General features: G+C 72.8%; 104 protein-coding genes and 1 riboswitch (1 of these 105 only partly in view). Of the genes, 53 read left to right on the forward strand and 51 right to left on the reverse strand.

Annotated features, from left to right (window positions below):
- Positions 1-575: 575 nt before the first annotated feature.
- Positions 576-1,682: a serine hydrolase domain-containing protein gene (locus tag ACWEFJ_RS05235; RefSeq protein WP_449712992.1), complete on the reverse strand. Its 1,107-nt coding sequence runs from the start codon at positions 1,680-1,682 to the stop codon at positions 576-578.
- Between the two features lie 254 nt (positions 1,683-1,936).
- Here ACWEFJ_RS05235 and ACWEFJ_RS05240 point away from each other — a divergent pair, with 254 nt between their 5' ends.
- Positions 1,937-3,559 carry a glycosyl hydrolase family 18 protein gene (locus tag ACWEFJ_RS05240; protein ID WP_449712993.1) on the forward strand — a complete coding sequence of 541 codons (1,623 nt, stop codon included), beginning with the start codon at positions 1,937-1,939 and terminating at the stop codon, positions 3,557-3,559.
- 87 nt (positions 3,560-3,646) lie between these two features.
- Positions 3,647-3,877, forward strand: a complete 231-nt coding sequence (locus tag ACWEFJ_RS05245) for a hypothetical protein (protein WP_449712994.1) — start codon at positions 3,647-3,649, stop codon at positions 3,875-3,877.
- Positions 3,878-3,937: 60 nt separating this feature from the next.
- On the opposite strand, the gene ACWEFJ_RS05250 is transcribed toward ACWEFJ_RS05245, so the two are convergent.
- On the reverse strand, positions 3,938-5,707 hold the full coding sequence (locus ACWEFJ_RS05250) for a M14 family zinc carboxypeptidase (protein ID WP_449712995.1): 1,770 nt from the start codon (positions 5,705-5,707) through the stop codon (positions 3,938-3,940).
- A 153-nt stretch (positions 5,708-5,860) separates the two neighbouring features.
- Here ACWEFJ_RS05250 and ACWEFJ_RS05255 point away from each other — a divergent pair, with 153 nt between their 5' ends.
- Entirely contained in the window at positions 5,861-6,103 is a 243-nt protein-coding gene (locus tag ACWEFJ_RS05255) for a DUF2630 family protein (RefSeq protein ID WP_378083555.1), read from the forward strand.
- A gap of 139 nt (positions 6,104-6,242) precedes the next feature.
- The gene (locus ACWEFJ_RS05260) at positions 6,243-7,055 is read left to right on the forward strand and encodes a MerR family transcriptional regulator (protein ID WP_449712996.1); all 813 of its coding nucleotides are present in this window, start codon (positions 6,243-6,245) and stop codon (positions 7,053-7,055) included.
- Between the two features lie 146 nt (positions 7,056-7,201).
- On the opposite strand, the gene recD2 is transcribed toward ACWEFJ_RS05260, so the two are convergent.
- Positions 7,202-9,367 carry an SF1B family DNA helicase RecD2 gene (recD2, locus tag ACWEFJ_RS05265; protein ID WP_449712997.1) on the reverse strand — a complete coding sequence of 722 codons (2,166 nt, stop codon included), beginning with the start codon at positions 9,365-9,367 and terminating at the stop codon, positions 7,202-7,204.
- A 284-nt stretch (positions 9,368-9,651) separates the two neighbouring features.
- On the opposite strand from recD2, the gene ACWEFJ_RS05270 reads away from it, so the two are divergent.
- From ACWEFJ_RS05270 to ACWEFJ_RS05280, 3 genes are all read left to right on the forward strand, one after another.
- Positions 9,652-10,326 (forward strand): response regulator transcription factor, encoded by a 675-nt coding sequence (locus ACWEFJ_RS05270; protein ID WP_378083548.1) that lies wholly within the window; start codon positions 9,652-9,654, stop codon positions 10,324-10,326.
- A gap of 20 nt (positions 10,327-10,346) precedes the next feature.
- Positions 10,347-11,333 (forward strand): HAMP domain-containing sensor histidine kinase, encoded by a 987-nt coding sequence (locus ACWEFJ_RS05275; protein ID WP_378083597.1) that lies wholly within the window; start codon positions 10,347-10,349, stop codon positions 11,331-11,333.
- Between the two features lie 285 nt (positions 11,334-11,618).
- The gene (locus ACWEFJ_RS05280; RefSeq protein ID WP_449712998.1) at positions 11,619-12,950 is read left to right on the forward strand and encodes a DUF4153 domain-containing protein; all 1,332 of its coding nucleotides are present in this window, start codon (positions 11,619-11,621) and stop codon (positions 12,948-12,950) included.
- Here ACWEFJ_RS05280 and ACWEFJ_RS05285 read toward each other — a convergent pair.
- Positions 12,925-13,767, reverse strand: coding sequence for an alpha/beta fold hydrolase (locus ACWEFJ_RS05285; RefSeq protein WP_378083544.1), 843 nt, complete (start codon positions 13,765-13,767; stop codon positions 12,925-12,927). The two genes, ACWEFJ_RS05280 and ACWEFJ_RS05285, sit on opposite strands and share 26 nt — an antisense overlap.
- A gap of 183 nt (positions 13,768-13,950) precedes the next feature.
- On the opposite strand from ACWEFJ_RS05285, the gene ACWEFJ_RS05290 reads away from it, so the two are divergent.
- Both ACWEFJ_RS05290 and ACWEFJ_RS05295 read left to right on the forward strand, forming a co-directional pair.
- A complete protein-coding gene (locus ACWEFJ_RS05290) occupies positions 13,951-15,096 on the forward strand; it encodes a mechanosensitive ion channel family protein (protein ID WP_378083542.1) in 1,146 nt (381 codons plus the stop codon).
- Between the two features lie 44 nt (positions 15,097-15,140).
- Positions 15,141-15,557, forward strand: a complete 417-nt coding sequence (locus tag ACWEFJ_RS05295; RefSeq protein WP_378083540.1) for a hypothetical protein — start codon at positions 15,141-15,143, stop codon at positions 15,555-15,557.
- Between the two features lie 62 nt (positions 15,558-15,619).
- On the opposite strand, the gene ACWEFJ_RS05300 is transcribed toward ACWEFJ_RS05295, so the two are convergent.
- Positions 15,620-18,862, reverse strand: a complete 3,243-nt coding sequence (locus tag ACWEFJ_RS05300) for a S8 family serine peptidase (RefSeq protein WP_449712999.1) — start codon at positions 18,860-18,862, stop codon at positions 15,620-15,622.
- Between the two features lie 256 nt (positions 18,863-19,118).
- Between ACWEFJ_RS05300 and ACWEFJ_RS05305 the strand changes: the two genes are divergently transcribed.
- Positions 19,119-19,949: a hypothetical protein gene (locus ACWEFJ_RS05305; RefSeq protein ID WP_449713000.1), complete on the forward strand. Its 831-nt coding sequence runs from the start codon at positions 19,119-19,121 to the stop codon at positions 19,947-19,949.
- Positions 19,950-20,227: 278 nt separating this feature from the next.
- Here the strand turns inward: ACWEFJ_RS05305 and ACWEFJ_RS05310 are convergent, their stop codons facing one another.
- Complete coding sequence (locus ACWEFJ_RS05310; RefSeq protein ID WP_449713001.1) at positions 20,228-20,701, reverse strand: cupin domain-containing protein; 474 nt, start codon at positions 20,699-20,701, stop codon at positions 20,228-20,230.
- Between the two features lie 73 nt (positions 20,702-20,774).
- Here ACWEFJ_RS05310 and ACWEFJ_RS05315 point away from each other — a divergent pair, with 73 nt between their 5' ends.
- On the forward strand, positions 20,775-22,430 hold the full coding sequence (locus ACWEFJ_RS05315; RefSeq protein WP_449713002.1) for an FAD-binding dehydrogenase: 1,656 nt from the start codon (positions 20,775-20,777) through the stop codon (positions 22,428-22,430).
- A 99-nt stretch (positions 22,431-22,529) separates the two neighbouring features.
- Here ACWEFJ_RS05315 and ACWEFJ_RS05320 read toward each other — a convergent pair whose 3' ends face one another.
- On the reverse strand, positions 22,530-25,253 hold the full coding sequence (locus ACWEFJ_RS05320) for a BTAD domain-containing putative transcriptional regulator (protein ID WP_449713003.1): 2,724 nt from the start codon (positions 25,251-25,253) through the stop codon (positions 22,530-22,532).
- A gap of 156 nt (positions 25,254-25,409) precedes the next feature.
- On the opposite strand from ACWEFJ_RS05320, the gene ACWEFJ_RS05325 reads away from it, so the two are divergent.
- From ACWEFJ_RS05325 to ACWEFJ_RS05345, 5 genes are all read left to right on the forward strand, one after another.
- Positions 25,410-25,826 (forward strand): hypothetical protein, encoded by a 417-nt coding sequence (locus tag ACWEFJ_RS05325; protein WP_378083526.1) that lies wholly within the window; start codon positions 25,410-25,412, stop codon positions 25,824-25,826.
- Between the two features lie 14 nt (positions 25,827-25,840).
- Entirely contained in the window at positions 25,841-27,499 is a 1,659-nt protein-coding gene (locus tag ACWEFJ_RS05330; RefSeq protein WP_449713004.1) for a PPE domain-containing protein, read from the forward strand.
- Entirely contained in the window at positions 27,496-28,263 is a 768-nt protein-coding gene (locus ACWEFJ_RS05335; RefSeq protein WP_378083523.1) for an ESX secretion-associated protein EspG, read from the forward strand. Before ACWEFJ_RS05330 ends, ACWEFJ_RS05335 begins: the two co-directional genes overlap by 4 nt.
- A gap of 469 nt (positions 28,264-28,732) precedes the next feature.
- Positions 28,733-30,772, forward strand: a complete 2,040-nt coding sequence (locus ACWEFJ_RS05340) for a putative bifunctional diguanylate cyclase/phosphodiesterase (RefSeq protein ID WP_378083520.1) — start codon at positions 28,733-28,735, stop codon at positions 30,770-30,772.
- A 45-nt stretch (positions 30,773-30,817) separates the two neighbouring features.
- The gene (locus ACWEFJ_RS05345) at positions 30,818-31,651 is read left to right on the forward strand and encodes a S1C family serine protease (protein ID WP_378083518.1); all 834 of its coding nucleotides are present in this window, start codon (positions 30,818-30,820) and stop codon (positions 31,649-31,651) included.
- Between the two features lie 147 nt (positions 31,652-31,798).
- Here ACWEFJ_RS05345 and ACWEFJ_RS05350 read toward each other — a convergent pair whose 3' ends face one another.
- Positions 31,799-33,034, reverse strand: coding sequence for a class I SAM-dependent methyltransferase (locus ACWEFJ_RS05350; RefSeq protein ID WP_378083517.1), 1,236 nt, complete (start codon positions 33,032-33,034; stop codon positions 31,799-31,801).
- A 14-nt stretch (positions 33,035-33,048) separates the two neighbouring features.
- A complete protein-coding gene (locus ACWEFJ_RS05355) occupies positions 33,049-34,407 on the reverse strand; it encodes an FAD-binding oxidoreductase (protein WP_449713005.1) in 1,359 nt (452 codons plus the stop codon).
- Between the two features lie 88 nt (positions 34,408-34,495).
- Here ACWEFJ_RS05355 and ACWEFJ_RS05360 point away from each other — a divergent pair, with 88 nt between their 5' ends.
- Both ACWEFJ_RS05360 and ACWEFJ_RS05365 read left to right on the forward strand, forming a co-directional pair.
- Positions 34,496-36,088 carry an acyl-CoA dehydrogenase family protein gene (locus tag ACWEFJ_RS05360; protein ID WP_378083513.1) on the forward strand — a complete coding sequence of 531 codons (1,593 nt, stop codon included), beginning with the start codon at positions 34,496-34,498 and terminating at the stop codon, positions 36,086-36,088.
- Entirely contained in the window at positions 36,085-36,840 is a 756-nt protein-coding gene (locus ACWEFJ_RS05365) for a crotonase/enoyl-CoA hydratase family protein (protein WP_449713006.1), read from the forward strand. The genes ACWEFJ_RS05360 and ACWEFJ_RS05365 overlap by 4 nt, the downstream gene beginning before the upstream one ends.
- Before the next feature lie 144 nt (positions 36,841-36,984).
- Here the strand turns inward: ACWEFJ_RS05365 and ACWEFJ_RS05370 are convergent, their stop codons facing one another.
- The 4 genes from ACWEFJ_RS05370 to ACWEFJ_RS05385 all read right to left on the reverse strand — a co-directional run bounded on the left by ACWEFJ_RS05370 (position 36,985) and on the right by ACWEFJ_RS05385 (position 42,587).
- A complete protein-coding gene (locus tag ACWEFJ_RS05370; RefSeq protein WP_378083510.1) occupies positions 36,985-38,139 on the reverse strand; it encodes an acyl-CoA dehydrogenase family protein in 1,155 nt (384 codons plus the stop codon).
- A 3-nt stretch (positions 38,140-38,142) separates the two neighbouring features.
- Positions 38,143-40,059 carry an ATP-binding protein gene (locus tag ACWEFJ_RS05375; RefSeq protein WP_449713007.1) on the reverse strand — a complete coding sequence of 639 codons (1,917 nt, stop codon included), beginning with the start codon at positions 40,057-40,059 and terminating at the stop codon, positions 38,143-38,145.
- Between the two features lie 20 nt (positions 40,060-40,079).
- Positions 40,080-41,684 carry a carboxyl transferase domain-containing protein gene (locus ACWEFJ_RS05380; protein WP_378083507.1) on the reverse strand — a complete coding sequence of 535 codons (1,605 nt, stop codon included), beginning with the start codon at positions 41,682-41,684 and terminating at the stop codon, positions 40,080-40,082.
- A 114-nt stretch (positions 41,685-41,798) separates the two neighbouring features.
- Positions 41,799-42,587 carry an SGNH/GDSL hydrolase family protein gene (locus ACWEFJ_RS05385; protein ID WP_449713008.1) on the reverse strand — a complete coding sequence of 263 codons (789 nt, stop codon included), beginning with the start codon at positions 42,585-42,587 and terminating at the stop codon, positions 41,799-41,801.
- 191 nt (positions 42,588-42,778) lie between these two features.
- Here ACWEFJ_RS05385 and ACWEFJ_RS05390 point away from each other — a divergent pair, with 191 nt between their 5' ends.
- From ACWEFJ_RS05390 to ACWEFJ_RS05410, 5 genes are all read left to right on the forward strand, one after another.
- Positions 42,779-43,360 carry an SACE_7040 family transcriptional regulator gene (locus tag ACWEFJ_RS05390; RefSeq protein ID WP_378083505.1) on the forward strand — a complete coding sequence of 194 codons (582 nt, stop codon included), beginning with the start codon at positions 42,779-42,781 and terminating at the stop codon, positions 43,358-43,360.
- 148 nt (positions 43,361-43,508) lie between these two features.
- Entirely contained in the window at positions 43,509-45,671 is a 2,163-nt protein-coding gene (locus ACWEFJ_RS05395; protein ID WP_378083503.1) for a phospholipase A2, read from the forward strand.
- 380 nt (positions 45,672-46,051) lie between these two features.
- Complete coding sequence (locus ACWEFJ_RS05400; protein ID WP_449713009.1) at positions 46,052-46,198, forward strand: hypothetical protein; 147 nt, start codon at positions 46,052-46,054, stop codon at positions 46,196-46,198.
- Between the two features lie 278 nt (positions 46,199-46,476).
- The gene (locus tag ACWEFJ_RS05405; protein WP_378083501.1) at positions 46,477-46,977 is read left to right on the forward strand and encodes a hypothetical protein; all 501 of its coding nucleotides are present in this window, start codon (positions 46,477-46,479) and stop codon (positions 46,975-46,977) included.
- A 132-nt stretch (positions 46,978-47,109) separates the two neighbouring features.
- Entirely contained in the window at positions 47,110-48,672 is a 1,563-nt protein-coding gene (locus ACWEFJ_RS05410) for a cellulose binding domain-containing protein (RefSeq protein WP_449713010.1), read from the forward strand.
- Here ACWEFJ_RS05410 and metX read toward each other — a convergent pair.
- Positions 48,669-49,748 carry a homoserine O-acetyltransferase MetX gene (metX, locus tag ACWEFJ_RS05415; protein WP_378083496.1) on the reverse strand — a complete coding sequence of 360 codons (1,080 nt, stop codon included), beginning with the start codon at positions 49,746-49,748 and terminating at the stop codon, positions 48,669-48,671. The genes ACWEFJ_RS05410 and metX overlap by 4 nt on opposite strands.
- Positions 49,745-51,034, reverse strand: a complete 1,290-nt coding sequence (locus ACWEFJ_RS05420) for a bifunctional o-acetylhomoserine/o-acetylserine sulfhydrylase (RefSeq protein WP_378083495.1) — start codon at positions 51,032-51,034, stop codon at positions 49,745-49,747. Before ACWEFJ_RS05420 ends, metX begins: the two co-directional genes overlap by 4 nt.
- Positions 51,035-51,260: 226 nt before the next feature.
- On the opposite strand from ACWEFJ_RS05420, the gene ACWEFJ_RS05425 reads away from it, so the two are divergent.
- On the forward strand, positions 51,261-52,277 hold the full coding sequence (locus ACWEFJ_RS05425) for a Gfo/Idh/MocA family protein (protein WP_449713011.1): 1,017 nt from the start codon (positions 51,261-51,263) through the stop codon (positions 52,275-52,277).
- Positions 52,278-52,358: 81 nt separating this feature from the next.
- Here the strand turns inward: ACWEFJ_RS05425 and ACWEFJ_RS05430 are convergent, their stop codons facing one another.
- On the reverse strand, positions 52,359-53,636 hold the full coding sequence (locus ACWEFJ_RS05430) for an MFS transporter (protein WP_378083492.1): 1,278 nt from the start codon (positions 53,634-53,636) through the stop codon (positions 52,359-52,361).
- A 182-nt stretch (positions 53,637-53,818) separates the two neighbouring features.
- Between ACWEFJ_RS05430 and ACWEFJ_RS05435 the strand changes: the two genes are divergently transcribed.
- From ACWEFJ_RS05435 to ACWEFJ_RS05450, 4 genes are all read left to right on the forward strand, one after another.
- Positions 53,819-54,172, forward strand: coding sequence for an SSI family serine proteinase inhibitor (locus ACWEFJ_RS05435; RefSeq protein WP_449713012.1), 354 nt, complete (start codon positions 53,819-53,821; stop codon positions 54,170-54,172).
- Positions 54,173-54,464: 292 nt separating this feature from the next.
- Complete coding sequence (locus tag ACWEFJ_RS05440) at positions 54,465-55,238, forward strand: hypothetical protein (RefSeq protein ID WP_449713013.1); 774 nt, start codon at positions 54,465-54,467, stop codon at positions 55,236-55,238.
- Entirely contained in the window at positions 55,231-55,545 is a 315-nt protein-coding gene (locus ACWEFJ_RS05445) for a transcriptional regulator (protein ID WP_378083488.1), read from the forward strand. The genes ACWEFJ_RS05440 and ACWEFJ_RS05445 overlap by 8 nt, the downstream gene beginning before the upstream one ends.
- Positions 55,542-56,027, forward strand: a complete 486-nt coding sequence (locus ACWEFJ_RS05450; protein WP_449713014.1) for a glutathione peroxidase — start codon at positions 55,542-55,544, stop codon at positions 56,025-56,027. Before ACWEFJ_RS05445 ends, ACWEFJ_RS05450 begins: the two co-directional genes overlap by 4 nt.
- Before the next feature lie 181 nt (positions 56,028-56,208).
- Here the strand turns inward: ACWEFJ_RS05450 and ACWEFJ_RS05455 are convergent, their stop codons facing one another.
- Both ACWEFJ_RS05455 and gcvH read right to left on the reverse strand, forming a co-directional pair.
- The gene (locus ACWEFJ_RS05455; protein WP_449713015.1) at positions 56,209-57,573 is read right to left on the reverse strand and encodes an L-serine ammonia-lyase; all 1,365 of its coding nucleotides are present in this window, start codon (positions 57,571-57,573) and stop codon (positions 56,209-56,211) included.
- A 4-nt stretch (positions 57,574-57,577) separates the two neighbouring features.
- Entirely contained in the window at positions 57,578-57,958 is a 381-nt protein-coding gene (gene gcvH, locus ACWEFJ_RS05460) for a glycine cleavage system protein GcvH (protein WP_378083482.1), read from the reverse strand.
- Positions 57,959-58,078: 120 nt separating this feature from the next.
- A riboswitch (glycine riboswitch) is annotated at positions 58,079-58,173 on the reverse strand.
- Between the two features lie 195 nt (positions 58,174-58,368).
- Here gcvH and ald point away from each other — a divergent pair.
- The 6 genes from ald (at position 58,369) to ACWEFJ_RS05490 (ending at position 66,401) form a co-directional block, all read left to right on the forward strand.
- Positions 58,369-59,475, forward strand: coding sequence for an alanine dehydrogenase (ald, locus tag ACWEFJ_RS05465; protein WP_378083481.1), 1,107 nt, complete (start codon positions 58,369-58,371; stop codon positions 59,473-59,475).
- A gap of 340 nt (positions 59,476-59,815) precedes the next feature.
- A complete protein-coding gene (locus tag ACWEFJ_RS05470; RefSeq protein WP_123745591.1) occupies positions 59,816-59,998 on the forward strand; it encodes a hypothetical protein in 183 nt (60 codons plus the stop codon).
- A gap of 5 nt (positions 59,999-60,003) precedes the next feature.
- Positions 60,004-60,378 carry a hypothetical protein gene (locus ACWEFJ_RS05475; protein ID WP_378083477.1) on the forward strand — a complete coding sequence of 125 codons (375 nt, stop codon included), beginning with the start codon at positions 60,004-60,006 and terminating at the stop codon, positions 60,376-60,378.
- Between the two features lie 48 nt (positions 60,379-60,426).
- Positions 60,427-61,662, forward strand: coding sequence for an ATP-binding cassette domain-containing protein (locus ACWEFJ_RS05480; RefSeq protein ID WP_449713016.1), 1,236 nt, complete (start codon positions 60,427-60,429; stop codon positions 61,660-61,662).
- Complete coding sequence (locus tag ACWEFJ_RS05485; RefSeq protein ID WP_378083473.1) at positions 61,662-62,534, forward strand: ABC-2 transporter permease; 873 nt, start codon at positions 61,662-61,664, stop codon at positions 62,532-62,534. Before ACWEFJ_RS05480 ends, ACWEFJ_RS05485 begins: the two co-directional genes overlap by 1 nt.
- Positions 62,535-62,630: 96 nt before the next feature.
- A complete protein-coding gene (locus ACWEFJ_RS05490) occupies positions 62,631-66,401 on the forward strand; it encodes an ABC transporter ATP-binding protein (protein ID WP_449713017.1) in 3,771 nt (1,256 codons plus the stop codon).
- A gap of 112 nt (positions 66,402-66,513) precedes the next feature.
- Here ACWEFJ_RS05490 and ACWEFJ_RS05495 read toward each other — a convergent pair whose 3' ends face one another.
- Both ACWEFJ_RS05495 and ACWEFJ_RS05500 read right to left on the reverse strand, forming a co-directional pair.
- A complete protein-coding gene (locus tag ACWEFJ_RS05495; RefSeq protein WP_449713018.1) occupies positions 66,514-66,999 on the reverse strand; it encodes an SRPBCC family protein in 486 nt (161 codons plus the stop codon).
- Positions 66,996-67,361 carry an ArsR/SmtB family transcription factor gene (locus ACWEFJ_RS05500; protein WP_449713019.1) on the reverse strand — a complete coding sequence of 122 codons (366 nt, stop codon included), beginning with the start codon at positions 67,359-67,361 and terminating at the stop codon, positions 66,996-66,998. The genes ACWEFJ_RS05495 and ACWEFJ_RS05500 overlap by 4 nt, the downstream gene beginning before the upstream one ends.
- Before the next feature lie 371 nt (positions 67,362-67,732).
- On the opposite strand from ACWEFJ_RS05500, the gene ACWEFJ_RS05505 reads away from it, so the two are divergent.
- The gene (locus tag ACWEFJ_RS05505) at positions 67,733-71,452 is read left to right on the forward strand and encodes a multifunctional oxoglutarate decarboxylase/oxoglutarate dehydrogenase thiamine pyrophosphate-binding subunit/dihydrolipoyllysine-residue succinyltransferase subunit (RefSeq protein WP_378083464.1); all 3,720 of its coding nucleotides are present in this window, start codon (positions 67,733-67,735) and stop codon (positions 71,450-71,452) included.
- 87 nt (positions 71,453-71,539) lie between these two features.
- The gene (locus ACWEFJ_RS05510) at positions 71,540-71,719 is read left to right on the forward strand and encodes a DUF6104 family protein (protein WP_360788852.1); all 180 of its coding nucleotides are present in this window, start codon (positions 71,540-71,542) and stop codon (positions 71,717-71,719) included.
- On the opposite strand, the gene ACWEFJ_RS05515 is transcribed toward ACWEFJ_RS05510, so the two are convergent.
- Both ACWEFJ_RS05515 and ACWEFJ_RS05520 read right to left on the reverse strand, forming a co-directional pair.
- Positions 71,683-72,360, reverse strand: coding sequence for a class I SAM-dependent methyltransferase (locus ACWEFJ_RS05515; protein WP_449713020.1), 678 nt, complete (start codon positions 72,358-72,360; stop codon positions 71,683-71,685). The two genes, ACWEFJ_RS05510 and ACWEFJ_RS05515, sit on opposite strands and share 37 nt — an antisense overlap.
- A gap of 28 nt (positions 72,361-72,388) precedes the next feature.
- Positions 72,389-73,381, reverse strand: a complete 993-nt coding sequence (locus tag ACWEFJ_RS05520; protein WP_378083459.1) for an aldo/keto reductase — start codon at positions 73,379-73,381, stop codon at positions 72,389-72,391.
- A gap of 62 nt (positions 73,382-73,443) precedes the next feature.
- Between ACWEFJ_RS05520 and ACWEFJ_RS05525 the strand changes: the two genes are divergently transcribed.
- Entirely contained in the window at positions 73,444-73,608 is a 165-nt protein-coding gene (locus ACWEFJ_RS05525) for a hypothetical protein (RefSeq protein ID WP_449713021.1), read from the forward strand.
- Positions 73,609-73,622: 14 nt separating this feature from the next.
- Here ACWEFJ_RS05525 and ACWEFJ_RS05530 read toward each other — a convergent pair whose 3' ends face one another.
- Positions 73,623-74,525: a LysR family transcriptional regulator gene (locus tag ACWEFJ_RS05530; protein ID WP_378083457.1), complete on the reverse strand. Its 903-nt coding sequence runs from the start codon at positions 74,523-74,525 to the stop codon at positions 73,623-73,625.
- Positions 74,526-74,595: 70 nt separating this feature from the next.
- Between ACWEFJ_RS05530 and ACWEFJ_RS05535 the strand changes: the two genes are divergently transcribed.
- Entirely contained in the window at positions 74,596-75,477 is an 882-nt protein-coding gene (locus ACWEFJ_RS05535) for a dihydrodipicolinate synthase family protein (RefSeq protein WP_378083455.1), read from the forward strand.
- Here ACWEFJ_RS05535 and hutI read toward each other — a convergent pair.
- Genes hutI through hutH form a run of 5 tightly spaced genes read right to left on the reverse strand, consistent with a single transcriptional unit; the run spans position 75,437 to position 82,160 of the window.
- On the reverse strand, positions 75,437-76,582 hold the full coding sequence (gene hutI / locus ACWEFJ_RS05540) for an imidazolonepropionase (RefSeq protein ID WP_449713022.1): 1,146 nt from the start codon (positions 76,580-76,582) through the stop codon (positions 75,437-75,439). The genes ACWEFJ_RS05535 and hutI overlap by 41 nt on opposite strands.
- A complete protein-coding gene (locus tag ACWEFJ_RS05545) occupies positions 76,579-77,844 on the reverse strand; it encodes a formimidoylglutamate deiminase (RefSeq protein WP_449713023.1) in 1,266 nt (421 codons plus the stop codon). Before ACWEFJ_RS05545 ends, hutI begins: the two co-directional genes overlap by 4 nt.
- Entirely contained in the window at positions 77,841-79,019 is a 1,179-nt protein-coding gene (locus ACWEFJ_RS05550) for an allantoate amidohydrolase (protein WP_449713024.1), read from the reverse strand. The genes ACWEFJ_RS05545 and ACWEFJ_RS05550 overlap by 4 nt, the downstream gene beginning before the upstream one ends.
- Complete coding sequence (hutU, locus tag ACWEFJ_RS05555) at positions 79,012-80,655, reverse strand: urocanate hydratase (RefSeq protein WP_449713025.1); 1,644 nt, start codon at positions 80,653-80,655, stop codon at positions 79,012-79,014. The genes ACWEFJ_RS05550 and hutU overlap by 8 nt, the downstream gene beginning before the upstream one ends.
- Positions 80,655-82,160, reverse strand: coding sequence for a histidine ammonia-lyase (gene hutH, locus ACWEFJ_RS05560; RefSeq protein WP_449713026.1), 1,506 nt, complete (start codon positions 82,158-82,160; stop codon positions 80,655-80,657). The genes hutU and hutH overlap by 1 nt, the downstream gene beginning before the upstream one ends.
- 149 nt (positions 82,161-82,309) lie before the next feature.
- Here hutH and ACWEFJ_RS05565 point away from each other — a divergent pair, with 149 nt between their 5' ends.
- From ACWEFJ_RS05565 to ACWEFJ_RS05575, 3 genes are read left to right on the forward strand one after another with little or no spacing between them, the layout of a single operon-like run.
- Positions 82,310-83,248 (forward strand): ABC transporter ATP-binding protein, encoded by a 939-nt coding sequence (locus ACWEFJ_RS05565; RefSeq protein ID WP_378083445.1) that lies wholly within the window; start codon positions 82,310-82,312, stop codon positions 83,246-83,248.
- A gap of 2 nt (positions 83,249-83,250) precedes the next feature.
- Positions 83,251-84,018, forward strand: coding sequence for an ABC transporter permease (locus tag ACWEFJ_RS05570; protein WP_378083442.1), 768 nt, complete (start codon positions 83,251-83,253; stop codon positions 84,016-84,018).
- A complete protein-coding gene (locus ACWEFJ_RS05575; protein ID WP_378083440.1) occupies positions 84,011-84,805 on the forward strand; it encodes an ABC transporter permease in 795 nt (264 codons plus the stop codon). The genes ACWEFJ_RS05570 and ACWEFJ_RS05575 overlap by 8 nt, the downstream gene beginning before the upstream one ends.
- 40 nt (positions 84,806-84,845) lie before the next feature.
- Here the strand turns inward: ACWEFJ_RS05575 and ACWEFJ_RS05580 are convergent, their stop codons facing one another.
- Together ACWEFJ_RS05580 and ACWEFJ_RS05585 are read right to left on the reverse strand one after the other, a co-directional pair.
- Complete coding sequence (locus ACWEFJ_RS05580; protein WP_449713027.1) at positions 84,846-85,859, reverse strand: hypothetical protein; 1,014 nt, start codon at positions 85,857-85,859, stop codon at positions 84,846-84,848.
- Positions 85,856-86,335, reverse strand: a complete 480-nt coding sequence (locus ACWEFJ_RS05585; RefSeq protein ID WP_378083437.1) for a SigE family RNA polymerase sigma factor — start codon at positions 86,333-86,335, stop codon at positions 85,856-85,858. The genes ACWEFJ_RS05580 and ACWEFJ_RS05585 overlap by 4 nt, the downstream gene beginning before the upstream one ends.
- A 45-nt stretch (positions 86,336-86,380) precedes the next feature.
- Between ACWEFJ_RS05585 and ACWEFJ_RS05590 the strand changes: the two genes are divergently transcribed.
- Positions 86,381-87,151 carry an IclR family transcriptional regulator gene (locus ACWEFJ_RS05590; RefSeq protein WP_378083435.1) on the forward strand — a complete coding sequence of 257 codons (771 nt, stop codon included), beginning with the start codon at positions 86,381-86,383 and terminating at the stop codon, positions 87,149-87,151.
- Positions 87,152-87,436: 285 nt separating this feature from the next.
- On the opposite strand, the gene ACWEFJ_RS05595 is transcribed toward ACWEFJ_RS05590, so the two are convergent.
- The 6 genes from ACWEFJ_RS05595 to ACWEFJ_RS05620 all read right to left on the reverse strand — a co-directional run bounded on the left by ACWEFJ_RS05595 (position 87,437) and on the right by ACWEFJ_RS05620 (position 92,110).
- The gene (locus ACWEFJ_RS05595) at positions 87,437-87,646 is read right to left on the reverse strand and encodes a hypothetical protein (protein ID WP_378083433.1); all 210 of its coding nucleotides are present in this window, start codon (positions 87,644-87,646) and stop codon (positions 87,437-87,439) included.
- Entirely contained in the window at positions 87,612-88,649 is a 1,038-nt protein-coding gene (locus ACWEFJ_RS05600) for a type IV toxin-antitoxin system AbiEi family antitoxin (protein ID WP_449713028.1), read from the reverse strand. Before ACWEFJ_RS05600 ends, ACWEFJ_RS05595 begins: the two co-directional genes overlap by 35 nt.
- Positions 88,650-88,766: 117 nt before the next feature.
- Positions 88,767-89,651, reverse strand: a complete 885-nt coding sequence (locus tag ACWEFJ_RS05605; RefSeq protein ID WP_378083430.1) for an ABC transporter substrate-binding protein — start codon at positions 89,649-89,651, stop codon at positions 88,767-88,769.
- Positions 89,648-90,409, reverse strand: a complete 762-nt coding sequence (locus ACWEFJ_RS05610; RefSeq protein ID WP_449713050.1) for an ABC transporter permease — start codon at positions 90,407-90,409, stop codon at positions 89,648-89,650. The genes ACWEFJ_RS05605 and ACWEFJ_RS05610 overlap by 4 nt, the downstream gene beginning before the upstream one ends.
- Complete coding sequence (locus tag ACWEFJ_RS05615) at positions 90,409-91,068, reverse strand: ABC transporter permease (protein WP_378083428.1); 660 nt, start codon at positions 91,066-91,068, stop codon at positions 90,409-90,411. Before ACWEFJ_RS05615 ends, ACWEFJ_RS05610 begins: the two co-directional genes overlap by 1 nt.
- Positions 91,061-92,110: an ABC transporter ATP-binding protein gene (locus ACWEFJ_RS05620; RefSeq protein WP_378083425.1), complete on the reverse strand. Its 1,050-nt coding sequence runs from the start codon at positions 92,108-92,110 to the stop codon at positions 91,061-91,063. The genes ACWEFJ_RS05615 and ACWEFJ_RS05620 overlap by 8 nt, the downstream gene beginning before the upstream one ends.
- Positions 92,111-92,213: 103 nt before the next feature.
- Here ACWEFJ_RS05620 and ACWEFJ_RS05625 point away from each other — a divergent pair, with 103 nt between their 5' ends.
- Together ACWEFJ_RS05625 and ACWEFJ_RS05630 are read left to right on the forward strand one after the other, a co-directional pair.
- Complete coding sequence (locus tag ACWEFJ_RS05625; RefSeq protein WP_449713029.1) at positions 92,214-93,770, forward strand: bis-aminopropyl spermidine synthase family protein; 1,557 nt, start codon at positions 92,214-92,216, stop codon at positions 93,768-93,770.
- 84 nt (positions 93,771-93,854) lie between these two features.
- Complete coding sequence (locus ACWEFJ_RS05630; RefSeq protein WP_449713030.1) at positions 93,855-94,628, forward strand: hypothetical protein; 774 nt, start codon at positions 93,855-93,857, stop codon at positions 94,626-94,628.
- A 9-nt stretch (positions 94,629-94,637) separates the two neighbouring features.
- Here ACWEFJ_RS05630 and ACWEFJ_RS05635 read toward each other — a convergent pair whose 3' ends face one another.
- The 4 genes from ACWEFJ_RS05635 to ACWEFJ_RS05650 form a co-directional block, all read right to left on the reverse strand.
- Entirely contained in the window at positions 94,638-95,228 is a 591-nt protein-coding gene (locus tag ACWEFJ_RS05635; protein ID WP_449713031.1) for a hypothetical protein, read from the reverse strand.
- Positions 95,225-95,818, reverse strand: coding sequence for a YbaB/EbfC family nucleoid-associated protein (locus ACWEFJ_RS05640; protein ID WP_449713032.1), 594 nt, complete (start codon positions 95,816-95,818; stop codon positions 95,225-95,227). The genes ACWEFJ_RS05635 and ACWEFJ_RS05640 overlap by 4 nt, the downstream gene beginning before the upstream one ends.
- A gap of 49 nt (positions 95,819-95,867) precedes the next feature.
- Entirely contained in the window at positions 95,868-99,062 is a 3,195-nt protein-coding gene (locus ACWEFJ_RS05645; RefSeq protein WP_378083415.1) for a bifunctional diguanylate cyclase/phosphodiesterase, read from the reverse strand.
- 222 nt (positions 99,063-99,284) lie between these two features.
- The gene (locus ACWEFJ_RS05650) at positions 99,285-100,472 is read right to left on the reverse strand and encodes an NAD(P)-dependent malic enzyme (protein WP_378083413.1); all 1,188 of its coding nucleotides are present in this window, start codon (positions 100,470-100,472) and stop codon (positions 99,285-99,287) included.
- A 286-nt stretch (positions 100,473-100,758) separates the two neighbouring features.
- Here ACWEFJ_RS05650 and ACWEFJ_RS05655 point away from each other — a divergent pair, with 286 nt between their 5' ends.
- Complete coding sequence (locus ACWEFJ_RS05655) at positions 100,759-101,352, forward strand: dTDP-4-dehydrorhamnose 3,5-epimerase family protein (RefSeq protein WP_449713033.1); 594 nt, start codon at positions 100,759-100,761, stop codon at positions 101,350-101,352.
- Positions 101,353-101,385: 33 nt separating this feature from the next.
- Here ACWEFJ_RS05655 and ACWEFJ_RS05660 read toward each other — a convergent pair whose 3' ends face one another.
- Positions 101,386-101,721: a S24/S26 family peptidase gene (locus ACWEFJ_RS05660; protein ID WP_378083410.1), complete on the reverse strand. Its 336-nt coding sequence runs from the start codon at positions 101,719-101,721 to the stop codon at positions 101,386-101,388.
- Positions 101,722-101,799: 78 nt separating this feature from the next.
- On the opposite strand from ACWEFJ_RS05660, the gene sodN reads away from it, so the two are divergent.
- From sodN to ACWEFJ_RS05675, 3 genes are all read left to right on the forward strand, one after another.
- A complete protein-coding gene (gene sodN, locus ACWEFJ_RS05665) occupies positions 101,800-102,219 on the forward strand; it encodes a superoxide dismutase, Ni (RefSeq protein WP_378083408.1) in 420 nt (139 codons plus the stop codon).
- 120 nt (positions 102,220-102,339) lie between these two features.
- A complete protein-coding gene (locus ACWEFJ_RS05670) occupies positions 102,340-102,945 on the forward strand; it encodes a histidine phosphatase family protein (RefSeq protein ID WP_378083406.1) in 606 nt (201 codons plus the stop codon).
- Positions 102,938-103,423 (forward strand): N-acetyltransferase family protein, encoded by a 486-nt coding sequence (locus tag ACWEFJ_RS05675; protein ID WP_449713034.1) that lies wholly within the window; start codon positions 102,938-102,940, stop codon positions 103,421-103,423. Before ACWEFJ_RS05670 ends, ACWEFJ_RS05675 begins: the two co-directional genes overlap by 8 nt.
- On the opposite strand, the gene ACWEFJ_RS05680 is transcribed toward ACWEFJ_RS05675, so the two are convergent.
- Entirely contained in the window at positions 103,398-103,889 is a 492-nt protein-coding gene (locus tag ACWEFJ_RS05680; RefSeq protein WP_449713035.1) for a hypothetical protein, read from the reverse strand. The two genes, ACWEFJ_RS05675 and ACWEFJ_RS05680, sit on opposite strands and share 26 nt — an antisense overlap.
- Before the next feature lie 69 nt (positions 103,890-103,958).
- On the opposite strand from ACWEFJ_RS05680, the gene ACWEFJ_RS05685 reads away from it, so the two are divergent.
- Positions 103,959-104,390, forward strand: coding sequence for a MarR family transcriptional regulator (locus tag ACWEFJ_RS05685; RefSeq protein WP_449713036.1), 432 nt, complete (start codon positions 103,959-103,961; stop codon positions 104,388-104,390).
- A gap of 12 nt (positions 104,391-104,402) precedes the next feature.
- On the opposite strand, the gene ACWEFJ_RS05690 is transcribed toward ACWEFJ_RS05685, so the two are convergent.
- The 3 genes from ACWEFJ_RS05690 to ACWEFJ_RS05700 all read right to left on the reverse strand — a co-directional run bounded on the left by ACWEFJ_RS05690 (position 104,403) and on the right by ACWEFJ_RS05700 (position 106,686).
- Positions 104,403-105,188 carry an SAM-dependent methyltransferase gene (locus ACWEFJ_RS05690; protein ID WP_449713037.1) on the reverse strand — a complete coding sequence of 262 codons (786 nt, stop codon included), beginning with the start codon at positions 105,186-105,188 and terminating at the stop codon, positions 104,403-104,405.
- Positions 105,189-105,411: 223 nt separating this feature from the next.
- The gene (locus ACWEFJ_RS05695) at positions 105,412-106,158 is read right to left on the reverse strand and encodes a S1 family peptidase (RefSeq protein WP_378083397.1); all 747 of its coding nucleotides are present in this window, start codon (positions 106,156-106,158) and stop codon (positions 105,412-105,414) included.
- Positions 106,159-106,284: 126 nt separating this feature from the next.
- Positions 106,285-106,686, reverse strand: a complete 402-nt coding sequence (locus ACWEFJ_RS05700; RefSeq protein WP_378083394.1) for a hypothetical protein — start codon at positions 106,684-106,686, stop codon at positions 106,285-106,287.
- A 310-nt stretch (positions 106,687-106,996) separates the two neighbouring features.
- On the opposite strand from ACWEFJ_RS05700, the gene ACWEFJ_RS05705 reads away from it, so the two are divergent.
- Positions 106,997-107,941, forward strand: a complete 945-nt coding sequence (locus tag ACWEFJ_RS05705) for a diacylglycerol/lipid kinase family protein (RefSeq protein WP_449713038.1) — start codon at positions 106,997-106,999, stop codon at positions 107,939-107,941.
- Positions 107,942-108,167: 226 nt separating this feature from the next.
- Positions 108,168-108,422, forward strand: coding sequence for a WhiB family transcriptional regulator (locus tag ACWEFJ_RS05710; RefSeq protein ID WP_015104912.1), 255 nt, complete (start codon positions 108,168-108,170; stop codon positions 108,420-108,422).
- Positions 108,423-108,560: 138 nt separating this feature from the next.
- Here the strand turns inward: ACWEFJ_RS05710 and ACWEFJ_RS05715 are convergent, their stop codons facing one another.
- Entirely contained in the window at positions 108,561-110,039 is a 1,479-nt protein-coding gene (locus ACWEFJ_RS05715) for a histidine kinase N-terminal domain-containing protein (protein WP_449713051.1), read from the reverse strand.
- Positions 110,040-110,255: a biotin/lipoyl-binding carrier protein gene (locus tag ACWEFJ_RS05720; RefSeq protein WP_378083388.1), complete on the reverse strand. Its 216-nt coding sequence runs from the start codon at positions 110,253-110,255 to the stop codon at positions 110,040-110,042. It lies immediately after the preceding gene.
- 107 nt (positions 110,256-110,362) lie between these two features.
- On the opposite strand from ACWEFJ_RS05720, the gene ACWEFJ_RS05725 reads away from it, so the two are divergent.
- The gene (locus tag ACWEFJ_RS05725; protein ID WP_096498094.1) at positions 110,363-110,437 is read left to right on the forward strand and encodes a 50S ribosomal protein bL37; all 75 of its coding nucleotides are present in this window, start codon (positions 110,363-110,365) and stop codon (positions 110,435-110,437) included.
- A gap of 60 nt (positions 110,438-110,497) precedes the next feature.
- Here ACWEFJ_RS05725 and rsrA read toward each other — a convergent pair whose 3' ends face one another.
- On the reverse strand, positions 110,498-110,815 hold the full coding sequence (gene rsrA / locus ACWEFJ_RS05730) for a mycothiol system anti-sigma-R factor (protein WP_378088536.1): 318 nt from the start codon (positions 110,813-110,815) through the stop codon (positions 110,498-110,500).
- Complete coding sequence (locus tag ACWEFJ_RS05735) at positions 110,812-111,438, reverse strand: sigma-70 family RNA polymerase sigma factor (RefSeq protein ID WP_378088534.1); 627 nt, start codon at positions 111,436-111,438, stop codon at positions 110,812-110,814. Before ACWEFJ_RS05735 ends, rsrA begins: the two co-directional genes overlap by 4 nt.
- A 215-nt stretch (positions 111,439-111,653) precedes the next feature.
- On the opposite strand from ACWEFJ_RS05735, the gene ybaK reads away from it, so the two are divergent.
- Entirely contained in the window at positions 111,654-112,130 is a 477-nt protein-coding gene (ybaK, locus tag ACWEFJ_RS05740; protein ID WP_449713039.1) for a Cys-tRNA(Pro) deacylase, read from the forward strand.
- Positions 112,131-112,134: 4 nt separating this feature from the next.
- Here the strand turns inward: ybaK and ACWEFJ_RS05745 are convergent, their stop codons facing one another.
- A complete protein-coding gene (locus ACWEFJ_RS05745; RefSeq protein ID WP_378088530.1) occupies positions 112,135-112,749 on the reverse strand; it encodes an alpha/beta hydrolase family protein in 615 nt (204 codons plus the stop codon).
- A protein-coding gene (locus ACWEFJ_RS05750) for an SOS response-associated peptidase (RefSeq protein WP_378088528.1) crosses the window boundary here: on the reverse strand, positions 112,746-112,859 show its final stretch. The gene runs 648 nt beyond the window's last position; the window shows 114 of its 762 coding nt (coding positions 649-762); its start codon lies off the right edge, out of view; its stop codon occupies positions 112,746-112,748. The genes ACWEFJ_RS05745 and ACWEFJ_RS05750 overlap by 4 nt, the downstream gene beginning before the upstream one ends.

Below are 112,859 nucleotides of genomic sequence, written 5' to 3' on the forward strand. Positions count from 1 at the left end.
AGGGGCTGCCTCACACCCCCAGTGGCAGCCCTTCACCGCCTTGGCGCGCCCCCGGTCCGCTCGGCCCTCTGGCGCACCCCCGGTCCGCTCCCCTGGCTGACGCTTGCCGACGACCGCAGTGGCCGGTGGCGGCGGTGGCCGACGACCGCAGTGGCGGAGGGCGGCGGTGGCCGAGGACTGATGCTTGCCGGCGGCCGCGCCTGCGCCGGCCAGTGGTCGCGTCGGCTGGCAGCTACCGCGGTTGGTGGCGGCGGAGGCGGGCCGCTCCAGCCGGTGGTCGCGGCGGTTGGCGGCTGAGGCGGTTCGTGGCCGAGGCGGTTGGTGGCTGAGAGGCGGCCGGTAGCCGGGTGGCCGAGGCGGCCGGTAGCCGGGTGGCTGGCGGTCGCGGTAGCCAGGGTGGTCCGGTGGCACCTTGTGGGGCGCGCTGGAACCCGGCCTCGCCCGGAGCGGTGCGGGTTGAGCCCGAGCCCGCACCGCTCCGGGCAGGCCATGCCCATGTCAGGCCACGTCCACGTCAGGCCATGTTCACGTCAAGCCATGGCACCTCACGCCCTGGAGGTCGCGCCCGGGTCAGGTCAGCAGAACACCTCGTTCAGCAGTTCCTCGAGACCCGCCACGGCACCGGGATCCGGGGCCGAGGTCACTGACGCCGTCAGCCTGGTCTTCGTGTCCAGCGTGCTGATCATCAGGCTCGAGTACCCCGGGATGCCCCCGCCGTGCCCCCGCACCTTCACCCCGCACGGCAGATCGGTGTCCTCGATGCCCAACCCGTAACCGGGCGTGATCGGCGGCATCGTGGTCAGCTCCGCCTGCTGCGCCGGCCGGAGCAGGCGGCCGTCCAGCAGCGCGTCCACGAACCGGTCCAGGTCCGCCGTCGTGGAGATCATCTCGCCCGCCGCGTACGCGACCGACGGGTTGATCTCCGTGATGTCGACGACCTGCCCGCCCGCCCGCACATACCCGTGCGCGTGCGGGCCCGGGATCTCGCTGCGCGTGCCCGGCACGGACGTCCCCCGCAGGCCCAGCGGACGCAGGATGCGCTGCTCCACCGCCACCCCGTACGGCCGGCCCGTGACCTTCTCCACCAGCATCCCGGCCACGACGTAGTTCGTGTTCGAGTAGTTCCAGGACGTGCCCGGCTCGAAGTCGAGCGGCCGGGCCGTGGACAGGGCGACCAGCTCGGCCGGCGTCCACGTCTTGTCCCGGATCGTCACGAACCCGTCCGGGTCGAGCGGCAGGGCCGCCGTGTAGTTGAACAGGCCGCTGGTGTGCTGCAACACGTGCCGGACGGTGATCCGGTCGCCGTCCGGCAGCAGCCCGGGCAGGTACCGCCCGACCGGCGCGTCCAACTCCACCCTGCCCTCGCCGACCAGCTGCAGCACCACGGTCGACACGAACGTCTTGGTGATGCTGCCGACCCGGAACCGGCCGTCGGTCGGCACGGGCCGCGGCGAGTCGACCCGGGCCGTGCCGCTGCGGGCGGTGAACTCCTGCCGCCCGTCGACCACCCGCACCTGCACCCCTTGCGCCCCCGTGCGCGCCATCTCGTCCAGCGCCCGCTGCACCACCTGCCGGTCGATCCGGCCACCCCGGTCGGCCGACGGTTCGGCCACCGCCGGCCCGGCGACGCCCACGACCGCCAACCCCACGGCCGCCGCCAGGGCGATTCCCCTCTTGCCCATCAACGTTGCTCCCTTCAGACGTTGAGGGCTTCGAGTTTGTCCTGGTGTCGTGGGGGCGTCATCGGACCGTGGTCTGGGAGGTGATCAGACTTTCGGCTGGGCCACCCCTAGTGGCGCCCTGCCCTTCGGAACCGGTTCCGAGGGAATCTCCACTAGTCCGTTCGAGTGACGCCAATGGTCTAGACCTTGACCGTGAAGTGGTCTGAACCACATGGTGACGTCAACCCTGCACTCCTTTCCTGACAAGGAGCACGATGTCCAAGATCCGATGGCATGTCACAGCGTTGTTCGTGGCGGTCGCCACGTTGGTGGTGGGACTGGTGGTCGCCCCCGCGGCCAGCGGTGCGGGCGGCGTCTCGGCCACCTTCAGCAAGGGCTCGGACTGGGGCACGGGCTACGAGGGCAAGTACACGATCAAGAACGGCGGCACGTCCGCCCTGACGTCGTGGACGGTCGAGTTCGACCTGCCCGCGGGCCACAAGGTCAGCTCCCTGTGGGACGGCTCCTACACCACCAGCGGCCAGCACGTGACCGTCAAGAACACGTGGAACGGCAACGTGGGCGTGGGCGCGTCGGTGAGCTTCGGCTTCAACGTGACCTACTCCGGCGCGTTCAGCGGCCCGGCCAACTGCAAGCTGAACGGCGCGTCGTGTGAGGCGGGCGGGGTCGACCCGACGACGACCACGTCCACGACGACCACCACCACGACGACCACGACGACGACCACCACGACCACGACCACGTCCAACCCGCCGGTCGGCTCGCGGAAGAACCTCGGCTACTTCACCCAGTGGGGCGTCTACGGCCGCCAGTACTTCGTGAAGAACATCCACACCTCCGGCTCGGCCGCGAAGCTCACGCACATCAACTACGCGTTCGGCAACGTGCAGAACGGCCAGTGCACCATCGGTGACGCCTACGCCGACTACGACATGGCCTACACCGCGGCGAACTCCGTCGACGGCGTCGCCGACACGTGGGACACCGGCGCGCTGCGCGGCTCGTTCAACCAGCTGCGCAAGCTGAAGAAGATGTACCCGCACATCAAGGTGCTGTGGTCGTTCGGCGGTTGGACCTGGTCCGGCGGCTTCGGCCAGGCGGCGCAGAACCCGGCCGCATTCGCCGAGTCCTGCTACCGGCTCGTCGAGGACCCGCGCTGGGCGGACGTGTTCGACGGCATCGACATCGACTGGGAGTACCCCAACGCCTGCGGTCTGACCTGCGACACCAGCGGCTTCGGCTCGTTCAAGACGCTGTCGCAGGCCCTGCGCAACCGGTTCGGCGCGAACTACCTGGTCACGGCCGCCATCACGGCGGACGGCTCCAACGGCGGCAAGATCGACGCGGCCGACTACGGCGGCGCGGCGCAGTACCTCGACTGGTACAACGTCATGACCTACGACTACTTCGGCGCGTGGGCGGCCCAGGGCCCGACGGCCCCGCACTCGCCGCTGACGTCCTGGTCCGGCATCCCGACGCCCGGGTTCTACTCCGACGCGGCGATCCAGAAGCTGAAGAGCAAGGGCGTGCCGTCGGCCAAGCTGCTGCTGGGCATCGGCTTCTACGGCCGCGGCTGGACGGGCGTGACCCAGTCCGCGCCGGGCGGCACGGCGACCGGCGCGGCCCCCGGCACGTACGAGGCGGGCATCGAGGACTACAAGGTCCTCAAGACCAAGTGCCCGGCCACCGGCACGGTCGCGGGCACGGCGTACGCGCACTGCGGCAACCAGTGGTGGAGCTACGACACCCCGGCCACCATCGGCGGCAAGATGACCTACGCCAAGAACCAGGGTCTCGGCGGCGCGTTCTTCTGGGCGCTCGACGGTGACACCTCCAACGGCGAGCTGATCACCGCGATCGGCAACGGCCTGAAGTAACACCCGGCACCACCCGAAGGGCCCTGCGGGCGTCTCCCCGCAGGGCCCTTTCGGCGTCCTGGGTGGTGAATTCGGGGTACCTGAGCGTTGGACACACGGGCGCTGGACGTCGGACGCCCCGAGCACGTCGAGGTCGAGTGGCGGCTGGAGCTGGACTGGACGACGTCGGACGGGCGTCGGGGCACCGTCACGATCGACGACGGCGGCCGGCCGTTCCACAGCTACCCGCACTTCCACGCGTGCGACGGGCCGCCGCCCGCGCACCCGCACGCGTTCCTGGCGTTCAGGAGCAGGCCGAAGCGCTCGGCCTGCTCCTGAACGCTCAACTCGGGGTGCGCGAACGTAGGACACGCGCGTTCCGGAGGTAGGACACGCGGGTTAGAGGGTCAGGCTCCAGGAGTCGAGGCGCCCGGTGTCGGCGGAGTAGACGTCCTGCACCTTCAGCTGCCACGTGCCGTTGCGGGACTCGGACGAGAGGTCCGCCGTGTACGTGGTGTCGATGTTGTCGCCGGAGTCGTTGTTCGACGCCTTCAGCCGGTAGGACGAGCCGTCCGGCGCGACCAGGTCGATCACCAGGTCACCCCGGTAGGTGTGCACGATGTGCACCTCGACCTGCGACGACGCCGAAGCGGTCCCCTCGCAGCCGGCGATGGTGACGGCGCTGGTGACGGCCGCGCCGTTGTCCGGGATGGCGACGTCGGTGTCGTTGGTCTGCCGCGCGCAGCCGACCGGCGGGTTGCCGCCGCCGCCGTACGGGTTGGCCGCCTTCTTCGCCGCGTACATCAGCATCGACTTCGTCTTCGGCCAGAACGTGGACGTCTGGCACGAGTACGCCGGGAAGAACCCGGAGCACGAGCCCGACGACGGCCCGATCTCCCACACGAACGACGCCACGCCCAGGTCGTCGTACACCCAGTCGTCGGTCGCCCCGGCCGCGTTGTAGAGCACCTCGCCCGGCTGCCCGTACTGCCACCCGCCGGCCAGCGCCGCCATGTCCTTGGCCATGGCGCGCATCGGCGCGTCGTTGCCCGTCTTGTACGCCGTCGTCCAGCCCCACGGGAACAGCACCAGGTTCGAGTAGCTGTGCATGGAGATCACGACACCGGTGGTGTCGGCGGGCGCGGCGTCGGTGTTGCCGGTGCCGCGCCGGTCGCGGTAGAGGCTGCGCCACAACGCCTGCAACGCCCGCGTCTCCACCTCGGAGTTCGCCGACGGGCCCTTGTAGGTCTGGTCGCACGGGTTGGTCGACGTGCCGGCGCCGCCCCAGTGCGAGTCGGTGTTGCGGTTGAGGTCGATGCCGATCTGCGACGACGACGAGCCCGAGCAGTTCGACCCGTTGGTGTTGTTGGCGTTCTTGCGCTGGTAGCGCGGCGAGTTGCCGCCCTGCTGCACGATGTTCACGCCGTCCGGGTTGGCGATCGGCACGACCCACACCTCGGTGGTGTCGAGCAGCGCGGTGACCTCCGCGTCCACCCCGTACCCGGCGGTGAGGTGGTCGATCCAGCGCCACGCCACGTCGCCGGTGGTGATCTCGCGGGCGTGCAGCTGGCCCATCACGAAGAACCGGGGCTTCGGCGCGGTCGGGTTCAGCGCGCAGTCGCCCGCGTTCTTCTTGGTGATGCAGACGGCGCGCAGGTCGTAGCCGCCCGCGCCCTGGGTCTTGCGCCACGAGTCGCCGTAGTCCACCAGCGTGGCCAGGCCCGGGTACTGCTGCGCGACCAGATCGAGGTGCGACCAGTGCGCGTTGATCGTGCGGTAGCCGCCGTAGTAGGTCTCGTTGACGTCTGCCGCGTCGAACGTGGGCGACTGGGACTTCTTCGCGGGCGGCTGCCACTGCGGCGCGGGCAGCACCTCGTCGACGAAGGCCGTGAAGCCGGCCTCCTTCAGGCTCCGGCCGGTGGTCTCGTCACCGAGCACGAACAGGTAGTCGCCGTCCCGGTCCTCCAGCACGTCGAAGCCGCGCCCGAGCAGGTTCTGGGCGGCGGCCCCGAGGGGTGCGTGGACCTTGTAGACGTAGGTGGGGCCGGCCTGCACGACGGCGACCTCGGGCGCGGGACCGGCGGCGCCGGGGCTGCCCCCGGTGACCACCGCCGCCGCCGCGACACCGGCCACGGCCAGCGCCAGCAGTGAACGTCTGGTCGACTTCACGGTTGTTCCTCCTAGGCAGGGGTGAGTCGGAGGATGGGGGACGGAACGGCTCCTTGCACACCCGCCATCCGGCCATTGCTCTGCGTCATGACCGGGGGTTTTGCTCGGTTCGGGTGAGGTACCCCGGCTCTTGGCCCGGATGGAGGAGGAGTCGTGACGGACGAAGAACTAGTCGAGCGCATCACCCGCCTGGTGGAGGAAGAACACCGGTTGGAGGGATCACGCATCGGCGAGGGCCTCAGCGACGGTGACGCCCGACGCCTGCGGGACCTCGAAGTCGCCCTCGACCAGACCTGGGACCTCCTGCGGCAACGCCGGGCCCGCCGGGCCGCCGGCATGGACCCCGACGCCGCCGAGCCGCGTGACCCCGGAACGGTGGAGAACTACCGGCAGTAGTCGGACACGCCTCGTCACCGGTCACCCGGCAGGACAAGGGTGCCGGTCGCCGATTTCACCCGATCGGAACCGCGGCCCGGCCTTCCTTGACCTGTCCCCTGGGGCAGCCCGCAGGGTCGTCGCCATGGAGGATGCGGGGGTGGCACGGCTACTGGGCACCGGCGAGTTCGCCCGCCGGTCGCGGCTGTCGGTGAAGGCGCTGCGGCTGTACGAGCGGCTGGGCCTGCTGCGGCCGGCCGAGGTCGACCCGGGCAACGGCTACCGGCGTTACCGGGAGGAGCAGCTGGCCGACGCGCGCCTGGTGGCGTCGCTGCGCCGGCTGGACATGCCGCTCGCCGAGGTGGCCCGGATCGTCGCCGCGCCCGAGGGCGCGCGGGCCGACCTGCTCGGCGACTACTGGGCCGGGGTCGAGCACCGGATGGCCGTGCGACGCGGCCTGGCCGCCCACCTCCGCGTCGTGTTGTCCGGAGGGAAGGGACTGGTGGACATGTACCGGGTCGAACAGCGGGACGTGCCGGAGCAGGTGGTGCTGACCGAGCAGCGGCACCTGTTGCAGCCCGCGCTGGTGGACTGGATCGACGGCTCGATGGGCCGGCTCGTGAAGGCCGCGGGTGAGCACGGCGGCGTGGCGGCGTCGCCGTTCATCGTCTACCACGGCGAGGTCAACGAGGACAGCGACGGGCCGGTCGAGGCGTGCGTGCCGATCCCGGTGGACGCGCCGCCGGACGGGGTCGCGGCCCGGGTCGAGCCCGCGCACCGGGAGGCGTACGTGCGGCTGACCAAGGCGCAGGTCGACTTCCCGCAGATCCTGTCCGCCTACGACGCCGTCGCGATGTGGATCAAGGAGAACGGGTTCGCGATCCACGACGCGCCCCGCGAGGTGTACTTCGCCGACTTCGACGCCGCGGGGCCGGACGACGAGGTCTGCGACGTCGCCTTCCCGATGCGCTAACGCGCCGCGATCGAGGACTTGGCGACTTCCTTCGGCTCGACGTCGTCCTCAGCCGTGCCTCGCGCATGCGGATCGAGAAGACTCGAGCCGGACCGTGGGTGTCGGCGGCATGGTCGTCATCCGATCGAGTCAGCTGCTCGGCTTCGTCAGACGAGCTGAGCGAGCCGGTGGTCCAGCGCCGTGTGCCGACGCCCCGCGCCCATGGTGCGGACCGCCTGCCCGATCGCCTTGCGCGAGCCGACGAGCACGACCAGCTTCTTCGCCCGCGTCACCGCCGTGTAGAGCAGGTTGCGCTGCAACATCATCCACGCGCTGGTCGTGATTGGGATGACGACGCACGGGTACTCACTGCCCTGTGAGCGGTGAATCGTCATGGCGTAGGCGTGGGTCAGCTCGTCCAGCTCGCCGAACTCGTAGTCCACGTCCTCTTCCTCGTCGGTCCGAACGGTCAGCTTCTGCTCCACGACGTCAATCGCCGTGACCACGCCGAGCGTGCCGTTGAAGACGTTCTTCTCGTAGTTGTTGCGCATCTGGGTCACCTTGTCGCCGACCCGGAACACCCGGCCGCCGAAGCGCCGCTCCGGCAGGTCGGGCCTGGCCGGCGTCAAAGCCTCCTGCAGCAACGAGTTGAGCCCGCCCGCGCCCGCCGGACCCCGGTGCATCGGCGCGAGCACCTGCACGTCCGTGCGCGGCTTGAGGCCGAACTTGCGCGGGATGCGGTTGGCGACCACGTCGACCACCGTCGTCGCCGCCTCCTCGGCCTCCTCGACCGGGAACAGGAAGAAGTCCGGCAGGCCCTGCACGACGGGGTAGTCGCCGTTGTTGATCCGGTGGGCGTTGGTCACCACGCCGGACTGCTGCGCCTGCCGGAAGATGTGCGTGAGCCGGACGTTCGGGATGGGGCTGCGCTCGGACAGCACGTCGCGCAGCACCTCGCCCGCGCCGACGGAGGGCAGCTGGTCCACGTCGCCGACCAGCAGCAGGTGCGCTCCGGGCGCGACCGCCTTCACGAGCTTGTTGGCCAGCAACAGATCCAGCATCGACGCCTCGTCCACCACGACGAGATCGGCGTCGAGCGGCCGGTCGCGGTCGTAGGCGGCGTCACCGCCCGGCTTCAGCTCCAGCAGCCGGTGCACGGTGCGGGCCTCGTGCCCGGTCAGCTCGGTCAGCCGCTTGGCCGCCCGCCCGGTGGGCGCGGCCAGCACGACCTTCGCGCCCTTGGCCGCGGCCAGCTTCACGATCGACCGCACGGTGAAGCTCTTGCCGCAGCCGGGACCACCGGTCAACACCGCCACCTTGCGGGTCAGCGCGAGCCGGACCGCGTCGCGCTGCTTCTCCTCCAGCGACGCGCCCAGCCACGCGAACGCCCGTTCCCACTCCACTTGCCGGAAGGCGGGCATCCGCTCCTCCTCGGTCCTGAGCAGCCGCAACAGCTGGTTCGCCAGCGAGATCTCCGCCCGGTGGAACGCGAGCAGGTAGATGGCGGGGTCGCCGTCCGGCATCACCTCGCGCACCACGCCCTCCTCCGCGACCAGCTCGGCCAGGCACTCGATCACCAGGCCCGCGTCGACCTGGAGGATCTTGATCGCGTCGCCGATCAGCTCGTTCTCGGGCAGGTAGCAGTTGCCGTCGTTGGTGGCCTCGGACAGGGTGAACTGGAGCCCGGCCTTGACCCGTTGCGGGCTGTCGTGCGGGATGCCGACGGCCTTCGCGATCACGTCGGCGGTGCGGAAGCCGATGCCCCACACGTCGTTGGCCAGCCGGTAGGGCTCCTCGCGGACGACCTCGATGGCCTTGTCCCCGTACTGCTTGTAGATGCGCACGGCCAACGACGTGGACACGCCGACGCCCTGGAGGAAGACCATGACCTCCTTGATGGCCTTCTGCTCCTCCCACGCGGCGGCGATCAGCCTGGTGCGCTTCGGGCCGAGCTTGGGCACCTCGATCAGCCGGTGCGGCTCGTGCTCGATGACGTCCAGCGCGCCCACGCCGAAGTGCGTGACGATCCGGTCCGCCAGCACCGGCCCGATGCCCTTGATCAGGCCGGAGCCGAGGTAGCGGCGGATGCCCTGGATGGTGGCGGGCAGCACGGTCGTGTAGTCGTCCACGTGGAACTGCTTGCCGTACTGGGGGTGCGAGCCCCAGCGCCCGCGCATCCGGATCGACTCGCCGGGCTGCGCCCCGAGCAGCGAGCCGACCACCGTGACCAGGTCGCCGCCGCGGCCGGGGTCGACGCGGGCGACCGTGTAGCCGGTCTCCTCGTTGGCGAACGTGATCCGCTCCAACACCGCTTCCAGGACCGCGTCAGCCACGCGGTCACCCTAGGACGTGCCGCCGACACCGGGGCACACCGGTCACGGGGCACACCGGTCACGGCCACAGCAGCGGCCGGCCCCCGTACCCGCCCACGACCACGCCGTGATCGTGGACGCCCTGCGCGAAGCCGTAGGTCCCGCCCGCGACCCAGCCACGCAGAGGTTGTCTGGGAGCGCTCCCAGGCTCGCCCGTTCGGCTTCGGGGCGAGGGTGGCGCTCCTCCACGGGAAGTTCACAAATCACGCCGACCGCCTCCACGGCCCCGACATAGGGTCGAGCGCATGACACGCCGCGTTCTGGTGGTCGAGGACGACCTGACCATCGCCGACTCCGTGGCCGCCCGGCTGCGGGCGGAGGGGTTCGAGGTGGACCTCGCGCACGACGGGCCGTCCGCCGTCGCGCGGGCCCGTGACGGGCGGCCCGACCTGGTCGTGCTGGACGTGATGCTGCCCGGGTTCGACGGGCTGGAGGTGTGCCGGCGCATCCAGGCGGACCGGCCCGTGCCGGTGCTCATGCTGACCGCCCGGGGTGACGAGACCGACCTGCTGGTGGGTCTCGCGGTCGGCGCGGACGACTACCTGACCAAGCCGTTCTCGATCCGCGAGCTGGCCGCCAGGGTGCACGCCCTGCTGCGGCGGGTGGAGCGGGCGGCGTCGGCGGCGGCGTCCCGGATCACCGTCGCGGACCTGGAGATCGACCTGGCCGAGCGGCGGGTGACGCGGGGCGGCGCGGAGGCGCACCTGACGCCGACCGAGTTCGAGCTGCTGGTGCACCTCGCCGAGCGGCCGCGGGCCGTGCAGTCGCGGGAGCGGTTGCTGAGCGAGGTGTGGGGGTGGGGCGACGGGACGGGGACGCGGACGGTGGACAGCCACATCAAGGCGTTGCGGCGCAAGCTGGGCACGGACCTGATCCGGACCGTGCACGGCATCGGCTACGCGTTGGAGGTGCCGCGGTGAGCCTGCGGTCGGCGGTCCGGATGACGGTGGAACTGCTGCCGCGCCCGCTGGACCCCGTGCGGTCGATCAAGGTGAAGCTCGGGATCCTGCTGGTGTCGGCGATGTCGGCGGGGTTCGCGTTCTTCCGGTGGCGGATCGGGTGGCTCGCGCCCGGGACGACGTTCGGCGCGGTGGCGATCGTGCTGGTGACGTCGCAGGTCCTCGCGCACGGGATGACCAGGCCGTTGCGGGAGATGACCGCGGCGGTGCGGGCGATGCGGGCCGGTGACTACAGCCGCCGGGTGCGGGCGACGGCGCGGGACGAGGTCGGCGAGCTGGCCGGGGCGTTCAACCAGATGGCGGCCGACCTCGGCGCGGCGGACCAGCAGCGGCGGGAGTTGATCGCGAACGTGTCGCACGAGCTGCGGACGCCGATCACGGCGCTGCAGAACGTGCTGGAGAACGTCGTGGACGGGGTCGCGCAGCCCGACGCGGCGACCCTGCGGACGGCGTTGGCGCAGACCGAGCGGCTCGGCCGGCTCGTGACCGAGCTGCTGGACCTGTCGCGGATCGACGCCGGGGCGCACCGGCTGGACCTGGCCGAGTTCCCGCTCGCGGAGCTGTTGGAGGAGGTCGTGGCGGAAGCCGCGGTGGCCGCCCGGGGGGTGCGGTTCACCGTGGACGTCTCACCGCCGTCGGCGACCGTCCGCGCCGACGAGGCCCGGTTGGCGCAGGTCGTGGCGAACCTGCTGGACAACGCGGTCCGGCACGGTCCGGCGGGCGGCGAGGTGCGGGTGTCGGCGGTGGTGGGTGCGGAGCTGGTGCTGGAGGTGGCGGACGACGGGCCGGGCATCGCGCCGCAGGACCGCGAGCGCGTCTTCGAGCGCTTCACGCGGGGGGAACGGGCCGGCGGCGGGGGCACCGGGCTGGGGCTGAACATCGCCCGGTGGGTGGTCGACCTGCACGGCGGCACCATCGCCGTGGTGGACGGCCCGGGCTGCCGGATCCGGGTCACCCTGCCCGCCTGAACCAACGCCGAGGCACCGCCAAGGCGTTGCTCCGCAAGCGTCCCCGCCCAGGGGAACCCTGAACTCAATTCAACCAGACACCACCGACAATTCCGCGTTTCGAGCCCTTCCCGGTCGTGCCCGAGGCCCGACCGGAGCCCACCCGAGGCCCGGTCGGAGCAGGCCGGAGCGCCCGACCGAACCCCTGTCAACCCGCCGCCGTGCCCACGGCGGTCGATCACGCATGCCCACGGAGTCCCGATGACCACGACCACCGCAGAAACGCCGGAAACCGCGGAACCGACCATGACACCCCACCGCGCACTCCTCACGGGCGCGGCCGCCGGGCTCGCCGCCGCGGTCCTCCTCCCCTTCGACGAACCGGGCCTCGGCTGGTCGCTCACCGCGGTCGTCGTCTTCGCCCTCCTGCGCCGGGTCAGGCCGGGCTGGGCGGTGCTGTCCACCGCGCTGTTCGCGGTCGGCGCGTTCGTCGCCGCCGAGTGGCTGTTCGCGCTGTGCGCCATCGCGGGCTGCGCCGCCGGCTCGCTCGCGGTCGCCGGGGGGCGGACCGCGCGCGGCCTGGTGTTCGGCGCGGGAGCGGTGCCGTTCGCGGCGGTCCGGGCCGTGCCGTGGGTGGCGCGGGGCGTGAAGGACAGCGGCACGCCGGCGCTCGTCCGGCCCGTCCTGGTGACCGCCGCCCTGCTGGTGGTGTTCGTGCCCCTGCTCGCCGGCGCGGACGCCGCGTTCGCGGGCCTCCTCGGCCACATCACGCCCGACGAAGCGGCCGGCGGCCCCATCACCCTGTTCCTGGTCGTGGGCCTGGGCACGATCGGCGCGGCCTTCCTGCTCGCCGCACCGCGCCGGGTGGACGAGACCGGCGACCTGCCCCGCACGGTCGCCCGGCGCGACTGGGTGCTGCCGGTGGGCGCGCTGGTGGTGCTCTTCGCCGCGTTCGTGGCCGTCCAGGTCACCACGCTGTTCGCGGGCGACGAGCACGTCCTCACCACCCCCGACCTCACCTACGCCGACTACGCGCGCAGCGGGTTCTGGCAACTCCTCGCCGTCACCGTGCTGACCCTCGGCGTGATCGCGGTCGTCGCGCGCCTCGCCCGCCTCGACTCCCCCACCGACCGCCGCTGGCTGCGCGGCCTGCTCGGCGCGCTCTGCGCGCTCACCCTGGTGATCGTCGCGTCCGCCATCACGCGCATGTGGCTGTACCAGCAGGCGTACGGCTTCACCGTGCTGCGCGTCGTGGTCACGGCCTGCGAGCTGTGGCTGGGCGTGGTCTACGTGCTGGTCCTGGCGGCGGGCGTGCGGTTGCGGGCGCGGTGGTTGGCCCGCGCCGTCGTCGGCACCGGGTTCGCCGCGCTCGTCGGGCTCGCCGCGCTGAACCCGGACCGGCTCATCGCGGAGCGCAACATCGAGCGCTACGAGGCCACGGGCAAGATCGACATCTGGTACCTGGCCGGGTTGTCCGACGACGCGGTGCCCGCCCTCGCCACGCTCCCGCCCGGCCTGCGCGCGTGCGCGCTGGAGTTCCGCCGCGTCGGCCCGGACGACTGGACGTCGTTCAACCTCGGCCGCCACCGGGCCGGGGACGTGCTCGCCGGGGTCACCCGCGGCGACTGTGCGCGGTGACATGGTCGGCGACGAGGAGCGCCACCTCGCGCGGGTGCGTGAGCTGCGCCCAGTGCCCGGCGTCGAGCACGCGCCGCCGCACGTCGGACGCCCACCGCTCCACGCCCTCCAGCACGCCGTCGGTCACGTACCGGTCCCGCGCCGGCCGCACCAGCTGCACCGGCACGTCGGTCCGCCGCTCCCGCGGCGAGCGCAACCGGGGGATGAAGTTCGCGCGGTACAACGCCATCCCGTGCACGCCGTCGCGCACGACGGTCGGCGAGGCGGGCGGCGTGAAGCCTTCGGCCCGGCGCACGACCGACCGCCAGCGCGGTCCGACGACGTGCCGCCACACCAGGGGCGCGACGACCGGCACGTGGAACGCGACGATGTACCACGAGTGCAGCAACTGCCGGAGGCGTTGCGCGGTGGGCGCGCGGCGCGTCCAGTGGCCGATGTGGTCCAGGCACGGCCCGGAGATCGAGGTGTACGACGCGATCGGCGCGCCCGGCGTGGTGACCGCCTCCCACGCCTGGATGGAGCCCCAGTCGTGCGCGACCACGTGCGCGGGCGCGTCCGGGCTGACCGCCGCGATCACCGCGAACAGGTCCCGCGCCAGCACCGGCAGCCGGTAGGCGGCCAGCCCGCGCGGCGCGGAGGACGCGCCGGCCCCGCGCACGTCGTAGGTGACGACGTGGAACTCCTCGGCCAGCAACGGCACGACGGCGTCCCACACGTGGTGCGTGTCCGGGTAGCCGTGCACCAGCACGACGGTCGGCGCGGACCGGTCGCCCTGCTCGAACACGGCCAGCCGCACGCCCTCGGACTCCACGAACACCGCTGCCTCCGGGACGCCGGGTGCTACTCCTGGGTAACTTGATGAACGCTACCCCACCGCGGGCCCGGACCGGCCGACCGCCCGTGGGGAATCTCGCAATCCGGCCGCACGGGGGCGCGGAAGGGCTGAACCGCCCGGTCCGTGGGTACGGCCCACGAGGAAGTACCCGTGCGGAGGAGGTTCATGCCCGTGTTCACCGCCGTGATCACGTTCGCCGGCTCGCTGCTGGTCGCCCTGGTGGCCGTCACGCTCGTGCACCGGGTGGTGCGCCGCATCGGGCGGCGCTCCGACCTGTTCGCCGGGCTGGCCCGGCACGCGCACCGGCCCGCGCTGGCGGTGGCCGTGCTGGTGGCCGTGCAGTTCTCCCTCGGCGTGGTCGCGCACGGCGACTGGCGGCCGGTCGCGCTGCACGTCACCGGGATAGCGCTGATCCTCGCCGGCGCCTGGCTGCTGGCCGCGCTGCTCGTGGTGATCGAGGACGCGACGCTCGCGCGCATCCGGGTCGACGTGTCGGACAACCGGCACGCCCGCCGCGTGCACACGCAGATCACGCTGGTCCGCCGGGTCACCGTGGTGGTGGTCAGCGTGCTCGCCGCCGCAGCGGTGCTGATGACGTTCCCGGGTGCCCGCGCGGCCGGCACCTCGATCCTGGCCTCCGCCGGTGTGATCGGCGCGATCGCCGCCCTGGCGGCGCAGTCCCTGCTGGGCAACGTGTTCGCGGGCGTGCAGATCGCGTTCAGCGACGCGTTGCGGCTGGACGACGTGGTGGTCGTGGAGAAGCAGTGGGGCCGCATCGAGGACATCACCCTCACCTACGTGGTCGTGCACCTGTGGGACGACCGGCGGCTGATCCTGCCCACCTCCTACTTCCTCAAGACGCCGTTCGAGAACTGGACCCGGACCCAGTCGGCGCTGCTGGGCACGGTCGAGCTGGACGTCGACTGGACCGTGCCGGTGGAGGACCTGCGGCAGGAGCTGCGGCACGCGCTGGAGCGCAGCGACCTGTGGGACGGCCGGGTGTGCGTGGTGCAGGTGACCGACGCGGTCGGCTCGTTCGTGCGGGTCCGCGCGCTGGTCAGCGCCTCGGACGCGGGGCGGCTGTGGGACCTGCGGTGCGTGGCGCGCGAGCACCTGGTCGGCTGGCTGCGGTCGCGGCACCCCGGCGCGCTGCCGCAGGTGCGGGTGCGCGACCTGCCCCGCGGCAACGGCCAGGCCCCGGCGCCGGCGGCGAACGGGTCGTCGGACAACCGGGTGTTCGGCGACAGCGCGGACGGCCAGGAGCGGGTGCAGGCGTTCAGCGGCCCGGAGCAGCCCGTGCAACCGCGTTGAGCCGCCGTTCCGTCCTGGTGGCAGCATTCGGCACGGGAGGACGCATGCGCGGGGTCGTCGTGGGTGTGCTGGCGGGGCTCGTGCTGGCGGGCTGCGCCGCCAGGCCGCCGGACACCGCCTCGGGCGGCCCGCTCACCGCCACGGTGCCGTCGGTGGTCACGGAGGTCACGGAGGTCACGGTGCCGGTCCAGCTCAGCCCCCGGGCCAGGGAACTGCTGGCCGAGGCGGCGCGGGACGGGCAGCGGTCCGTCGGGCTCACCGTCTCCGCCGAGCCGGGCGCGACCGGGCAGGTGGTCGAGCGGCTGCGGCGGGCGGGCGCGGCGGTGGAGGCGTCCGACGCGACGATCGGCTACGTCCGGGTGACCGTCCCGGTCGAGCTGGCCGAGCGGGTCGTCGCCGTCGAGGGCGTCAGCCGCGTCGACGTGGACGAACCCCTGTCCAACGCGGACCCCACCCCCTAGCGACAAGGCTCGGGGCCACCCCCGCGTGCGGCGGGAGTGGCCCCGAGGTCTGCCCGGTGGCGTCAGGCCACGTTCTGCACGATCACCGCGCCGCGGCCGACGACCGCGCCGTCCGCGGTCTGCACGGTCAGCTCACCGCGCAGCACCCGGCCCGCGCCGGCCTGGCCCGCGGCGGTCACCGTGCCGGGGACGGTCCAGGTCGCGCCGGCGGTGCGGTCGGCGTTCGCGTCGGTCACGGCGACCGAGCCGAGGCCCGGCGCGGCGAACACGTCGATGTAGTCGTACTCCGTGGTGCCCGCGGGCACCTCGTAGCCGTCCACCTGCACCCGCCACGCGCCCGCGGCCGGGTTCGGGATCGTCACCGACTCCTCCGAGTCGCCGTCCGCCGACTGGCCGGCGAGCACGCACGTGCCGCTGGTGCAGTTGTAGACGAACAGGTCGAGGTCGGCCGACACGTCGCTGGTCTTGCCGATCGTCGCGCGCAGCGACGTGGAGCCCGGCGCCACGACCAGGTCGTACGCCTGCACCGTCGCGTCGGCGATGGACGGGCGCGCGATCCGGGCGCTGGCCAGCGCACCGCCGACGACCCTGCCGTTGAACGCGCCCAGCGAGTTCGTCACGGTGTACTCGCGGGCGATCGGCGTGCCGATCACGGCCGAGGCGATCGTGTCCGGGTTCGGGCTGATCGCGGTGCCCAGGACGGACGCGGTCACCGAGTACGGCGCGGTGTCGGCGTCGGACGTGCGCCGCGCCTCGACCACGATCTCCCACACGCCCGGCACCGGGTTGCTGACCGTGCGGCTGGTGGGCGAGCCACCGGCGCAGCCCGCGCCCGCGTCGGGGTTGTAGCAGTTGGTGGACGTGGTGGTGTCGAACGGCACGCCGTACGGGTCGTAGCGCAGGAACCGGACCTGGCCCTTGCCCGGCTCGGGGCCGCCGGCCGCCATGTCGACCTTCAGCGCGCTGGTGCCCGCGGGCACCTTCACGAAGAAGCTCTTCGACTGGTTGCGGGCGATCGTGCCGGACTTGGTCACCGCGTACTTGCCCGCCGCGGTGAACTCGTCCGCCGCGAACACGGTGTTCAGGGTGAACACGTCGATGCCGCGGGTGCCGGGGTTGTCGAGCTTGAGCACGGCCGAGTGCGCGCCCGCCTTGGTCGGCTTGACCTTGACGTCGAACTTCACCGGCGTGTTCAGCGGCAGGCTGACCAGGGACTTCGACGAGAACGTGCCGTCGTTGCCCTGCCAGTCCACCAGGAACTGCTGGTTGCGGTTCGGGCCCGTGGTGCGGGTCAGGGTGTAGGTGCGGGTGTACTCCTTGCCCACGACGACGCCCTCGCGGTCGTGGATGCCGACGCCCGTGTTCGGGGTGGCCAGCAGGCCGGACAGCGCGGTGTTCACGGTCACCGACGTGGTGACCGCCTGCGTCTCCGGGTGGGCGTTGAGCTGCTCCCACGCACGCTTGGTGTCGAACAGGCCCGCGCCCTGCTCGTACGCCTGGAGGGTGGACACCCACTTGGCGCCGGACTGGATCGCGTTGCGCAGCGCCGCGACCGGCGGCCGCTCGCCGTTGTGCTCGGCCTTGTAGGCGCTGACCAGCAGCGCGGCCGCGCCGGTCGCCTGCGGGGCGGCCATCGACGTGCCGTTGAACATGGCGTAGCCGGCGGGCAGGTCGTAGGTGCCGGCCACCGGGCCGGGCGCCTGCCACTGCGGCGTGGTGGAGATCGCCGAGCCGGGCGCGACGATCTGCGGCTTGAACCCGCCGTCCTCGCGCGGGCCGCGCGAGGAGAAGCCGTGCAGGCTCTCGCGCTGCTGCGTCTTCGAGCCGTAGTTGGACAGCCAGGTGTCGGCGGTGATGTAGGAGCCGACGCTGATCGCGTCCGTGGCCACCGACGGGTCGCCGACGGTGTTCGCGCCCGCGCCGCTGTTGCCCGCGGAGATGAACACCTGCACGTTGTACTCGGCGATGGTGCGGTTGTAGAGCTCCGCACGCGCGTTGTTGCCGTCGTTGAGGGCCGGCAGGCCGCCGATGGAGATGTTGACGACGTCCGCGCCGTTGCGCGCCGCGTACAGCAGGCCGTCGATCAGGCCGCTGTTGGTGCACGACGGGGTGGACAGGCAGACCTTGACGGCCATCAGCTTCGCGCCGGGCGCGGCGCCGGACATCTTGCCGCCGAACATCTTGTTCGCGGCGGTGATGCCCGCGACGTGCGAGCCGTGCGCGGCGGCGGAGATGCCGATGTTGACCCACGCGACGCCGGCCGCGTCGTAGATCGACTTGTCGGTCTGCACCACGAACGCCACGGTGTCCAGCACCGGCGTGGCCGGGTTGTCCGCGCCGAAGTGGCCGACGTCCTTCTTGTACTTGTAGTCGATCATCGGGGTCTGGTCGGTGAAGTCGCCGTCGCCGTCGGTGTCGACCCGGACTTCCTTGGTGGTGATGTCCTGGAGCACGCCGAACGCGTCCGTGCGGTCGCCGTCGCGGTTGATGTCGCCGCCGGTCTCGCTGTTGGCCAGGCCCAGGTCGCCCGCGGTCTCGCGGAACAGGCCGAAGCTGAACGGGCCGCCGGTGGCCGGCGCCTTGTAGGTCGCGCCGCCCGCGGTGAACGTGCCGTTGTAGCGGCCCGAGACCTGCAGCCAGGTGCCGTCGCCGGAGTTGGTGGCGTTGGCGTTGTACCAGTCCACGATCTTGCGCTCACCGGTCGACGTGGTCGCCAGCGCGGGGTGGTCCAGGTCGATGCCGGAGTCCATGATGGCGATCGTCGTGCCGCGGCCGTCCCACTTGGGGTGCTCGTCGGTGAACTGCGCCGCCTTGGTGTCCTGCGTCGGCATGTACGGGTTCTTCTTGGGCGTCTTCGGACCCGGCGCGGGCTGCGGCAGCGGGGACGACGCGCCGTCGGGCCGCGGGTTGTCCAGGACGACGAGGCCGTCCACGTCCACCGCGTTCACCGAGGCGAGCGCGGCGGCCTTCTCGGCCTTCTCGCGCGGCACGGAGACCTTGAGGTAGTCGACGTCGCGCTCGGTGGACTCCACCACGCCGCCGAGGGCCTTGAGGTCGTTGGCGGCGGAGTCGAGCTTGCCCTCCTCGGCGGCGACGAGGAGCGTGACGGTGGGCTGACCGGCGCGCTCGGCCTCGGCGAGGCGTTCCCGGTCCTGCTTGTCGAGCTTGTCGGCGGGCGCGGGCGCGGTCGGCGCCTCCTGCGCGACGGCCGTCCCGGCGGCGAGGCCGAACCCGGTGGTGCCCAGCACGGCGGCCAGCAAGGCCGCACTGGTGCGGTGTCTCCACCGGCTTGCTGAGTTGATCACGGCGCAAACCCTTCGTGGGGAAAGATTGGCGCAAGCACATCTGCCAGGCACCCGGCGAACAATCGGACGAACAGACCAATAGAAGAGTCCAATTTGGACTGTTCGGCCTATTGCGCGAACGCGCGGGAAGTGCCGCAGAACACCGGAACGGGTGCGACCACTCCAGTCAAGAGCCGACCGGCCGGAATGTCAAACACTGTCAACGGTGAATCACCCGGCAGAGCCCGGATTCGGTAACAAATCGCACTTCAACGCGATGGCGAGCACACTGGTGTGCATCGTGGACGCCGAACCGATCGACCGCATAGCCGACGAGCTGTACACCGTGCCGCCGGCTCGTTTCGTCGCGGCCAGGGACGCCCGCGCGCGGGAGGCCGCCGAGCGCGGCGACAAGGAGCTGGCCAAGCGGGTCTCGGCCCTGCGCAAGCCGACCCTGTCCGCGTGGGCGCTGAACCTGCTGGGCCGCTACGGCGGGTCCGACCTGGCCGAAGCGCTCGCTCTCGGTGACGAGCTGCGCGCCGCCCAGGAAAAGCTGCGCGGGGGCGCGCTGAGGCAGCTGGGCGCGCGGCGGCGGGCCGTGCTGAGCGCGCTCGTGCGGAAGGTCGAGCTGCTGGCGACGGACCGCGGCCACCCCCTCGGGCCGGACGCCGTGCAGCAGGTGCGCACGACGCTGACCGCGGCGCTGGCCGACGCCGTGCTGGCCGCCCGGATCAAGGCCGGGCGGCTGGTGAAGCCGGTCGAGCAGTCCGGCTTCGGCCCGTTGAGCGAGACCGCGACCCCGGTGCGGGACGACCTCGCGCCGCGCCGTGAGCAGCGGCGGGAGCGTCAGCTCGCGCGGGCGCGCGAGGACATCGACACCGCGCGGGCCGACGTGCGGAAGGCGGACGCCGCCGTCGCGGAGGCCGAGCAGACCCTGACCGAGCGCGAGGAGCACACCGCGACCCTGCGGGCCGAGCTGCGCCGGGCGCAGCAGGCCGAGCACGAGGCGGCGACCAGGCTGGAGCGCGCGAAGCGCCGGGCCGACGACGCGCGGGGGAAGCTGGCGGGAGCCGAGGCGAAGATGACCGAGTTGCGCGGGGACGCCTGACCGTCGTCCGTGACCCGCGACACACCCGAACAGGGCCGGCGAATACCCAGCGTGACGCCCGACACCCTGGGACCTCCGGGGGAACACCCACCGGTAACCACCCGTTCTACTACTGGTCGGCACGTGGACGCCGCACCGGACGTCAGGCCCGCAGGGCACCTCCCCCCAGGCCCGCGCGGCACCTCTCCCCGAGACGTTGCAGGTGCGCCCACGCCTGCCCGACCGCCGCCGGCCGAGCGGCCACCCCCACCGAACGGCCGGCGGTCCGATACCCCCGCTCACACCATGTGCTGGTCGTGCCGCGCGTACAGCTCGGTCCACTCCTCCGGGCTGAGCCGACGACCCGATTCGCCGATCTCGGCCAGTTCCCGGAAGTACTCCTCGCGCGGCGGTCCCGGCGCGAAGAGGATCAGCATCGACGCGTGCTCGTCGGTGTCGTTGCGGAAAGCGTGGACGCCGCCCTCGGGGACGTAGAGGAAATCGCCCGCGGTGGCGTTCACCCAGGTCTCGCCGTTGAACAGCCGGACCGTTCCGGAGATCACGTAGAACGACTCGGAGAACGTCTTGTGGAAGTGCGCGGCCGGACCGCCGGCGCGCGGGGCCATCCGCCACTCGAACAGGCCGAACCGCCCGCGCGTGACGTCGCCGGTCCCGACGAGCCGGGCCTGCGTCAGCGGGCGGTCGATGGTCGGCACCTCGGCCGCCGGCCGCCACACCGCGCTGATCTCGCCGACGTCCCGCGTGTACGACACCGTGCACCAACTCCCTGAAAGTGAATCTTCTTCAACTCTCGTCCGCCGCCGGAGTTCGATCTAGACTCGCCCGATGGCAGAGGACGCGGATGTCATCGTCGTCGGCGCGGGCCTGGCGGGCCTCGTCGCCACCGCCGAACTGGTCGACGCCGGGCGCAGGGTCATCCTGCTCGACCAGGAGCCGGAGGCGTCGCTCGGCGGTCAGGCGTTCTGGTCGTTCGGCGGGTTGTTCCTGGTCGACAGCCCGGAGCAGCGGCGGCTGAAGGTCAAGGACTCGGCGGAGCTGGCCCTGCAGGACTGGCTGGGCTCGGCGGCGTTCGACCGCGACGCCGACCACTGGCCGCGCCGGTGGGCCGAGGCGTACGTGGACTTCGCGGCGGGCGAGAAGCGGGCGTGGCTGCACGCGATGGGCGTGCGCTGGTTCCCGCTCGTGCAGTGGGCCGAGCGCGGCGGGTACCTGGCCGACGGCCACGGCAACTCCGTGCCGCGGTTCCACGTGACCTGGGGCACCGGGCCCGGCATCGTGGCGCCGTTCGAGCGGCGGGTGCGTGAGGGCGTGGCGCGCGGGCTCGTGCAGCTGCGGTTCCGGCACCGCGTCACCGGGCTGACCACGACCGGAGGCGTGGTGGACGGCGTGCGCGGCGAGGTGCTGGAGCCCAGCACGGCCGGTCGGGGCGAGCCCAGCTCGCGGACCGCGTCCGGCGACTTCGAGCTGCGCGCGCAGGCCGTGGTCGTCACGTCCGGCGGCATCGGCGCGAACCACGACATGGTGCGCCGCAACTGGCCCGCCCGGCTGGGCACGCCGCCCGAGCACATGCTGTCGGGCGTGCCCGACCACGTGGACGGCGAGATGCTCAGGGTCGTGCAGGGCGCCGGCGGCGAGATCATCAACGAGGACCGCATGTGGCACTACCCCGAGGGCATCGCCAACTACGCCCCGGTGTGGAGCAGGCACGGCATCCGCATCCTGCCCGGCCCGTCGTCGCTGTGGCTGGACGCCACCGGCGCGCGGCTGCCGATCCCGCTGTTCCCGGGGTTCGACGCGCTCGGGGCGCTGGAGCACATCGTGAAGACCGGGTACGGCTACTCGTGGTTCGTGCTGAACTCGCGGATCATCGGCAAGGAGTTCGCGCTGTCCGGGTCGGAGCAGAACCCCGACCTGACCGGCAAGGACGTGAAGGCGGTGCTCAAGCGGGCGCTGCCCGGGGCGGTCGCGCCCGTGGAGGAGTTCGCCAAGCGGTCCGAGGAGTTCGTCTTCGGCCGCACGCCCGAGGAGCTGGCCGCGGGCATGAACCAGCTGACCGGCACGTCGTTGATCGACGCGGCGGCGCTGCGGCGGACCATCGTGCACCGCGACCGGCAGGTGCTGTCCGGGCTTGGCAAGGACATGCAGGTCAACGCCATGCGCGAGGCGCGGAGGTTCGTCACCGACAAGCTGATCCGCGTGGTCGAGCCGCACGCGCTGCTGGACCCCAAGGCCGGTCCGCTGATCGCCGTGCGGCTGTCCGTGCTGACCCGCAAGACGTTGGGCGGCCTGCACACCGACCTGTCCGCGCGCGTGCTGCAGTCCGACGGCACGCCGTTGGCGGGCGTGTACGCGGCGGGTGAGGCGGCGGGGTTCGGCGGCGGCGGCGTCCACGGCTACCGCGCCCTGGAGGGCACGTTCCTGGGCGGCTGCCTGTTCTCCGGCCGCGTCGCCGGCCGCGCCGCCGCCCACGCCACCGCCTGACCTGAACGTTGAACTCGGGGTACCTGAACGTAGGACACACCTGACCTGAACGTAGGACACACGCGCGTGTCCTACGTTCGGAACGCGTGAGTTGTGCGGTCAGGAGGCCAGGCCCAGCTTGCGGGCCAGGTCGTCGGCGTCGGCCAGGCGCAGGTCGCGGTAGAGCTGGAGCGCGGCCAGCCAGTGCGGGCGGGCGGCGGCCGGGCCCTCGGACTGCTCCAGCACGTCCCCGATCGCCCGGTGGCACAACGCCTCCTGGTAGCGGTCGCCCAGGCGCGCCGCCAGCGCGAGCCCCGCCCGGTACGACTCCAGCGCCTCGTCCGCACGGCCCAGCTGCTGGGACGCCGCGCCCACGGTGTGCAACGTCGCCGTGTGCGCCTTCGACGGCGCGGACGGGAACAGGCCCAGTGCCTCCGTCGCGTGCCGCAACGCCTCCTCCGGCCGGTGCTTGCGCAGCAGCACGTTGGCCAGGTTGTTCTGGATGCTCGCCTGCGACCGGTTGTCCCCGACCTCCCGCGCCACCTCCAGCGCCTCCAGGATCGTCTCCTGCGCCCGGTCCAGCTGGTCGTCGGCCATCAGGCAGTACCCGAGGTTCGCCAACGCCGCCAGCTCCAGGTGCCGGTCGCCGTCCGACAACGCCGCCGCCCGCGTGCACGCCTTGATCGCCTCGTCGATCCGCCCCAGGTCGGCCAGGGTCGAACCCAACCGCAGCAGGAACGTCGCCTGCGCGTGCCGGTCGCCGAGCGAGCGCGTCGCGGCCAACCCGATCCGGCACAGCGCCAGCCGGTCCAGCCGGTTGCCCCGGCGGAAGTGGAACGCGTCCAGGCACAGCGCGAGCTGCCACGTCCGCTCCCGCTGCCCGCTGTTGACCGCGATGTCCAGCGCCAGCCCGAGGTTGGCCTCCTCCAGCGTGAACCAGTCCAGCGCCGCCGCGTGCGACGCCAGCTCCGGGAACGACGCCGGCCGGTGCTCGATCGGCCCGAACGGCCGGACGTGGTCGGACAGGTGCGCCCGCGCCCGGTCCGCCACGTGCAGGTAGTAGTCCAGCAGCCGGTTCGCCGCCACCTGGTTGTCCACATCGGACTCCGTGGCCGCCAGGTGGTGGGTGAACAGCCGCACGAGGTCGTGCCGCGAGTACCGGTCCGGCGTCGACTCGTGCAGCAGGTTCGCGTACGCCAGGGTCCGCAGGTGGGTGCGGGCGCTGACCACGTTGATGTCCAGCAGCGCCGCCGCCGCGTAGCTGTCCAGGTCCGTGCCGGGGTGCAGGCCGAGCCGCCGGAACAGCCGCGCCGCGCCCTCGGGCAGCTCCCGGTAGCTCACGGCCAGCGCCGCGTGCACCCCGCGCCCCGCCTCCGGCAGCGACAACGCCGCCAGCCGCCCCTGCTCGTCGCGCAGCTCGTCCACCAGCGACTGGATCGTCCACCGCGGCCGAGACGCGAGCCGCGCGCCCGCGATCCGCAGCGCGAGCGGCAGCCGGTCGCACAGCTCCACCAGCTCCGCGACCGCCTCCGGCTCCTGCTCGATCCGCTGGCGGCCCAGCAGCGCGGTCAGCAGGTCCTCGGCGCTCGACTCCGGCAACGTCGGCACGTGCAGCGACGACGCGCCCTCCGTCACCACCAGGTCGTCCAACCGGTGCCTGCTCGTCACCAGCACGAGGCACCGCGGCGAGCCCGGCAGCAGCGGCCGGACCTGCTCGGCCGACCGGGCGTTGTCCAGGAAGACCAGCACCCGCCGCCCGGCCAGCAGCGACCGGTACTGCGCGGCCTGGCCCTCCAGGTCCACCGCGATCTGCGAGTCGGTCAGCCCGAACGCCCGCAGGAACCCGATCAACGCCGTCCGCGGGTCGAGCGGCTCGGTCTCGTCGAACCCGCGCAGGTTCACGAACAGCTGGCCGTCCGGGAAGTCGGCCGCCACCCCGTGCGCCCACCGCAGCGCCAACGCCGTCTTGCCCACCCCGGCCGGGCCGACCAGCAGCCCGATCGCCGAGTCCTGGCCGATCAGGGCCGTGCCGAGGTCGGACAGCTCCTCCTCGCGCCCCACGAACCCGCGGTGCTCGCGCGGCAACTGGGCGGGCGCGCGGTCCACCGCCGGCGTCGGCGCGGTGTCGCCCGCCAGCACGGTCTGGTACGCCTCGCGCAGCTCCGGCCCCGGGTCGACGCCCAGCTCGTCGGCCAGCCGCTCCCGCGTCCGGTGGTACACCGCCAACGCCTCGGCCTGCCGGCCGCTCCAGTGCAGCGCCAGCACCAGCCGCGCCACCAGCGCCTCGCGCAGCGGGTTGGCCTCCACCGCGTCACGCAGCCCGGACACCGCCTCGGCCGCCCGGTCCAGCCGCGTCAGCCGGGTCGCCAGCTCCTGCACGGCCACCAGCCGCAGCTCCTCCAGCCGCGCCGACACCGCCTCGCGCAGGTGGTCGCCCGGCACGTCCGCCAGCACCGGGCCGCGCCACAGCGCCAACGCGTCGCGCAGCAGCCGCACCGCGTCCTCGTCCGGCGCGTCGCGGGCCGTCGCCAGCAGGTCCTCGAACCGGAACACGTCGACGTCCGCGCGTTCGCCGGTCAGCACGTAGCCGGGCGACCGGGTGACGAGCGCGACACCGTCGGCGAGGACCTTGCGGAGCTGGGCGATGTGCCCCTGGAGGGCGGCTTTGGCCTGCGGCGGCGGTGAGCCGTCCCACACGAGGTCGAGCAACCGGTCGCCGGACACCACGCGGTTGAGTTCGAGCGCGAGTGCCGCGAGCACCGTCCGCCGCTTGGCCGCGCCCAACCGAACGGCTTCCCCACCTGCGGAAACCAGCTCAACGGGCCCAAGCAGGTTCACCCGCATCCGCAAGCCCTTTCGGCGTTGTCACCGTGTGGTCGATGAGTTTCCCACAGTCGTCACCGCACCCCGACGGGCCGCGTTGGGCGCGCGTTGGCCCGGCGTTGGGGGGTCGCGGGATGGTCGGTTCCGTCCAGCAGGCTGCCTTCGCGAGGGATACCGATGTACATCGCCGAGAACGGGGATGAAGTGGCCCCGCCCCGTGAGGTCCCGACCGTCAACGGACAGGTCGTGGCGCTCCAGGAGACCGTGAACTCCGGCCGGGTGTCGCTCGATCCCGCCACCGGCGAGGAACTGCGCAGGATGCTCCTGGAGCAGATGGACCAGGTCGACTCGTGGCTGGAGCGCGCGGGCCGGCTCGCCCGCCCCGCGCCGATCGGCCGCAACCCCGTCGGCGACCGGCTGGCCCAGAAGTTCGAGGCCCGCGCGGACGGCGACCCGCGGTCGTTCGTGGCCGTGATGACCGCGTACCGCGAGGTGCTCCAGCAGACGCACGACTCCGTGCAGAGCGCGATCCGCAACTTCACCGCGGTCGACGAGGAGAGCGGCGTCGCCCTGACCAGGCTGACCGGGAACTGAGGGGACTGGCGACGATGGCGACCGAGCAGGTGGCGCAGGGCGGGCAGGAGCCCGCGGCGAAGCGGCTGTTCCGCGAGGACCAGGAGCCGGACCCGGTGCTGACCGAGACCCAGAACTGGGCGTCCCGGTCGCACCGCGAGCTGTACGAGGCGGTGCACCACAACAACGACCCGGGCCAGACCGGCGAGATCGGCGCGGAGTGGGGCCAGTTCGGCGCCGAGCTGACCGAGGCCGCCCGGCTGATCAACGAGCGGGTGGCGCTCAGCGAGTCCGGCTGGACCGGCGACGCGGCGGACGCGGCGCGGCTCGCGATCAAGGGCCTGGCCGACTGGGTGACGCACACCGCCGAGACCGCGGTCGAGGTGGGCAAGCGGGTCCAGGACGAGAGCCAGATCATGGAGAACGCGCGGGCCAGCATGCCCGAGCCGGTCGAGTTCAACTGGGACCAGGCCACCGGCGTGTTCACCGCGGGCGGCATCCAGGGCCTGGCGAGCTCCGCCGCCGACGTGCAGGCGGCCAACGACCACGCGCGGGCGCTGCACGAGCACGCCGTGACCGTCATGACGACCATGGAGCGGGAGTCGCAGGCGGTCGACCAGACCACGCCGCGCTTCACCGCGCCGTTCAACCCGGTCACCGGGCGCACCGAGGAGCCGGTGCTCGCGCTCTCCCGGGCCTCGGTGGCCACGCTCGCGAGCGCGAACGTGGACGCGGCGGGCGGCGCGGGCGGCGGTGGCACGGCGCCGTCGGCGTACACGGCGGCGCAGCCCGCCCAGCAGGCGCAGGCGCTGCGGCCCGTGGAGCAGGCGCCGGCGTACCAGCCGGCCCAGCCGACCACCCAGCCGTCCGGGTACGCGCCCGCGGCGGCGTCGTACCAGCCGGGTGGCTACTCCGGTGGCGGGTACTCCGGTGGCGGTGGCGGGTACGCCGGCGGGTCGCCGGTCCCGCAGCCGGTGTACCGGCCCGAGGGCACGACGGCCGCCGCCGCGGCGGCGCAGGTGCCGGTGGCGAACCCGTACACGCCGCCGACGCCCAACTACGGCTCGACGTACACGCCGCCGCCCGCCGGGGGCTACCAGCCGCCGACCGGCACCGGCTACGTGCCGCCGTACCAGCCGGCGAACCCGAACACCGTGCCCCGGCCGGGTGGCGGCACGCTGCCGCCCGGCGTGAAGCCGCCGGCCTACATCCCGGCGGGCAGCCCCGGCACGCCCCCGTTGCCCGGCACGCCGGGAGCGGCCGGCGTCGGCGGTGGCGGTGGTGCCGGCGGCGGTGGCGGCGCGGCCGGCGCGCGGATGCCCGGCGGCATGCCCCCGGGCGCGTTCGGCGGCGGTGGCGGCGGTGGCTTCGGCCCGACCGGCTCGGGTGGCGCGGGCGGCCCCGGCGGCTCGCTGGCCGCGGGCGGTTCGACCGGCGCGGTCGGCGGTCCCGGCCCGCGCGGCGCGATGCCCGTCGGCGGGTTCGGCCCCGGCGGCGCGGGCGCGGCGGCGTCCCCGATGGCGGGCGGCGCGCCGATGGGCGGTGCCCCGGCCGGCGGTCAGCAGGGCGAGGACAAGGAGCACCGGTCCGCCGCGTACATCCGCGGCGAGGACATCTTCGAGGTGCCCGGCGAGAACCTGCCGCCCTCGGTGATCGGTGGCGCGAAGCCGCGGAAGAAGGGCGACCAGCCGTGATCGAGCCGGAGTTCGTGCTCACGCCGCGCGAGCTGGACGTGCTGTGGCACCACCTCGACCTCGGCCGGCTGCCGTACCCGCTGGACGTGCCGAGCCTCGGCGCCACCGAGGAGGAGCGCAAGCGGTTGCGGGAAGAGGTGCTCGCCGCCTACGGCGAGCCCTCGCCCCGGCTGGTGGAGCTGCTGCGGCTGCTCGCCGAGCACGAGGTGGCCGTGGACGCGGTCGCCCACGTGGACCGGTCGGTGCGCGCGGTCGCCGTGTCCGACGGCGGGCGGGGCGCGATGGCGGTGATCGACAGCGGCTCGGTCGGGGTGCTGGAGATCCGGCCGACGTCGCTGGCCCGGTCGATCGTGGAGGTGCTGCCGGACGGGTCCGCCGGGCCGGGCAGCGCGTTGTCGCTGCGGCTGGAGACGCTGAACGCGGCCGTGGCGATGCAGAACGAGCAGCAGCAGGACGACGAGGACGACGACCCGTGGGGCAGCGCTGAGCTGGACGAGCGGGAGGCGCTGCAGAAGGCCGGCCTGTCACGGGAGGACGCGACCGTCGTCAGCGAGCTGGCCACGAGCCGGGTCGCGGGCGGCCAGTTCGGCGTCACCGTAGGCGGCGGCTACCGGCGCTCGCGGGCCGGCACGCTGATCACCTGGTTCGACACCCACCAGGGCCGCTACCTCATGGTCCACGAGGACGGCTGGCTCAGCCTGGCCCCGACCGACAACGACCGCATCGCCACCCGCATCGCCTCGGTCCTGTCCACCGTCGCCTGACCCACCGCGGCGGCCCGGTTCCCCCGGGCCGCCGCGCGTGTCCTACCTCCAGAACGCGCGTGTCCTACCTCCAGAACGCGTGAGTCCAACGTTCGCGTCGTGTGAGTCCTACGTCCGGAACACCCGAATTCAACGCTCGGGACGGCCGCCGGTCGCGAAATGTCCGCTTCCGCCCGACCCGCGAAAAAGCTTCACGATGCCGCGCAGAAGTCCCGCGGTACACCACTGAATCGGTGAAACTCCGACCACCGGCGGGATGATCAGGCCATACCGGCGCGCACGTCCCGGTCGACGCCCTCCAAGATCACGGGACGCTGAAGAGAACCGCCGAGCGACTTGCCGGAGCCGGGCGGGCAAGAAGTAAGCTGACCGGGACCTCCGGTCCCCATTCGACCATTCGAGTGAACAATGTGCGGGAGAAATCCGCACCGGCTTACCGTTGAAGATTGGCCCGCAGAGCTGAATGAAGATGGCCGAACAGGCAGGTGCGGCGAGACCGGGTGATGAGCCCGGACAAACCCAGGACGCGTGCGCGCGTCGCTGGGCCGCCGCCATCGCGTCCACCGTCCCGTCCACCGACGTGCCGCCCACCGCGCTCGAGGACCTCCTCGTCGGGTTCACCGCCGCGTTGCGGGCCGCGACCGGGCCGAACGGCTCCCCCGCGGACGCCCGCCGGGTCGGCCGCGACCTGGTCGAGCACGGCCTCACCGCCACCGAGACGCTGGAGCGCACGCTCGCGTTCGTCGGCGGGCACCTCGACCCGGCCGTGCTCGGCGCGTTGGCAGCCGGTTTCGCCGAGGCGTTAAAGACCACCCGAACAGACGAATCCGCATTACGCGCGGGTGAAGCGAAGTTCCGCGCCGTGTTCCAGACGTCGGCGTTGGCGATCGCCGTCTCCGACATCAACGGCGTGATCCTCGACTGCAACGACACCATGCTGGCCATGCTCGACCACACCGCCGAGGACCTGATCGGTTCACTCGGCCGCGATCTGGTTCACCCGGACGAGCGAGAGCGGATCGATCGCGCCGCGCTGGCGCTGCAGAACGGGACCGAGCACGTCCGCACGGAAACGCAGCTGGTGCGCGCCGACGGCGACGTGGTCGACGTCCTCATCGCGCTGGCCCTGCTGCGCGACGACGACGGCGAGCCCGCCTTCTACGTCACGATGATCGAGAACCTGGACGAGGTGCGGGCGTTGCAGAGCCAGCTCGTCCGGCAGAGCCTGCACGACGTGCAGACCGGCCTGCCCAACCGGGCGCAGTTCGTCGGCTGGCTGGAGGGCGCGGTCGGCGACCGCGGTCCCGCGACGCTCGCCCTGGTCGTGTTCGACCTCGACGGGTTCCGGGTGGTCAACGACGCGTTCGGGCACGACGTCGGCAACCGGATCCTCACCGCGGTCGCCGGGCACCTGCGGTCGGTGTTCGACGGCGTCGGGCGGCTGGCCCGGATCGGTCCGGACGAGTTCGGCGTGCTGATCGGCGACCCGCTCGACGTGGCGTCCGTCGTGACCCTGGTGGAGTCCGCCGTCGAGCTGTTCGCCGAACCCGTCTGGGTGGGTGACGACGGCATCGGCGTGACCGCCAGCGTCGGCATCGTGGTGCAGCCTGCCCGCGGCGCGGACGCGGCCGAGCTGCTGCGGTGCGTCGACCTCACCGTGCGGTGGGCCAAGGACGACGGCAAGGCGCAGTGGGCCCTCTACGACAAGACCCGTGACCAGCGCGAACGTGCCCGGATGCGGTTGGCCGCGTCGATCTCCGGCGGGCTGGAGCAGGGTGAGTTCCGGGTCGACTACGAGCCGGTCCGGTCGCTGGTCGACGGGTCCCTGGTGGCCGTCGAGGCGCGGCTGCGCTGGGATCACCCGACCGAGGGACTGCTCGACCCGCAGGAGCTGGTGTCGCTGTCGACGTGCACCGGGATGGCGGCGCGGCTGGGCAAGTGGGCCATCGCGCAGGCGTGCGCGGACGCGGGCCGGTGGCACGCCGAGTTCGGCGACGCCGCGCCGGTGCTGAGCATGGACCTGACCGCCCGGCAGTGCCAGGAGCCGGAGCTGGGCGCGACCGTGCGGCGGGCGTTGCGGGAGAGCGGGCTGCCGGCGCGGCTGCTGCGGTTCGAGCTGAGCGAGCACCTGCCCGCGCTGATCACCGACGACCAGGTGGAGGAGCTGACGTACCTGGCCGAGCACGGCGTGCGGCTGGTGCTCGACCAGGTGGGCGGCGGCAACGTGCCGATGGACCGGCTGCGGCGGATCCCGCTGACGGCGGTGAAGTTCCAGGGGTCGCCCGTGTACGGGCTCGCGGAGGGCGCGGACCCGGTCGAGGAGAGCGCGGCCGTGGCGCTGCTCACGTGGTCGGCGACGTTGGGGCTGCCCCTGTACGCGGCGGGCGTGCGCACGGAGCACGAGGCGCGGCGGTTGGCCGAGCTGGGCGTCACGGCGGCCCAGGGTCCGCTGTACGGCACGTCACCGCTGGCGTTCGACGAGGTCCGCGCGATTCTTGGCAAGTCCTGACGGGACGCTCAGCCTCCTCATAGGGTGCGGGCCGACCCTGAGGTCATGACGACACAGGACTTCCCCGCCATGCGCGGGTCGTTGGAGGAGCGGGCGTCGTTCTGGCGGCGGCGCACCGGTGTGGTGGTGACCTCCGCGGCGCTGGCCGCCGCGGTGTTCGGCGGGGTCACCGGCGGGGTCGTCGGCGCGCTGCACGCGCCGGACAGCCCGGCGTCGAGCAGCCTGGTCGCGCTCAACGCCTCTTCGTCCACTTCGGACGTTTCGGCCGTGGCGGCGCGCGTGCTGCCGAGCGTGGTGCAGGTGAACGTGGTGTCGGCGCAGGGGCAAGGGCTCGGCTCCGGGGTCGTGCTCACGGCGGACGGCCGGATCCTGACCAACAACCACGTGGTGGCGGGCGCCCAGCGGGTGACGGTGACGTTGAGCGACGGGCGGACCGTCGACGCCACCGTGGTGGGTACCGACCCGTCGAGTGACCTGGCGGTCGTGCAGGCGTCCGGGGTGAGCGGGTTGACGCCGGCGAAGTTCGGCAACTCCGACCAGGTGAAGGTCGGTGACGAGGTCGTGGCGATCGGGTCGCCGGAGGGCCTCCAGGGCACCGTGACGTCGGGGATCGTGAGCGCGCTGGACCGCACGGTGACCGTGCCGGGGACGTCGACCGGCCGGCGCGCGTCGTCGGTGAGCTACCAGGCGATCCAGACCGACGCGTCGATCAACCCGGGCAACTCGGGCGGGCCGTTGGTGAACGCGGCGGGCGAGGTCATCGGCATCAACTCGGCGATCTACTCGCCCGCGTCGGACAGCGGTGAGGCGGGCAGCGTGGGGATCGGGTTCGCGATCCCGTCCAACCAGGTGCAGCAGATCCTCGGCCAACTGTCCTGAGCGTTGAACTCAGGGGTCCTGAACGTAGGACTCTCACGACGCGAACGTAGGACACACGCGTTCTGAACGTAGGACACACGCGACGTGAACGTAGGACACGCGGGGCGGCGTGCGGGTGGGGGAGGCCCGCACGCCGCGGTCCACGGGTCAGCCCAGCCAGTCGGGGCGCAGCGGCATGTGGGACGTAGTGCCGTCGAGCTTCACGCCGAGCACCTGGTGGAGCTGGATGTTGTTGCGCTCGAAGCCCAGCCGGGACGCGGCCAGGTACAGCCGCCACACCCGGGCCCGACCGAGGCCGACCTCGGCCACCGCGTCGTCCCAGTGCTTCTCCAGGTTGTCGCACCAGGCCGCCAGCGTCAGGGCGTAGTGCTCCCGCAGGTTCTCCTCGTGCCGCACCTCGAACCCGGTGTCGTGCATCAGCGACACCAGGTGGCCCGGCCCGACCAGCTCGCCGTCCGGGAACACGTACCGGTTGATGAACCCGCCGGTCTTGGCCCGCTGCTTGTTGTCCGGCCGGGTGATGCAGTGGTTGAGCATCCGCCCGCCGGGCTTCAGCTTCCGGTACAGCGACCGGAAGTAGCCGGGCAGCTTCGCCTTGCCGATGTGCTCGGTCAGGCCGATCGAGCTGACCGCGTCGAACCCGGTCTCCCGGACGTCGCGGTAGTCCAGGTAGCGCACCTCGGCCAGGTCGGACAGCCCCGCCTCCACGATGGCCTTCTGCGCCCACTCGGCCTGGTTGCGCGACAACGTCACGCCCAGCGCCTTCACGCCGTACTCGCGGGCGGCGTGCATGACCATCCCGCCCCAGCCGCAGCCGACGTCCAGCAGCCGCATCCCCGGCTTCAGCCCGAGCTTGCGCGCCACCAGGTCGTGCTTGGCGAACTGCGCCTCCTCCAGCGTGGCGCCCTCGGTCGGGTACACGGCGCACGTGTACGCCATGGACGGCCCGAGGATCCACTCGTAGAACGTGTTCGACACGTCGTAGTGGTGCGCGATGGCCTCGCGGTCCCGCGCCTTGGAGTGCCGCAGCCCGTGCAGCCGCCGCTCCTGCGGCGGCACCTCCACCCGGGTGTTCAACCTGGTCCGGCCCAACGTCGTCAGCAGCTCCACCCGCTGCGCCCACGGCACGTCCCGCAGCGAGAAGTCGGACAACTGGCGCAAAGCGCCGTACACGTCACCGATGATCTCCAGGTGGCCGGTCACGTACGCGCGCGCCAGCCCCAGCTCACCCGGCGCGGACGCCAGGTACGACAACGCCTCCGGTGTGCGCACCTCGATGCTCACACCCGCGTCGGCCGGCCCCGCCTGGCTGCCGTCGTACGCGCTGAACCGCACCGCGTCAGCGCCTCCGACCGCCCGCTGGAACACCTCCGCCAACCGCATGACCCCGGCTCCCTTCACCTACGGAGAACACACTTGGCGTACAAATCGGGCAGCCTGCCCGCCTGGTCGTACCGCTTCTTCAGGTCCCGGTAGGTGGGGCCGTTGTAGTTGTCCCAGAACTCCTCCTCGTCGTAGTACGAGTCGGAGTAGAGCGACTTGTGCCCGCCCAGCTCGGTGACCTTGTCCTCGATCAGCCGGTTGCGGCTGCCCAGCTCCTCGTCCGGGCGCAGCGACACCGTCGACCAGAAGCCGACGTTGACGTACAGCACGTCCGGGTCCATCGGGTACAGCGGCCAGCCCGCCCGGTCCTTCAACCGCACCGGGCACAGCCACACCGGGCTGATGCCGATCTCGCGGTGGAAGAAGTCCAGGAACTCGGCCAGGCGGTCCACCGGGATCTCCACGTCCTGGATCACCGGCTCCTGCACCGCCTTGCTCAACCGCGCGGACAGGCGGTGCCGCCGGTCCCACGCCACCACCTTGCGGTACACGTCCGACCGCAGGTACCGCTTCGGCACGAGCCGTCGCACGACCGGGTGCTGCACGCCGAACGCGCGCGAGCACCAGAACCAGTCGGTGTCCCACCGCCACAGGTAGTCCCGCACGGTCAGGTAGTCCACGCTGCGCCGCTGGATCGACCGGTAGTAGATGGCGTTCCCGGTGTAGTCCGAGGTGAACGGCGCGGAGTCGGCCCAGTTCGCGAGCGTCAGGTACTGCTCGCGGCCGGAGAACACCGTGCCGTCCACGAAGTCGACCGGTTCGCCCCGGTAGGCCCCCTCGGCGCACACCTCCGAGATCACCCGGGCGCACTCGGCCGCGTCCGCGAAGGGCACGTGTCGAAGTCGCACGTACGGTTTGACCGGCTCCAGGTCGATTTTCAGTCGCAAGGTGTAGCCGAGCGTGCCGTAGGAGTTCGGGAACCCGCGAAACAGGTCGTCCTCGGGACCCACGACGACGACCTCGCCGTCGCCGGTCATCACCTCCAGCTCCCGCACCGACTCGTGCGGCAGGCCGTTGCGGTACGAACTGGACTCGATGCCGAGGCCCGCCACCGCGCCGCCCAGCGTGATCGTCTTGAGCTGCGGCACGACCAGCGGCATGAGGCCGTGCGGGAGGGTGGCGTCGACCAGGTTCTCGTAGGTCGTCATGCCCTGCACCTGTGCGGTGCGCGTGGCGGTGTCGACGGAGAGGACGCGGTCGAAGCGGGCCACGTCGAGCCCGCCGGACTGCTCGGCGCGGAACCGGAAAAGGTTCGACGTCGCCTTGGCCAGGCGCACGGGTGCGCCCGCCGGGATGGCCGCGTACTGCTCGCGCAACGCGGCCACCGCCCGATCGTGGTGGTCCGACTCCAGGCTCTGCCGGTGATCGCTCACCGCACCGACGTTAGGCCGCCGGAGCTTGATCAGCACCCCCAAATTTCACCACCTTCGAAGTTACCCGCTGGTAGTAGTCTGAGCGGTTATGAGCCACGCCACTCACGAGGTGACCAACCAGGTGCCGCCGCTGGAGGGGCACGACGTCTCCGCCGACCCGGCGCTGCTGGACGGCCTGCGGCGCGGCGGCGCGGAGTGGGCCGAACCCGAGGTCCGCTCGCTCGGCGTCCTCGCGGGCACGCCGCACGTGCAGGACCTGGGCCGACTGGCCAACGCCCACCCGCCCGTGCTGCACACCCACGACCGGTACGGCCACCGGGTCGACGAGGTCGAGTTCCACCCCGCCTGGCACGAGCTGATGCGCACCGCGGTGTCGAACGGCCTGCACGCCGCGGCCTGGCGGGACGACCGGCCGGGCGCGCACGTCGCCCGCGCCGCCAAGTTCTACGTCTGGAGCCAGGCCGAGGCCGGGCACGGGTGCCCGATCTCGATGACGTACGCGTCCGTGCCCGCGCTGCGCGCCACGCCCGCGTTGGCCGAGCGGTTCGAACCGCTGCTGGCGTCGCGCGAGTACGACTTCGGGCTGCGTGCGCCGGCGACGAAGCGCGGCCTGATCGCGGGCATGTCGATGACGGAGAAGCAGGGCGGCTCGGACGTGCGGGCGAACACCACCCGCGCCGTGCCGCAGGGCGACCACTACGTCCTGACCGGGCACAAGTGGTTCACCTCGGCCCCCATGTCCGATTTGTTCCTCACGCTGGCGCAGGCGCCCGGCGGGTTGTCGTGCTTCGTGCTGCCGCGCGTGCTGCCCGACGGCACCCGCAACGCGATGTTCCTGCAACGGCTCAAGGACAAGCTCGGCAACAAGTCCAACGCCTCCGCGGAGCTGGAGTACGACGGCGCGGTCGGGTGGCTGGTCGGCGAGGAGGGCCGGGGCGTGCGGACCATCATCGAGATGGTCAACATGACCCGGTTGGACTGCGTGCTCGGCTCGGCGGCCGGGATGCGGGCCGGGCTGACCCAGGCCGCGCACCACGCGGCGCACCGCAAGGCGTTCGGCGCGTACCTGATCGACCAGCCGGCGATGCGCAACGTGCTGGCCGACCTGGCGGTGGAGTCGGAGGCGGCGACCACGGTGGCGCTGTGGCTCGCGGGCAACCGCAGCCGGCTCGGGCTCGCGGTGAGCAAGTACTGGGTGTGCAAGCGGGGGCCGGCGCACGCCGCCGAGGCGCTGGAGTGCCTGGGCGGCAACGGTTACATCGAGGACTCCGGGCTGCCGCGGCTGTTCCGCGAGTCGCCGCTGATGTCCATCTGGGAGGGTTCGGGGAACGTGGCGGCGCTGGACGCGTTGCGGGCACTGGGGCGTTCGCCGGAGGCGGTGGAGGAGTTCTTCGGCGAGCTGGACGCGGCACGCGGCGCCGACCGGCGGCTGGACGCGGCGGTCGACGGGATCAAGGACGAGCTGACCGACCTCGCCGACCTCGAGGTGCGGGCGCGGCGGCTGGTGGAGCGGATGGCGTTGGCGTTGCAGGGCGCGTTGCTCGTCCGGCACGGGCACCCGGCGGTGGCCGACGCGTTCTGCGCGTCCCGGCTGTCCGGCGACTGGGGCGTGGCGTTCGGCACGCTGCCGCGCGGCGTCGACTTCGGCGCGATCGTGGAACGGGGGCTGCCGAAGCCGTGAGCGCGGTGCGGGTGGAGCGGTCGGGGCCGGTGTTCACCGTGCTGCTGAACCGGCCGGACGTGCGGAACGCGGTGGACGGCCCGACCGCGCACACGTTGACCGAGGTGTTCCGCGAGTTCGACGACGACCCGGGCGCGGCGGTGGCCGTGCTGCACGGCGAGGGCGGGACGTTCTGCTCGGGGGCGGACCTCAAGGCGCTCGGGTCGGAGCGGGGCAACGACGCGCGGTCGCCGTCCGGGCCGATGGGGCCGACGCGGTTGCGGCTGTCCAAGCCGGTGATCGCGGCGGTGTCGGGGTACGCGGTGGCGGGCGGGTTGGAGCTGGCGCTGTGGTGCGACCTGCGGGTGGCCGACGAGGACGCGGTGTTCGGCGTGTTCTCGCGGCGGTGGGGCGTGCCGCTGATCGACGGCGGGACCGTGCGGCTGCCGCGGTTGATCGGGTTGTCGCGGGCGATGGACCTGGTGCTGACGGGGCGTCCGGTGCGGGCGGTGGAGGCGTTGGACATCGGCCTGGTGAACCGGGTGGTGCCGAGCGGGACGTCCCGTGCGGCGGCGGAGGCGTTGGCGGCGGAGCTGGCGGGCTTCCCGCAGCTGGGCCTGCGCCACGACCGCCTGTCGCTGCTGGAGCAGGAGGGCCTGCCGGAACCCGACGCCCTGGCCAACGAACTGTCCCACGGCCTGACCTCGCTGACCGACGTGGACCGACACCTGCGCCGCTTCCACTCGGGCGAAGGCCGCCACGGCCACTTCTAACCCGCGTGTCCTACGTCCGGAACGCGCGTGTCCTACGTTCGCGTACCCCGAGTTGAACGCTCAGGACGGCGGGCCGTGTTCCGAACGTTCAACTCGGGTGTTCCGGACGTAGGACACGTGCGACGCGAACGTAGGACACGCGGGTTAGTGGAGGCCCAGGTCGCGGGCGATCAGCATCTTCTGGACCTCGCTCGTGCCCTCGCCGATCTCCAGGATCTTGGCGTCGCGGTAGAAGCGGCCCACCGGGTACTCGTTCATGAACCCGTAGCCGCCGAACACCTGCGTCGCGTCACGCGCGTTGTCCATCGCCGCCTCCGACGACACCAGCTTCGCGATCGCCGCCTCACGCTTGAACGGCTCGCCGCGCAGCATCTTCGACGCCGCCTGGTAGTACGCCAACCGCGCGGTGTGCGTGCGCGCCTCCATCTCGGCGATCTTGAACTGGATCGCCTGGTACTCCCCGATCCGGTGGCCGAACGCCTCGCGCTCCTTCGCGTACCGCACGCACTCGTCCACGCACCCCTGCGCCAGCCCCACGCCGAGGGCCGCGATCGCCACCCGACCCTCGTCCAACGTCTGCAGGAACTGCGCGTACCCCCGCCCCCGCTCGCCGAGCAGGTTCCCCAGCGGCACGCGGCAGTCCTGGAACGACAGCTCCCGCGTGTCGGAGGCGTTCCACCCGACCTTGGAGTACTTGCGCGACACCGAGAACCCCGGCGTCCCCGACGGCACGATGATCGCCGAGATCTCCGGCTTGCCGTTCTCCCGCCGCCCGGTCACCGCCGCCACCGTGACCAACCCGGTGATGTCCGTGCCCGAGTTGGTGATGAACGCCTTGGTGCCGTTGATCACCCACTCGTCGCCGTCGACCCGCGCGGTGGTCCGCAGCGCGCCCGCGTCCGACCCGCCGCCCGGCTCGGTCAACCCGAACGCGCCCAGCACCTCGCCCGCGCACAACCGGGGCAGCCACTCCGCCTTCTGCTCGGCCGACCCGAACCGGAACAGCGGCATCGACCCGAGCGAGACCCCCGCCTCCAGCGTGATCGCGACCGACGAGTCCACCCGCGCCAGCTCCTCCAGCGCCAGGCACAACGCGAAGTAGTCGCCGCCCATGCCGCCGTACTCCTCGGGGAACGGCAGCCCGAACAGGCCCATCCGCCCCATCTTGGCGACGATCCCGTACGGGAACTCCTCGCGCTCGTAGAACCCGCCGATGACCGGCGCGACCTCCTCGCGCGCGAACTCCTCGACGGTCTTGCGCAGCGCCTCGTATTCCTCGTCAAGGCGGAAGTCCAACATCGCTCACTCCTGGTGGGGCACGACGACGGCTAGGGGTTGGTCCAGCGCGACCTGTTGGCCGGCCTGGACGTGCACTTCGGCGAGCACCCCGTCCACGGGTGACGTGACGGTGTGCTCCATCTTCATCGCTTCGACCACGAACAACGCCTGGCCGGCGGTCACGTGCTCGCCCTGCCGCGCCCGGGCCACGAGCACCGTGCCGGGCATCGGGCTGGTCACCGGGCCGCCGCTGCCCGCCGCCGACGACGACGCGACCTCGGACGGCAGCGTCTCGGTCAACGCCCACGCGTGCCCGTCCGCGCCGAGCCACAGCACGTTGCCCGCACGGGCCATCGCGTACCGCCGTCCGCCGACGACCAGCCACGACCCGTCCACGGACGCGATGAGCCGCACCGGTTCCCCGCCGTCGACGGACACCTCGTCACCGCGCACGCGGACCTCGACCCCGTCGATCAGCCACCTGGTCCACGCGTGCTCGCCGATCCGCCACCCGCCGGTCCGGTCCCACGGGTCGTCGCCGCGCACCGCGAGCTGCCGCTCCAACGCCGCCGCGGCCAGCACCTCGTCCGGCACCCCGGGCCGCACCAGGGACTCCAGCTTGCGCTCCACCAGCCCGGTGTCCAGCGTGCCCGCCCGCACGTCCGGGTCGGCCAGCAACGCCCGCAGGAACGGGATGTTCGTCGTCACGCCGAGCAGCACCATCCGGCCCAGCGCGGCGTCCAGCCGGCGCAACGCCTCCTCCCGCGTCGCCCCGTGCGCGACCACCTTGGCCAGCATGGGGTCGTAGTCGCTGCCGACGGTCAACCCGACCCGCAGCGCCGAGTCCACCCGCACGTCCTCCGGCTCGTGCAGCGCCAGCACCGTGCCGCCGGTCGGCAGGAACCCCCGCGCCGGGTCCTCCGCGTACACCCGGGCCTCCACGGCGTGCCGCGACAACGTCACGTCGCCGAGCGCGAGCGGTTCACCCGCCGCGACCCGCAACTGCCACTCGACCAGGTCAATCCCGGTCGCCAACTCGGTGACGGGGTGCTCGACCTGGAGCCGGGTGTTCATCTCCATGAAGTAGTAGTCGCCGGACGCGCCGTCCACGATGAACTCCACCGTGCCCGCGCCGACGTACCCCACGGACCGGGCCGCCTCCACCGCCGCCCGGCCCATCGCCTCCCGGGCTTCCGGCGTCAGGAACGGCGAAGGGGCCTCCTCGATGATCTTCTGGTGCCGTCGCTGGAGGCTGCACTCGCGCTCGCCGAGGTGCACCACGCCGCCGTGCGCGTCGGCCAGCACCTGGATCTCGATGTGCCGCGGGTTGCCGACGAACCGCTCGATCAGCAACGCGTCGTCGCCGAACGACCCGAGGGCCTCGCGCCGGGCCGACTCGATCGCGTCCCGCAGCCCGTCGGCCGACGTCACCAGCCGCATGCCCTTGCCGCCACCGCCGGCGGACGGCTTGAGCAGCACCGGGAACCCGATCTCCGCGGCCGCCTCGACCAGGTCGTCGTCGGTCATCCCGACCTCGGTGCGACCGGGCACCACCGGCACGCCGGCCGCCGCGACGGTCAGCTTGGCGCGGATCTTGTCGCCCATCGCCTCGATCGCCTCGGCGGGCGGCCCGATGAACACCAGCCCGGCCTTCTCGCACGCCCGCGCGAACTCCGCGTTCTCGGCCAGGAACCCGTACCCGGGGTGCACGGCCTGCGCGCCGGTCGACCGGGCCGCCTCGACGATCCGCTCGACCGACAGGTAGCTCTCGCGCGCCGCCGCGGGCCCGATCCGCACCGCCACGTCCGCCATCCGCACGTGCAGCGCGTCGACGTCGGCGTCGCTGTGGACGGCGACCGACCGGATCCCGAACCTCCGCAACGCGCGGATCACCCGCACCACGATCTCGCCGCGGTTGGCCACCAGGACGCTGTCGAACATCTCTCCGCCACCCACGTTCATCACATCCGGAAGACGCCGTAGGACACCGGCTCGATCGGGGCGTTGGCCGCCGCGGACAACGCCAGGCCCAGCACCATGCGCGTGTCGAGCGGGTCGATCACGCCGTCGTCCCACAGCCGCGCCGTCGAGTAGTACGGGTTGCCCTGGTCCTCGTACTGCTGCCGGATCGGGGCCTTGAACGCCTCTTCCTCCTCGGCCGACCACGCGTCGCCGAGCTGGTCGCGCCGCACCGTGGCCAGCACGGAGGCGGCCTGCTCGCCGCCCATCACCGAGATCCGGGCGTTGGGCCACATCCACAGGAACCGGGGCGAGTAGGCCCGGCCGCACATCGAGTAGTTGCCCGCGCCGAACGACCCGCCGATGACCACGGTGAACTTCGGCACCCGTGCGCACGCCACCGCGGTGACCATCTTCGCGCCGTGCTTGGCGATGCCCGCCGCCTCGTACTCGCGGCCGACCATGAACCCGCTGATGTTCTGCAGGAACACCAGCGGCACGCGGCGCTGGTCGCACAGCTGGACGAAGTGCGCGCCCTTCAACGCCGACTCGCCGAACAGCACGCCGTTGTTGGCGACGATGCCGACCGGGTGGCCGTGGATCCGGGCGAACCCGGTGACCAGCGTCGCGCCGTACTCCTTCTTGAACTCGTGGAACCGGCTGCCGTCCACCACGCGGGCGATGACCTCGCGCACGTCGTAGGGCGTGCGGCTGTCGGTCGGCACCACCCCGTACAGCTCGGCGGGGTCGACGGCGGGCTCGACGCTCGGCTCCACCTGCCACGGGCGTGGGGCGCGGGGGCCGAACGTGCTGACGATCGAGCGGACGATCCGCAGCGCGTGGGCGTCGTCCTCGGCGAGGTGGTCGGTGACGCCGGACGTGCGCGAGTGCAGCTCGCCGCCGCCCAGCTCCTCGGCCGTGACGACCTCGCCGGTCGCGGCCTTCACCAGCGGCGGACCGCCGAGGAAGATCGTGCCCTGGCCGCGCACGATCACCGCCTCGTCCGACATCGCGGGCACGTACGCGCCGCCCGCGGTGCACGAGCCGAGCACGGCGGCGACCTGCGGGATGCCGCGGGCGGACATGGTGGCCTGGTTGAAGAAGATGCGGCCGAAGTGCTCGCGGTCCGGGAACACCTCGTCCTGCCTGGGCAGGAACGCGCCGCCGGAGTCCACCAGGTAGACGCACGGCAGGTTGTTCTGCAGCGCCACCTCCTGCGCGCGCAGGTGCTTCTTCACCGTCATGGGGTAGTACGTGCCGCCCTTGACGGTGGCGTCGTTGGCGACGACCACGACCTCGCGGCCGGAGACGCGGCCGACGCCGGTGATGACGCCGGCGGCCGGCGCCTCGTCGCCGTACATGCCGTTCGCGGCCAGCGGCGAGAGTTCGAGGAACGGCGAACCGGGGTCGAGCAGGGTGTCGACCCGGTCGCGGGGCAGCAGCTTGCCGCGCTCGACGTGCCGGGTGCGCGCCTTCTCCGGACCGCCGAGGGCGGCCTGGCGGAGCTTCTCGCGCAGGTCGTGCACGAGGCGGGTGTGCTCGTCGTGGTAGCGCCGGAAGGCGTCGGCCGACTTGTCGGCCGTGCTGCGCAGGACCGGGGCGTCCATCGGGCTCCTCAGCGGTTAGCCGTCGTTAACCTGAGGAGATGTTAGCGCCTGTTAACGCCCGTCACAAGCAGAAGGGGGCCGCGGGTGCGGCCCCCTTCCGGTGACGTCGCGGGGTCAGCCGGTGACGGCGTTGAGCTGCGGCAGGTAGCCGAGGCGCTGGCCGTTGCGGTTGGGGTGGTAGGACTCCTCCACCGGCCAGGACAGGCTGTTCAGCCACCAGTCCGAGGAGCAGATCTCGTGCCCGGTGAACGCCCCGCGCAGGTCGCGGTAGACGAACGACTTCGCGCCCGCCCGGGCGGAGATGACCTGGTGCAGGGTGTCGGCGGCGGAGTTGATCGCGGCGCGCTTGGTGTCGCTCAGGCCGACCGCGCAGCTGCCCGGCACCTTGTAGAGGCGCGGGTAGCCGAGGACGACGACGGTCGCGGACGGCGCACGGTTGCGGATCTGCGCGTAGACGTTGTCGAGCAGGCCCGGGAGCGTGCCCGTGGCGTACGCCTTGGCCTGCTCGACCCGGTTGACGCACGTCGAGTCGGTGCCGAAGGTGCAGGTGGTGATCACGTCGGTGAAGCCGGCGTCGTTCCCACCGATCGAGATGCTGACCAGGGAGGTGGTCGCGCTCAGGGCGCCGACCTGGTTGGCCAGCACGTCGCCGGTCTTCGCGCCGGAGCAGGCCACGAACTTGAACGACGCGGGCGCGTGCGACGCCGCCCAGAGGGCGGGGTAGCTGTACTGGCTGCGCTTGCAGCTGCCCGAGTCGCTGTAGTACGAGCCGGTGCCCGTGCCGGAGGAGTAGGAGTCGCCGAGCGCGACGTAGTTGGCGGCGGCCGCTTCGGCCGGCACGACGAGCGCCAGCGAGGCGATCAGGGCCAGCGCCGCGCTGGACAGGGTTCGGACAAGGCGCATCGGAGCCTCCCGGAGGGAAACAACGCAGGGTGTGATGCGGAGCACAACAATGGTTACCAGCAAGTAGTCCTATATAAAAAGAGTGGGTCAAGAGTTAACTACGTGTTTCGGGCGCGGCGCGGTGATCGTCGCGTGGCCGGTCGGTTAACGACCGTTTACACGTGCCGGTCCGGTTGTTTAAGATGGGCCCCGTGTCAGCCGAGCCAGCGAAGCAGACCCGCCGGGAGCAGATCCTGGCCGCCGCCGCCGAGCTGTTCGCGCGGCACGGCTTCCACGGCGTGGGCATCGACGACATCGGCGCGGCGGTGGGGATTTCCGGGCCGGCGCTCTACCGGCACTTCCGCAGCAAGGACGCGATGCTCGGCGAGATGTTGACGTCGATCAGCGAGCGGCTGCTGGACGGCGGGCTGAACCGCGTGGCGAGCTCGGGCGACCCGGCGCACGCGCTTCGGGAATTGATCCGGTGGCACGTCGACTTCGCGTTGGACGACCCGGCGTTGATCACCGTGCAGATCCGCAACCTGGCGAACCTGACCGACCCGGACCGGCGGCGGGTGAGAGCGCTCCAGCGGCGTTACGTCGAGGTGTGGGTGGAGACGATCCGCAAGACCTCGCCGGAGGTGGACGAGCCGACCGCGCGTGCGGCGGCGCACGCCGTGTTCGGTCTGATCAACTCGACGCCGCACAGCGCGCACCTGGACCGTGACCAGATGGCCGCGTTGCTGTCGCAGATGGCGTTGGCGTCGCTGTCCGGCGCGCTGCCGGTGTCCTGAGCGTTGAACTCAGGGGTCCTGAACGTAGGACTCTCGGGTCCTCAACGTAGGACTCACGCGTTCTGTACGTAGGACACGCGCGTTCTGGAGGTAGGACACGCCGGTTGGGTGGCGGGGGTGGGGGCCGCGTCCGTACGCTGGGTGGCCGATGAGCGACTTGGCGGTGAAGACCACCGGGGGGTGGCCGGGGCTCCGGTTGCTCGCCCGCCTGCCCGCCTGGTTCAGGTTCGTGCTGGTGGCGTTGGCCGTGTTCGTGTGCGGGGTGATCGCGTCCCGGCCCGCCGGCGCCACGGACACCACGCCGCTCAGCGGTGACGTCGCCGCCGCCGCCCGCGCGGTCGAGGCGCTGACCCACCCGACCGACGCCGACCCGCTCCGGCTGTTCCCGGCCGACTTCAACCAGGTCACCCACCGCGACCCGAGGGCCGTCACCGCGCCGGACGGCACCACGCGCGCCGTCGACCCCAACGGCGGGTGCTCCGGCCCGGCGGGCGACACCGAGTGGGACTTCGGCACCGGCTGCCGCGCCCACGACCTCGGTTACGACCTGCTGCGCTACGCCGAGCACAAGGGACGCCCGCTCGGCCAGGACGCGCGCAAGGCGCTCGACGCCCGCCTCGCCGCCGACATGCACACCCAGTGCGACCTCAACCCGCGCGGCCACGCCACCCGCTGCCACGCCACCGCCCAGCTCTACGCCGCCGGGCTGGAGTTCAACTCCTGGCGGCAGCGCTGGGGTCCACCCGGCCACGAGCCGGTGCTCGCCTGGGGCTTCGGCAGCGCCGTCGTGGTGTTCCTGCTCCTGGCCCGCCTGCCCCGCCGGCAGCGCCCGGACGGGACGGACGAACCCGACGACGCGCCGCCGCCCCCGCGGGCCGCCGACGACCGCTACGCCACGTTCCTGCGGCTGGGCGCGCTCGCCCTGGTGGTGGTCGGCCAGTCCCTGATCACCGTGCTGCACTGGGCGGGCGTGAGCGCGAACTGGCTGTGGCTCGCCACCTGGGTGCTCCAGGCGGTCCCGATCTTCTACTTCGCGGGCGGGCACGCGAACCTCACCGCCTGGCACGCCGTGCAGGCCGAGCACGGCGGCTACGGCCGCTACCTGGCCCGCCGGATCTCGTGGCTGCTGCGGCCGGTGCTCGCGTTCGTGCTGGCCTGGCTGGTCCTGCCGCTGCCGCTGGAACTGCTCGACGTGGACAAGTCGCGGGTCGAGATGTTCGGCCGGCTGATCGCGCACCCGCTGTGGTTCCTCGGGCTGTACCTGGTCGCGGTCGCCGCCACCCCGGTCATGGCCTGGCTGCACCGCCACGCCCGGCTGGTCACGCCGGTGGCGCTGGTCGCCGCCATGATCGTGGTCGACCTCGCGCGCATCGGCCTGTCCTGGCGCACCGGCGGCTACCTGAACCTGGTGCTCGGCGCGCTGCTGCTCCAGCAGCTCGGGTTCCACTACGCCGACGGCAGCCTGCGCCGCGTCCCGCGCCGGGTGCTCGGCGGCCTCGCGCTCGCCGCCGTGCCCGCGCTGCTGGCGCTGATCACGTTCGGCGGCTACCCGCGGACGATGATGCCGCTGCCCGGCGAGCGGGTCTCGAACCTCAGCCCGCCCACCGTGTGCCTGCTCGTGCTCGGCCTGGCCCAGATCTGCCTGGTGTTGCTGCTGCGGCCCCGCGTCACGGCCTGGCTCGCCGGGCGGCGGCAGTGGCGGGTCGTGGAGTTCGCCCGCTCCGCGCCCATGACCGTCTACCTGGGCTACCTGACCGTGCTGGCCGCCGTCGTCGGCCTGCTCGGCCTGCTGGACTCCCCCGGCGCGTTCGACTGGGTGACCACCCGGCCGCGCTGGCTGGCCGTGCTGGTGCTGCTGCTCCTGCCGCTGCTGGCGGTGTTCCACCGCTTCGAGCGCCACGCCGCGCCCAGCCCCTGCCGGACCCGCGAGACGCACCGCACCCGGCTCGCCGTCACGCTCGGCGCGGGGTACGGCGCGCTGGGCGTGCTCGGGTTCGTGGTCACGGGGTTCTCCGGCGCCGCGGGCACCCTGGTGGTGTTCCAGGTGGACCCGTTGCAGAACCTCATCCACCTGCTGCTCGGGTGGTACCTGCTGCACACCGCCCACGCCGGCACGTGCCACGGCCGCCGCCCCTGGCTGCTCACCGCGCTGGCCTGCGTCCCGCCGCTGCTGGCGTTGGAGCCCACCGCCGCGATGGTCGCCCTGCACGCCGGGACGATCGCGGTCGCCCTGCTCGCGGCCATACCGAAGCCGGACCAGGCGCACACCGGCGAACACCGGCAGCCGGCACCCGCGCTCCAGCACCCATAGCGTCGTCCGCCCGTCGTCCACATCGGATCCCGGCACCACAACCGCGACGTGCGCCGCACGCGCCAAGTCGCCGTGGACCTCGACCCCGGCGTGAACGCGGGCGGGTCGCCGCCCGGCGTGGCCAGGACCAATCAAGCGCGGCCACCGCGTACCCGAGCAGGAGCACGACCGGCAGCGCGCCCACGGTCGGTGGCAGGTGCTCGTCCCAGCCCTGGGCCAGTGCGACGACGGCCGAGGTCGGCACGCCGACGACCAGCACCACCCGGCCGCGGTGCACCGCGGCGACGGCAAGCAGGACGGGGACGTACCAGAACCACCGCCGGTCGGCGAGCAGCGCGGGTTCGGCTTCCAGCAGCGGCCGCACGACCAGCAGGCCGGCCGTGGCCAGCCGCCAGGCCACCAGCGCGGAGCGCAGCGTCAGCGCGATGCTGCCGCCGACGATGGCGAACGGCAGGGGCCACCAGCCGTCCGGGTCTTCGGCCGCGACGTACGCCTGGCTCACCCCGATCGCGATGACCAGGGCGTAGACCAGCACCGACGCGTCGAGCAGGCGGCGGAGCCGGAAGCCGTCGAGGACCCGCGAGCGGTCGCGGAACAGCACGACCCGGAGCAGGGTGGGGATCACGGCCCCGATGCCAGGCGGCGGCCGGGCGCGGCACATGACCCCCGAGGTCCGTCATATCCCGGTCCCACGTGCCCATACCCGACCCGCGCCGCCCCGGACAAGGCGTTGCGGTGGGCGAACGCCACCGGGTAGGCAATATGCAGAGCTGTGCGCCCCTACTCCGTGTTGGAAGATGGCTGAATGCACCCGCAGCAAGATCCGGATCGCTGGTCGCGCCTCCAGGCCGTGGCCGGCGAGGCCCTGACCGCCGCCAAGGTCGGGGAGGACGCTGTCGCGGTCGACCTGGTCACCGGGTACCTCAGCGGCTCGCCCGAGGGCAACGAGGAGATCCGGGAGCTGGTCCTCCTGCTCTTCTCGGAGTGCAGCGCCATGGTCGCCGCCCTCGGCTCGGGCGGCGCGACCCCGGTGAAGATGCAGGTCTTCGACGAGGACGGCCAGGAGGTGCCGATCGACGACGCCGACCCGCCGGTCCGCACCGCGATCCGCACCCTGCTCGCGGAGGTGCACGGCGACCAGGAGGCGGCGGCCGAGCAGATCGAGATCGCGCTGGCCAACGGGCAGCCGCAGGAACTGGCCACGGTCGTGCTCCAGGCGTTGCGGTGGACGGTGAAGCTCGCCGTGGAGTGCGGGATGCGCGACCTGCCCGTGTCGCCCTGGATCGCCACCGCGTTGGACGAATAGTCCCTCTTCGTCCGGTTCGCCGCACGGTCGTGCCGAGAAAAACCGCAACCGCCCTTGCCTTTTAATTTGGTCTAGACCACTCTCCGAGGTGGGCGCGATTCACCCTGCCGATCCCGCCGAGGAGGACTCCTCATGTCACGACGAACGAGCGCGCTGCTCGCAGCGAGCGCACTCGCCTTCGGTTCACTGGTCGTCGGCCCGGCCGCCGCGCACGCGGCTCCCGGCGTCACCGCGACCTTCGCCAAGACCCAGGACTGGGGCAGCGGTTTCGAGGCCCGGTTCACCGTCGCCAACGGCGGCCCGTCCGCCATCACGTCCTGGCGCGTCGAGTTCGACCTGCCCGCGGGCACCTCGCTCGGGTCGTACTGGGACGCGCTCATCACCCGAACGGGTGATCATTACGTGGCGACGAACCGCGAGTACAACGGCAACGTCGGCGTCGGCGCGTCGACGAGCTTCGGCTTCGTCGGCACGGGCTCCGGCGCGCCGCTCAACTGCACGGTCAACGGTTCGCCCTGCACCGGTGGCGGCGGCGGTGACACGGTCGCGCCGAGCGCGCCCGGCTCCCTGCGCGTCACCGGCACCACCAGCAACTCCGTGTCGCTGGCGTGGACGGCGTCCACGGACAACGTCGGCGTGACCGCGTACGACGTGTACCGGGGCGGCGCGGTGGCCACCACGGTCACCGGCACCACGGCCACCGTGACCGGCCTGAACGCCTCCACCGCCTACACCTTCACGGTGCGGGCGCGCGACGCCGCGTCGAACACCTCGGGGCCGTCCAACCAGGTCTCCGCCACCACGCAGCCGGGCACGAACCCGGTCGGCGGGCGCGGCGCGCCGTACCTGTTCCTGGGCTGGGGCAACCCGCCCGCCCCGGCCACGGTGATGAACGCGACCGGCGTCAAGTGGTTCACCATGGCGTTCGTGCTGTCGTCCGGCGGCTGCAACCCCGCGTGGGACGGCAACCGGCCGCTGACCGGCGGCATCGACGCCCAGGCCATCCAGCAGATCCGCGCGGCGGGCGGCGACGTGGTGCCGTCGTTCGGCGGGTGGAGCGGCAACAAGCTCGGCCCGAACTGCTCGACCCCGCAGGCGCTGGCCGGCGCGTACCAGCAGGTCGTCAACGCCTACGGGCTCAAGGCCATCGACATCGACATCGAGAACACCGACGAGTTCGAGAACGCCGCCGTGCAGGACCGGATCCTGGAGGCGCTGAAGATCGTCAAGGCGAACAACCCCGGCATCCAGACGATCGTCACGTTCGGCACCACGACCACCGGCCCGAACTCCTGGGGCAACCGGCTGATCGAGCGCGCGGCGGCGATCGGCGCGAACATCGACGTGTTCACGATCATGCCGTTCGACTTCGGCAGCTCCGACATCCGCACGGACACGATCAACGCCGCCACCGCGTTGAAGAACAAGCTGAAGACCACGTTCGGGTGGTCGGACGCGGAGGCGTTCCGGCACACCGGCATCTCGGGCATGAACGGCCTGTCCGACCAGCGCGAGGTCACGACCCCGCAGACGTGGACGCAGCTGCGCGACTGGGCGAAGTCCAACGGGCTGGGCCGGTTCACGTTCTGGGCGGTCAACCGCGACCGCGGCGGGTGCGACGGCCAGGTGGCGTCCACGTGCAGCGGCGTCCCGCAGGCCGACTGGGAGTTCACCCGCATCACGGCCGGGTTCTAGCCCTCCTCGAGCAGCTCGGAGACCAGCTTCGACACCTGGTCGACCTCGATGAGGAACGCGTCGTGGCCGTAGGGCGAGGTCACCACGCGCAGGTCGCCGGCGCCGGGCACGGCGTCGGCGATCTCGGCCTGCTGGGCCAACGGGTACAGGCGGTCGGAGTCGATGCCGGCCACCACGGTGCGGGCCGTGACGCGGCTCAGCGCGGCCCGCACCCCGCCCCGGTCCCGGCCGACGTCGTGGCTGTTCATCGCCCGGGTCAGGGTGACGTAGCTGGCCGGGTCGAACCGGCGGACCAGCTTGGCCGCGTGGTGGTCGAGGTAGGACTCGACCTGGAACCGGCCGTCCTCGCGCACCTCGCGCCCGAACCGCGCGGCCAGCTCCCGCTCGCTGCGGTAGCTGATGTGGGCGATCCGCCGCGCCACGCCGAGCCCGCCGACCGGGTCCAGCGCGATCGCGTGCAACTGGGCGGAGGCGAGCGCGATGTGCTCGGCCGTGGACGCCGCCGGCGCGGCCAGCACGAGCAGCGCGCGCACCCGGTCCGGCTCGGACACCGCCCACTCCAGCGCCCGCATCCCGCCCATGGAGCCGCCCAGCACGGCGGCCCAGGCGTCCACGCCCAGCGCGTCGGCCAGCAGCACCTCGGCCGCGACCTGGTCGCGGACCGTGATGTCGGGGAACCGCGCGCCCCACGGCTCGCCGTCCGGGGCGGTCGCCCACGGCCCCGTGGTGCCCTGGCAACCGCCCAGCACGTTCGGCGCGACCACGAACCAGCGCTCCGGGTCCAGGGCGCGCCCCGGCCCGACCAGGCCGTCCCACCAGCCCGGCGTCGGGTGGCCGGGACCGGCCGGACCCGCCACGTGGCTGTCGCCGGTCAGCGCGTGCAGCACCAGCACCGCGTTGGAGCGGTCCGCGTTCAGCTCGCCCCAGGTCTCGTAGGCGATCGTCACGGGCAGGCCGGGCAACGCGCCGCGGTACCACTGCCGTCGCCCGTTCGGGTCCCCCTCCCGCCACCCGCCGGCGGCGGGAGGGGTCTCCCCGACAGTGGACCCGGTGCTCCTGGGGGCCGTTCGGCTCACTGCACCGACTTGGCGGCGCGGAAGCCCGCCTCCAGGTCCGCCTTGAGGTCTTCCACGCCCTCGATGCCCACCGACAGCCGCACCAGGCCCGGCGTGACGCCGGAGACCAGCTGCTGCTCCGGGGTGAGCTGGCTGTGCGTGGTGCTGGCCGGGTGCACGATGAGGCTGCGCACGTCGCCGATGTTCACCAGCTGGCTGAACAGCTCCACGCCGTCCACGAAGGCACGGCCCGCCGCCACGCCGCCGCGCAGCTCGAACGACACCACGCCGCCCGCGCCGCCGGGCAGGTACTTGCGGGCCAGGTCGTGCCACGGGCTCGACGGCAGGCCCGCGTAGTGCACCTTCTCCACCTCGTCGCGCGCCTCCAGCCAGCGGGCCAGCTCCAGCGCGTTGGCCGAGTGCTTGTCGATCCGCAGCGACAGCGTCTCGATGCCCTGCAGGATCAGGAAGCTGGTCAGCGGCGCGATGGCGGCGCCGGTGTCGCGCAGGCCCTGCACCCGCAGCTTCGCCGCGAACGCGCCGTGCCCGAGCACGGGCCAGTACCGCAGGCCGTGGTAGCTCGGGTCCGGCTCGGTGAAGTCCGGGAACTTCGCCGCGTCGGAGTACTCGAACGTGCCGCCGTCCACGACGATCCCGGCGACCGCGGTGCCGTGCCCGCCCAGGTACTTGGTGGCCGAGTGCACCACGATGTCCGCGCCGTGCTCGATCGGCCGCACGAGGTACGGCGTGGGCACGGTGTTGTCCACCACCAGCGGCACGCCGGCCTCGTGCGCCACGTCGGCGACCGCCGAGACGTCCAGCACGTTGCTGCGCGGGTTGGCCAGCGACTCGGCGAAGAACAGCTTGGTGCCGGGCCGCACGGCCGCGCGCCACGCGTCGAGGTCGTCGGGGTCGTCCACGAAGGACACCTCGATGCCGAGCTTGGGCAGCGTGTAGTGGAACAGGTTGTAGGTGCCGCCGTAGAGGGAGGCGCTGGACACCACGTGGTCGCCCGCGCGGGCCAGGTTGAGCACGGTGCCGGTGACCGCGGCCTGCCCGGAGGCGAACGCCACCGCCGCCACGCCGCCCTCCAGCGCGGCGACCCGCTGCTCCAGCACGTCCTGGGTCGGGTTGTTGATGCGGGTGTAGATGTTGCCCGGCTCGGCCAGGCTGAACAGCGCCTCGCCGTGCGCGGTGTCGCGGAACACGAACGACGTGGTCTGGTAGATCGGCGTGGCACGCGCGCCGGTCGCCGGGTCGGGCGCGGCGCCGGAGTGGACCTGCTTGGTGTCGAAGGACCAGGACATGCTGGAGGCTCCTGTCTAGCCGGGGTGGAGAGGTGATCGGGCACGCCGAGGGGGACCGGGCGCGCGCGGTGTGCCGGGGTGGATCAGCCGAGCCGACAGGCCATGCTGGTGACGCGCACGTAGTCCACGTGCCGACGTGCCACGAGCGGGATCATGGCGCTGACCGTAGCCCTGCGTGACGGTCGGCGACAGGGCGTCCAGCACGTGGGACGCCTAGGGTCGGGGCATGCGCACCGCACTGATCGGCTACGGGCTCGGCGGAGCCGCGTTCCACGCCCCGTTCCTGTCCACCACGCCCGGCCTGACCCTGTCCGCCGTCGTCACCGGCAACCCCGAGCGGCGCGCCGAGGTGGCGGCCCGCTACCCCGGCGTCGGGCTGATCGCGTCGGTGGACGAGCTGTGGCGGCGGGCGGACGACTTCGACCTGGTCGTGGTGACCACCCCGAACCGGTACCACGCCGAGCACGCCCGGACCGCGCTGGAGCACGGGCTGAACGCCGTGGTCGACAAGCCGTTCGCGCCGTCGGCCGCGGCGGCGCGGGAGCTGGCCGACCTGGCCACCGCGCGCGGGCTGCTGCTCGCGCCGTTCCACAACCGGCGCTGGGACGGCGACTTCCGCACGGTGGCGCGGCTGGTCGGCGAGGGCGCGCTGGGCCGGGTGCACCGGTTCGAGTCGCGGTTCGAGCGGTGGCGGCCGGAGGTGAAGGACGGCTGGAAGGAGTCCGGCGACCCGGCCGACCTGGGCAGCGTCGTGTTCGACCTCGGCACCCACCTGGTGGACCAGGCGGTGGCGTTGTTCGGCCGGCCGACGGGCGTGTACGCGGAGGTGCGGACGCTGCGGCCGGGGGCGCGGGCGCACGACGACGCGTTCCTCGCGCTGACCCACCCGTCGGGCGCGGTGTCGCACCTGTGGGCCTCGGCGCTGGCCGCCGCGCCCGGACCGCGGTTCCGGGTGCTGGGCGACCGGTCGGCGTACGTGAAGCACGGGATGGACCCGCAGGAGGAGGCGCTGAAGGCGGGCGCGACGCCCGGCGGCGAGGGGTGGGGCGAGGACCCGGTGGCGCAGTGGGGGCTGCTCGGCTCCGAGCCGGTGCGCACCGAGCCGGGGTCCTATCAGGACTTCTACGCCGCCGTCGCGGCCGGCCAGGCGCCCGTGCCGGTGGCCGACGCGGTCACCGGGCTGGAGGTCGTGGAGGCCGCCTTCGAGTCGGCGCGGACCGGAACCGTGATCCCGCTCGACTGAGCTGCCGGGCCGCCCCGCGGGTGTCCACGTGTTGGGACAGCTCCCGGTGCGCCATCAGCCGCCCGTGACGCCGACGACCGGTCACCGGGCCCCGGCGTCGCGGCGCACCGTCTCGCCGATCGCCAGCAGGGACAGGGCGCTGACCAGCGCGCCCACGATCAGGTACAGCGAGATCGGCCACGAGTCGTGCGTCGGCGTGACGCCGAGCAGCCACGTCGCGACGACCGGCGACAGCCCGCCGCCCAGCACCGCGCCCAGCTGGTAGCTCAACGACACGCCGCTGTACCGCACCCGCGTGCCGAACAGCTCGGCGTAGTAGGCGGGCATCGGGCCGAACACCGCCGCGGAGCCGGCGAACGCGACCACCATCGCGAGCACCACCAGGCCCGGCGACCGGGTTTCCAGCAACCAGAACAACGGGAACGCGAACACGCCGAGGAACGCCGCGCCGCCGAGCATCACGGGCAGCCTGCCGACCCGGTCGGACAGCCGCGCGAACACCAGGATCGCCACCGCCTGCGCGGCCGCGCCGACCAGCCCGGCGTTCAACAGGGTGCTCCGCGCCATCCCGAGCTGGCGCGTGCCGTACGACACCGCGAACGTGGCCACCACGAAGATGAACATGGTGAACCCGAGGTTCACGCCCGCGCCCAGCAGCACCCGCCGCCACGACCGCCGCAGCACCACGGCCACCGGCAGCCGCACCGCGCCCGCCGACTCGCGCGCCGCGCGGAACGCCGGGCTCTCCTCGACCGACAGCCGCACGTACAGCCCGACGCCCACCAGCACCAGGCTGAACAGGAACGGCACCCGCCAGCCCCAGACGAGGAACGCGTCGCCCGACACCGCCGTGGACGCCGCCATCACCCCGTTGGCCAGCAGCAGCCCGACCGGCGACCCGAGGAACGTCCAACTGCCGTACCAGCCGGTGCGCCCGGCCGGCGCGTGCTCGACCGCCATCAACGTCGCGCCGCCCTGCTCGCCGCCGAGGAAGAACCCCTGGACCACGCGCAGCAGCACGAGCGCCAACGGCGCGGCCAACCCGATGGACCCGTACGTGGGCAACAGCCCGATGGCGGCCGTGCAGAGGCCGGTCGCGGTCAGCGTGAGCACCAGCATCGACCGCCGCCCGACGCGGTCGCCGAAGTGGCCGATGACCACCCCGCCCAGCGGTCGGGCCAGGAACCCCGCGCCGAACGTGGCGAACGCCAGCAGCGTGCCGATGCGCGGGTCGAAGGACGGGAAGAACAGCTTGTCGAACACCAGCGCCGACGCGGTGCCGTAGAGCAGGAAGTCGTACAGCTCCACCGCGTTCCCCGCCGAACTGGCCAGCGCCACCCTGCGCACCTCGGAAGCCATTCACCCACCCTGGCGTGCGCCGCCGTACGTCGATCGCGACCGTGAGCCACGTCACACCACGCGACTTCGCCCGTCCGGGCCGCCGACGGGTGCCCGGAGCCCTGCTCGGGGGTCGTTCGCGGAAACCACACGATCCGGTGAGTTCCCTGGAGCCCGGGGTGTCGGGCGGTCAACCTGAGGGCATGGCACCACTTCCATTGATCGCGGCGATCGCCGCCATCGTGCCCACGTTCACCACGCCGGAGTCGAGCTTCGTGCTCAGCGTGCAGCGGGCGCAGTCCTACCAGTTCACCCAACTCACGTGCGAGCCCGCGGGCGGTCTGCACCCCAGAGCCGAAGAGGTCTGCCTGGCACTGTCCGGTGTGGACGGTCGGTTGGAGGGGCTGTCGAACGGGGAGGCGATGTGCACCCTGGAGTACGCGCCGGTGAAGGTCCGGGCGTCCGGCACCTGGCGCGGCGAGTCCCGCACGTTCGAGGCCGAGTTCCCGAACTCGTGCGTGATGCAGGCGCAGACCGGACCCGTGTTCGACTTCTGACGCCCGCGGGCCGAACACCCGTGGAGGGCCCGCGACACCGCCGCCGAAGTCGTGGCCCTCCACGGGGTTGACGAAGGTCCTCGGACCTCTCCTCGGACCGTAGGGAGTGCGGCACTCCACCGTCAACAGTCTTCACATGCGTGAAATGGGGCGGCAAAACGGGCCTGCCCAGACCATTACCGGGCGACACCGCCCCTGGGCCATCCGAGTGATCGGAGGACTCGCGTTCCGCTCATCGGCTGACACGTTCCGCGGGGTTGACGCGTTCGGTTTGCGCTGCAAACCTGACTGGGTGGCAGACCTGCTGGGCGACCTCGCCGACCTGCGCCGCCGCGCGCGGGCGGACCGGCACGCCTACCCGTTCCCGCTGCTGTTCTTCGGGATCGCGTCGTTCCTGTCCGTGCCGCTGTACGCGCCGGCCGGGCCGTCGCCCCGCCTGCTGCGGCCGTCGGAGCACCCGTTGGCGGTGCTCGGGGCGCACCCCGGCATGCGCCACCCGGCGCCGCTCGGGCTGTACTGGTTGACCGTGCTGGTGGTCGGCGGCCTGGCCACGGTGTGGTGGTACCGCAGGCGGGGCGCGCGGGTGGGCATCGAGACGTCCACCCGGGGCTACCTCGCGGCGTTGGCGATCGGGCTGAGCGGCCCGGCCGTCGCCCTGGTGCTCGGGTTCGCGGCGTCGTTGCCGGCGTTCGGCGGCGCGGTGTCCCGGTCCGGCACGGCGGTGGGCCTGATCCTGCTGGCGGCGGCGACCGTGCTGTGGCGTCGGCGGGCGCCGCGCGCGCTGACGGCGACGGCGGCGGTGCTGGGCACGGCCGTGCTCCAGTACGACCAGGGCGTGGTGGGGCAGTTCATCGCGATCGGGCTGGGCCTGGTCGTGCTGGCGGGCGTGGAGCGCAGCGTCCGGTTCACCACGACCACCGCGGCCTACCTGGTCGCGCTGTGCCTGTCGGCCTCGATCACGCCGCTCGCCGTCACGCCGGCGACCACGTGGTCGATGGCCGCTGTGGTCGTGCTGCCCGGCTTCGTGCTGGTGGTCGGCGGTCTGGTGGGATTGCGGCGTGGCTGACCACCCGACCGCGGCGCTGGACGACGTGGTGCACCAGCGGCACCGGCTGGGCGTGCTGACCGTGGCGGCGGAGGCGAAGCGGGTCGAGTTCGGCTACCTGCGGTCCACCCTCGACGTGACGGCGGGCAACCTGTCGCGGCACATCGCGGTGCTGGAGCAGGCCGGGCTGGTCGCGGTGGAGAAGGGGTACGACGGCAAGCGGCCCCGGACGTGGGTGAGCGTGACGGAGGCGGGGCGGGCCGCGCTGGCGGCGGAGATGGCGGCGCTGCGGGCGCTGGTCGAGCGGCACGTAGCCTCGCAGCCATGAGCATCCACGACATCCCGCTGCGCACGCTGTCCGGTGAGGCGTCGAGCCTCGGCGAGTGGGCGGGCAAGGCGTTGCTGGTGGTGAACGTCGCGTCCCGGTGCGGCCTGACGCCGCAGTACCGGGGGCTGGAGCGGCTCCAGGAGCGGTACGCGGCGCAGGGCTTCTCGGTGGTCGGGTTCCCGTGCAACCAGTTCGCCGGGCAGGAGCCGGGCACGGCGGAGGAGATCGCGACGTTCTGCTCCACCACGTACGGCGTGACGTTCCCGCTGTTCGAGAAGATCGAGGTGAACGGGCCGTCGCGGCACCCGCTGTACGAGCGGCTGACGGCGGTCGCGGACGCCGACGGCGCGGCGGGCGACGTGCAGTGGAACTTCGAGAAGTTCCTGATCGCCCCGTCGGGCGAGGTGGTGGCCCGCTTCCGGCCGACGACGGAGCCGGAGGATGAGGCGGTGGTGAAGGCGATCGAGTCCGTGCTGCCCTGACGGCCGGCTCCCCCTGACCGCAGGACCACCTCGAGCGCCGGGGTCGCGCGCGTGGCCGGGATCGCTCCTCTGGCCGAGGTCGCACGTAGCCGGAGCCGCGCGTGGCGGAAGCCGTGCACGCAGTCGGGATCGCGCGCGTGGCCGGGGTCGCCGCCCCCGAGGACGGCGACCCCGGCGCGGGTCAGCACTCGATGACGTTCACCGCGAGCCCGCCGCGCGCGGTCTCCTTGTACTTGACCTTCATGTCCTTGCCGGTCTCGCGCATGGTCTTGATGACCTTGTCCAGGGACACGAAGTGCGCGCCGTCCCCCCGCAACGCCATCCGCGCCGCCGTGATCGCCTTGATCGACGCCAACGCGTTGCGCTCGATGCACGGGATCTGCACGAGTCCCCCGATCGGGTCACATGTCAGCCCCAGGTTGTGCTCCATCGCGATCTCGGCCGCGTTCTCGACCTGCTCCGGCGTGCCGCCCAGCACCTCGGCCAGCCCGCCCGCCGCCATCGAGCACGCCGAGCCGACCTCGCCCTGGCACCCCACCTCGGCGCCCGAGATCGACGCGTTCTCCTTGAACAGCACGCCGACCGCGCCCGCCGTCAGCAGGAACCGCACCACCCCGTCGTCGGACGCGCCGGGCACGAACCGGGTGTAGTAGTGCAGCACCGCGGGCACGATGCCGGCCGCGCCGTTGGTCGGCGCGGTCACCACGCGACCCCCCGCGGCGTTCTCCTCGTTCACCGCCAGCGCGAACAGGGTCACCCAGTCCATCACCCGCAACGGGTCCGTGGCGTAGTGCTCGGCGGCCAGCCGGCGGCGCATCTCCGCCGCCCGCCGCCGCACCTTCAACCCGCCGGGCAGCACGCCCTGCTCCGTGCAGCCGCGCTCCACGCACTCCTGCATCACGCCCCAGATGTGCAGCAGGCCCGACCGCACCGACGCCTCGTCGCGCCACGACAGCTCGTTGGCGAGCATCACCTCGCTGATCGACAGCCCGGTCTCCCGGCACCGGGCCAGCAGCTCGTCACCGGTCCGGAACGGGTGGGCGACGCGCGTCTCGTCGGCCTTGATCCGGTCGGTCCCGGTGGCCGTCTCGTCCACCACGAACCCGCCGCCGACGGAGTAGTACACCGCCGAGTCGACCACCGACCCACCCGCGTACGCCTCGAAACTCATCCCGTTGGGGTGCAGCGGCAGCGACTTGCGCCGGTGCATCACCAGGTCGGCGTCCTCCCGGAACGCGATCTCCCGCACGCCGCCCAGCCGCAGCCGCCCGATGGCGCGGATCTCCGCCGTCCGCCGCTCGGCCTCGACCGGGTCCACCTCCTCCGGCCGGTGGCCCTCCAGCCCCAGCAGCACCGCCTTCGGGCTGCCGTGCCCGTGGCCCGTCGCGCCCAGCGACCCGAACAGCTCGACGCGCACCCGGTCCACCGAGCCGAGCACGGGACCCAGCCGGTCCGCGAACATCATCGCGGCCCGCATCGGGCCGACGGTGTGCGAGCTGGACGGTCCGATCCCCACCGAGAACAGGTCGAACACGCTGATCGCCATGACGTCAGTCCCCGGTCAGTTCCGCGTACTTGGCGGCGGTCAGCAACCCGGTCGCGTCGGTCACGGCCACCTTGAACAGCCAGCCGGCCCCGTACGGGTCGTTGTTGATCAACGACGGGTCCCGCACGGCGTCCTCGTTGACCGCCACGACCTCGCCGCTGACCGGCGCGTACAGGTCGCTCACGGACTTGGTGGACTCCAGCTCGCCGCACACCTGGCCGGACGTCACCGCGGCGCCGACCTCCGGCAGCTCCACGAAGACGATGTCGCCCAGCGACCCCGCGGCGTACGACGTGATCCCGACCGCCACGGGCTCCTGGGTACCCGGCGCCCAGTCGACCCACTCGTGCTCGGGCGTGTAAAGCAGGTTGTCCGGAAAAGTCACGACAGCGCTCCCTAACGGCGAGGTCCGGATCCCCACTCTGTCCTGGGACCTGAGAGCTTCGCCGCGACGTCGCGGCTTGCACCGTGGGTGCGCGCCGGAGGGCGCGCTTTCCAGAGTCGCCTCACCCGAGCGGTTCTCGCTGCCTGAGAGTGTGCGGGGTACTTGCTCCTTCGGCGCCCCGGCCGTGGCACCGAGGTCTCTCCCGCGCGGGTTCCGGCGCTCACGACGCGCCGCGGCCGATGTTCAGTTGGTTGGCCCGCACGCTAGGTGCCGCCCCGGACGGGTGTCAACGCGCCGTCCGGCTTGTGCGGCCGGCACAACCGGTTCCCGGCGCGTTCGTGCCGGCCGCACGATGACACCGATCACCCGTTGACGGACCTTGGGTGTAACAACGGCCGAAGGAGCCCACCGTGCGGATCGCAGTTCCCCGCGAGATCAAGAACCACGAGTACCGCGTCGCGCTGACCCCGGCGGGCGCCCACGAGCTGACCCAGCGCGGCCACGACGTGGTGGTCGAGGCCGGCGCGGGCCTCGGTTCGGCCATCACCGACGAGGAGTACCTGGCGGCCGGCGCGAAGGTCCTCGCCACCGCGGACGACGTGTGGGCCGAGGGCGACCTGGTGCTGAAGGTCAAGGAGCCGGTGGCCGAGGAGTACCCGCGGCTGCGCAAGGGCCAGGTCCTGTTCACCTACCTGCACCTGGCCGCCGACCGGCCGCTGACGCAGGCGCTGCTGGACTCCGGCACGACCGCCATCGCCTACGAGACCGTGCAGACGCCGAACGGCGCGCTGCCGCTGCTCGCGCCGATGTCCGAGGTCGCGGGCCGGCTCGCGCCGCAGGTCGGCGCGTTCTCGCTGATGAAGCCCTCGGGCGGGCGCGGCGTGCTGCCCGGCGGCGTGCCCGGCGTGCACCCGGCACGCGTGGTCGTCATCGGCGGCGGCGTGGCCGGCCTCAACGCGGCCGCGATCGCCGTGGGCCTGGGCGCGGACGTGGAGATCCTGGACACCAACGTCGACCGGCTGCGCCACATCGACGCCCTCTACCAGGGCCGCCTGCGCACCGTGACCTCCAACCGCTACTCGGTCGAGCAGGCGGTCCGGGAGGCCGACCTGGTGATCGGCGCGGTGCTGGTGCCCGGCGCGAAGGCCCCGAAGCTCGTGAGCAACGAGCTGGTGGCCGACATGAAGCCCGGCTCGGTGCTCGTGGACATCGCGATCGACCAGGGCGGCTGCTTCGCCGACTCGCGGCCGACCACCCACGCCGACCCGACCTACCAGGTGCACGACTCGGTCTTCTACTGCGTGGCGAACATGCCCGGCGCGGTGCCCCGCACGTCCACCTACGCGTTGACGAACGTGACGCTGCCCTACGCCGTGGCGCTGGCCGACCACGGCTGGGAGGCGGCGCTGCGCGCGGACGCGTCCCTGGCGCTCGGGCTGAACGCGCACGACGGCCTGCTGACCAACCTGCCGGTCGCGGAGGCGCACGGGATGGCCCACACGCCGCTGGAGTTCTGAGCCCCCGACGCGAAGGGCCCCGCTCACGTGCTGTGAGCGGGGCCCTTCGGCGATGAAGACGGCCCGCTCAACCAGCCTGGGGGTCACTGGGAGCGGGCCGCGTGACCAATCCTAGCGCCGAACCCGGCTCCGTGCCCAGCGACCCCACCGAGCCGGCCGACATTTCCGCGGACCTCGACCACGCACCGTGCGCGACCTCAGGCGAATGAGTGAATTCGCGTCGTAACAGGTAAGTCACGACGACCCGGCGACCGATGCACAGGACGGGAGCCCCGTGGCTACGCAGCGGGGTCGTCCGCTCGCGCGGCCCCCTGCCGCGCCACCGCCGATCGGAGTGCAGATGGCTGAACCCGAAGGTTGGATCGACTGCCACGACCCGTTCGGGCGGGACCGGTCGATGACCGTGCTCGTCGAGGACGACCGAGTCCTGCTGGTCGCGCCGCCGGGCGAGTCCGCTGTGATGTCCGTCACGCAGACCCGTCGGCTGCACCGGCTGCTCGACCAAGTCGCCGACAGGATGTGACGGGCGTGGACGAGGCACTGCGGGCGGCCGTGCTGCGCCGGCTGGCCAGTGTGGACGAGGCGGTCGAGCGCGGCGAGGCGGAGTCCCTCGTGCCGCTCGCGCGGTCCGAGATCCACCGCCTGGCCGACGGGTGGCGGCTGCTGCTGACCGTGCACCAACCGGATCCCGACGGCCGCTGCGGCGCGTGCCCCGGCGTCCTGCGGCACCGGAAGTGGCCGTGCCAGGTGTGGACGATGGCCCACCAGCACCTCATCGGCGACGGCCTGCCGCACCGCGAGCGCCGTCGCCCGCTGCGCACGCTGCGCCGTTCGTCCGAGGTGGAGACCACGACCGAGATACCGAAGGTGGCCTCGAAACCACGACACGCCCTCCCCGAGTAACCCTCCTAGGGCAGGATGACGCCCGGTAGGAGTACTCGGGAGGGACGCGTGCACGACGGCAGTGGCCGCATCGTGGTGCAGAACTTGACCAAGCAGTTCGGTCCGGTCGCAGCGGTGCAGAACCTCAGCTTCACGGTGGAACCCGGTTCGGTGACCGGCTTCCTCGGCCCCAACGGGGCGGGCAAGACGACGACGTTGCGCATGCTGCTCGGCCTGGTGACCCCGACCGCGGGCACCGGGTTGATCAACGGCAGGCCGTTCGACCAGCTCGGCAACCCGGCGCGGGTGGTCGGCGCGGTGCTGGAGGCGCAGGGCTTCCACCCCAAGCGCACGGCCCGCAACCACCTGCTCGTCTACGCCGCCGCGATCGGCGTGCCGGACTCGCGCGCCGACCAGGTGCTCCAGCTCGTCGGGCTCGGCGCGGCGGGCGACCGCAAGGCGGGCGGGTTCTCGCTGGGCATGAAGCAGCGGCTGGCGCTGGCCACGGCGCTGCTCGGCGACCCGCAGATCCTGGTGCTCGACGAGCCGGCCAACGGGCTGGACCCGGAGGGCATCGCGTGGCTGCGGACGTTCCTGCAGTCCTACGCGCGCAGCGGCCGGACCGTGCTGATCTCCAGCCACCTGCTGGCCGAGGTGGAGCAGACCGTCGACCAGGTGGTCATCATCAGCCGCGGCCAGACCATGTACTACGGGCCGCTGGACCACCTGCGCGAGCAGCAGCAGGGCCGGGTGCTCGTGCAGCCGTCCGACACCGGGGCGTTGGTCGCGGCGCTGACCGAGGGCGGGATCACCGCGATCGAGCAGCTGCCCGACGGCCGGCTCGCGATCGCCGGGGTCGAGGCCAAGCAGGTCGCCGACACCGCGCTGCGGGCGGGCGTGTCGATCTACGGCATCCAGGAGGAGAAGGCCGACCTCGAACGGCTGTTCTTCCAGCTCACCAACGGCCAGTACGCGGGTCAGCAGGCGCAGCCGGTCGCCTACCAGCAGCCGGGGTACGGCCAGGGCTACCAGCAGGCGGGGTACGCGCAGCCCGGTTACCAGCCCGGCTACCAGCAGCAACCCGGCTACCAGACGCCGCAGGCGTTCCAGCAGCCCTACCAGGCCCAGCCCTACCAGGCCCAGCCGTACCAGGCCCAGCCCCACCAGGCGCAGCCGCCGACCGGTCCGCAGCCGTACCAGCAGCCGCCGCAGGGCTACCAACCACCACCGGGGTCCCAGCCGCCGCCGCAGGACAACCCGTACGGTCCGAACCAGGGTCAGGGCGGCCTCGGGGGCGGTGCGTGATGGGCAACCTGATCAAGTCGGAGTTCCGCAAGACCACCACCACCGGCCTGTGGTGGGGCCTGATGATCCCGACCGTGCTGCTCGCGTTCGGCTGGGCGCTGGGCACGGGCGCGATCTTCAAGACCGTCTCGGACTTCATGAGCAGCTCCGAGGCCGAGGAGCTGGCCGCGCTGCTCAACGTGGACCCGTCGCAGTGGCAGCTGTCGGTGTTCGGCATGGCCCGCAGCATCAACGTGGCCACGATCTTCCCGATGATCTTCGGCGGCCTGGCGATCGCGAACGAGATCAACCGCAAGACCATCACGACCACGTTCCTCACCGCGCCGAACCGGGTGTCGGCGCTGGCCGCGAAGATGATCGTCTACGTGGCGTGGGGCGCGATCTTCGGCATCGTGATCGTGGCCGCGGTGAGCATCGGCACCGCGCTCACCTCGGACTCCGGCTCGCTGCCCGACGCGGGCGGCTGGCTCGCGCTGGCCGGGGTCGGCGTGCTCGCGTCGATCCTGATGACCATGTTCGGGGTCGGCGTCGGCGCGCTGATGACCAGCGTCGTGGGCACCACCGTGGTCCTGCTGCTCTACATGCTGATCGTGGAGAACGGCATCCAGCTCGTGCTGGCGTCCCAGGGCCTGCCGGAGATCATCGGCTTCCTGCCCAACGGCGCGGTCAACGGCCTGACCGGGTCGGTGGCGACGTCGCTGTTCCTGGCCAACGCCGGGGTGGTGCCGGACGACATGGTGGAGGGCCTGCGGGCCCTCGGCGGCGCGCTGGGCGCGTTCGACTGGTGGCTGAGCGGGTTGATCTTCCTGGTGTGGACGGCGTTGTTCTTCCTCGGCGGCTGGGCGGCCACCCAGCGTAAGGACATCACCTGATCGCGTGATCTTGATCGTCTGACGGAGGCCGCCCGGAACTTCGGGGCGGCCTTCGTCACATCCGTCGCGGCCACCGCGTCGGTGGGCGGACCTAATGTGGGTCGGGTGACTACCTCCGACGGCTGGATCCGCAGGCTCGCCACCGCGTGCTGGCAGCACCGCGCCCTCGTGGTGTGGTCCGTGCTGGCCGCCGTCGTGGGCGTGGGGTTGCAGGCCGTCGGCCCGCTGCTGATCAAGGTCGCGGTGGACGACGCGATGGCGGGCCGCACGGACCGGCTCGCCGTCCTGGCCGCCGCGCTGGTCGGGCTGGAGCTGCTGACGTTCGGCACGGCGTTCGTGCGCCGGTTCCTCGGCGGCAAGCTGGCCGTGGACGTGCAGCACGACCTGCGCCAGGCGGTGTTCGGCGCGGTGCAGCGGCTGGACGGGCCGAAGCAGGACGCGTTGCGCACCGGCCAGGTGGTGTCCCGCTCGATCACCGACCTCCAGCTGGTCAACAGCCTGCTGTCGATGACGCCCCTGGCGTTCGGCACGGTGGTGTTCGCGGTGGCCGCCGTGGTGGCGATGTTCTGGCTGTCGCCGCTGCTGACCCTGGTGGCGCTGGTGATCCTGCCCGCGGTCGGCGTCGTCGCGGCCCGCAGCAGGCTCACCCTCTTCCCGGCGACCTGGTCGGCGCAGCAGCGCGCGGCGGACGTGGCGCAGCAGGTCGAGGAGACCGTCACCGGCGTGCGCGTGGTGAAGGGGTTCGGGCAGGAGGAGCGCGAGGTCTCGCGGCTGGAGTCGCGGGCGAGGCTGCTGTTCGCCGAGCGGATGCGGGCCGCGCGGCTGACGTCCCGGCCGGCCGCGACGCTGGGCTCGCTGCCCTACCTCGGCCAGGTCGCGGTGCTCGCGCTGGGCGGTTGGCTGGCGTTGCGGGGCGAGGTGACGCTGGGCACGTTCCTGGCGTTCGCGACCTACGTGGCCACCCTGGTCGGCCCGACCCGGCTGCTGGCGAGCCTGATGGTGACCGCCCAGCTGGCCCGCGCGGGTGTGGAGCGGGTGTACGAGCTGATCGACTCACAGCCGGACGTGGTGGACGGCGAGCGCGAGGTGCCCGCCGGTCCGGTGGCCGTGGAGCTGCGGGACGTGACGTTCGGGTACACGCGCAGCGAGCCGGTGCTGTCGGGGGTGTCGCTGCGCGTCGAGCCCGGCGAGACGCTGGCGATCGTGGGCACGGCGGGGTCGGGCAAGTCGACGGTGTCGCTGCTGCTGCCCCGGTTCTACGACGTGCACGAGGGCGCGGTGTCCGTCGGCGGGGTGGACGTGCGCGAGCTGCGGCTGTCGTCGTTGCGCCAGGCCGTGGGCACGGTGTTCGAGGAGGCGTTCCTGTTCTCCGACACGGTGCGGGCGAACATCGCCTACGGGCGGCCGGACGCGTCCGACGAGCAGGTGCGGGCGGCGGCGCGGGCGGCCGAGGCGCACGCGTTCATCGAGGCGCTGCCGAACGGCTACGACACCGTGGTCGGCGAGCGGGGGCTGACGCTGTCGGGCGGCCAGCGGCAGCGGGTCGCGCTGGCCCGCGCGCTGCTGTCGGACCCGCGGGTGCTCGTGCTGGACGACGCGACGTCGGCGGTGGACAACGCGACCGAGGCCGCGATCCACCGGACGCTGGCCGCGGTGACGGCCGAGCGGACCACGCTGCTGATCGCGCACCGGCGGTCGTCGCTGGCGCTGGCGGACCGCATCGCGGTGCTGGACGCGGGCCGCGTGGTCGACGTGGGCACGCACGCCGAGCTGCACGGGCGCTGCCGCCTCTACCGCGACCTGCTGGCCGGTCCGGGCGAGGCGATCGAGCAGGTGGACCCGCGGGCCGACGCGCGGCTCGAACCCGGTCCCGACGGCACGACGCCGGAGCTGTGGCCGGAGTCGGAGTCCGACGGGTTGGCCGTGCGCGCGGCGAACCGGGCGGCCGGTCCGGCGACCGGGGCGCGGGGTGGCGGCGGCACGTCGGCGCTGCTCGGCGGCACCCCGCCGACCCCGGAGCTGATGGCGCGGGTGCACGCCCTGCCGCCCGCGCGGGACGTGCCGGTGCTGCGCGGCGAGGACCCGAGGGCGCCCGACCCGGGGTTCCGGCTGCGGACGCTGCTGCGGCCGGTCCGGTGGGCGATGCTCGGCGTGGCCGGCCTGCTGCTGGTGGACACGGCGCTGGCGGTGGCGACGCCGAACCTGGTGCGGCTGGGGGTCGACCGCGGGGTGGTCGGCGGTCAGCCGGGCTGGCTGTGGGCGGCGGCCGGGATCAGCCTCGCCCTCGTGCTGGCCGGGTGGGTGTCCGCGGCGGCGGGCACGGTGGTGACGTCGCGGGTCGGCGAGCGGCTGCTGTACCTGCTGCGCGTGCGCAGCTACGCCCACCTGCAACGGCTCGGGCTGGACTACTACGAGCGCGAGATGGCCGGGCGGATCATGACCCGGATGACCACGGACGTGGACGCGCTGTCCAGTTTCCTCCAGACCGGGCTGACGACGTTCGCGATCAGCGTGCTGACCGTGGTCGGCATCGCGGTCGCGCTGGTCGCCACCGACCCCGGGTTGGCGCTGGTGGCGCTGGCCGTGCTGCCGGTCCTGCTGATCGCGACGGTGATCTTCCAGCGGCTGTCGTCGGCCGCGTACGCGGAGGCGCGGGAGCGCGTCAGCGCGGTGAACGCCGACCTGCAGGAGAACGTGTCGGGGCTGCGCGTGTCGCAGGCGTACACGCGGGAGGCGCGGTCGGCGGAGGCGTTCGCCGCGCGCAGCGACGCCTACCGCCGGTCCCGGATCCGGGCGCAGCGGTACATCGCCACGTACTTCCCGTTCCTGTCGCTGCTGTCGGGGGTGGCGCAGGCCGGGGTGCTGGTGGTGGGCGCGTACCGGGTGGCCGACGGGACGCTGTCGCCCGGTGTGCTGCTGGCGTTCGTGCTGTACCTGGGGTTGTTCTTCTCGCCGCTGTACCAGCTGTCCGGGGTGTTCGACGGGTACCAGCAGGCCCGGGTGGGCCTGAGCCGGATCGCCGACCTGCTGCGCACGCCGACGACCGTGCCGCCGGCCGCCGACCCGGTGCCGGTGCGGGCGCTGCGCGGCGAGGTGGAGCTGCGGGACGTGACGTTCACCTACCAGGGCGCCACCCGGCCCGCGCTCGACGGCGTGTCGCTGCGCGTGGCCCCCGGCGAGACGGTGGCGTTCGTCGGCGCGACCGGCGCGGGCAAGTCGACGCTGGTCAAGCTGGTGGCGCGGTTCTACGACGTGACCGCGGGCGCGGTGCTGGTCGACGGGGTGGACGTCCGCGACTACGACCTGTCGCAGCTGCGGCAGCGGCTCGGCGTCGTGCCGCAGGAGGCGCACCTGTTCGGCGGCGACGTCGCCGAAAACGTCGCCTACGGCAAGCCGGACGCGAGCCGGGCCGAGGTCGAGGCGGCCGTGCGGGCGGTGGGCGCGCTGCCGGTGGTCGCCTCGCTGCCGTCGGCGTTCCACCAGCAGGTCGGCGAGCGGGGCCAGGGGCTGTCCGCGGGCCAGCGGCAGCTGGTCGCCCTGGCGCGGGCCGAGCTGGTCCAGCCGACCTTGCTGCTGCTGGACGAGGCCACGGCCGCGCTGGACCCGGCGACCGAGTCGGCGGTGCTGGAGGCGAGCGATCGGCTGGCGGGCGCGCGCACGACGTTCGTGGTGGCGCACCGGCTGGCCACGGCGGCGCGGGCGGACCGGATCGTGGTGCTGTCGGAGGGGCGGATCGTGGAGGAGGGCACGCACGCCGAGCTGCTGGCCGCGAACGGCCACTACGCCCGCCTCTGGTCGCACGGCCTGGACGAGGGCGTGGGGCACGGCACGGACCAGGGCTCAGCCGCGCTGACCACGACCCACTGACCACGACCCACCGACCACTATCCACCGACCACGGCCGCGTCGCGGATGCGGGTGACGCGGGCACGGGGCAGCCCCGCGGCCGGTTCGGCACGCGGGGCGCGGTCGGTCCGGGTCAGGACCCGGCGAGCAGGTCGTCCAGCTGCTCGTACCCCTCGACGACCCCGGTCTCCATGCCGCTCGCCAGCGCCATGTCACGGGCCTCGGTCGACTCGAACACGCTCACCACGTGCAGCCGCGTCCGCCCGCCGTCCAGCTCCTCCAGGGTCAGCGTCTCCAGCGCCACCCCGTCGGGGTAGCCCTCGAACGTGAACGTCTGCACGATCCGCTCCGCCGGCCGCACCTCGTGGAACGAACCGTAGAACCGGTACTCCTCGTCACCGCGGCTGTGCACGTACCGGTACGCGCCACCGGTCGTCGCGTCCCACCGGTCCACCCGCATGGTCACCGAACGCGGCCCCAGCCACTTCACCACCAGCTCCGGGTCGACGTGCGCCCGGAACACCGACTCCCGGGACGCGTCGAACTCGCGGGTGATGTGGATGACCGGCAGGGCCGGGTCGGCGCTGATGCCCGTCTCGGGGTGCGTGGTCGTGGTCATGATGCTTCTCCTTCGACATCGGTCTCGGTGCGGTCCCGCGACGGGTCCTCCAGCTCGGCGAGCACGGCGTCCAGCCGCCGGTAGCGCTGCTCCGCCTCGCGCCGGTAGCGCTCGATCCACTTCGTCATCAGGTCGAACACCTCCGCCTCGAGGTGGACGGGCCGCCGCTGGGCCTGCCTGCCGCGGCTGACGAGGCCGGCCTCCTCGAGCACCTTCAGGTGCTTCGACACGGCCTGCACGGTCACGGAGTACGGCTCGGCCAACTCGTTCACCGTCGCGTCGCCCACCGCCAGCCGCGCCACCATGTCGCGCCGGATCGGGTCGGCCAGGGCCGAGAAGACCCGCGACAACTGGTCGTCCACCGCCATCTCCTTACTCAACCTCTCGGTTGAATACCACCGTAGGAGCCCTCCCCCTGCTTGTCAACCACGAAGTTGAACAAGCAGGTCAGAGCCGCACTGACACCTCTGGTTCAGACCTCTGAACACCTCACCGCGACACCGCGCCCGCAGTGCGCAGAACTACTCCGAGTCGATGCACCGCCGGGCGTGTGACGGGCTTAACCTCAAGTGATGCTCAAGCACCCATAACGCGAACCGATCTCCTGACCGATTCTGTGAGAGAACACTCCCGCCGCTGCCCCTCCTGTGTGTGAACTGCACCAGACGGGGGACTAGCCTGACCATGAGTGAGTCATTACCAAGAGCGAGATGGATAGAGGCGAGCGCCAGCCGTGTCCAGCAGCAGTCCTGCTTCTCAGTTCGGCCCCAACGAGTGGCTGGTCGAGGAGATGTACGAGCAGTTCCTCGCCGACCCGTCGTCGGTAGACCCGGCCTGGCACGACTTCTTCGCCGACTACAAGTCGACGCAGCGGTCGGGCAACGGGGCGACGACGGCCGCGGAGAACGGCACCACGACCGCCACCCGGCCCGCTCCGACCCAGTCCGCGCCCGCGGCCACACCGGCGCCCGCGCCCGCACCGGCCCCCGCGCAGCAGCAGCCGCAGCCGCAGGCGCCGAAGCAGCAGCCGAAGTCCGCTCCCGCGGCCCCGAAGCCCGCGGCCAAGCCCGCGCCCGCCGAGGCGGCCAAGGCCGCGCCGGTGCAGCAGACCAAGGGCGAGGAGCAGAAGCAGCTCCGCGGCGCCGCCGCCGCGATCGCGAAGAACATGGAGCTGTCGCTCACCGTCCCGACCGCGACGAGCGTGCGCGCCGTGCCGGCCAAGCTGCTGGCCGACAACCGCATCGTGATCAACAACCACCTCAAGCGCACCCGCGGCGGGAAGGTCTCCTTCACCCACCTGATCGGGTACGCGGTGGTGCGGGCGCTCAAGGCGTTCCCGAACATGAACCGGCACTTCGCCGAGGTCGACGGCAAGCCGTTCGTGGTCACGCCCGAGCACGTGAACTTCGGCCTGGCGATCGACCTGCCCGGCAAGGACGGCTCGCGCTCGCTGGTCGTGGCGTCGATCAAGGGCTGCGAGAACATGACGTTCACGCAGTTCTGGCAGGCGTACGAGGACCTGATCCGCAAGGCGCGGACCGGCTCGCTGACCGCCGAGGACTTCTCCGGCACCACCATCTCGCTCACCAACCCGGGCACGATCGGCACCAACCACTCGGTGCCGCGGCTCACCGCGGGCCAGGGCGCGATCATCGGCGTCGGCGCGATGGAGTACCCGGCGCACTTCCAGGGCACCAGCGAGCAGGCCCTGACGGACATGGGCGTCAGCAAGATCATCACGCTGACCTCCACCTACGACCACCGCATCATCCAGGGCGCGGAGTCGGGCGAGTTCCTCAAGCGCATCCACCAGCTGCTGCTCGGCGAGGACGGCTTCTACGACGACGTGTTCACGTCGCTGCGGCTGCCGTACGAGCCCATCCGCTGGGTCGCCGACATCCCCGAGGGCGCGGTCGACAAGACCGCCCGGGTGATCGAGCTGATCGACGCGTTCCGCACCCGCGGTCACCTGATGGCCGACACCGACCCGCTGAACTACCGCCAGCGCAGCCACCGCGACCTCGACGTGCTGTCGCACGGCCTGACCCTGTGGGACCTCGACCGGGAGTTCCCGGTCGGCGGGTTCGCGGGCCAGGAGCGGATGAAGCTGCGCGACATCCTGGGCGTGCTGCGCAACTCGTACTGCCGCACGGTCGGCGTCGAGTACATGCACATCCTGGACCCGGAGGAGCGCCTCTGGATCCAGGAGCGCGTCGAGGTGCCGCACGAGAAGCCGCCGGCCACCGTGCAGAAGTACATCCTGTCGAAGCTCAACGCCGCCGAGGCGTTCGAGACCTTCCTGCAGACGAAGTACGTCGGCCAGAAGCGGTTCTCGCTGGAGGGCGGCGAGACCGTCATCCCGCTGCTGGACGCGGTGCTGGACAAGGCCGCCGAGCACGAGATCGACGAGGTCGTCATCGGCATGCCGCACCGCGGCCGGCTGAACGTGCTGGCGAACATCGTCGGCAAGCCGATCTCGCAGATCTTCCGCGAGTTCGAGGGCAACCTCGACCCGGGCCAGGCGCACGGCTCGGGCGACGTGAAGTACCACCTGGGCGCGGAGGGCAAGTACTTCCGCATGTTCGGCGACGGCGAGACCAAGGTGTCGCTGACCGCGAACCCGTCGCACCTGGAGGCCGTGGACCCGGTGCTGGAGGGCATCGTCCGGGCCAAGCAGGACATGCTCGACAAGGGCGGCGAGGGCTTCACCGTGCTGCCGGTCGCGCTGCACGGCGACGCCGCGTTCGCGGGCCAGGGCGTGGTCGCCGAGACGCTGAACCTGGCGCTGGTGCGCGGCTACCGCACCGGCGGCACGGTGCACGTGGTGGTCAACAACCAGGTCGGCTTCACCACCGCGCCCGAGCACTCCCGCTCGTCGAAGTACTCCACCGACGTGGCGAAGATGATCGGCGCGCCGGTGTTCCACGTGAACGGCGACGACCCGGAGGCGTGCTACTGGGTCGCGAAGCTGGCGGTGGACTACCGGCAGGCGTTCAACAAGGACGTCGTGATCGACATGGTGTGCTACCGCCGCCGCGGCCACAACGAGGGCGACGACCCCTCGATGACGCAGCCGGCGATGTACGACGTGATCGACACGAAGCGCTCGGTGCGCAAGACCTACACCGAGTCCCTGATCGGCCGCGGCGACATCTCCGTCGAGGAGGCCGAGAAGGCGCTGCAGGACTTCTCCTCGCAGCTGGAGCACGTGTTCAACGAGGTCCGGGAGCTGGAGAAGCACCCGATCAAGACCTCGCCGTCGATCGAGCAGGAGCAGCAGGTCCCGGCCAAGCTGCCCACCGGCATCGAGCGGTCGGTCATCGAGAAGATCGCCGACGCGCACGTGAACCTGCCCGAGGGCTTCACCCCGCACCCGCGGGTCAAGCCGGTGCTGGAGCGGCGCGCCAAGATGGCCCGCGAGGGCGGCATCGACTGGGCGTTCGCCGAGCTGCTCGCGTTCGGGTCGCTGGTGCTGGAGGGCCGCACGGTCCGCCTGGCGGGCCAGGACTCGCGGCGCGGCACGTTCGTGCAGCGGCACGCTACGCTGGTGGACCGCAAGAAGTCCGAGGAGTACACCCCGCTCCAGAACCTGGCCGAGAACCAGGGCAAGTTCATGGTGTACGACTCGGTGCTGTCGGAGTTCGCGGCGCTGGGCTTCGAGTACGGCTACTCGGTCGCCAACCCGGACGCGCTGGTGCTGTGGGAGGCGCAGTTCGGCGACTTCGTCAACGGCGCGCAGCCGATCATCGACGAGTTCATCTCGTCCGGTGAGGCGAAGTGGGGCCAGGTGTCCGACGTCGTGCTGCTGCTGCCGCACGGCCACGAGGGCCAGGGCCCGGACCACACGTCCGGCCGCATCGAGCGGTTCCTCCAGCTCTGCGCGGAGGGCTCGATGACGATCGCGGTGCCGTCGACGCCGGCGAACTACTTCCACCTGCTGCGGCGGCACGCGCTGGACGGCGTGAACCGGCCGCTGGTGGTGTTCACCCCGAAGTCGATGCTGCGCCTGAAGGCCGCGACCAGCCCGGTGGAGGCGTTCATCTCCGACAAGTTCCAGTCGGTGATCGACGACCCGAGCGGCGTGGACAAGGGCGCGGTGCGCAAGGTCCTGCTGTGCAGCGGCAAGATCTACTACGAGCTGCTGGCCGAGCAGGAGAAGCGGGGCGTCAAGGACGTCGCGATCGTGCGCATCGAGCAGCTCTACCCGGTGCCGGCGCGGAAGCTGACCGAGGCGCTGGACCGCTACCCGAACGCCACCGAGGTGCGCTGGGTCCAGGAGGAGCCGGCGAACCAGGGCGCGTGGCCGTTCTTCGGGCTGGCGCTGCCGGAGCTGCTGCCCGAGCGGTTCGCCGTGAAGCGCGTCTCGCGCCGCCCGATGGCCGCCCCGTCCGCGGGGTCGTCCAAGGTGCACGAGGTCGAGCAGCGCGAGCTGATCGCGAAGGCGTTCGAGTAGGGAACTTTCCGGGCCGGGCCGAGCCGTCGACACCTCCGGGTCTCGACGGCTCGGCCGTTTCCCGTTCGCGTGCGTGGGAGGAAGACCGTGTACTTCACCGATCGTGGCATCGAGGAGCTGGAGTCCCGCCGGGGCGAGGAGGAGGTGACGTTCGCCTGGCTCGCCGACAAGCTCCGGGCGTTCGTCGACGCGAACCCCGACTTCGAGACCGCGGTCGAGCGCCTGGCCACCTACCTGGCGCGCGACGACGAGGACTTCGAGGACTGAGGGCGGGCGGAGAACCAGGTCCGGTCGGCGGTGAGCCACCGGTCGTGGACCAGGCCGGCCGCGTCGAGGGCGGACCGGAGGTCGGCCTCGGACAGCCGGCGCGCGGTGAACGGGTGCGACCACGACCGGTCGCCGACCCGGTAGTCCACGGTCGCGCTGAGCAGCCCGCCGTGGCGGCACACGTCCCGCAACGAGGTGCGCACGGGCCCGGCGGCCCCGCCCTGCCCGTCCGCCGCGGTCTCGAACCAGGACGGCGGGTGCCACTGGACGACGAGCCGCCCGTCGGCCGCGAGGTGACGGGCGGCCGCCGCGAGCATCCCGTGCCGCTCCGCGCCGTCCGGCGTGTTGACCAGGTGGGCGGCGAGGAGCACGCCGCCGAACCGCCGCCCGAGCCGCACCTCCCCGATCCGCCCGAGCACCGCCTCCACGCCGTCCAGGTGGGCGAGCATGTCGGGCGACTCGTCCACCCCGACCACCGGGTGGCCGAGCGCCACGAGCCGGTGCGCGATCCGCCCGGCGCCGCACCCGAGTTCGAGCACCTCCGCCCCGGCCGGCAGCACCCCGTGCACGATCTCGGCCTCGCCGAGCGGCGGGAACAGGGTGTAGACCTCGACGGGACTGCCGTCCGGGGCGGTGGTCACGACTCGCACTCCTCCACGGTGGCGGGGCCTACCAGGCGTACGCCTCCGGGGCGGGTTTGCTGCCGTTCGGGCCCGGGGGTGGGAAGAGGTCGTCCAGCTTGGCCAGCACCTCGTCGTCCAGGGCGATCGCGGTCGCCCGCAGCGAGCCGTCGAGCTGGTCGAGGGTGCGCGGGCCGATGATGGGAGCCGTCACGCCGTCCTGGTGCAGCAGCCAGGCCAGGCCCAGGTTGGCCGGGTCCTCGCCGAGGTCGGCGGACAGCTTCTCGTAGGCCTCGATCGCGTCCCGGCGCTTCTCCAGCTCCTCCTGGCTGCGCCCGCTGTTGCCGCGGGAGGCGGTGCCCTCGCGCTGCTTGCGCAGCACGCCGCCGAGCAGGCCGCCGCCCAGCGGCGACCACGGGATCACGCCGATGCCGTAGTGCCGGGCGGCGGGCAGCACCTCCAGCTCCACGAACCGGTTCACCAGGTTGTAGATGGACTGCTCGCTGACCAGCCCGAGGAAGTGCCGCTGCCGGGCCGCCTCCTGGGCCTGCGCGAGGTGCCACCCGGCGAAGTTGGACGACCCGAAGTAGATCACCTTCCCCTGCCGGCGCAGCACCGAGAACGCCTCCCAGATCTCGTCCCACGGCGTGTCGCGGTCCACGTGGTGCATCTGGAGGAGGTCGATGTGGTCGGTCTGCAACCGGCGCAGCGACGCGTCCGCCGCGCGCCGGATGTGCAGCGCGGACAGCCGCCGCTCGTTGGGCCAGTCGCCCATGTCGCCGTACAGCTTGGTGGCGATGACGGTCCGCTCGCGCCGCCCGCCGCCCTGGGCGAACCAGCGGCCGATGATGTTCTCGGTGATGCCCTCGCCGCGCTGCCAGCCGTAGACGTCGGCGGTGTCGAAGAAGTTGATGCCGTGCTCGTGGGCCCGGTCCATGATCGCGTGGCTGTCGGCCTCCGACGTCTCGGGACCGAAGTTCATCGTGCCCAGGCACAGGCGGGACACGGACAGGCCGGAACGGCCGAGCTGCGTGTACTCCATGCGGCCAGCCTGCCGGACGCGGAGCGCCTCGACCACCCAGGCCGACTGCGGATGGTGGCGATGTGGGAGCGGTGGAGGGGCGGAGGGCGGAGGGGATGGGCACGCGGCAGGCGGGCGGGCACGCGGCGGTGCGGGCAGGCACGCGGGCGGGCGGGCGGCAGGCGGGCGGGCACGCGGCGGTGCGGGTGGCAGCGGACCGGGCGGAGGTCAGGTGGGCGGCAGGGTGACGGCCCGCGGGCGTTCACGGCCGGCCGTGGGCGGTCAGGTAGGCGGCCGTGGAGGTTTGCAGGGCGGTGACGCACGCGGCGACCACGGGGTGCGCGCCGGCGCCCCGGCGGTAGGCGATGCGGGTGCGGCGGTGGACGTCCAAGGGGGCGAGGTGGACGTCCGCGGGCGGGTGGGCCGCGCCCAGTTCCGGCACCAGGGCGACGCCCTGGCCGGCGGCGACCAGGGCCAGCACGGCGGTGAAGTCGTCGGCGTGGTGGCGCACCCGGGCGGTGAAGCCGGCGGCCTGGCAGACCCTCATCGCCACGGTGTGGCACAGCGTGCCGGGGCTGCCGACGATCCACGCCGCGTCCCGGGCGCTCGCGATCGTCCCGTCGGGCCACCCGCGCGCGGGCACGGCCAGGAACACCTTCTCGTCCAGCAACCGCACCGAGTCCACGCCGGGGTCGGGCTCGACCGGCGCGATGTCGTAGTCGTGCCACAGCGCCACGTCGAGGCGGCCGTCGCGCAACGCGTCCGGCATGTCGACCGGGTCCAGCTCGGTCACCATGAGGTCGAGCGCCGGGTGGTCGCGGCCCAGCGCGACCAGCGCGGCGGGCAGCAGGGTCGGCACGGCGCTGGGGAACGCGCCGATCCGCACCGCGCCGGACAGGCCGGTGCGCGCGGCGGCCACGGCGGCGGACGCGGCCTCCAGCGCGGCCAGCACCGTCTCGGCGTGCCCGACCAGGGCCGTGCCGGCGGGCGTGAGGCGGACGCTGCGGCCGGTGTGCTCCAGCAGCGGCACGCCCGCCTGCCGCTGGAGGGCGGCGAGCTGCTGCGACACGGCCGACGGCGTGTAGGCGTGGGCGCGGGCCACGGCTGCGATCGTGCCCAGGTGGGCCAGGTCGCGCAGCAGCCGCAGGCGGCGGACGTCGAGCATCAGTTCAGCTTACGGTTCTGTTGAGGAACGCGAACTGGTCCTTCACGGTTTCACCGGGCACCGTGGTGGCATGACGCTCACGGGCCTGTTCCTCCCCCTGATCACGCCGTTCGACCGGTCGGGCGCGGTCGCGCTCGACGCGCTGGACGCCCTGGCCCACCAGGCGCTGGACGACGGCGCACGGGGGCTCGTGGCGCTGGGCACGACGGCGGAGCCGTCCTCGCTCACCCCGGACGAGCAGCGCGCCGTCCTCGGCGTGGTGACCCGCGTCTGCCGCGAGCGCCACGCGCCGCTGGTGGTCGGCGCGAACACCCCGGAGGCGCTGCGGGCGCTGGCCGGCCACCCGGAGGTGGTGGCGTCGCTGACCACCGTGCCGTCGTTCGTCCGGCCCGGCGAGGAGGGCGCGCTGGCCCACCTGGCCCGGCTGGCGGCGGGCAGCCCCGTGCCGCTGGTCGTGTACGACATCCCGTACCGGACCGGGCAGTACCTGTCGGCGGGCGCGCTGCGGCGGTTGGCGGACGTGCCGGGCGTGGTGGGGCTCAAGTACGCGGCGGGCGGCATCAACGCCGACACGGTCGACCTGTTCGCCGACCTGCCGCCCGGCCTGGCCGTCCTCGGCGGGGACGACGCGTTCGTCTCGCCGCTGCTCGCGCTGGGCGCGCACGGCGGCATCCTGGCTTCCGCGCACGTCGCCACCGACGGGTTCGCCCGGTTGATCGACGCCTGGCACGCCGGCGACGTCACCACCGCACGCGCCCTGGGCGGGCGGCTGAGCACGCTGTCGGCGGCGTTGTTCGCCGAGCCGAACCCGACCGTGATCAAGGCCGTGCTGCACCGGCTGGGCCGCATCCCGACCCCGGACGTCCGCCTGCCGCTGCTGCCCGCCGGACCGGGCAGCACGTCGGCCGCCCTCAGCGCGATCGAACCCCTGCTCGCCACACCGCGTGCGTGAGCGGAACGCCGGGGCGGTACGCCAGGTGGGTGGTCGAGGGGGCGTCGAGCACGTGCACGTCGGCGCGGGCGCCGGGTGACAGGCGCCCGACGTCGGTGCGGCGGAGCGCCTTCGCGCCGTTCAGGGTGGCGGCGGTGACGGCTTCCTCGACGGTCATGCCCATCTGGAGGACCGCCGTCGCCACGCAGAACGCCATCGACGTGGTGTAGGAGCTGCCGGGGTTGCAGTTGCTCGCCAGGGCGACCGTCGCCCCGGCGTCGAGCAGGGCGCGCGCGGGCGCCAGGGCCTGCCGGGTCGACAGGTCGCACGCGGGCAGCAGGGTGGCGACGGTGTCGGAGCCCGCCAGCGCGTCCACGTCGGCGGCGGACAGGTACGTGCAGTGGTCGACGCTGGCCGCGCCCAGCTCCACGGCCAGCCGGACGCCCGGCCCCTCGCCGAGCTGGTTGCCGTGCACGCGCAGGCCCAGGCCCCTGGCGCGGGCGGCCTCCAGCACGGCCCGGGACCGGTCCTCGTCGAACGCGCCGCGCTCGCAGAACACGTCCGCCCACCGCACGTGCGGCGCGACCGCGTCCAGCATGTCGCCGACCACGAGCGCCACGTACTCGTCCGGGTCCGCACCCGGCGGCACGAGGTGCGCGCCCAGGAAGGTCACCTCGTCGGCCGCCCCGGCGGCGATCCGGGCGGACCTCAGCTCGTCCTCGACCGTCAGCCCGTACCCGGTCTTGGTCTCGATCGTGGTCGTGCCCTGCGCCACGGCCTCGCCGACCAGCCGCCGCAGGTTCGCCGCCAGCTCCTCGTCGGACGCCGCGCGGGTGGCGCCGACGGTCACCGCGATGCCGCCCGCCGCGTACCCCTGGCCGGCCATGCGCGCCTCGAACTCGGCCGTGCGGTCGCCCGCGAAGACGAGGTGCGCGTGGCTGTCGACCCAGCCGGGCAGCACCGCCCGGCCCGCCACGTCGACCCGCTCGTCGGCGGGCGGCGCGGACGCCGCGGGCCCGACCCACCCGACCCGGTCGCCGACCAGGACCAGGGCGGCGTCGGTCAGCCGGCCCAGCTCGGGGTCGTTGGTGGTCAGCTCGCCGATCCCGGTGATGAGGGTGCTCATCCGACCGCTCCCCACAGCCTCGCCACGTCGCCCAACCGCTCGTGCACGCCGTCGCGCGCCACCACCGTGCCGCCGACCACCACCACGCCGACGTCGGACGCCGTGGCGGTCAGCACCACCTGTTCCGGCTCCGACCCGGCGGTCCGGACGGAGTCCAGCCGGACGGCCACCAGGTCGGCCGGCGCGCCGACCTCGATCCGGCCCGCCTCCGGCCACCCGATCGAGGCGTGGTTGGTGAGCGCGCCGACGAGTTCCGCCGGGCTGAACCGCCCGCGCCGGCCGGTGCGCAGGCGCTCGTTGTGCTCCAGCGCCCGCGCCTCCAGCAGCGGGTCGACCACCGCGTGCTGGTCGCTGCCCAGCGACAGCGGCGACCCGGCGTCGGCCAGCTCGCGCGCCGGCCCGATGCCGTCCGCCAGGTCCGCTTCCGTGGTCGGGCAGAAGCACACGCCGGTCCGGGTCGAGCCGAGCAGGCCGATGTCGCTTGCCGACAGGTGCGTGCCGTGCACGGCCGTGGTGCGCGGCGTGAGCGCCCCGGCCTCCGCCAGCAGCTCGGTCGGCGTCCTGCCGTACGCCGCCAGGCACGCCTCGTTCTCGGCCGGTTGCTCCGACAGGTGCACGTGCAGCGGCCGATCGGGGAATGCCCCGGCCACCAGCGACAATGTTTCACGTGGCACGGCGCGGACGGAGTGGATCGCCGCGCCGATCCTGGTGTTGGGGTCCCCGCGCAGCTCGGCGACCCGGTCGAGCCACCGGTCCCCCGTGCCGTCGGAGAACCGCTCCTGGACCCCGCGCACGGGCTGCCCGATCCCGCCCGCCAGGTAGCAGGCGTCCAACAGGGTGAGCCTGATGCCGGCGTCGAGCGCGGCCTGCCGCAGCGCCTCGGCCATCTCGTTGCCGCCGTGGTGCAGGTAGTGGAACTCGCCCACCGCGGTCACCCCGGCCACGGCCATCTCCGCGTACACCGCCGTGGCCAGCTCGCGGTAGGAGTCGGGCGTCAACCGCTCCGCCACCGCGTACATCCGGTCGCGCCACGTCCAGAACGTGCCGCCGTCGGAGTGCGTGCGCCCGCGCAACGCCCGGTGGAACGCGTGCGAGTGCGCGTTGGCGAACCCCGGGAACACCAGGCCGTGCAACCGTTCCGCGCCCAGCGGGATCGTGTCCACTGTGGACACGGACGTGATCGTGCCGCGGTCCACGCGCACGAGCACCCGCGACGCGATCCCGTCCGGCAACCACGCCCGCTCGCACCAGAAGCTCTTCATCGCGCCAGGTGCTCCAGCGTCGCGGCCAGCGCCGCCACGCCCGCCGCGCAGTCGTCCGCCTCGGCGAACTCCTCCGGCGCGTGGCTGATCCCGGTCGGGTTGCGCACGAACAGCATGGCGGTCGGCACGTGCGCGGCCAGGATGCCCGCGTCGTGCCCGGCCCCGGTGGGCAGCGCGGGCGTGTCGCCGCCGAGCGCGTCCCGCACCCGGGCCATGAGGTCGGTGTCGAAGTGGACCGTGCCGCCCCAGCTCTCCTCGGTCACGCGCACCTCGCAGCCCTCCTCCGCCGCCGCCGCGCGGGCCGCCTCCGTGATGTGGGCGACGACCTCGCGGGTGCGCGGCTCGTCGTCGGCCCGCGCGTCCAGCCACACGTCCACCGACGACGCGATCACGTTGGTGCCGCCCGGGTTCGGCACGATCCGGCCCACCGTCGCGCGCGCGCCGGACGTCGCCGTGCGGCGGGCCGCCAGCACCACTTCGGCGGCGGGGAGCATCGGGTCGCGCCGGTCCTCGATCAGCGTCGCCCCGGCGTGGTTGCCCTCGCCGGTGAACGTGTACCGCCAGCGGCCGTGCGCCAGGATCGAACTCGCCAGCCCCACCGGCACGTCGAGCCCGCGCCCCTGCTCGACGTGCAGCTCCACGAACGCGCCGACGGACGACAGCGCCCGGTCGTCGCGCCCCATCCGCAGCGGGTCGAACCCGGCCGCGTGGGCGGCCTCGCCGAACGTGACGCCGTCCGCGTCGACCAGCCGGGCCGCGGCCTGCGCCGTGATCGCGCCCGTCATCAGCCGCGACCCGAGGCAGGCGACGCCGAACCGGCCGCCCTCCTCCTCCACGAACACCACGATCGCCACCGGCTTGGCCGGCGTGAACCCCTTGGCGCTCAACAGGTCCACCGCCTGCAACGCCGACACGACGCCGAGCGGCCCGTCGAACGCGCCCCCGCCGGGCACCGAGTCGAGGTGGCTGCCGGTGACCACGGCGTCCGGGCCGGGCGTGCCCCACCACGCCCAGATGTTGCCGTTGCGGTCGGGCCGCACGTCCAGCCCGCGCCGCTCGGCCTCCTCGACGAACCAGGCGCGCAGTTCGAGTTCCACGGCGTCGAAGCCGTGCCGGGAGTAGCCGCCCCGCCGCCGGTCGCGCCCGACGTCGGCGAGGTCCGCGAGGTCAGTCACGGGCGCTCATCGGGATCGGCACGTGCTTCTCGGCGGCGACGTCGATCGCCCGCTGGTACCCGGCGTCCACGTGCCGGATCACGCCCATGGCCGGGTCGTTGGTCAGCACCCGCTCGATCTTGCGCGCCGCGAGCGGCGTGCCGTCGGCGACGGTGACCTGGCCCGCGTGGATGGACCGGCCGATGCCGACGCCGCCGCCGTGGTGCAACGACACCCAGGTGGCCCCGGACGCGGTGTTGACCAGGGCGTTGAGCAGCGGCCAGTCGGCGATCGCGTCCGAGCCGTCGGCCATCGCCTCGGTCTCCCGGTAGGGCGACGCGACCGAGCCGCAGTCCAGGTGGTCGCGGCCGATGACGATCGGCGCGGACAGCTCGCCCGAGGCGACCATCTCGTTGAACTTCAGGCCCGCGAGGTGGCGTTCGCCGTAGCCGAGCCAGCAGATCCGGGCGGGCAGGCCCTGGAACTCGACGCGCTCGCCGGCCATCCGGATCCAGCGCGCGAGCTTCTCGTTCTCCGGGAACAGCTCCAGGATCGCCCGGTCGGTCCTGGCGATGTCGGCCGGGTCGCCGGACAGCGCGGCCCAGCGGAACGGGCCCTTGCCCTCGCAGAACAGCGGCCGGATGTAGGCGGGCACGAAGCCGGGGAAGTCGAACGCCCGCTCGCACCCGCCGAGCTTGGCCTCGCCGCGGATCGAGTTGCCGTAGTCGAACACCTCCGCGCCGCGGTCCAGGAACCCGACCATCGCCTCGACGTGGTCGGCCATCGACTCGCGGGCCCGGTCGGTGAACTCGTCGGGCTTCCCGGCGGCGTAGTCCGGCCAGTCCTCGACCGCGACGCCCTTCGGGCAGTACGCCAGCGGGTCGTGCGCGGAGGTCTGGTCGGTGACGATGTCGACCGGCACGTCCCGGCGCAGCAGCTCGGGCAGCACCTCGGCGGCGTTGCCGATCAGGCCGACCGACAGCGCGCGGCCCTCGGACTTCGCGGCGAGGACGCGGGCGATCGCGTCGTCGATGTCGTCGGCGATCTCGTCCAGGTAGCGGGTCTCCACCCGGCGGCGCGCCCGCTGCGGGTCGATCTCGACGCACAGCGCCACGCCCTCGTTCATGGTGACCGCAAGCGGTTGCGCGCCGCCCATGCCGCCGAGCCCGGCGGTGACCGTCAACGTGCCGCGCAGCGTGCCGTTGAACCGCTTGTCGGCCACGGCGGCGAACGTCTCGTAGGTGCCCTGGAGGATGCCCTGGGTGCCGATGTAGATCCACGACCCGGCGGTCATCTGGCCGTACATGGTCAGGCCCTCGGCCTCCAGGCGGCGGAACTCGGGCCAGGTGGCCCAGTCCGGCACGAGGTTGGAGTTCGCGATGAGCACGCGCGGCGCCCACTCGTGCGTGCGCAGGACGCCCACCGGGCGGCCGGACTGCACGAGCAGCGTCTCGTCGTCCGCCAGCTCGGTCAGCTCGCGGCTGATGGCGTGGAAGCTCGGCCAGTCGCGGGCCGCCTTGCCCGTGCCGCCGTAGACGACCAGGTCGTCGGGGCGCTCGGCCACGTCGGGGTCGAGGTTGTTGTGGAACATCCGCAGCGCGGCCTCGGTCGGCCAGCTGCGCGCGGTGAGGTCGGTCCCTCGGGCGGCGCGCACCATCAGAGTGCTCCCTTCCGGATGAGGTCTTCGGCGGCGGCGATCTCGGGCGCGAGGTGGCGGTCGGGGCCGGGGCCCGGGACGTGCTCGCGCAGCTTCGCCACGGCCGCCGCGGTCGCGGGCGCGGGGTTGAGCGGTTTGCGCAGGTCCAGCGCACGGGCCGCGGTCAGGAACTCGATCGCGAGGACGCGCCGCAGCCCGTCCACGGCCTGCCGCAGCTTGCGCGCGGCCGACCAGCCCATCGAGACGTGGTCCTCCTGCATGGCGCTGCTCGGGATCGAGTCGACCGACGCGGGCACGGCCAGGCGCTTCAGCTCGCTGACGATCGCGGCCTGCGTGTACTGGGCGATCATGTGGCCCGAGTCGACGCCCGGGTCGTGCGCCAGGAACGGCGGCAGGCCGTGCGACCGGCTCACGTCGAGCATCCGGTCGGTGCGCCGCTCGGCGATGCTCGCCACGTCGGCGGTCGGGATGGCGAGGAAGTCCAGCACGTAGGCGATCGGCGCGCCGTGGAAGTTGCCGTTCGACTCGACCCGGCCGTCGGCCAGCACCACCGGGTTGTCGATCGACGACGCCAGCTCGCGGTCGGCGACCGTCGCGGCGTAGGCGACGGTGTCCCGGGCCGCGCCGTGCACCTGCGGCGAGCAGCGCAGCGAGTAGGCGTCCTGGACGCGGGTGCAGTCGGGGCCGCGGTGGCTGTCCATGATCTCGGAGCCGCGCAGGATCTCCGCCATGCGCCGCGCGGACCGGCCCTGGCCGGGGTGCGGGCGCAGCGCGTGCAGGTCCGCGGCGAACACGCGGTCCGTGCCGAGGAGGGCTTCCACGCTCATCGCGGCGGTCAGGTCGGCGACGTCGAGCAGGTAGTCCAGGTCCCGGATGGCGAGGACCAGCATCCCGAGCATGCCGTCCGTGCCGTTGATCAGCGCCAGGCCCTCCTTCTCGGCCAGGCGGACCGGCTCGATGCCCGCCGCCGCGAGCGCGACGGACGCCGGGACGAGCGCGCCGTCGGCGTCGCGGACGTCGCCCTCGCCGGTCAGCGCCAGCGCGGCGGCGGACAGCGGCGCGAGGTCGCCCGAGCAGCCCAGCGAGCCGAACTCGTGCACGACCGGGGTGATGCCCGCGTTGAGCATCGCGGCCATCGCCTCCGCGGTCTCCAACCGGACGCCGGTGTGCCCACTGGCCAGGGTCTTGAGGCGGAGCAGGACGAGCGCGCGGACGACCTCCCGCTCGACCTCGGGACCCGCGCCCGCCGCGTGCGAGCGGACCAGGGACTGCTGGAGGGCGGCCCGGCGGTCCGGCGGGATGTGCCGGACCGCCAGCGCGCCGAAGCCGGTGGACACGCCGTAGGTCGGCCGTTCGGCCGTGGCCAGGCGTTCGATGTGCGCGCGGGCGGCGGTGACCGCCTCGCGGGCCGCCTCCGTGATCTCCACGCGCGCGTCGCCCCTGGCCACGGCGTGGACGTCGGCGCGGGTCAGGGGTTTCGGACCCAGCTGCACGGGTTGCTGCATGTGCCCATCTCAACCCGGCGGCCCCATCCGCACGACCCGATATCCGCCGATCGTGTCTGGGATACGAGACGGTTCGGCCCCGCCCGAAAACTCGTCCCGGGCCGCCCGGCCCCGGCGGTAGCGTCACGGGATTCGGCAGGGGGGTGACCATGGGTGTTCGGGTCCGGGATCTGACCAGGACGTATCGCAAGGGCAAGGGGTGGCGGCCCAGGGGCGAGGAGGTGACCGCGCTCGCCGGGCTCACGCTGGACGTGCCGGAGCACGAGGTGCACGGCCTGCTCGGCCCGAACGGCGCGGGCAAGACCACGCTGTGCAAGATCCTCTCCACCATCCTGTTGCCCACGTCCGGCACCGCCGAGGTGCTCGGCCACGACGTCGTGACCGGCGCGGCGGAGATCAGGCGGCACGTCGGCATCGTGTTCGGCGGCGAGCGCGGCCTGTACGGCAAGCTGACGGCGCGGCAGACGCTGCGCTACTGGGCCGCGCTGTACGAGCTCCCGGACGCGCGGGCGAAGGCGCGCACCGACGCGCTGCTGGCCCGCCTGGGCCTCGCCGACAAGGCCGACGACCTGGTGGAGACGTTCTCGCGCGGCATGAAGCAGCGCGTGCACCTGGCCCGCGGCCTGATCGGCGACCCGCGGCTGATCCTGTTCGACGAGCCGACCACCGGCATGGACCCGGTGGCCGCGCGCGACTTCCGCGCGCTGATCGGCGAGCTGCGCGACGAGGGCCGCACGATCCTCATCACGACCCACGACATGGACGAGGCCGAGGAGGTCTGCGACCGCGTCACGCTGATCGACAAGGGCCGCGTGCTGGCCACCGAGTCGCCGCGCGGCCTGGCCGAGATGTCGGGCCTGCACCGCTGGGTCGAGGCCGAGACCTCGGTGGACGTCGGCGGCCTGCCCGGCGTGGTCGGCACGGAGACCCGCAACGGCGTGCTGCGAGTCAAGGCCGCCGACGACCGTGCGGCCCGCGCGGTGATCGACTTCCTGCTGGACCGCGGCGTGCGCTCGGTGCACGCCGTGCCGCCCCGGTTGGAGGACGTGTACCTGGATCTCATCGGCCGCCGCGGCATGGAGGTCTGACCGTGCGCCTGTTCCTGTCCGGGGTCCGCACGCAGTTCTGGCTGATCCGGAGGCAGCCCGACGAGCTGCTGACGCTGTGCACGATCCCGTTCACCGTGGTGATGATGCTGTCGATCGTGATGCACGCGGCGCGGCCCGACCTGGTCGCCCACGCGTTCCTCGCGCCGACCCTGATCGGGTTGTGGGGCTTCGCCACGGGCCTCGCGACGACCGTGCTCGTCGGCGAGCGCTGGACCGCGGCGCTCCAGCTCGGCATGGCCGCGCCCGGCTCGCTGCACCCCGTCTACCTGGGCCGGATCTCGGCGGTGATGGTGCTGGGCGTCGTCCCGCTCGGCGAGACGTGGTTGCTGGGCAAGCTCCTGTTCGGCGTGACGCCCGTGGTGCACCACCCGTGGGTGTTCTGGACGACCATGGCGGCGTCGGTGTTCGCGATGATCGGCACGAGCCTGCTGCTGGCGGCGTCCATGCTCCTGGCCCGGAACAGCAACAACTACCTGAACTTCATCGGCTTCCCGATCTACGTGCTGTCCGGCGTGATGGTGCCGGTGCAGTACCTGCCGGAGTTCCTCCGGCCGCTGTCGCACGCGATCTTCCTGTCGTGGTCGGCCGACCTGATGCGCGACGCGATGGCCGCCGCGCCGGTCACGGCCTTCGGCTGGCGGCTGCTGGCCGTCGTCGGGCTCGGGGTCGCCGCCCTGGTCGGCGGGCGGGTGCTGCTGGCGCTGACCCTGCGCCGGGCGCGCGAGCAGGGGGCGGTGACGTATGCGTGACCAGCTGCGGGTGCTCAAGCAGGGCCTGATCGCCTCGTGGACCATGTACACCGCGTTCCAGACGTGGAAGACGTGGACGTTCACGTGGCTGTCCCGGCTGCTGATCCAGGTGTGCTTCTACGCCCTGATCGGCCGGATGCTCGGGTCGCAGGAGCAGGTCGACTACCTGCTCATCGGCAACGTCGTGGCGATCATGGCCATCGACGCGACCGTGGTCATCCTGCTGACCGTCGGCGAGCGGCAGGCCGGCACGCTGGCGCTGCTGGTCGCCGCGCCGTCCACGCACCTCACCGTGTACCTCGGGCGGGGCCTGGTGAACCTCGGCTCGGGCGTCGCGGCGTCCACCACCGCGTTCCTGGTGCTGCCGCCGCTGTTCGGGGTGCGCCTGCCGTGGCCGGAGGCGGCCGCCGTGCCGCTGATGATCCTGGTGGTCGGCCTGTCCTGCTACGGCTACGGGACGTGCGTGGCGTCGTTCGTGCTCGGGTTCCCGTCCGCGCGGTGGCTGGCGCTGAACCTGAGCTACCTGGTGCTGATGACGTTCTGCGGGGTCAACGTGCCGACGTCGTTCTGGCCGGACTGGGTGCGCGCCGTCACGTCCGTGCTGCCGATGACGCACGGGCTGGCCGCGATCCGGGCGTTCGTCGGGGGCGGACCGGCGTCGACGGTGCTCGGGCAGCTCGCGCTGGAGGCGTGCGTGGGCGCGGTGTGGTTCGCCGTGGCGGCGGTGAGCTTCGAGCGCATGGTCCGCCGCGGGCGGCGTGACGGCACGATCGAGTTCGGCGGCTGAGCGGTGGGCGCTCGCCGAGCGCCCACCGCCCTCGCCTCCCCTACGGCGTGCCGATCCAGGCCACGTCCGGGTCGGTGTCCACGGTGAGGGCCGTCGCCACCCCGGCCAGCACCTCGACGGGGGCGTGCCGGGGCTCCAGGTGGGACGGCACCGGCTTGTTGTGCTCGCCCGGCTTCACCCGCACCTGGAGGTTCGGCGCGACCTGGACGGCGAGCAGGCCGTACCGGTCGGCGGCGTAGTGCGCGGCCTTGCCGTCCACGGTGGTGGGGGTGGAGCCGGCCGGGGCCTCGGCCGTGCGCAGCAGCTCCACGTCGTACGGGACGTGGTCGAGGGTGACCCGGCCGGCGATCCTCCACTCGGCCGGGTTCGGTCCGCCCACCTCGACGTACGGGTACTCGTCCAGCGAGAACGGGACGCGCATCGACGTGGTGTCCGGCGTGACGGACTCGGCGATCCGCCGCACCTCGGCCCGGACGTCCAGGCCGGTGACGTGCTCCAGGCTGACGCTGAGCACGTGGCCCGGGGCGGCGTTCCAGTACAGGCTGTCGCCGAACCAGGCGGCCGGCGCGCCGCCCACCGTCGTGCGGTCGGCGACCGGCGCGTTCTCGACCTTGGGGCCCACGTCGCCCGCGATGCCGGTGAAGATGCCGAAGCGGACCTGCGGCGAGCCGAGGGTCGTGGCGCCGGGCGCGTAGACGCGGGACGTGCCCCACCCGGCGATGACGCGTTCGCGCTCGGTGTAGCCGTCGAGCATCACGCCGGGCCGGTACCCGAAGGTCCGGGTGGGCACGTCGGCGGTCGCGGCGGGGGTGGGCGCGGACGTGGTGGCGAGCTGCCGGGCGGGCGGGGCCTGGTCGGAGGTGGGCCCGTTCACGGTGGTCACCACCAGCGCGGCGGCGGCGGCCGTCGTGCCGGCGGCGGCGAGCACCAGCAGCAGCGGCTTGCGCGCCGGGCGCGGCCGGCGCAGCGCGGCGAGCACCGTCCCGGGCGACGGCGTGCGCTCGGCCCGGTGGTGCAGGGCGTCGGTGATCAGGGTTTCGGTGGTGTCGTTCACAGCGACTGCCTCACGCGTTCGTCGGCGCGCAGCACTGCCAGCGCGCGGGAGATGTGACTGCGGACCGTGACCTGGGCGCAGCCCAGGATCGCGGCGATCTCGGCGTCGTCGTAGCCCTCGTAGTAGCGCAGGACGACGGCCGCCTTCTGCTTGCGCGGGAGCCGGTCGATGCGCTGGAGCATCGCCTCCCGCTCGTCGTAGTGGCCGGCGGGGTCGGGCTGGGGCGGGTCCACGCCGGTCAGGGGCAGGTGCGCCTTCAGGCGGCGGCGCCAACCGAGGTACTCGTTGGTCACCATCCGCTTGAGGTACGCGACCGGCGCGTCGACCGAGCCGATGCGCGCCCACCTCTGCTGTGCCCGGATCAGGACCTCCTGGACCACGTCTTGGGCCAGGTGCGGATCCCCGGTCAGCACGGTGGCGTAGCGCAGCAGCGGGGTTGCCTGTGCCGCGGCGAACTCCTCGAAGCCGGTGCTCATACCCCTCCAATGCGGCCCGCCGCGATTCTGTTGAGAATGGGTCCCGTGGGTGGCAGCAGCGACGTGCCGGCGTTGCGCCGGGGGCTCGCCGTGCTGCGCCTGCTGGCGAGCAGACCCGGCCCGCTGTCGGCCGCGGCGGTCGCGCGGGAGCTGGCGCTGCCCCGGTCCACGACCTACCACCTGCTCGCCGAGCTGACCGCGGCCGGGTTCGCCACGCACTTCCCCGAGGAGCGGCGCTACGGGCTCGGCGTGGCGGCGTTCGAGCTGGGGTCGGCCTACCTGCGCCACGACCCGTTGGAGCGGCTGGCGCGGCCGGTGCTGCGGCGGCTGGTGGACGCGGTCGGGCGGACCGCGCACCTGGGCGTGCTGCACGGGGCGGAGGCGCTGTACCTGGTGCGCGAGCAGCCCCGGCACCCGGCCACGATCGTGTCGGAGGTCGGCGTGCGGCTGCCCGCGCACCTGACCGCGTCGGGTCGGGCCATGCTCGCCCGGCTGCCCGCGGCGCAGGTCAGGGCGCTGTTCCCGGGTCCGTTCGTGGACCGGACCGGGCGGGGGCCGCGCAACCTGCCCGCGCTGCGCCGGCTGCTGGCCGTCGAACGGCGGCGCGGGTGGGCGGTGGAGGACGGGTACGTGACGGCCGGGTTCGCGTCGGTCGCGGCCCCCGTCTTCGACCGCGGCGAACGCCCGATCGCCGCGATCACGGTGACGTTCCGGCACGTGTGCGAGGCGGAGTGCGGCGAGACGTGGCCGGAGCTGGCGGCGGAGGCGCGGCGCGCGGCGGACGAGCTGACCACCCGCATCGGCGGCCGGTCCTGAGGGGCGGGCGCCACGTCGGTCATCCGGGTTGCGTCCGCCCGGTTTCCTCGAGGACATCGCGAACACCTCGGCTCATGGCCTGCACCATGACTGCCGCGCGAGGGGAACCCATGTCCTTCGCCAACCGCCCCGTCAACTCGGGATCGTCCAGGATGCGGAGCAGTTCGGTTGTACCGGCGTCATCGAGCAAAGCCGGTATGTGCGACCCCAGCAGCCGTGCTCCCGCTGCCGAGGGGTCGTAGTCGGCCTCTCGAGCACGTCGTAGTCCTCACCGTAGGGCCGGTCTCAGGAGGCGACCTCGGCCGCGATGTCGATGTCCCGGGTGCGACGGTCGGGAGATCCGCCGAGCAGGTCGAGGGAGATGAGCGAGCGGGCGGTCGCACCCACGACCAGGTAGTGGACCCGCGCTTCGTGCGCCGCTTCGTCGATTCGGGCCAACACCTTGGCGGCCCTGAGGACCTCATAGTCGGTCGAGGCCCGCAAGTCGATCGTCACTGCTTCTCATCCTGTCCGCGTGCTCGCGTTGGCGGGGGTCGCCGGATGCGAGCAGATCAGCGTAGATCAGCGTGGAAGGCACGATCCACGACTGCCGGTCCGCCGTCCAGAAGCGTCGTCGTACGTGCACGTTGCCTCCTCGTTCGGCGCGCGCCAGCCGGTGCCTGCCGATGAGCGAGCGCGGCGGTTCGGCGGCGTAGAGGGTGAGGGTCGCCGGGACGAGGTGCGGGTCGAGGACGCTCGCGCCGGCTTCTCCTCCCACCTGGACGTCCGCCCGCGTCAACTCCTCCTCCGCATCGCGCCACCACGAGAGGTCCGCGGCCTCGAAGTCGCCGAGGGTCAGCGCCGGCGAGAGCCTTGTCGAATAGGCCTCCGACCACCGGTTGAGCAACTCCCCCGCTCTCGCCAGCCTGCGTTCGCCCGCCACTTCGTACAGGTAGCCGGCCTTGGCGAGGTCGTCGACGACTGCTTGCGCGGTGCCGAGCGAGACGCCACTGGCGCGCGCGAGCCCGCGCAGCGGCTTCCCCGCCGTCGTGGGCCAGGTGAGCAGGACGAACCCGACCTTCAGGCCCGCGCGGCCGAACGCCTTGCTCCCGGGTGGTGGGGAACCACCGGTCCGCGCGCTCGTCTTGCGACGCCCTCGGACGTCGATGAGCACGTCATCCCACTCGATGTGGGCGTTGCCCGCCTCGTCGACGTAGTCGATGCCCCGCGCGCGCAGCAGGTCCGCGGCTTGCCCGGTGATCGAGCGGGCGACGACCAGGGTGGGCAGCGACGCGTGCGGGTGCAGCGCCGTCGCGAGTTCGGCCGGCACCGCCCGCTTGACCAGGACGGCGTACGTCCGAGCCGCGCCCGAGGGCCGGCTGAGGTGGACCACCAGGTCAACCCCTTCGTCGGCGGCCCGTTCGCCCCTGTCGACCCCGAGGCCGAGCGGACGCAGCCACTCGCGCAGCTCGACCAGGCGTGCGTTCAAAACCTTTTCATGTTCATTTTCGCTGAACATCGGCCAATACTGAACGCATCGCGGGCTCGTCGCAACCCGCCGCGCGCCGGCCGCCACCCACCACACGCCGCGGCCCGGCCACCCCGCCGGGGGACCGGGCCGTTGGCGAGCCGGGAACTACAGCGAGACGCCCTTCAGGAAGTCCGCCGCCACGTTGGCGATCGTCTCCTTGTCCACGTCCACCCGCTTGACCAGCTCGGCCAGCTTCTCCGTGGTCAGCGCCGCGGACACCTTGTCCAGCGCCTCCTTGCCCTTGGCGTCGACCGCGTCCGACCGCACCAGCGGCACCACGTTCTGGGCCGGGTACATCGTCTTCGGGTCCTCGAGCTGGACGAAGTCGTTCACCTCGAGGTCGGCCGACGTGGTGTAGAGGTTGATCACCTGCACGGTGCCGTTCTTCAGCGCGTCCACCGTGATCGGGCCGCCCGCGTCGGTCGTCTTGATCTCGGTGAACGTGACCCCGTACAGCTCCTTGATCTTGGCCTCCCAGCGCTGGGCCCACTCGCCCGCCGCGCCGAGCGCGTACTTGCCGGACCCGAGGTCGGCGATCGACTTCACGCCGGAGTCCGCCGTCGCCTTGGTGACCACCAGGACGTCCTTGTCCTCGGCGTCCGACTTCCGGAGCACCTCCAGGCCCTGCGGCGTCTTGGCCTTGAGCGCCGCGTAGACCTCCTCCGACTCGGTCGTGGTGTTGGTCTTGTCGAAGTAGTTGAGCAGGTTGCCCGTGTACTCCGGCACCACGCCGAGCGACTTGTCCTGCAACGCCTTCACGACCAGCTCCCGGGCCCCGATGCCGGGCTTCACCGACACCGTCGCCCCGGTCGCCTTCAACGCGCCGGCGTAGATCTCGGCCAGGATCTTGTTCTCGGTGAAGTCGGCCGAACCGACCACGACCTCACCCGACGCGGCGTCCTGGCCGGTCCCGCCCAGGTCCTCTTTGGACCCGCACGCGGAAACGAGCAGGGCGGCGACCGCGACGACCGCGGCCAACGAGCGCTTCATGCCGTACTTCCTCCAGATTCGACGGGCGCCGGCTCTCCCGGACGCCTCGGCTGTGTCCTGCGCGACCGCGCCTTCCCGCCGCGCGCGCCGCGTTCCCGGGCCGACAGCCGCACACCCGCGGGCACGACCAGCCGGCCGACGCCCGCGAGCACCACGTCGAGCACGACCGCCAGCAGCGCGATCAGCACCGCGCCGCCGACGAACTGCCCGTAGTCCAACACCCGCAGGCCGTCCAGCAGCGGACGTCCCAGCGTCTCGATGCCCACGTAGGCCGCCACCGAGGCGGTCGCGACCACCTGCAGCATGGCGTTGCGCAGGCCGCCGACGAGCAGCGGCAGCGCGTTGGGCACCTCCACCTGCCACATCCGCTGCGCGCCGGTCATGCCCATGCCCCGCGCCGCGTCCACCACGCCGCGGTCCACGTCCTGGACGCCCGCGTAGGTGCCGGCCAGGATCGGCGGCACGGCCAGCACGACCAGGGCGATCAGCACCCCGACCGCGCCGCCGCCCGTGATCAGGTACAGGAACGTGACCAGGCCGAGCGTGGGCAGCGCGCGCAACGCGTTGCTGCCGCCGACGAGCAGCACCCCGCCGCGACCGGTGTGCCCGACGTACAGGCCCAGCGGCACCGCGATCAGCGCCGCCCCGAGCACCGCGCCCAGGCAGTACAGCAGGTGCACGCCGACCCGCACCGGGATCGACTTGCCGCCGGACCAGTTGACCGGGTCCAGCAGCCACGCGAGAGCATCGGCGAAGATCACGGCGTGCCCGCCTTCACCCAGCGGGTCAACCGGTTGCGCAGCACCACGAGCAGCAGGTCCACCACGAGCGCCAGCGCCAGGGTGAGCACGATGCCGACGATGATCGGCGCCAGGTAGCGCTGCTGGAACCCGTCGGTGAACAACGTGCCCAGGCCGCCCGTGCCGATCAACGCGCCGACGCTCACCAGGCTGATGTTGCTCACCGACCCGACCCGCACCCCCGCCGCGAGCACCGGCACCGCCAGCGGCAGCTCCACCGTCAGGAACCGGCGCAGCGGCCGGAAGCCCATCGCGGTGGCGGCGGCGGTGATGTGCGCGGGCACCGCGTCCAGCGCCTCGGCGACCGGCCGGACCAGCAGCGCGGTCGTGTAGAGCGTCAGCGCGGTGATGATGTTGACCGGGTCGAGCACCTGCGTGCCGATGACGGCCGGGATGATCGCGAACAACGCCAGCGACGGGATCGTGTAGAGCACGTTCGACATCGCGATCAGCGTCGCGTTGACCGCCCGGAACCGGTGGCACAGCAGCCCGAGCACGATCGCCAGCACCACGGACACGACCAGCGGCACCAGCGACAGGTAGACGTGGTCGAGCAGCCGGTCCAGCAGCGCCGCCCGGGTGCCGGCGTCGCCGAGGTAGTGCGGGAGGTCACCCACGGCGGCTCTCGATCACGTCGAGGACCTGCCGCGCGGTGACCACGCCGGCCAGCCGGCCGCCGTCGTCCACCGCCACGCCCAGCCCGGACGGCGAGGACAGCGCGGCGTCCAGCGCGCCCCGGATCGGGGCGCCCACCTCGTACAGCGAACCGCCCGGCACGGCCGTCCCGTCCGGCGCGACCCAGCCCTTGGGCCGGCGCTCGTCGTCCAGCACGAGCCGCCAGTCCGGTGCGGACGTCGCGCCCGCGCCCTCCGCGACGGTCGGCACGTCCACCACCTCCACCCCGGACGGGTCCACAAAGGACAGGCTGCGGTAGCCGCGGTCCTTGCCCACGAAGGACGCCACGAAGTCGTCCGCGGGCCGGGTCAGCAGCTCGGCGGGCGGCGCGTACTGCGCCAGGTGGCCACCGGTTCGCATCACCGCCACCTTCTCACCGATCTTGATCGCCTCGTCGATGTCGTGCGTGACGAACACGATGGTCTTGTCCAGTTCGGCCTGCAACCGCAGCAGCTCGTCCTGCAACCCCTCGCGCACCACCGGGTCCACCGCGCTGAACGGCTCGTCCATCAGCAGCACCGGCGGGTCCGCGGCCAGCGCCCGCGCCACGCCGACGCGCTGCTGCTGACCGCCGGAGAGCTGCGCCGGGTACCGGCGGCCCAGTTCGGCGGGCAGGCCGACCAGCTCCAGCAGCTCCGCCGCGCGCTGCCTGGCCCTGCGGCGCGTCCAGCCGGTGAGCAGCGGCACGGTGGCGACGTTGTCCAGCACGCTGCGGTGCGGGAACAGGCCGGCCTGCTGGATGACGTAGCCGATGCCGCGCCGCAGCGTGGGCGGGTCCACCCCGAGCACGTCCCGACCGTCCACCAGGACGGTCCCCGACGTGGGGTCGATCATGCGGTTCACCATGCGCAGCGACGTGGTCTTGCCGCACCCGGACGGTCCGACGAAGACCGTGATCGTGCCCGCCTCGACCACGAGGTCCAGGCCGTGCACCGCGGTGGTCCCGTCGTCGAACCGCTTGGTCACGTCGCGGAACTCGATCACCCGTGGTCCTCCTGCCGTTGGGCATCAAGCGTCGATCGACCCTAGCCCGTCGGTCCGACCGCGGCACGGCGTTTCAGCATCCGGTCAGTACGCTGCACCGCTTGTGGCAACCGAAACGGTGCGAGCACTCCTCGCCGACCGCGGCGCGCACGCCCGCAAGCTGCGCCGCGTGCTCGACCTGCTGGCCCGCGACTGGCACACGCTGGCCGAGTTGGTTCGGCTTCCCGCGGTGCCGCGGCGCACCGTGCAGGAGCTGCTGACGGCGGTCGGCGACGACCTGGAGACCGACCGCGACCGGTACCGGCTCGCGCCCGCCAAGGCCGCCGACTACGCGCCGTTCGGCGCGGGCGACGACCTGGTCGACCCGGTGGACGCGCTGGTCCCGCGGCACACCGCGCGGTTGCGCACGATCCTCGCCGACATCGCCGACGTGCCGCCGCCGCTGGCCGCGCTGGACCACGTGCAGGCCACGGCGGAGACGGCGTTGAAGCGCGCGTTGTGGTTGGACACCACCTACGACCTGGCCGGCCGCAGGCTGCTGTGCCTGGGCGACCACGACCTGACCTCGCTCGCGGTGTGCGCGGTGAACCCCGAGGTCGAGGTCGTGGTGGTCGACGTGGACGACCGGCTGCTGGAGCACATCGCGACGCGGGCGGCGGACCGGGGGTGGCCGGTCCGCACCGTCCACGCGGACTTCCGGTTCGGCCTGCCGCCCGCCGTGCTGGAGTCGGCGGACCTGGTGTTCAGCGACCCCCCGTACACGCCGGAGGGCATGGCGTTGTTCGCGGCTCGCGCGATCGAGTGCCTGGCCGACACCGCGCGGGGTCGCGTGCTGCTCGCCTACGGGTTCAGCGACCGGACGCCCGCGCTGGGGTTGAAGGTGCAGCAGGAGTTGCAGCGGCTCGGGCTCGTGTTCGAGGCGATCCTGCCCGCGTTCCACCGGTTCGACGGCGCGCAGGCCATCGGCAGCGCGGCCGACCTGTACGTGTGCCGGCCCACGTCCCGCCGCTCGGCCACGCCCGCCGGCGCCGCCCGGACGGCCATCTACACGCACGGACCGCAGTCCGTGGAGGCGTCCGGTCCGGGTTCGACGGCGTTGGCGGCCCTGGTCGACCTCGCGCCGCGACCGGAGTCCTCGCCGCCGCCGAAGCCCCGCGGGCCGGGGTGGGCCGACCCGGTCGGCAAGGGCGCGGCGTCGCTGGCGGTGGACCTGTCCGGCGACCCCGGGCCGTGGCTGCTGCGGACGCTGCTGGCCTGCTCGCCCGGCCGGATGGCGGCGCTCGTGCCCAACAACCACCCGGACGTGGCGTCGGCGGCGGGCCAGCAAGGGCTGAGGTCGTTGGTGGACACCAGGTTCGCGCTGCGGTTCCTGCGGTCCACACCGGACGGCAAGCACTGCGTGGTGGTGGCCGACCAGGTGTTGGCGGGCACGCTGGACGCCGGCGGGCTGGCCGTGCGGGAGGTGCTGATGCGGGCGCACGGCAAGCTGGGCAACGTGTGGCGTGAGGCGTTGGTCACGGCGACGCGCGGCGCGTTGACCAAGCGGGAGGCGCGGGAGCGGATCGGCGAGCACGAGGACCTGGAGCTGAGGCTGATCGACCTGCCCCGGCACCGGATCGCCGCGCTGCTGCCGCTGATCCGGGCGTCGGCGTCGGCGTAGCGCCGGGTCGCCCCGCGAATTCCGCGAAGCACGCCTCGCGGCCGGCCGCCGACCGGTAGCTTTCGGCTGACCCAGGAGGCGCGCATGACTCAACCCCGACCCGGTTGGCAGCCGGGTCCGCAGCAGTACCCCGGCCCGCCGCCGCACCCGGGTCAGCCTCCCCACGGCGGCCGGTTCCCCGGTCAGCCGCCCCACCCGGGTCAGCTCCCCTACGCAGGCCAACCCCAGCACCCCGGCGAGGTCCCGTACCCCGGCCAGCCTCCGTACCCCGGCCAACCCCATCCGGGTCGGCCGCACCCCGGTGCGCCGTACCAGGCCGGTCCGCCGAAGCCGCCGGGCAAGGCGATGCCCGTGGTCGCCGGGCTGCTCTACCTGCCCGGCATCCTGCTCGCCCTGGTCGGCTCGATCGGCCTGGCGAGCCGCTCCGGGTTCGCGACGGGCCTGTGGGGCGCGATCGTCATGCCGCCGTTCCCCGGCAGTTACCGCAGCGTCGCGGTCGCGGCGGCGGTGTCGTTCGCGCTGCCGGGCCTGGCGCTGCTCCTCGCGGTGCTGCTGGTGTGCCGGGTGCCCGGCGTGCGCTGGGGCCTGGCCGCGATCTCGCTGGTGGCCGCGGTCCACTTCGGGCTGGTGCTCGGCAACCTGGCGACGGGGGTGCTGCCGCCGACGTTCGGGATCGTCCCGGCGATCGCACTCGTGCTGTGGCTGGTGCCGGGTCTGGTCGCCGTGCTGCCCCCGGTCGGCCGGGCGGTGCGCGGCGCGAAGCCCGGCCCACCCCCTCGAGCACCCGGCCCGCACCCGACGCCTCCGCACCCGACCTCCGGTCCGTACCCGACGCCCGGCCAGGGCCAGTGGGGCTGACCGGGCGGTTCACCCACCGCAGCGGGTGATGGTCTGCACCACGTCGCGCGCCCGGCCGAACAACGCCTTCAGCACCCGCAGGATGCGCACCACGACCGGCGCCAGCTCGGCCAACCGCCGCGTGACCCGGTCCAGCACGACCGCGCCGCGCCCCACCGCCCACGCCGCGAAGTCCGACCGCGAGCCGCCGCCCGTGAGGTCCGACGCGGCGAGCGCCACGGCCGCGTTGGCCAGGACCTCCTCGACGAACAGCGCGACCACTTCCAGCAGCACGGCGCGGATCGCGGCGGTGATCGCGGCCACCTCGGCGAGGTGCGCCGCCACCGCGCGGCACACCCGGCCCGTCGCCGCGATCTCCGCGGTGAGCCGCCCGCCCGGCCGCCGCCGCGCGATGCCGTCGAGCGTGGTGGCGACCTGCCGCCAGGTGGCGACGGCCTCCGCGAACCGGTCGCCCTGACCCGCGAGCCAGGCCACCGGCTCGCGCAAGGGCGCGACGTGCTCGACCAGCCACCCGAGCCCGGCCACCTCCAGCGGCCGCAACGGGTCGGCGTCCGGCCTCGGCACCACGCGCACCGACTCCAGCACCGGAGAACCTGTCACCAACGCGCCGTCCCCGGCTCGTCGTCCGGCTCCCGCAGGCTGCGCGGCAAGGGCAACCCGGCCACGTCCGCCGCCGCGTCCGCCACACCGGGCACGCCAGCCGCGTCCGCCACAGCGGGCACGCCCGCTGCCGCATCCGCCACATCCGGCACATCCGCTGCCACGCCCGCTGCCGAAACGTCCGCTGCCGCGCCCGACACGTCCGCCGCCGGCCCGCCCGCCGCGTCGGCCACATCCGCTGCCACACCGGCCGCGCCGGACGGGACGGGGCCGGTCAGGAAGTCCATCGCGGCCGTGCCGCCGAACCGCGGTCCGACGGCCTCCGCCGCCTGCCGCGCGGCCCGCGCCTGCGCCCGCCGCACCGTGTCCAGCACCACCTCGCCCAGCCGCGCCGGCGCGAACCGCGCCGCGTCCGACGAGAACTCGATGTGCCGCAACGACCCGTTCGGCGCGACGGTCGCGGTCACCGCGCCGTCCGGCGACCGCTGCGTGGCCTGCGCGTCGCGGAGCCGGTCCCGCAGCTCGCGCGAGCGCTCGGACAGCTCCCGTGCCCTGGCTTCGAGGTCGGCGATCATCCGTTCCGGGTTCACCGGGCAGTCCCCCAGGTTGTGACGTCCATCGGGACGGCAGTATCGCCGATCACCCGGCGCGGGGGATGTGCAACGGACCAAGTGCCAGCACCGCGCGGAACTCCTTGGGCGGCACGGGGCGCGAGAACAGCCAGCCCTGGTAGGTGTCCACGCCGATGCCGCGCAGCACCTGGAACTGCGTCGCCGTCTCCACGCCCTCGGCCACGCACCGGCGGTCCATCGCGCGGGCCATGTCGACCACCGCCTTGGCGACGGCGAAGTCGGACGGGTCCTTGCCCAGCCCGGACACGAACCGGCGGTCCACCTTGATGATCTGCGCGGGCAGGTCCTTCAGCCGGGCCAGCGACGAGTAGCCGGTGCCGAAGTCGTCCACGGCGAACCGGATGCCGCGGTCCACCAGCTCGTCCATGGTCTGCCGCACCCGCGACGGCAGGTCGACCAGCGCCGTCTCCACCAGCTCCAGCACCACGCGGTCCCACGGGATGCCCGCCTCCGCGATCGCGTTGGCCACGATGTCGGCGAACTCCGGGTCGCCGGGCACCAGGCCGGCCAGGTTCACCGCCACCGACACCGGCCTGCCGCCCGGCTCGGGCCAGCTCGCGGCCTCCTTCAACGCGGTCCGCAGCACCCACCGGTCCAGCTCGCGCATCAGGTCGCCCTGCTCGGCCACGGGCAGGAAGATGTCCGGCGGCAGCAGCCCGCGGTCCGGGTGCGGCCACCGCACCAGCGCCTCCGCGGTCTGCACCACGCCGTCCACCCCGACCACCGGCTGGAAGTGCAGCGCCAACCCGTCGTGCTGCAACGCCTCCCGGAGCTGGCCCTCCAGGTGCACCTGGCGGTCGGCCGACGCGATCAGCGCCGCGCTGGCGAGCGACACCCGGCCCGCGCCCGAGCGCTTGGCCTCGAACATCGCCGCGTCGGCGAAGCGCAGCAGGTCGTTGCCGGTCGCGCGGGACCCGTTCGGCACGGCCGCGCCGATCGACGCGGACACCCGGACGAGCTGCCCGTGCACCGGCACCGCCGTGCGCAGCAGCCCGGCGACCTTCGTGGCCAGCGCGTCCACGCCGCCGACCCGGTCCAGGTTCTCGCAGATGATCACGTACTCGTCGCCGGACAGGCGGGCCGCCGTGCAGCCCTCGGGCAGGCCGCCCTCCAGCCGCCGCGCCAGCGCCACCAGCAGCTCGTCGCCCGCGTCGTGGCCGAGCGAGTCGTTGACCCGCTTGAAGTTGTCGATGTCGCAGAACAGCACCGCGACCTTGGACCGGTTCGGCGAGTCCAGCAACCGGCCCAGCATCTCCTTGACCAGCGCCCGGTTCGGCAGGCCGGTCAGCTCGTCGTGCGTGGCCTGGTGGCGCAGCGCCTCGGCCGTGCGGCGGCGCTCGGTGATGTCCTGGAACACGATCAGCCAGAACCGGCGGCCGTCGTCCTGCACGGACAACGCGATGTGCAGCTCGCAGTACACCTGCACGCCGTCGCGGCGGACCAGGATGCGCTGCGGGATCTTGTGGGTGCGCTCGGCGTCCGGCGCGGACATCTCGTCGATGGACGGCAGCCGGCTGTCGTCGTCGGGGTGCGTGAGCCGGCTCGCGGTCATGCCGCGCAACTGCTCCAGGTCCATGCCCAGCAGGTCGCACAGCGCGTCGTTGGCGTCCACCAGCCGCTCGCCCTCGTCGAACAGGCCGATGCCGACCGGCGTCAGCGACACCAGGTCGGCGAAGCGCTGGCTGGACCGCTTCATCCTGGTCTCGGTGGCGCGCTGCTCGGTGATGTCCTGCGCGGTGCCCACCGCGAGCGGCAGGCCGTTCGGGCCCTTGACCACCACGCCGTAGCAGCGGAACACGCGCTGCTTGCCGTCGCGGCGCACGATCCGGTGCTCCAGCTGGATCGGCACCTCCTCGGTGGCGAGCTGCTGCCACAGGTCGTCCACCCAGCCGCGGTCGTCGGGGTGCACCAGGTCGAGGTAGGTCTGGTAGCGGGTGTGCTCGTCGCGCGGCACGCCGAACAGGTCGGCCAGCATGTCCGACCACAGCACCTCGCCGGTCTGCAGGTTCCACTCCCAGACGCCGAGCTGCGCGGCCTTCTGCGCGTCGGCGAGCCGGCGGCGGTCGTCGCTGGCCTGGCGCTCCAGCGCGCGGGCCTCGGTGACGTCCTGGATGGTGCCGTGCAGCCGGCTGATCCGCCCGCCCTCCAGCTCGGCCCGCGCCCGGCACACGTAGACGCGGTCGCCGACCTCGCTGCGCACCTCGGCCTCCAGCGTCCGGCCCTCGGCCGCCGGGCCGCCGTCCTCCGGGCTCAGCAGCTTGCGGCGCAGGTCGCGCAGCACGCCGCGGTCCTCCGGGTGCACGCCGCACAGCAGGTCGTCGTCCGGGACGATGCCCAGCTCGGCGTACATCTCCAGGAGCACCTCGCTGCGGTGCGCCGCGCCGGTCGCGACCTCGTAGCTCCAACTGCCCATGCGGGCGATGCGCTGCGCCTCCAGCAGCCGCGCGCGTTCGGTCTCCAGGGCGCGGTCGGACCGCCACTGGTCGGTGATGTCGCGGATGTAGCCGGTGATGAACTGGGTGCGGCCGTCCGACCGCAGCTTCGCCTCGGCCACGCCGCGGATCCAGCGCAGCTCGCCGCCCGGCAGCACGATCCGGTAGACGATGTCGATGGGGTTGCCGTCCAGCGCGCGGTTGGCCCAGTAGCTCGCGACCATCTCGTAGTCGTCGGGGTGCACCACGTCCAGCACGGCCTGCGCGCCGGGCACCACCTCGCCGGGCTTCATGCCCAGCATCTCGTAGTGCGACTCGGACCAGACCGTGACGCCGGTGTCCGGGTCGTACTCCCACGAGCCGATCCGGGCCACCCGCTGCACGGCGCGCAGTCTTCGCTGCTCGTCGCGCAGGTCCTCGGCGGCCCGCGCGAGGTCGGAGACGTCGACCAGCAGCACCGCCTGCAGGCCGGTGCCGGGCACCGGGGTGCGCACCGCGCGGACCGGCACGAGCGCGCCGTCGGCCTGGTGCAGGCGCAGGTCGTCGGGGCCGCCGAGCAGCAGTTCGCCCAGGGGTCGGCCGACCAGGTCGTCCGCCGAGCGGGCCTTGGTCAGCGCCACGGCGGCGGCGCTGGCGCGCATGACCACGCCCTTGGGGTCGCACAGCAGCGTGGGCGCGTCGGGCAGCTCGATGCCGTCCAGCGCCACTTCGCCGTTCTGCGGACGCGCCGGATCGAGCACCACCGGAGCGCGTCCCACCCGCTTGGGCACGGTCCCACCTTCCCGTGTCTACGGCAGGGATGACCGGCCCGGCCGCACCCAAAGACGGCGTCCCTCTCCACGGGCAATATTCACCCGAGGAGAGGGACGGTAGCGCTTCGGAGCGTCATCGCCCACCCCTCAACGGGCTAACGAAACAACACGTTAGCGGTTTCGTTGCCTGCCGACGGGTACGGACGGATGAGGCCGGAGCTCTCCCAACTCCGACGCCAGTCAGGCTACTCCGTCCTGCCGGGCTGCCAAGGCCACGGCGGCGGCGACTTCCGGTCCGACCCGCGGGTCGAGGGCGCTCGGCACGATCCGGTCCACCGCCAGGTCGTCCGCGGCCACCGCGGCGATGGCCTCCGCGGCGGCGAGCTTCATGCCCTCGGTGATCTTCTTCGCGCCGGCGTCCAGCGCGCCGCGGAAGATGCCGGGGAACGCGAGCACGTTGTTGATCTGGTTCGGGAAGTCGCTGCGCCCGGTGGCGACCACGGCCGCGTGCCGGCCGGCCACGTCCGGGTGAACCTCCGGGTCGGGGTTCGACAGGGCGAACACGATCGAGTCGGGGGCCATGCTCGCGATCAGCTCCTCCGGGACCTGGGAGGAGGAGACGCCGACGAACACGTCCGCGCCCCGCAGCGCCTCCGCGATGCCGCCGCGCAGGCCGCTCGCGTTGGTGACCTCGGCCAGCTCGGCCTTGACCGGGTTGAGCCCGTCCCGGCCGGCGTGCACGATGCCGCGCGAGTCGACCACCGTGACCTCGCCGACGCCGGCGGCCAGCAGGATCTTCGCGCAGGCCACGCCCGCCGCGCCCGCGCCGGAGATGACCACGCGCTGGTCCGCCGCGACCTTGCCCAGCACGGCGTTCGCGCCGCGCAGCGCGGCCAGCACCACGACCGCCGTGCCGTGCTGGTCGTCGTGCATGACCGGCACGTCCAGGGCCTCGATGAGCCGGGCCTCCAGCTCGAAGCAGCGCGGCGCGGCGACGTCCTCCAGGTTGACCGCGCCGAACGACGGGCGCAGCCGGACCAGCGTCTCCACGATCTCGTCCACGTCCGTGGTGTCGAGCACGAGCGGGATCGAGTCGAGGCCACCGAAGGTCTTGAACAGCGCCGCCTTGCCCTCCATGACCGGGAGGGACGCGCTCGCGCCGATGTCGCCCAGGCCGAGCACGGCCGTGCCGTCGCTCACCACGGCGACCAGGCGGTGCGCCCAGGTGTACCGGGCGGCCAGGCTCGGGTCCTGCGCGATGGCGCGGCTGACCCGGGCCACGCCCGGGGTGTAGGCGATGGAGAGGGCGCGCGGGTCGGCGAGCGACGCCGTCGCGCCCACGGCCAGCTTCCCGCCTTCGTGCGCGAGGAAGATTTCCTCGTCGCTCAATTCGGTGGTCGTGGGCGGCTGGTCGTTGACTGCGGTCACGGGAGTACCTCCTGCGGTGCGCGATACCTGCGGCGCACCGGGACCGGCGTTGTCACGCGGTCGACGGGGCCTGTCTGAGCGCCGTCCGCGCGGTGTGGCGGACGGCTCCTGGGGGCGGTGTGCGGGCAAGCATGGCAGTGTCGCCGGCCGCTGTCTGCGGCGGGGATCACAGTTTTTCCGCAGGTCAGAGGCAGTGCCACAGAACGTACGTCCGGTTTTCTGAACCGACCGGTCAGTTTCCGCAGGCAGGATCGGTCAAGAGCCGGCACGCCCTAGGGTGTGCGGCATGCGGGTACGCGAGTTGAAAATTTCCGGCGCATTCGAGTTCACCCCTTCGGTGTTCCCCGATGACCGCGGTTTGTTCGTCGCGCCATATCAGGAAGCGGTGTTCACCGAAGCGGTCGGACACCCGCTCCGGGTCGCCCAGACGAACCACAGCGAGTCCAAGCGCGGGGTCGTGCGCGGCATCCACTTCGCCGACACGCCGCCCGGGCAGGCCAAGTACGTGCACTGCCCGCGCGGGCGGCTGCTGGACGTGGTGGTCGACCTGCGCGTCGGCTCGCCCACGTTCGGGGAGTGGGAGGCGGTGGAGCTGTCGGCGGGGGTGTTCAACTCCCTGTACCTGCCCGAGGGGATGGGGCACGCGCTGATGGCGCTGGAGGACGGCACGGTCGCGTCGTACCTGTGCTCGGAGGGCTTCAACCCGAAGGCCGAGCACGGCGTCCACCCGCTGTCGATGGACCTCCCCTGGCCGACCGACGTGACGCCGCTGCTGTCGCCCAAGGACGCCGCCGCGCCGTCGTTCGAGCAGGCGCGGGAGCAGGGCCTGCTGCCGTCCTACGACGAGTGCGTGGCCTGGTACGCCAAGCTGCGCGCCTGAGACGGGCCACGGCGGCCACCGGGCGACCGCCGTTCAGCCCTTCGGCGCGGGACGGCGGCGCAACACCCTCGGCCGCGGCCAGAGCCGGAGCCGGACCACCCCGACCACCTCGGCCGCCCCGAGCGTGCGCGAGTCCGTGGAGGCGAACGGGTTGTCGCCCTCCACGTGCCAACCCCCGCCGTCGGGCCGCACGGCCCGCTTCACCGACAGCTGCCCCGGCCGGGCGGCCCACCTGACCAGCACGAGGTCGTCCGGCGCCGGCGGCTTCCCGTAGCGGACCAGCACCACGTCACCCGTCCTGAGGGTCGGGAACATCGAGGGTCCGACCACCCGAACCAGCGGCAACGGGTTGTCCTCCGACCGTGCCAACGATCACCTCCGACTGCTCGCGCCGATCTCCCGGAGTAGGGTTCGTCACGTCGGAGCATCCACTGTCAGGGAGGAAAGATGCGACTTCTGTCGCGCATCCGTTCACTCCGCCGCCCGCTCCCGGAGGCCACCGCGCACTGCGACCTCCCGTGCGGTGTTTACGACCCGGCCCAGGCCCGGATCGAGGCCGAGTCGGTCAAGGCGATTCAGGAGAAGTACCAGGCGAACGAGGACCCCGAGTTCCGCGCCCGCGCCATCCTGATCAAGGAGCAGCGGTCGGAGCTCGTCAAGCACCACCTGTGGGTGCTGTGGACCGACTACTTCAAGCCGCCGCACTTCGAGAAGTACCCGGAGCTGCACGACCTGTTCAACCGGGCCACCAAGGCGGCGGGCGCGTCCGGCGCGAAGGGCTCCATGGACCCGGCCAAGGGCCAGGAGCTGCTGGACCTGATCGCCCAGATCGACAAGATCTTCTGGGAGACCAAGGCCGCGGCCTGATCACCTGCTCCGCGACGGCGCCGGCCGGCGAACACCTCGCCGACCGGCGCCGTCGCGGCGTTCCGGGCCCGCACCCGGGTGAGGGGGGCGACCGCCCGGCGGCGTCCGTAAGCTGCGGCCGTGACCTCACACGTCTACCTGCTCCGCCACGGGCGGACCGAGTGGTCCGAGAGCGGACGGCACACCGGGTCGACCGACGTGCCGCTGACCGACGCCGGCGTGCAGCAGGCGCGCCGCGCGGGAGCCGTGCTGGCCCGGCTGCGGGCCACCGACGTGCCGCCCGCCCTGGTGCTGTCCAGCCCCCGGCAGCGGGCGTGGCGCACCGCCGAGCTGGCCGGGCTGCACGACGTCGAGCGCACCGAGGACCTGGCGGAGTGGGACTACGGCGACTACGAAGGGCTCACCACGCCGCAGATCCGGGAGACGGTCCCCGGCTGGACCGTCTGGACCCACGCCGTGCCCGGCGGCGAGACGCCCGAGCAGGTGCGCGCCCGCGCGGCGACCGTGCTGGACCGGGCCCGGCGGGCGTTGTCCGGCGGTGACGTGGTGCTCGTCGGGCACGGGCACTTCAGCCGCGTGCTGATCGCCGCCTGGCTGGGCCTGCCGCCGAGCCAGGGTGTCCACTTCGGACTGGACCCGGCGGGCACGACGGTGCTCGGCGACGAGCGCGGCGACCCGCAGGTGCGCCGGTTGAACGTCCCGGCCTGGGAGGTGGACGTTGACTGACCCCCGCGTCCGGCGCGTCCGCGAGGAGGACGTGCCCGCCGTCGTCGGCCTGGTCGAGGAGCTGGCCGAGTACGAGCGCGCCCGGCACGAGTGCCACCTGACCGCGGCCCAGCTGCACGACGCGCTGTTCCGCCCCTCCCCCGCCCTGTTCGGCCACGTGGCCGAAGTGGACGGTCGGGTCGTCGGCGCGGCCCTGTGGTTCCTCAACTTCTCCACCTGGCGCGGCACGCACGGCATCTACCTCGAAGACCTCTACGTCCAGCCGGCGCACCGCGGCAGCGGCCTGGGCCGCGCGCTCCTGCAGGCATTGGCGCAGGAGTGCGTGGACCGCGGTTACGCGCGGCTGGAGTGGTGGGTGCTCGACTGGAACGCGCCCGCGATCGGCTTCTACAAGTCGCTCGGCGCGATCCCGATGGACGAGTGGACCGTCTTCCGCCTCACCGACGACGCCCTCACCCGACTGGGGCAGGACGGGTGACGGCGACCTGCCGGACCACCCCGACCCACCACACGAGCGTGAACGCGATCACGGTCGGGTTCTTCAGGAACAGCAGCACGGCGAGGTAGGTCTGCCACGCCGACTCGGGCAGCAGGCCGCCCACGCCCTCCGCGCCGACGTCGAAGACCAGGAACGCCGCCGTCAGCAGCGCCAACTGCCACAGCAGGCTGCGCCAGTGCCGGTGGGCGAACGCCCGCGCGTTCGCCCACCGCAGCCGCTCGCCTCCCGTCGCCCGCCGCCAGATCACGACGACCAGCAGCACGCGTGCGGCCAGCACGACGACCTCCGAGGCGAACGCCACCGCGCCCGGCACCCGGTCGCCCCAGTTCACCACGACGAGCCGCTGCACGGACCCCACCAGCGACAGCCCGACGACCACCGCCCAGTGCCGCCGGTAGAACCGCCAGGCCCAGCGCGGCACCTCCAGCGCCAACCGCAACTCCACGCCAACCCCTCAGACTCCGGATATTTTAGTTCAGTGTACTGAAATGTCAGCCGGGGTAAAGTGAAGCTCGTGGACGGACGGGACTTCGGGCGCGAGCTGAGCACGGCGGTCGTCGCGTTCCACGAGGCCGTCGGCGCGCGGTTGGGCGTCACGGCGGTGGACCAGCGCGCGCTCGCGCTCATCGCGGGCAAGGGGCCGCTCTCGGCGGGCGAACTGGCCAAGGAGATCAACCTGACCCCCGGCGCCGTCACGGGCGTCGCGGACCGGCTCGAACGCGCGGGCCTGGTGCGGCGCGAACCCGATCCGGCGGACCGCAGGCGGGTGGTGATCAGCGCGATCCCCGGCGCGTTCGGCGCGGTGTTCGCCGGGCTGGCCGAGGCCATGGACGAGCTGAGCGCGCGCTACACCCCGGAGCAGCAGCAGGTGATCGCGGACTGGGTGGTCCGCACGATCGACGTGCTCAAGGAGCAGACCAGGCGGCTCGTCGCCGCGCGGCCGTGACCCGACCGGGGGTCAGCCGGTGGGCCGCTTCACGCCCACCGCGCCGTAGGACACCGCTTCCGCGCCCGTGACGGGGTCGCCCTCGCCCCGCCAGGACGGCGCCAGCACCAGGCCCGGCTCCAGCAGGTCGAACCCGGCCAGCATCGCCTCGAAGTCCGACTTCGACCGCGCCACGATCGGCGTCCGCGTCTCCGCCGCCATGCCGACCACCTTCGCCACCAGCTCCGGCTGCTCGTCCGCGGTCAGGTGGCTGACCACCAGGTAGCTGCCGTCGGCGACGGCGTCGCGGTAGCGGGCGACCAGCTCGGCCGGGCGGTCGTGGTCCGCGACGTGCGGCAGGATCGCCACCATCAGCACGGCCACCGGGCGGGACAGGTCCAGCAGGTCGCGGACCTCGGGCGCGCCCAGCACCGCGGGCACGTCCCGGATGTCGGCCTCGGCGATGGCCGCGCCCGCGTTGTCCCGCAGCATGGTCCGGCTGTGCGCGACGGTCGCGGGCTCGTTGTCCACGTACACCACGCGGCACGTCGGGTCGGCCTGCTGCGCCACCTCGTGCACGTTGCCCGCGGTGGGGATGCCGGAGCCCAGGTCGAGGAACTGGCGGATGCCGTTCGCCACGCACACCCGCACGGCCCGCCGCAGGAACGCGCGGCTCTGCTGGACCATCGCGGCGGTCGGGACGTCGCCCGCGGAGCGGTCGGCGAACTCGCGGTCGACCGCGAAGTTGTGCGCTCCGCCGAGGTAGTAGTCGTACAACCGGGCGACGTTCGGGCGCTCGGCCTCACTGTTGGTCGACACCCACCTCGGGGGGTTCTGCACTGCGCACCTCACCCTGACTGCACCCGGAGCGGCGTGAACGCCTGCCAGACCGTATCTGGCTACTCCGTTCGTGTCCATCCGACACCTGTGGACACGCAGGGTGATTGTGACTGGCAGGTCCGCCGGAACTCAAACCGCCGTGCCCCGGCCGAGGGAGGCGGCGCAGGGGGGAGAGACCCGCCTGCCTCGGCCGGGGTTTCGGTCACACGCCCGCGTAGGAGCGGATCCAGTCGCGGTAGCGGGTGACGGCGGTGTAGTTCGACCGGGTCGAGCGGTCGCTCGTGGAGGCCACGCCGACCTGGTAGCGGCGGCCGTCGACCGGGCTGGTGGCGAACATCGGGCCGCCCGAGTCGCCGCCGGCCGCGATGCCGTTCACGCGGGTCACGGAGATCGCGATGCCGCCGCGGTAGTCGCGCCCGTTCACCGAGGTGACCCTGGTGTCGGCGTACTTCAGGTAGCGCGACTGGCAGTTGATCTCGGGCTGGTCGGTGCACGTGGCGCCCCAGCCGTAGAGCTGCACGGTCTGGCCGACCTGCACGGCCGTGGTCGTGCCCAGCGGTGCGTAGGTGGCCGAGACCGACCGGTCCAGCCGCGCCAGCGCCAGGTCGACCGACGGGTGCTGGATGATCTGGGTCGCGGTGGCCAGCGTGCCGCCGGTGGTCTGGTCCAGGCTGCCGATGCGGAACGTGTACGTGCCCGAGCTGGCCACGCAGTGCTGCGCGGTCAGGACCCAGGTCGGGGCGATGATGGTGGCCGAGCAGTTCTGCTGGCCGTTGCGGAACAGCCGGGCCGCCCACGGGGCGTTGGTCGCCGTGCCGCCGCCGATGATGTAGGGCTCGACCCCGCCCGACTGGGCGGAGGCGGTGGGCGCGAGCGTGGTCAGCGCGAACGCGGACAGCAGTGCGGTAGTGGCTCCGACCACCGCGGACAGGGCGCGATTGAGTCGCATGGGGTTGTCACCTCGACGAACGCAGGGAGTGGTGAAATCACCACGCTCAGCGTCACCTGTTCGAGTGACACTGGCCACCCGCCGTTCGTCGGCGAACGGCCAGACGATGGTCGGCGTCCGAATGCCCTAGGCGTCCCGGTCCTCGTCCACGCCCAGCGCCCACCGGCGCACGGGGTTCGTGAACAGCAGCACGAGCGTGATCACGACGTACGCCCCCAGCAACGCGCCCCACAGCTGGCGGCCGGACGGCCCGTACATGTACCAGGCGACACCCAGCAGGAGGAGCTGCACGACGATCGCCGGCGTGCGACCCCAGTGCCTGCCGATCAGCAGGCCGACGCCGGCCGCGAGCACGCCCGCGGACAGCACCGCGAAGTAGGCGGCCTCGCCGAGCACCTCGCCCGACTTCTCCGCGCTGAACGAGCGCACCACCAGCGCGACCGCGAACGCCACCCCGGCCAGGCCCTGCAACGCGGTGAGCGCGCCGGCTGCCCGAACCGCCGGTGGCGCCTTCTGCTGGCTCGACACGCTGGGCCTTTCCTCACGGTGCGTACTCGTCACGCATCGTAGGCCACCCGGTTGGCGTGTCCCGCTGGACCGCCACAGGAGCGATGATCACAGCAGTCTTCGGCGAGCCGGCGGTCGGGCCGGGGTGCACTTGTCGCGGATGTCGGGCAACGCGGACCGGAAAGGTGCGAACCGGGAGAGGGAGACCACGGGGAGCCACCCGTGGATTGCGACACGGAAAGGAGATGTCGGCCACTTTCGTGCGCTCGTGAGCCTCCTACTGGGTGACGCGCAACCTGTCCGAGGTGACGCGCTGTCCTACCCTGCAAGGGTGCGCGCACTTCTGGTGGTCAACCCGCAGGCAACGGCAACCACGCCTGCCGGTCGGGACGTGCTCGCGCACGCGCTGGCCAGCGACGTGAAGCTCGACATCGTCGAGACCGACTACCGCGGCCACGCGGCGGACGCCGCCGCGCAGGCCGTCGTGGACGGGTACGACCTGGTCGTGGCGCACGGCGGCGACGGCACGGTGAACGAGGTCGTCAACGGCGTGCTGCGCGACGGCGCGCGGCCGGGCCTGCCGATGCTGGGCGTGGTGCCCGGCGGGTCGGCGAACGTGTTCGCGGGCGCCCTCGGGCTGCCGCGCGACCCGGTCGAGGCGACCTACCGCCTGTTGCAGGCCATCGAGCACGGCACCAGCCGCAAGGTCAGCGTCGGGCACGTCGCGGCCACCGGCGCGGGGCTGGAGCACGACCGCTGGTTCACCTTCAACGCGGGCGTGGGCTGGGACGCGGACGTGGTCGCGGCCGTCGAGCAGCAGCGCGCCAAGGGCCGCCAGGCGTCGCCCACCCTGTACGCGCGCACCGCGCTGGCCAGCTACTTCGCCCAGCGCAGGCAGCCGCCGACGCTCACCGTGCACATCCCCGGCGAACCGGCGTTCGAGCAGGTCAGGCTCGCGTTCGTGTCCAACACCGACCCGTGGACCTACCTCGGGGACAAGGCGATCCGGCTGAACCCGAGCACGTCGTTCGACGGCGGTCTGGGCCTGTTCGCGCTCCACGGGATGGGATTGCCCACAGTTCTTCGCTACGTCGCGCATCTTCTGGCCACGGACGGGAACCCCAGAGGCGGGAACCTGCTCCGGCGTGACGACGTTGAGTTCGTCCGGGTGACGAGTCCGGAACCGGTCAACCTCCAGGTTGACGGGGATCTGCTCGGCGCGTGCACCGAGGTGGAGTTCACCGGGGTGCCGCGAGCGCTCACGGTCGCCGTGTGACCGGGGCGTGACCGGCTCGGTACCGATCCGCGACGTTCCGACCTGGTGTGACACCTCTGCGTGAAACCCCAGGTGAACTCAGTCGATCTTTCGGGTGAGTTCACTCACCGGGTTGGTGCTAAACCCTTGACATCCCCGCCGTTCGTGAAAGCATTCACAAGCACCCCAAAACCGACCGCTGACGAGTGGCGCGCCTGCGCGCGCGCCTAGCTGAGGAGTAGTTCCAATGGACTGGCGCCACCGCGCGATCTGCCGCGACGAGGACCCCGAGCTGTTCTTCCCCGTGGGGAACAGCGGTCCTGCGCTCCTGCAGATCGCCGAGGCGAAGACCGTCTGCCGCCGCTGCCCCGTCGTCTCCGACTGCCTCGCGTGGGCGCTCGAGAGCGGCCAGGACGCCGGCGTGTGGGGCGGGATGAGCGAAGACGAGCGTCGCGCCCTCAAGCGCCGCAACGCTCGCACCCGGGCTCGCAGCAACGCCTGAGCCCCGGCCGCATCCGGCAAGCAGACGAAAGGCCCGACACCGTGCCAGGTGTCGGGCCTTTCGCTTTGTGTTGCACACCCTCCCGCGTGACCACGTGACTCCGCTGAGGTAGGTCGTCACGTGTGCACGGGGAGCAGTCTAACGCCGCGCCCTGAGGGGTACGCGCAGGACCGCCTCTGTACCGCCTCGGGGCCGCCTCCGCAAGCTCAGCGAGCCCCTGAGTTCGGACTCCACCAGCGTCCGCACGATCTGCAGGCCGAGCCGGTCGGTGCGCTCCAGCGAGAAGCCCTGCGGCAGGCCGCGGCCGTCGTCCGAGATCACCACGTCCAACCACTTCGCCGACCGCTCGGCGTGCACGACCACCTCGCCGCGCTGGCCGGCCGCGTACGCGTGCTCGAACGCGTTCTGCACGAGTTCGGTCAGCACCATCACCAGCGGCGTGGCCAGCTCGGCCGGGACGATGCCGAACGGGCCCTCGCGGCGCACCACCACCTGCGACTCGGTGGCGGCCACGTCCGACATCATCGGGATGACCTTGTCCACCACGTCGTCGAGGTCCACCCGCTCGTCCACCGACATGGACAGCGTCTCGTGCACCAGCGCGATCGACGTGACCCGGCGCACCGACTCGGCCAGCGCCTCCCGCGCCTCCTCGCTGCTGGTCCGCCTGCTCTGCAGGCGCAGCAGCGCGGCCACCGTCTGCAGGTTGTTCTTCACCCGGTGGTGGATCTCGCGGATCGTCGCGTCCTTCGACATCAGGGCGCGGTCGCGGCGGCGGACCTCGGTGACGTCGCGGCACAGCACCAGCGCGCCCGCCGCGCTGCCCCGCGGCCGCAGCGGCAGCGCCCGGAACAGCACCGCCGCGCCGCGCCGCGACTCGGCCTCGATGCGCATGCCCGGCTGCCCGTCCAGGGCCGCCCGGATGCGCTGCGCCACCTCCGTGGCGTCGAACGGGTCACCGATCAGCGACCGGGTCAACGGCGCCAGGTGCACCCCGACCAGGTCGGACGCGTGGCCCATGCGGTGGTAGGCGCTCAGCGCGTTGGGGCTCGCGAACACCACCGCGCCCGAGGCGTCCAGCCGGATCAGGCCGTCGCCGACGCGAGGGCTGGTGTGCACGTCCGGCGACGGCTCGGCGGTCGGGAACGTGCCGTCGGAGATCATCTGGCACAGGTCCGCGGCGCTGCCCAGGTAGGAGATCTCCAGCGGGCTCGGCACGCGCGGCACGGCCAGGTTCGTGTTGCGGCTGAGCACCGCGATGACCTCGCCGTCGCGGGTGACCGGGATCGCCTCGCGGCGCACCGGCACGCCCAGGTGCCAGCGCGGGTCCTCCTCGCGGCAGATCCGCGCCTCGGTCATGGCCCGGCGCAGCTGCGGGTGCTCCTCGACGTCCACCACGCTGCCCACGACGTCCTCGGGGTGCGCGGTGGGCGCGGTCGTGGGCCGGGCCTGGGCGACGCACAGGAACGTCGTGTCGTCGACCGGCGCCCACATCAGGAAGTCGGCGAAGCTGAGGTCGGACAGCAGCTGCCACTCGGCGACCACCAGCTGGAGGTGGTCGACGGCGCTGCCGGACAGCTTGGTGTGCTCGGCCAGGAGGTCGGTGAGCGTGGACAGCTACTCCACCACCGCGATCAGGTCGCCCTCCTGGACCACGTCACCGGGGGACACGGCGATGCGGGCGATGCGGCCGGAGCCCTCCGGGAGGACCGGGATCTCCATCTTCATGCTCTCGAGCACCACGACGGTCGTCTCGTGCGTGACCTCGTCACCCTCTTCGACGGCGATCTGGGCCACGTTGGCCACGATCTCGGCCCGGATTTCCTCGGCCATCGTCCTCCTTAGTCCGGGCCCATCCAACCACGGTTCAGGCCCGGTGCGGTGCACCGGTGACCGCGTGACACACTGTCGTGAGGTAGTTCGAGCACTAGGAGAACCCCATGTCGAAGCGTGCCCGCAAGCGCCGCGACCGCAAGAAGGGCGGCGCCAACCACGGGAAGCGCCCCAACGCCTGATCGACGTCACGGCGTGCGAAGGGCCCCGGAGCGACCGCTCCGGGGCCCTTCGACTGGGGTTCAGGCGTCGGAAGACTCGGACGACCTGGTCAGCGTGGTCGTGACCTCGACCTCCACCGACGTGGTGTCCGCGGTCTGGTAGAGCCGGGCGCGCAGCCGCCGCCGCAGCTCCTCCGGCGCGTGCTCGCCGCCGCACTTGCGGGCCAGCAGCGCCTTCAGGTGCTCCTCGATGCCGTACTGCTCCAGGCACGGGTGGCACTCCTCCAGGTGCGTCTGGAGCAGGGCCTTGCGCTTCTCGTCGCACTCGCGGTCGAGGAACAGGTACACCTCGGCCAGCACCTCGGAGCAGTCCGTCTCGTGCGGTTCGCCGCAGCTCATCGGTCCGCCACCTCCTGCCGGCCGTCGCGGATGATGCCGCGCTCGCGGGCGACGTCCGCCAACTGGTCGCGAAGCTGCCTGCGGCCCCGGTGCAACCGGGACATCACGGTGCCGATGGGGGTGCCCATGATGTCTGCGATCTCCTTGTAGGCGAAGCCCTCGACGTCGGCGAGGTAGACGGCGATCCGGAACTCCTCCGGCAGTCGCTGCAGGGCTTCCTTGACGTCCGAGTCGGGGAGCCGGTCCATCGCCTCCACCTCGGCCGACCGCAGCCCGGTCGACGTGTGGCTCTCCGCCTGCGCCAGCTGCCAGTCGGTGATCTCGTCCGTCGGCTGCTGGATCGGCTGGCGCTGCTTCTTGCGGTAGCCGTTGATGTAGGTGTTGGTGAGGATGCGGTACAGCCACGCCTTGAGGTTCGTGCCCTCCGAGAAGGACGCGAAGGCCGCGTACGCCTTCAGGTAGGTCTCCTGGACCAGGTCCTCGGCGTCGGCGGGGTTGCGGGTCATCCGCAGGGCCGCCGAGTACAACTGGTCGAGCATCGGCATCGCGTCGCGCTCGAACCGCGCTGCGCGCTCGGCCGTTGTCTCGTCAGTCGGCGTGTCCTGCGTTCGCGTGGCTGGCACCGCGCTCCCTTCCCACCGGCTGGTCAGCGCGGTGGCCGGTACTGTCTGGGACGCAGTCGAGGATACGCGGCGCTCGCCGGGGCGGCAGGGGGCGGAGCCTCGCGGTGGACGTGCCCTGACCTGCCTGCTGACCTGCTGCTCCATCACCTCGGTAGCCACATCCCGCACCAACGCGACGGACGTGCCGGGCATTCCCCGTACTAGGGTGCGCGTCCATGGCCGGACGTGGGACGCCCGCCACCGCGTTGCTGGACAAGCAGAAGGTGGCCTACGCGCTGCACGCCTACGAGCACGACCCCCGCCACGAGTCGTACGGGCTGGAGGCGGCCGAGGCGTTGGGGATCGCGCCCGAACGGGTGTTCAAGACGCTGGTCGCGGAGGTGGACGGCAGGTTGGCCGTCGGTGTGGTGCCCGTCACCGGGCAGCTCGACCTGAAGGCGCTGGCCGCCGCCGTGGGCGGGAAGAAGGCGAGGATGGCCGACGTCGCCGCCGCCGAGCGGGCCACCGGGTACGTCGCGGGCGGCATCTCGCCGCTGGGGCAGAAGAAGCGGCTGCCGGTGGCGCTGGACGCCTCGGCGCGGGGCTTCGACACCATCTGCTGCTCGGCCGGGCGGCGCGGGCTGGAGGTCGAGCTGGCGCCGGAGGACCTGGTCCGGCTGACGCAGGCGGTCGTGGCGCCGATCTCGGCCTGACCGGTCACACGTCCAGCGGGCGCAGCACCCGGTCGAGCCACTCGCCGACGGACCGGCCCAGCGCGGCCACGTCGGCCTTGAGGTTGTGGTCGCCGGGCAGCAGCACCACGTCGCGGTGGTGCGCCGGGCCCGGCCGGCCGAACGGGTCGTTCTCGCCCTGCACGACCAGGACGGGCACCTCGACGCCGTCCAGCTCGGGCAGCCGGGACTTCTCCGGCTTGCCCGGCGGGTGCACCGGGAACGCCAGGCACAGCACCGCGACGGCCTGCCCCTCGGCCGCCGTCCGGCACGCCACCCGCGCGCCGGACGAGCGGCCCCCGAACACCAGGGGCAGGTCGGCGAACCAGCTCGACCCCAGCTCCTCGGCGACCGCGAGCCACGCCGCGTCGAGCTGCCCGGCGGGCGCGGGCGCGCGGCGGCCGGCCACCCGGTAGGGCTGCTCCACCAGCGCCACGTGCACGCCGACGCCCACCGCCGCCCGCGCCGCCGCGACCAGGTCGGGCGCGGCGATCCCGCCGCCCGCGCCGTGCCCGAGGAGCAGCGCGGCGCGACTGCCGGAGGCGCAGTGCAGCTCGGCCCGCGCGGGGCCGTGGGGCGTGTCGACCTGCCGGGAGGTCATGTCAGCTCGAACAGGGTGGGCTCCGGCTTCTCGGCCTCGCCCAGCCGGACCGCGTCCATCAGCGACGGGTCGTTGTTCTTGATGCTGTTGACCCTCATCGACACCGGCCG

This window comes from Actinosynnema sp. NPDC004786 (genome assembly GCF_053601135.1).

Coding starts and splice junctions, on each gene's coding strand:
- ACWEFJ_RS05375 (WP_449713007.1), bottom strand. CDS start 40,059: ATGTTCGACAGCGTCCTGGTGGCCAACCGCGGCGAGATCGTGGTGCGG.
- ACWEFJ_RS05535 (WP_378083455.1), top strand. CDS start 74,596: ATGACGCTCACGGGCCTGTTCCTCCCCCTGATCACGCCGTTCGACCGG.
- ACWEFJ_RS05235 (WP_449712992.1), bottom strand. CDS start 1,682: ATGGGCAAGAGGGGAATCGCCCTGGCGGCGGCCGTGGGGTTGGCGGTC.
- ACWEFJ_RS05240 (WP_449712993.1), top strand. CDS start 1,937: ATGTCCAAGATCCGATGGCATGTCACAGCGTTGTTCGTGGCGGTCGCC.
- ACWEFJ_RS05315 (WP_449713002.1), top strand. CDS start 20,775: ATGGCAGAGGACGCGGATGTCATCGTCGTCGGCGCGGGCCTGGCGGGC.
- ACWEFJ_RS05380 (WP_378083507.1), bottom strand. CDS start 41,684: ATGGACGCCCCGGTCCTGCGCAGCACGGCCGACAAGTCGGCCGACGCC.
- hutH (WP_449713026.1), bottom strand. CDS start 82,160: ATGCAGCAACCCGTGCAGCTGGGTCCGAAACCCCTGACCCGCGCCGAC.
- ACWEFJ_RS05585 (WP_378083437.1), bottom strand. CDS start 86,335: ATGAGCACCGGCTTCGAGGAGTTCGCCGCGGCACAGGCAACCCCGCTG.
- ACWEFJ_RS05420 (WP_378083495.1), bottom strand. CDS start 51,034: ATGTCCTGGTCCTTCGACACCAAGCAGGTCCACTCCGGCGCCGCGCCC.
- ACWEFJ_RS05330 (WP_449713004.1), top strand. CDS start 25,841: ATGGCGACCGAGCAGGTGGCGCAGGGCGGGCAGGAGCCCGCGGCGAAG.
- ACWEFJ_RS05655 (WP_449713033.1), top strand. CDS start 100,759: ATGCGGGTACGCGAGTTGAAAATTTCCGGCGCATTCGAGTTCACCCCT.
- ACWEFJ_RS05320 (WP_449713003.1), bottom strand. CDS start 25,253: ATGCGGGTGAACCTGCTTGGGCCCGTTGAGCTGGTTTCCGCAGGTGGG.
- ACWEFJ_RS05345 (WP_378083518.1), top strand. CDS start 30,818: ATGACGACACAGGACTTCCCCGCCATGCGCGGGTCGTTGGAGGAGCGG.
- ACWEFJ_RS05385 (WP_449713008.1), bottom strand. CDS start 42,587: ATGCGCCTTGTCCGAACCCTGTCCAGCGCGGCGCTGGCCCTGATCGCC.
- ACWEFJ_RS05395 (WP_378083503.1), top strand. CDS start 43,509: ATGAGCGACTTGGCGGTGAAGACCACCGGGGGGTGGCCGGGGCTCCGG.
- ACWEFJ_RS05370 (WP_378083510.1), bottom strand. CDS start 38,139: ATGTTGGACTTCCGCCTTGACGAGGAATACGAGGCGCTGCGCAAGACC.
- ACWEFJ_RS05275 (WP_378083597.1), top strand. CDS start 10,347: ATGACGGTGGAACTGCTGCCGCGCCCGCTGGACCCCGTGCGGTCGATC.
- ACWEFJ_RS05325 (WP_378083526.1), top strand. CDS start 25,410: ATGTACATCGCCGAGAACGGGGATGAAGTGGCCCCGCCCCGTGAGGTC.
- ACWEFJ_RS05405 (WP_378083501.1), top strand. CDS start 46,477: ATGCACCCGCAGCAAGATCCGGATCGCTGGTCGCGCCTCCAGGCCGTG.
- ACWEFJ_RS05295 (WP_378083540.1), top strand. CDS start 15,141: ATGCGCGGGGTCGTCGTGGGTGTGCTGGCGGGGCTCGTGCTGGCGGGC.
- ACWEFJ_RS05470 (WP_123745591.1), top strand. CDS start 59,816: ATGGCTGAACCCGAAGGTTGGATCGACTGCCACGACCCGTTCGGGCGG.
- ACWEFJ_RS05305 (WP_449713000.1), top strand. CDS start 19,119: ATGGCGAGCACACTGGTGTGCATCGTGGACGCCGAACCGATCGACCGC.
- ACWEFJ_RS05600 (WP_449713028.1), bottom strand. CDS start 88,649: ATGTTCAGCGAAAATGAACATGAAAAGGTTTTGAACGCACGCCTGGTC.
- ACWEFJ_RS05350 (WP_378083517.1), bottom strand. CDS start 33,034: ATGCGGTTGGCGGAGGTGTTCCAGCGGGCGGTCGGAGGCGCTGACGCG.
- ACWEFJ_RS05360 (WP_378083513.1), top strand. CDS start 34,496: ATGAGCCACGCCACTCACGAGGTGACCAACCAGGTGCCGCCGCTGGAG.
- ACWEFJ_RS05545 (WP_449713023.1), bottom strand. CDS start 77,844: ATGAAGAGCTTCTGGTGCGAGCGGGCGTGGTTGCCGGACGGGATCGCG.
- ybaK (WP_449713039.1), top strand. CDS start 111,654: ATGGCCGGACGTGGGACGCCCGCCACCGCGTTGCTGGACAAGCAGAAG.
- ACWEFJ_RS05430 (WP_378083492.1), bottom strand. CDS start 53,636: ATGGCTTCCGAGGTGCGCAGGGTGGCGCTGGCCAGTTCGGCGGGGAAC.
- ACWEFJ_RS05340 (WP_378083520.1), top strand. CDS start 28,733: ATGGCCGAACAGGCAGGTGCGGCGAGACCGGGTGATGAGCCCGGACAA.
- ACWEFJ_RS05410 (WP_449713010.1), top strand. CDS start 47,110: ATGTCACGACGAACGAGCGCGCTGCTCGCAGCGAGCGCACTCGCCTTC.
- ACWEFJ_RS05720 (WP_378083388.1), bottom strand. CDS start 110,255: ATGGCCGAGGAAATCCGGGCCGAGATCGTGGCCAACGTGGCCCAGATC.
- ACWEFJ_RS05695 (WP_378083397.1), bottom strand. CDS start 106,158: ATGCGACTCAATCGCGCCCTGTCCGCGGTGGTCGGAGCCACTACCGCA.
- ACWEFJ_RS05450 (WP_449713014.1), top strand. CDS start 55,542: ATGAGCATCCACGACATCCCGCTGCGCACGCTGTCCGGTGAGGCGTCG.
- ACWEFJ_RS05630 (WP_449713030.1), top strand. CDS start 93,855: ATGACTCAACCCCGACCCGGTTGGCAGCCGGGTCCGCAGCAGTACCCC.
- ACWEFJ_RS05520 (WP_378083459.1), bottom strand. CDS start 73,381: ATGGAGTACACGCAGCTCGGCCGTTCCGGCCTGTCCGTGTCCCGCCTG.
- ACWEFJ_RS05270 (WP_378083548.1), top strand. CDS start 9,652: ATGACACGCCGCGTTCTGGTGGTCGAGGACGACCTGACCATCGCCGAC.
- ACWEFJ_RS05435 (WP_449713012.1), top strand. CDS start 53,819: ATGGCACCACTTCCATTGATCGCGGCGATCGCCGCCATCGTGCCCACG.
- ACWEFJ_RS05745 (WP_378088530.1), bottom strand. CDS start 112,749: ATGACCTCCCGGCAGGTCGACACGCCCCACGGCCCCGCGCGGGCCGAG.
- ACWEFJ_RS05575 (WP_378083440.1), top strand. CDS start 84,011: ATGCGTGACCAGCTGCGGGTGCTCAAGCAGGGCCTGATCGCCTCGTGG.
- ACWEFJ_RS05455 (WP_449713015.1), bottom strand. CDS start 57,573: ATGGCGATCAGCGTGTTCGACCTGTTCTCGGTGGGGATCGGACCGTCC.
- hutI (WP_449713022.1), bottom strand. CDS start 76,582: ATGAGCACCCTCATCACCGGGATCGGCGAGCTGACCACCAACGACCCC.
- ACWEFJ_RS05565 (WP_378083445.1), top strand. CDS start 82,310: ATGGGTGTTCGGGTCCGGGATCTGACCAGGACGTATCGCAAGGGCAAG.
- sodN (WP_378083408.1), top strand. CDS start 101,800: ATGCGACTTCTGTCGCGCATCCGTTCACTCCGCCGCCCGCTCCCGGAG.
- ACWEFJ_RS05425 (WP_449713011.1), top strand. CDS start 51,261: ATGCGCACCGCACTGATCGGCTACGGGCTCGGCGGAGCCGCGTTCCAC.
- ACWEFJ_RS05290 (WP_378083542.1), top strand. CDS start 13,951: ATGCCCGTGTTCACCGCCGTGATCACGTTCGCCGGCTCGCTGCTGGTC.
- ACWEFJ_RS05280 (WP_449712998.1), top strand. CDS start 11,619: ATGACACCCCACCGCGCACTCCTCACGGGCGCGGCCGCCGGGCTCGCC.
- hutU (WP_449713025.1), bottom strand. CDS start 80,655: ATGGTGCGCGCCGCCCGAGGGACCGACCTCACCGCGCGCAGCTGGCCG.
- ACWEFJ_RS05605 (WP_378083430.1), bottom strand. CDS start 89,651: ATGAAGCGCTCGTTGGCCGCGGTCGTCGCGGTCGCCGCCCTGCTCGTT.
- ACWEFJ_RS05495 (WP_449713018.1), bottom strand. CDS start 66,999: ATGACCACGACCACGCACCCCGAGACGGGCATCAGCGCCGACCCGGCC.
- rsrA (WP_378088536.1), bottom strand. CDS start 110,815: ATGAGCTGCGGCGAACCGCACGAGACGGACTGCTCCGAGGTGCTGGCC.
- ACWEFJ_RS05530 (WP_378083457.1), bottom strand. CDS start 74,525: ATGCTCGACGTCCGCCGCCTGCGGCTGCTGCGCGACCTGGCCCACCTG.
- ACWEFJ_RS05485 (WP_378083473.1), top strand. CDS start 61,662: ATGGGCAACCTGATCAAGTCGGAGTTCCGCAAGACCACCACCACCGGC.
- ACWEFJ_RS05710 (WP_015104912.1), top strand. CDS start 108,168: ATGGACTGGCGCCACCGCGCGATCTGCCGCGACGAGGACCCCGAGCTG.